This window comes from Streptomyces sp. M41 (assembly GCF_043673425.1).
Taxonomy (GTDB): domain Bacteria; phylum Actinomycetota; class Actinomycetes; order Streptomycetales; family Streptomycetaceae; genus Streptomyces.
The window spans coordinates 1-115,343 of sequence record NZ_JBIMKE010000006.1 but is presented as its reverse complement, the minus strand read 5'-3'; the positions used below and the strand labels follow the sequence as shown (position 1 = coordinate 115,343).

The 115,343-nt window shown below is 71.9% G+C and carries 97 protein-coding genes, 2 pseudogenes and 1 riboswitch (1 of these 100 running past the window's edge); of the genes and pseudogenes, 63 read left to right on the top strand and 36 right to left on the bottom strand.

Annotated features, from left to right (window positions below):
* The 13 genes from ACHBTE_RS10665 to ACHBTE_RS10605 form a co-directional block, all read left to right on the top strand.
* On the top strand, positions 1-752 hold the 3' portion of the coding sequence (locus tag ACHBTE_RS10665) for a FecCD family ABC transporter permease (RefSeq protein WP_394723633.1). It extends 268 nt beyond the left edge of the window; only the last 752 of its 1,020 coding nucleotides appear in the window; its start codon lies beyond the left edge, outside the window; it ends in the stop codon at positions 750-752.
* A 28-nt stretch (positions 753-780) separates the two neighbouring features.
* Positions 781-1,644, top strand: a complete 864-nt coding sequence (locus ACHBTE_RS10660) for an ABC transporter ATP-binding protein (protein ID WP_394723387.1) — start codon at positions 781-783, stop codon at positions 1,642-1,644.
* Between the two features lie 28 nt (positions 1,645-1,672).
* Positions 1,673-1,897 carry a hypothetical protein gene (locus ACHBTE_RS10655; protein ID WP_394723385.1) on the top strand — a complete coding sequence of 75 codons (225 nt, stop codon included), beginning with the start codon at positions 1,673-1,675 and terminating at the stop codon, positions 1,895-1,897.
* Between the two features lie 221 nt (positions 1,898-2,118).
* Positions 2,119-3,498 (top strand): MFS transporter, encoded by a 1,380-nt coding sequence (locus ACHBTE_RS10650; RefSeq protein WP_394723384.1) that lies wholly within the window; start codon positions 2,119-2,121, stop codon positions 3,496-3,498.
* A gap of 13 nt (positions 3,499-3,511) precedes the next feature.
* Complete coding sequence (gene asnB, locus ACHBTE_RS10645) at positions 3,512-5,338, top strand: asparagine synthase (glutamine-hydrolyzing) (protein ID WP_394723383.1); 1,827 nt, start codon at positions 3,512-3,514, stop codon at positions 5,336-5,338.
* A gap of 12 nt (positions 5,339-5,350) precedes the next feature.
* Positions 5,351-6,649 carry a cytochrome P450 gene (locus ACHBTE_RS10640; RefSeq protein ID WP_394723382.1) on the top strand — a complete coding sequence of 433 codons (1,299 nt, stop codon included), beginning with the start codon at positions 5,351-5,353 and terminating at the stop codon, positions 6,647-6,649.
* A 244-nt stretch (positions 6,650-6,893) separates the two neighbouring features.
* Positions 6,894-7,829: an L-tyrosine/L-tryptophan isonitrile synthase family protein gene (locus ACHBTE_RS10635; RefSeq protein WP_394723381.1), complete on the top strand. Its 936-nt coding sequence runs from the start codon at positions 6,894-6,896 to the stop codon at positions 7,827-7,829.
* A gap of 88 nt (positions 7,830-7,917) precedes the next feature.
* Positions 7,918-8,643 carry an ankyrin repeat domain-containing protein gene (locus ACHBTE_RS10630; RefSeq protein ID WP_394723380.1) on the top strand — a complete coding sequence of 242 codons (726 nt, stop codon included), beginning with the start codon at positions 7,918-7,920 and terminating at the stop codon, positions 8,641-8,643.
* Positions 8,644-8,852: 209 nt separating this feature from the next.
* The gene (locus tag ACHBTE_RS10625) at positions 8,853-10,250 is read left to right on the top strand and encodes an FAD-binding oxidoreductase (protein ID WP_394723379.1); all 1,398 of its coding nucleotides are present in this window, start codon (positions 8,853-8,855) and stop codon (positions 10,248-10,250) included.
* 189 nt (positions 10,251-10,439) lie between these two features.
* Entirely contained in the window at positions 10,440-11,918 is a 1,479-nt protein-coding gene (locus ACHBTE_RS10620) for an MFS transporter (protein ID WP_394723632.1), read from the top strand.
* Between the two features lie 187 nt (positions 11,919-12,105).
* Positions 12,106-12,297 carry a putative ATP-grasp-modified RiPP gene (gene tgmA / locus ACHBTE_RS10615; RefSeq protein ID WP_394723377.1) on the top strand — a complete coding sequence of 64 codons (192 nt, stop codon included), beginning with the start codon at positions 12,106-12,108 and terminating at the stop codon, positions 12,295-12,297.
* Between the two features lie 13 nt (positions 12,298-12,310).
* The gene (locus ACHBTE_RS10610) at positions 12,311-13,264 is read left to right on the top strand and encodes an MvdC/MvdD family ATP grasp protein (RefSeq protein WP_394723376.1); all 954 of its coding nucleotides are present in this window, start codon (positions 12,311-12,313) and stop codon (positions 13,262-13,264) included.
* Positions 13,265-13,403: 139 nt separating this feature from the next.
* Complete coding sequence (locus tag ACHBTE_RS10605) at positions 13,404-14,630, top strand: cytochrome P450 (protein WP_394723375.1); 1,227 nt, start codon at positions 13,404-13,406, stop codon at positions 14,628-14,630.
* A 37-nt stretch (positions 14,631-14,667) separates the two neighbouring features.
* Here ACHBTE_RS10605 and ACHBTE_RS10600 read toward each other — a convergent pair whose 3' ends face one another.
* Positions 14,668-16,161 (bottom strand): NlpC/P60 family protein, encoded by a 1,494-nt coding sequence (locus ACHBTE_RS10600; RefSeq protein WP_394723374.1) that lies wholly within the window; start codon positions 16,159-16,161, stop codon positions 14,668-14,670.
* 8 nt (positions 16,162-16,169) lie between these two features.
* Positions 16,170-16,343: riboswitch (cyclic di-AMP (ydaO/yuaA leader) on the bottom strand.
* A 338-nt stretch (positions 16,344-16,681) separates the two neighbouring features.
* Here ACHBTE_RS10600 and paaA point away from each other — a divergent pair.
* From paaA to paaE, 5 genes are read left to right on the top strand one after another with little or no spacing between them, the layout of a single operon-like run.
* Positions 16,682-17,659: a 1,2-phenylacetyl-CoA epoxidase subunit PaaA gene (paaA, locus tag ACHBTE_RS10595; protein ID WP_394723373.1), complete on the top strand. Its 978-nt coding sequence runs from the start codon at positions 16,682-16,684 to the stop codon at positions 17,657-17,659.
* Complete coding sequence (gene paaB / locus ACHBTE_RS10590) at positions 17,656-17,973, top strand: 1,2-phenylacetyl-CoA epoxidase subunit PaaB (protein WP_394723372.1); 318 nt, start codon at positions 17,656-17,658, stop codon at positions 17,971-17,973. Before paaA ends, paaB begins: the two co-directional genes overlap by 4 nt.
* Before the next feature lie 10 nt (positions 17,974-17,983).
* On the top strand, positions 17,984-18,811 hold the full coding sequence (gene paaC, locus ACHBTE_RS10585; protein ID WP_394723371.1) for a 1,2-phenylacetyl-CoA epoxidase subunit PaaC: 828 nt from the start codon (positions 17,984-17,986) through the stop codon (positions 18,809-18,811).
* Positions 18,805-19,323: a 1,2-phenylacetyl-CoA epoxidase subunit PaaD gene (paaD, locus tag ACHBTE_RS10580; protein ID WP_394723370.1), complete on the top strand. Its 519-nt coding sequence runs from the start codon at positions 18,805-18,807 to the stop codon at positions 19,321-19,323. The genes paaC and paaD overlap by 7 nt, the downstream gene beginning before the upstream one ends.
* Positions 19,324-20,439 carry a 1,2-phenylacetyl-CoA epoxidase subunit PaaE gene (gene paaE, locus ACHBTE_RS10575; RefSeq protein WP_394723369.1) on the top strand — a complete coding sequence of 372 codons (1,116 nt, stop codon included), beginning with the start codon at positions 19,324-19,326 and terminating at the stop codon, positions 20,437-20,439.
* Between the two features lie 120 nt (positions 20,440-20,559).
* Here the strand turns inward: paaE and ACHBTE_RS10570 are convergent, their stop codons facing one another.
* Positions 20,560-22,731: a TerD family protein gene (locus tag ACHBTE_RS10570; protein ID WP_394723368.1), complete on the bottom strand. Its 2,172-nt coding sequence runs from the start codon at positions 22,729-22,731 to the stop codon at positions 20,560-20,562.
* A 167-nt stretch (positions 22,732-22,898) separates the two neighbouring features.
* Between ACHBTE_RS10570 and ACHBTE_RS10565 the strand changes: the two genes are divergently transcribed.
* Entirely contained in the window at positions 22,899-23,852 is a 954-nt protein-coding gene (locus ACHBTE_RS10565) for a Dyp-type peroxidase (RefSeq protein ID WP_394723367.1), read from the top strand.
* Positions 23,853-23,970: 118 nt separating this feature from the next.
* On the opposite strand, the gene ACHBTE_RS10560 is transcribed toward ACHBTE_RS10565, so the two are convergent.
* The gene (locus ACHBTE_RS10560; protein WP_394723366.1) at positions 23,971-24,363 is read right to left on the bottom strand and encodes a DUF5997 family protein; all 393 of its coding nucleotides are present in this window, start codon (positions 24,361-24,363) and stop codon (positions 23,971-23,973) included.
* Between the two features lie 162 nt (positions 24,364-24,525).
* Here ACHBTE_RS10560 and ACHBTE_RS10555 point away from each other — a divergent pair, with 162 nt between their 5' ends.
* From ACHBTE_RS10555 to ACHBTE_RS10545, 3 genes are all read left to right on the top strand, one after another.
* The gene (locus tag ACHBTE_RS10555) at positions 24,526-25,284 is read left to right on the top strand and encodes a GntR family transcriptional regulator (protein WP_394723365.1); all 759 of its coding nucleotides are present in this window, start codon (positions 24,526-24,528) and stop codon (positions 25,282-25,284) included.
* Positions 25,285-25,348: 64 nt separating this feature from the next.
* Positions 25,349-26,632 carry an MFS transporter gene (locus ACHBTE_RS10550; RefSeq protein ID WP_394723364.1) on the top strand — a complete coding sequence of 428 codons (1,284 nt, stop codon included), beginning with the start codon at positions 25,349-25,351 and terminating at the stop codon, positions 26,630-26,632.
* 128 nt (positions 26,633-26,760) lie between these two features.
* On the top strand, positions 26,761-27,519 hold the full coding sequence (locus tag ACHBTE_RS10545; protein WP_394723363.1) for a LysR family transcriptional regulator substrate-binding protein: 759 nt from the start codon (positions 26,761-26,763) through the stop codon (positions 27,517-27,519).
* Positions 27,520-27,607: 88 nt separating this feature from the next.
* Here ACHBTE_RS10545 and ACHBTE_RS10540 read toward each other — a convergent pair whose 3' ends face one another.
* Entirely contained in the window at positions 27,608-28,303 is a 696-nt protein-coding gene (locus tag ACHBTE_RS10540; protein ID WP_394723362.1) for an HAD family hydrolase, read from the bottom strand.
* A gap of 19 nt (positions 28,304-28,322) precedes the next feature.
* Positions 28,323-28,802, bottom strand: a complete 480-nt coding sequence (locus tag ACHBTE_RS10535) for an Lrp/AsnC family transcriptional regulator (RefSeq protein ID WP_394723361.1) — start codon at positions 28,800-28,802, stop codon at positions 28,323-28,325.
* Between the two features lie 209 nt (positions 28,803-29,011).
* On the opposite strand from ACHBTE_RS10535, the gene ACHBTE_RS10530 reads away from it, so the two are divergent.
* The 3 genes from ACHBTE_RS10530 to ACHBTE_RS10520 all read left to right on the top strand — a co-directional run bounded on the left by ACHBTE_RS10530 (position 29,012) and on the right by ACHBTE_RS10520 (position 32,659).
* Positions 29,012-30,538: an FUSC family protein gene (locus ACHBTE_RS10530; protein ID WP_394723360.1), complete on the top strand. Its 1,527-nt coding sequence runs from the start codon at positions 29,012-29,014 to the stop codon at positions 30,536-30,538.
* Positions 30,539-30,666: 128 nt separating this feature from the next.
* Positions 30,667-31,395, top strand: a complete 729-nt coding sequence (locus ACHBTE_RS10525) for an SDR family oxidoreductase (protein ID WP_394723358.1) — start codon at positions 30,667-30,669, stop codon at positions 31,393-31,395.
* 148 nt (positions 31,396-31,543) lie between these two features.
* A complete protein-coding gene (locus ACHBTE_RS10520; protein ID WP_394723357.1) occupies positions 31,544-32,659 on the top strand; it encodes a lactonase family protein in 1,116 nt (371 codons plus the stop codon).
* 74 nt (positions 32,660-32,733) lie between these two features.
* Here ACHBTE_RS10520 and ACHBTE_RS10515 read toward each other — a convergent pair whose 3' ends face one another.
* From ACHBTE_RS10515 to ACHBTE_RS10500, 4 genes are all read right to left on the bottom strand, one after another.
* Positions 32,734-33,657 carry a sirohydrochlorin chelatase gene (locus ACHBTE_RS10515; RefSeq protein WP_394723356.1) on the bottom strand — a complete coding sequence of 308 codons (924 nt, stop codon included), beginning with the start codon at positions 33,655-33,657 and terminating at the stop codon, positions 32,734-32,736.
* A gap of 129 nt (positions 33,658-33,786) precedes the next feature.
* Positions 33,787-34,785, bottom strand: coding sequence for an N-acetylglucosamine kinase (locus tag ACHBTE_RS10510; RefSeq protein ID WP_394723354.1), 999 nt, complete (start codon positions 34,783-34,785; stop codon positions 33,787-33,789).
* Positions 34,782-35,459: a uracil-DNA glycosylase gene (locus ACHBTE_RS10505; protein ID WP_394723353.1), complete on the bottom strand. Its 678-nt coding sequence runs from the start codon at positions 35,457-35,459 to the stop codon at positions 34,782-34,784. Before ACHBTE_RS10505 ends, ACHBTE_RS10510 begins: the two co-directional genes overlap by 4 nt.
* A gap of 73 nt (positions 35,460-35,532) precedes the next feature.
* On the bottom strand, positions 35,533-36,618 hold the full coding sequence (locus ACHBTE_RS10500; protein WP_394723351.1) for a WD40/YVTN/BNR-like repeat-containing protein: 1,086 nt from the start codon (positions 36,616-36,618) through the stop codon (positions 35,533-35,535).
* Positions 36,619-36,898: 280 nt separating this feature from the next.
* Here ACHBTE_RS10500 and ACHBTE_RS10495 point away from each other — a divergent pair, with 280 nt between their 5' ends.
* The gene (locus ACHBTE_RS10495; protein WP_394723350.1) at positions 36,899-37,486 is read left to right on the top strand and encodes a hypothetical protein; all 588 of its coding nucleotides are present in this window, start codon (positions 36,899-36,901) and stop codon (positions 37,484-37,486) included.
* Positions 37,487-37,998: 512 nt separating this feature from the next.
* Here ACHBTE_RS10495 and ACHBTE_RS10490 read toward each other — a convergent pair.
* On the bottom strand, positions 37,999-39,708 hold the full coding sequence (locus tag ACHBTE_RS10490) for an acyl-CoA dehydrogenase family protein (RefSeq protein WP_394723349.1): 1,710 nt from the start codon (positions 39,706-39,708) through the stop codon (positions 37,999-38,001).
* A 74-nt stretch (positions 39,709-39,782) separates the two neighbouring features.
* Between ACHBTE_RS10490 and ACHBTE_RS10485 the strand changes: the two genes are divergently transcribed.
* From ACHBTE_RS10485 to ACHBTE_RS10475, 3 genes are all read left to right on the top strand, one after another.
* Entirely contained in the window at positions 39,783-40,547 is a 765-nt protein-coding gene (locus ACHBTE_RS10485) for a PaaX family transcriptional regulator C-terminal domain-containing protein (RefSeq protein WP_394723348.1), read from the top strand.
* A 91-nt stretch (positions 40,548-40,638) separates the two neighbouring features.
* Positions 40,639-41,187 carry a GNAT family N-acetyltransferase gene (locus tag ACHBTE_RS10480; RefSeq protein ID WP_394723347.1) on the top strand — a complete coding sequence of 183 codons (549 nt, stop codon included), beginning with the start codon at positions 40,639-40,641 and terminating at the stop codon, positions 41,185-41,187.
* Positions 41,188-41,419: 232 nt separating this feature from the next.
* Entirely contained in the window at positions 41,420-45,853 is a 4,434-nt protein-coding gene (locus ACHBTE_RS10475; RefSeq protein ID WP_394723345.1) for an HAD-IC family P-type ATPase, read from the top strand.
* Positions 45,854-45,914: 61 nt separating this feature from the next.
* On the opposite strand, the gene ACHBTE_RS10470 is transcribed toward ACHBTE_RS10475, so the two are convergent.
* Complete coding sequence (locus ACHBTE_RS10470) at positions 45,915-47,258, bottom strand: FAD-dependent oxidoreductase (protein WP_394723344.1); 1,344 nt, start codon at positions 47,256-47,258, stop codon at positions 45,915-45,917.
* Between the two features lie 205 nt (positions 47,259-47,463).
* Between ACHBTE_RS10470 and ACHBTE_RS10465 the strand changes: the two genes are divergently transcribed.
* Complete coding sequence (locus tag ACHBTE_RS10465) at positions 47,464-47,946, top strand: DUF6214 family protein (RefSeq protein WP_394723342.1); 483 nt, start codon at positions 47,464-47,466, stop codon at positions 47,944-47,946.
* A gap of 132 nt (positions 47,947-48,078) precedes the next feature.
* Here the strand turns inward: ACHBTE_RS10465 and ACHBTE_RS10460 are convergent, their stop codons facing one another.
* A complete protein-coding gene (locus ACHBTE_RS10460) occupies positions 48,079-48,720 on the bottom strand; it encodes a DUF305 domain-containing protein (protein ID WP_394723341.1) in 642 nt (213 codons plus the stop codon).
* Between the two features lie 138 nt (positions 48,721-48,858).
* Here ACHBTE_RS10460 and ACHBTE_RS10455 point away from each other — a divergent pair, with 138 nt between their 5' ends.
* Positions 48,859-50,361, top strand: coding sequence for an LVIVD repeat-containing protein (locus tag ACHBTE_RS10455; protein ID WP_394723340.1), 1,503 nt, complete (start codon positions 48,859-48,861; stop codon positions 50,359-50,361).
* On the opposite strand, the gene ACHBTE_RS10450 is transcribed toward ACHBTE_RS10455, so the two are convergent.
* From ACHBTE_RS10450 to ACHBTE_RS10430, 5 genes are all read right to left on the bottom strand, one after another.
* The gene (locus ACHBTE_RS10450) at positions 50,349-51,035 is read right to left on the bottom strand and encodes a TetR/AcrR family transcriptional regulator (protein WP_394723339.1); all 687 of its coding nucleotides are present in this window, start codon (positions 51,033-51,035) and stop codon (positions 50,349-50,351) included. The genes ACHBTE_RS10455 and ACHBTE_RS10450 overlap by 13 nt on opposite strands.
* A 214-nt stretch (positions 51,036-51,249) precedes the next feature.
* Entirely contained in the window at positions 51,250-51,945 is a 696-nt protein-coding gene (locus tag ACHBTE_RS10445) for an HAD family hydrolase (protein WP_394723338.1), read from the bottom strand.
* 66 nt (positions 51,946-52,011) lie between these two features.
* Positions 52,012-52,683: a phosphatase PAP2 family protein gene (locus ACHBTE_RS10440; protein ID WP_394723337.1), complete on the bottom strand. Its 672-nt coding sequence runs from the start codon at positions 52,681-52,683 to the stop codon at positions 52,012-52,014.
* A 380-nt stretch (positions 52,684-53,063) separates the two neighbouring features.
* Positions 53,064-53,999, bottom strand: coding sequence for a M56 family metallopeptidase (locus tag ACHBTE_RS10435; protein WP_394723336.1), 936 nt, complete (start codon positions 53,997-53,999; stop codon positions 53,064-53,066).
* 84 nt (positions 54,000-54,083) lie between these two features.
* Positions 54,084-54,635, bottom strand: coding sequence for a DUF5134 domain-containing protein (locus ACHBTE_RS10430; protein WP_394723335.1), 552 nt, complete (start codon positions 54,633-54,635; stop codon positions 54,084-54,086).
* Positions 54,636-54,818: 183 nt separating this feature from the next.
* On the opposite strand from ACHBTE_RS10430, the gene ACHBTE_RS10425 reads away from it, so the two are divergent.
* Positions 54,819-55,286, top strand: a complete 468-nt coding sequence (locus ACHBTE_RS10425; protein WP_394723333.1) for an FUSC family protein — start codon at positions 54,819-54,821, stop codon at positions 55,284-55,286.
* Entirely contained in the window at positions 55,283-55,819 is a 537-nt protein-coding gene (locus ACHBTE_RS10420) for a MarR family winged helix-turn-helix transcriptional regulator (RefSeq protein ID WP_394723332.1), read from the top strand. The genes ACHBTE_RS10425 and ACHBTE_RS10420 overlap by 4 nt, the downstream gene beginning before the upstream one ends.
* Before the next feature lie 17 nt (positions 55,820-55,836).
* On the opposite strand, the gene ACHBTE_RS10415 is transcribed toward ACHBTE_RS10420, so the two are convergent.
* Entirely contained in the window at positions 55,837-56,601 is a 765-nt protein-coding gene (locus ACHBTE_RS10415) for a VOC family protein (protein ID WP_394723331.1), read from the bottom strand.
* Between the two features lie 192 nt (positions 56,602-56,793).
* Here ACHBTE_RS10415 and ACHBTE_RS10410 point away from each other — a divergent pair, with 192 nt between their 5' ends.
* Positions 56,794-57,708 (top strand): N-acetyltransferase, encoded by a 915-nt coding sequence (locus ACHBTE_RS10410; protein ID WP_394723330.1) that lies wholly within the window; start codon positions 56,794-56,796, stop codon positions 57,706-57,708.
* 1 nt (position 57,709) lies between these two features.
* On the opposite strand, the gene ACHBTE_RS10405 is transcribed toward ACHBTE_RS10410, so the two are convergent.
* The gene (locus ACHBTE_RS10405; protein ID WP_394723329.1) at positions 57,710-58,102 is read right to left on the bottom strand and encodes a VOC family protein; all 393 of its coding nucleotides are present in this window, start codon (positions 58,100-58,102) and stop codon (positions 57,710-57,712) included.
* A gap of 71 nt (positions 58,103-58,173) precedes the next feature.
* On the opposite strand from ACHBTE_RS10405, the gene ACHBTE_RS10400 reads away from it, so the two are divergent.
* Positions 58,174-58,725, top strand: a complete 552-nt coding sequence (locus ACHBTE_RS10400; RefSeq protein ID WP_394723328.1) for a GNAT family N-acetyltransferase — start codon at positions 58,174-58,176, stop codon at positions 58,723-58,725.
* 22 nt (positions 58,726-58,747) lie between these two features.
* Here the strand turns inward: ACHBTE_RS10400 and ACHBTE_RS10395 are convergent, their stop codons facing one another.
* On the bottom strand, positions 58,748-59,431 hold the full coding sequence (locus tag ACHBTE_RS10395; protein WP_394723327.1) for a glycerophosphodiester phosphodiesterase: 684 nt from the start codon (positions 59,429-59,431) through the stop codon (positions 58,748-58,750).
* Positions 59,432-59,833: 402 nt separating this feature from the next.
* Here ACHBTE_RS10395 and ACHBTE_RS10390 point away from each other — a divergent pair, with 402 nt between their 5' ends.
* Genes ACHBTE_RS10390 through ACHBTE_RS10380 form a run of 3 tightly spaced genes read left to right on the top strand, consistent with a single transcriptional unit; the run spans position 59,834 to position 63,098 of the window.
* The gene (locus tag ACHBTE_RS10390) at positions 59,834-61,231 is read left to right on the top strand and encodes a DUF6421 family protein (protein WP_394723326.1); all 1,398 of its coding nucleotides are present in this window, start codon (positions 59,834-59,836) and stop codon (positions 61,229-61,231) included.
* Positions 61,232-61,281: 50 nt separating this feature from the next.
* A complete protein-coding gene (locus tag ACHBTE_RS10385) occupies positions 61,282-62,031 on the top strand; it encodes an SDR family NAD(P)-dependent oxidoreductase (protein ID WP_394723631.1) in 750 nt (249 codons plus the stop codon).
* Complete coding sequence (locus ACHBTE_RS10380) at positions 62,028-63,098, top strand: threonine aldolase family protein (RefSeq protein WP_394723325.1); 1,071 nt, start codon at positions 62,028-62,030, stop codon at positions 63,096-63,098. Before ACHBTE_RS10385 ends, ACHBTE_RS10380 begins: the two co-directional genes overlap by 4 nt.
* Positions 63,099-63,243: 145 nt before the next feature.
* Here ACHBTE_RS10380 and ACHBTE_RS10375 read toward each other — a convergent pair.
* The 4 genes and pseudogenes from ACHBTE_RS10375 to ACHBTE_RS10360 form a co-directional block, all read right to left on the bottom strand.
* Positions 63,244-63,567, bottom strand: a pseudogene (locus tag ACHBTE_RS10375) (transposase); the annotation flags it as partial.
* Between the two features lie 70 nt (positions 63,568-63,637).
* Positions 63,638-63,751 (bottom strand): annotated as a pseudogene (locus ACHBTE_RS10370) (IS5/IS1182 family transposase); the annotation flags it as partial.
* A 91-nt stretch (positions 63,752-63,842) separates the two neighbouring features.
* Positions 63,843-64,571, bottom strand: coding sequence for a lysophospholipid acyltransferase family protein (locus ACHBTE_RS10365; protein WP_394723324.1), 729 nt, complete (start codon positions 64,569-64,571; stop codon positions 63,843-63,845).
* Positions 64,572-64,760: 189 nt separating this feature from the next.
* The gene (locus ACHBTE_RS10360; RefSeq protein WP_394723323.1) at positions 64,761-65,177 is read right to left on the bottom strand and encodes a DUF4395 domain-containing protein; all 417 of its coding nucleotides are present in this window, start codon (positions 65,175-65,177) and stop codon (positions 64,761-64,763) included.
* Between the two features lie 77 nt (positions 65,178-65,254).
* Here ACHBTE_RS10360 and ACHBTE_RS10355 point away from each other — a divergent pair, with 77 nt between their 5' ends.
* The 4 genes from ACHBTE_RS10355 (at position 65,255) to ACHBTE_RS10340 (ending at position 68,442) form a co-directional block, all read left to right on the top strand.
* Positions 65,255-65,668: a TlpA family protein disulfide reductase gene (locus ACHBTE_RS10355; protein WP_394723630.1), complete on the top strand. Its 414-nt coding sequence runs from the start codon at positions 65,255-65,257 to the stop codon at positions 65,666-65,668.
* Between the two features lie 219 nt (positions 65,669-65,887).
* The gene (locus tag ACHBTE_RS10350) at positions 65,888-66,397 is read left to right on the top strand and encodes a flavin reductase family protein (RefSeq protein WP_394723322.1); all 510 of its coding nucleotides are present in this window, start codon (positions 65,888-65,890) and stop codon (positions 66,395-66,397) included.
* A 242-nt stretch (positions 66,398-66,639) separates the two neighbouring features.
* Complete coding sequence (locus tag ACHBTE_RS10345; RefSeq protein WP_394723321.1) at positions 66,640-67,428, top strand: electron transfer flavoprotein subunit beta/FixA family protein; 789 nt, start codon at positions 66,640-66,642, stop codon at positions 67,426-67,428.
* Between the two features lie 51 nt (positions 67,429-67,479).
* Complete coding sequence (locus ACHBTE_RS10340; RefSeq protein ID WP_394723320.1) at positions 67,480-68,442, top strand: electron transfer flavoprotein subunit alpha/FixB family protein; 963 nt, start codon at positions 67,480-67,482, stop codon at positions 68,440-68,442.
* Positions 68,443-68,483: 41 nt separating this feature from the next.
* On the opposite strand, the gene ACHBTE_RS10335 is transcribed toward ACHBTE_RS10340, so the two are convergent.
* A complete protein-coding gene (locus ACHBTE_RS10335; protein WP_394723319.1) occupies positions 68,484-69,407 on the bottom strand; it encodes an endonuclease/exonuclease/phosphatase family protein in 924 nt (307 codons plus the stop codon).
* 205 nt (positions 69,408-69,612) lie between these two features.
* Between ACHBTE_RS10335 and ACHBTE_RS10330 the strand changes: the two genes are divergently transcribed.
* On the top strand, positions 69,613-70,908 hold the full coding sequence (locus ACHBTE_RS10330) for a DUF6986 family protein (protein ID WP_394723318.1): 1,296 nt from the start codon (positions 69,613-69,615) through the stop codon (positions 70,906-70,908).
* Between the two features lie 95 nt (positions 70,909-71,003).
* The gene (locus tag ACHBTE_RS10325; RefSeq protein WP_394723317.1) at positions 71,004-73,184 is read left to right on the top strand and encodes a protein kinase; all 2,181 of its coding nucleotides are present in this window, start codon (positions 71,004-71,006) and stop codon (positions 73,182-73,184) included.
* A gap of 2 nt (positions 73,185-73,186) precedes the next feature.
* Here ACHBTE_RS10325 and ACHBTE_RS10320 read toward each other — a convergent pair whose 3' ends face one another.
* Positions 73,187-73,972 (bottom strand): hypothetical protein, encoded by a 786-nt coding sequence (locus ACHBTE_RS10320; protein ID WP_394723315.1) that lies wholly within the window; start codon positions 73,970-73,972, stop codon positions 73,187-73,189.
* 7 nt (positions 73,973-73,979) lie between these two features.
* Positions 73,980-75,089 carry a LacI family DNA-binding transcriptional regulator gene (locus tag ACHBTE_RS10315; protein WP_394723314.1) on the bottom strand — a complete coding sequence of 370 codons (1,110 nt, stop codon included), beginning with the start codon at positions 75,087-75,089 and terminating at the stop codon, positions 73,980-73,982.
* Positions 75,090-75,258: 169 nt separating this feature from the next.
* Between ACHBTE_RS10315 and ACHBTE_RS10310 the strand changes: the two genes are divergently transcribed.
* From ACHBTE_RS10310 to ACHBTE_RS10295, 4 genes are all read left to right on the top strand, one after another.
* A complete protein-coding gene (locus ACHBTE_RS10310; RefSeq protein WP_394723312.1) occupies positions 75,259-76,206 on the top strand; it encodes an ROK family protein in 948 nt (315 codons plus the stop codon).
* A 169-nt stretch (positions 76,207-76,375) separates the two neighbouring features.
* Entirely contained in the window at positions 76,376-77,383 is a 1,008-nt protein-coding gene (locus ACHBTE_RS10305; RefSeq protein WP_394723311.1) for a TIGR01777 family oxidoreductase, read from the top strand.
* A 30-nt stretch (positions 77,384-77,413) separates the two neighbouring features.
* Positions 77,414-77,698, top strand: coding sequence for a hypothetical protein (locus tag ACHBTE_RS10300; RefSeq protein WP_394723310.1), 285 nt, complete (start codon positions 77,414-77,416; stop codon positions 77,696-77,698).
* 146 nt (positions 77,699-77,844) lie between these two features.
* Positions 77,845-78,888, top strand: coding sequence for an NUDIX domain-containing protein (locus ACHBTE_RS10295; RefSeq protein ID WP_394723309.1), 1,044 nt, complete (start codon positions 77,845-77,847; stop codon positions 78,886-78,888).
* A 185-nt stretch (positions 78,889-79,073) separates the two neighbouring features.
* On the opposite strand, the gene ACHBTE_RS10290 is transcribed toward ACHBTE_RS10295, so the two are convergent.
* Positions 79,074-80,429 (bottom strand): dipeptidase, encoded by a 1,356-nt coding sequence (locus tag ACHBTE_RS10290; RefSeq protein ID WP_394723308.1) that lies wholly within the window; start codon positions 80,427-80,429, stop codon positions 79,074-79,076.
* A gap of 133 nt (positions 80,430-80,562) precedes the next feature.
* On the opposite strand from ACHBTE_RS10290, the gene ACHBTE_RS10285 reads away from it, so the two are divergent.
* The 3 genes from ACHBTE_RS10285 (at position 80,563) to ACHBTE_RS10275 (ending at position 84,050) form a co-directional block, all read left to right on the top strand.
* Positions 80,563-81,801, top strand: a complete 1,239-nt coding sequence (locus ACHBTE_RS10285; RefSeq protein ID WP_394723307.1) for a geranylgeranyl reductase family protein — start codon at positions 80,563-80,565, stop codon at positions 81,799-81,801.
* A gap of 300 nt (positions 81,802-82,101) precedes the next feature.
* Entirely contained in the window at positions 82,102-83,388 is a 1,287-nt protein-coding gene (locus ACHBTE_RS10280; protein ID WP_394723306.1) for a sensor histidine kinase, read from the top strand.
* Positions 83,385-84,050 (top strand): response regulator, encoded by a 666-nt coding sequence (locus tag ACHBTE_RS10275; protein WP_394723304.1) that lies wholly within the window; start codon positions 83,385-83,387, stop codon positions 84,048-84,050. Before ACHBTE_RS10280 ends, ACHBTE_RS10275 begins: the two co-directional genes overlap by 4 nt.
* On the opposite strand, the gene ACHBTE_RS10270 is transcribed toward ACHBTE_RS10275, so the two are convergent.
* Together ACHBTE_RS10270 and ACHBTE_RS10265 are read right to left on the bottom strand one after the other, a co-directional pair.
* A complete protein-coding gene (locus ACHBTE_RS10270) occupies positions 84,011-84,295 on the bottom strand; it encodes a DUF6332 family protein (RefSeq protein WP_394723303.1) in 285 nt (94 codons plus the stop codon). The two genes, ACHBTE_RS10275 and ACHBTE_RS10270, sit on opposite strands and share 40 nt — an antisense overlap.
* 69 nt (positions 84,296-84,364) lie before the next feature.
* On the bottom strand, positions 84,365-85,855 hold the full coding sequence (locus tag ACHBTE_RS10265; RefSeq protein ID WP_394723302.1) for an MFS transporter: 1,491 nt from the start codon (positions 85,853-85,855) through the stop codon (positions 84,365-84,367).
* Positions 85,856-85,941: 86 nt separating this feature from the next.
* On the opposite strand from ACHBTE_RS10265, the gene ACHBTE_RS10260 reads away from it, so the two are divergent.
* Positions 85,942-86,319: a MarR family winged helix-turn-helix transcriptional regulator gene (locus ACHBTE_RS10260; RefSeq protein WP_394723300.1), complete on the top strand. Its 378-nt coding sequence runs from the start codon at positions 85,942-85,944 to the stop codon at positions 86,317-86,319.
* A gap of 36 nt (positions 86,320-86,355) precedes the next feature.
* On the opposite strand, the gene ACHBTE_RS10255 is transcribed toward ACHBTE_RS10260, so the two are convergent.
* The 4 genes from ACHBTE_RS10255 to ACHBTE_RS10240 all read right to left on the bottom strand — a co-directional run bounded on the left by ACHBTE_RS10255 (position 86,356) and on the right by ACHBTE_RS10240 (position 90,082).
* Positions 86,356-87,096: a maleylpyruvate isomerase family mycothiol-dependent enzyme gene (locus ACHBTE_RS10255; RefSeq protein ID WP_394723299.1), complete on the bottom strand. Its 741-nt coding sequence runs from the start codon at positions 87,094-87,096 to the stop codon at positions 86,356-86,358.
* A gap of 104 nt (positions 87,097-87,200) precedes the next feature.
* Entirely contained in the window at positions 87,201-87,587 is a 387-nt protein-coding gene (locus tag ACHBTE_RS10250) for a VOC family protein (RefSeq protein WP_394723297.1), read from the bottom strand.
* 47 nt (positions 87,588-87,634) lie between these two features.
* Positions 87,635-88,813, bottom strand: a complete 1,179-nt coding sequence (locus tag ACHBTE_RS10245) for an MFS transporter (RefSeq protein WP_394723629.1) — start codon at positions 88,811-88,813, stop codon at positions 87,635-87,637.
* A 321-nt stretch (positions 88,814-89,134) separates the two neighbouring features.
* The gene (locus ACHBTE_RS10240) at positions 89,135-90,082 is read right to left on the bottom strand and encodes a methionyl-tRNA formyltransferase (protein WP_394723296.1); all 948 of its coding nucleotides are present in this window, start codon (positions 90,080-90,082) and stop codon (positions 89,135-89,137) included.
* A gap of 262 nt (positions 90,083-90,344) precedes the next feature.
* Here ACHBTE_RS10240 and ACHBTE_RS10235 point away from each other — a divergent pair, with 262 nt between their 5' ends.
* The 8 genes from ACHBTE_RS10235 (at position 90,345) to ACHBTE_RS10200 (ending at position 110,515) form a co-directional block, all read left to right on the top strand.
* Positions 90,345-91,700: a lysine N(6)-hydroxylase/L-ornithine N(5)-oxygenase family protein gene (locus ACHBTE_RS10235; RefSeq protein WP_394723295.1), complete on the top strand. Its 1,356-nt coding sequence runs from the start codon at positions 90,345-90,347 to the stop codon at positions 91,698-91,700.
* Positions 91,701-91,798: 98 nt separating this feature from the next.
* A complete protein-coding gene (locus tag ACHBTE_RS10230) occupies positions 91,799-92,857 on the top strand; it encodes a FecCD family ABC transporter permease (protein WP_394723294.1) in 1,059 nt (352 codons plus the stop codon).
* A complete protein-coding gene (locus ACHBTE_RS10225; RefSeq protein WP_394723293.1) occupies positions 92,854-93,978 on the top strand; it encodes a FecCD family ABC transporter permease in 1,125 nt (374 codons plus the stop codon). The genes ACHBTE_RS10230 and ACHBTE_RS10225 overlap by 4 nt, the downstream gene beginning before the upstream one ends.
* A 38-nt stretch (positions 93,979-94,016) precedes the next feature.
* A complete protein-coding gene (locus ACHBTE_RS10220) occupies positions 94,017-94,856 on the top strand; it encodes an ABC transporter ATP-binding protein (RefSeq protein ID WP_394723292.1) in 840 nt (279 codons plus the stop codon).
* 110 nt (positions 94,857-94,966) lie between these two features.
* Positions 94,967-96,025: an iron-siderophore ABC transporter substrate-binding protein gene (locus tag ACHBTE_RS10215; protein WP_394723291.1), complete on the top strand. Its 1,059-nt coding sequence runs from the start codon at positions 94,967-94,969 to the stop codon at positions 96,023-96,025.
* 46 nt (positions 96,026-96,071) lie between these two features.
* Positions 96,072-97,859: an ABC transporter ATP-binding protein gene (locus tag ACHBTE_RS10210; protein WP_394723290.1), complete on the top strand. Its 1,788-nt coding sequence runs from the start codon at positions 96,072-96,074 to the stop codon at positions 97,857-97,859.
* Positions 97,860-97,917: 58 nt separating this feature from the next.
* Positions 97,918-108,828 (top strand): amino acid adenylation domain-containing protein, encoded by a 10,911-nt coding sequence (locus tag ACHBTE_RS10205; RefSeq protein WP_394723289.1) that lies wholly within the window; start codon positions 97,918-97,920, stop codon positions 108,826-108,828.
* Positions 108,815-110,515, top strand: coding sequence for an ABC transporter ATP-binding protein (locus ACHBTE_RS10200; RefSeq protein WP_394723288.1), 1,701 nt, complete (start codon positions 108,815-108,817; stop codon positions 110,513-110,515). The genes ACHBTE_RS10205 and ACHBTE_RS10200 overlap by 14 nt, the downstream gene beginning before the upstream one ends.
* A gap of 47 nt (positions 110,516-110,562) precedes the next feature.
* On the opposite strand, the gene ACHBTE_RS10195 is transcribed toward ACHBTE_RS10200, so the two are convergent.
* Positions 110,563-111,657, bottom strand: a complete 1,095-nt coding sequence (locus ACHBTE_RS10195) for an alpha/beta hydrolase-fold protein (protein WP_394723287.1) — start codon at positions 111,655-111,657, stop codon at positions 110,563-110,565.
* 104 nt (positions 111,658-111,761) lie between these two features.
* On the opposite strand from ACHBTE_RS10195, the gene ACHBTE_RS10190 reads away from it, so the two are divergent.
* Complete coding sequence (locus ACHBTE_RS10190) at positions 111,762-111,974, top strand: MbtH family protein (protein ID WP_394723286.1); 213 nt, start codon at positions 111,762-111,764, stop codon at positions 111,972-111,974.
* Between the two features lie 51 nt (positions 111,975-112,025).
* Complete coding sequence (locus ACHBTE_RS10185) at positions 112,026-112,571, top strand: GNAT family N-acetyltransferase (RefSeq protein ID WP_394723285.1); 546 nt, start codon at positions 112,026-112,028, stop codon at positions 112,569-112,571.
* A gap of 18 nt (positions 112,572-112,589) precedes the next feature.
* Here ACHBTE_RS10185 and argB read toward each other — a convergent pair whose 3' ends face one another.
* Complete coding sequence (gene argB, locus ACHBTE_RS10180; protein ID WP_394723284.1) at positions 112,590-113,525, bottom strand: acetylglutamate kinase; 936 nt, start codon at positions 113,523-113,525, stop codon at positions 112,590-112,592.
* Positions 113,526-113,716: 191 nt separating this feature from the next.
* Here argB and ACHBTE_RS10175 point away from each other — a divergent pair, with 191 nt between their 5' ends.
* The gene (locus tag ACHBTE_RS10175) at positions 113,717-115,195 is read left to right on the top strand and encodes a glutamate--cysteine ligase (RefSeq protein WP_394723283.1); all 1,479 of its coding nucleotides are present in this window, start codon (positions 113,717-113,719) and stop codon (positions 115,193-115,195) included.
* The last annotated feature ends 148 nt before the right edge of the window (positions 115,196-115,343 follow it).

Sequence of the window (115,343 nt, the reverse complement as noted above, 5' to 3'; positions counted from 1 at the left end):
CCGATCCCTACCTCCTGGGCATCTCCAACGGGGCCTCCCTGGGGGCGGTCGCCGCGATCGTCCTCGGCGTCGGGGCCGGCGGGGCCCTGGGAATCGGCCTGTCCGGGGCGGCCTTCGCCGGAGCGCTGGCCACCTTCGCGCTCGTGTGGGCGGTCGCCCGGCGGGGCGGCGGATTCGCGCCGCTGCGGCTGGTGCTGGCAGGGGTGGCGATCGGACAGTTCCTGTCCGGGTTCACCAGTTACCTGGTGCTCCAGGCCGGTGACGAACAGCAGACCCACAGCGTCCTGTTCTGGCTCATGGGCAGCCTCAGCGGTGCGAACTGGGAGCTGCTGGCCGTCCCGGCGATCGCGGTACCGGCCGGGTGGCTGTGCCTCCAGGCCCGCGCCCGGGGCCTGAACGCCCTGCTGATGGGCGACGAGACCGCGGCCGGGCTCGGTGTCCATGTCACCCGGCTGCGGCGGGAGCTGTTCACGGTGACCAGTGTGCTGACCGGGGTCCTGGTGGCCGTCTCGGGCGCCATCGCCTTCGTCGCGCTGATGGTGCCGCACGTCTGCCGGCTGGTCGTCGGCGGCGATCACCGCCGTCTGCTGCCGGTCTCGGCGCTGTTCGGGGCGCTGCTGCTGGTGGTCGTCGACATCGTCTGCCGTACAGCGATGGACACCCAGGAGCTGCCGGTCGGCGTGGTCACCGCGCTCATCGGGGCGCCGACGCTGCTGTATCTGCTGGACCGCCGTCTGGGGAGCGGGAGTTGAGAGTCATGGCGACGCGGGGGAGCGACAGTTGAGGATCGACATCGATGACCTGCACGTCGCCTACGCGGGCCGTACGGTCGTCGCGGGCGCCCATCTGATCGCGGCCGAGGGGGAGATCACCGGCCTCGTCGGGCCCAACGGCAGCGGCAAGTCCACCCTCCTGCGCACGGTGTACCGGCACTTGAAGCCGGCCGCCGGCCGGGTCCTGCTGGCCGGAGGCGATCTGCGCCGGCTGAGTCCTGCCGAGGCGGCCCGGCATGTCGCGGCGCTCCCGCAGGAGCGGGGCGGTGACTTCGAGCTGACCGTCCGCGAGGTCGTCGCCATGGGCCGTACGCCCTACAAGCGGGCTTTCGCGGGCGAGGACGCCACCGACCGGGACGTGGTCGCCGGCGCTCTCGCGGATGTCGGCATGGAGGGGCACAGCGGGCGCCGCTTCACCGAACTGTCCGGCGGCGAACGGCAACGCGTGCTGCTGGCCCGGGCCTTCGCCCAGCAGCCGGACGTCCTGGTCCTGGACGAGCCCACCAACCATCTCGACATCCGCCACCAGGTCGAACTGCTGGCCCTGCTGCGCGGCCGGCGCCGCACCACCCTGGTATCGCTGCACGATCTGAACGCCGCCGCGTCCGTCTGCGACCGGCTGCACGTCCTGCACGGCGGACAAGTGGTCGCCTCCGGCGCCCCGCGGGATGTGCTGCAACCGGGCCTGCTGGCCGAGGTGTTCGGCGTACGGGCGACCGTGGTGCAGCACCCGTTGACCGGCGATCCGCTGATCGCCTTCGACCACCGCAACCCCGCCGAGGCCGCCGCGGACCAACCCGACGGCGCGGGTATGTCCCTGTCGGCCCCGAGCGGTGCATCGGGGGCCGGCTCCGGGCGGTCACACCGGTGAGCGCCCACGATCGCGAAAGGTGTGAACCATGACCGAGACGACAGGCATCGAGGGCCTGGACCCGGTGGCGACGTTCTGCGGCAACTGCGACTGCGGCTGCCCGCAACTGTTCGTCGACCCCGCCGCCCCGGCCGAGCGCCGGGTGGTCCTCACGGACGACTTCGGGCAGCTGGTGCAGATGAGCGCCGACCAGTTCTCGTCGCTGGTCGCGGACGCCAAGTCCGGCAAGCTGGACGGCGTCATCACGTCCTGACGCCGTAACTGGGCGAGCAGAAGCACCACCACGGCCCGAGTGACGCGTCACCCTGCCCGAGCAGACGCACCACCACAGGGCCGAGCAACCGCACCATCACAGGGCTGATTCCGCGTTTCATCATATTTCCGGCCATGCCCGGGAACTCGGCCCCCTTCGCCCCCGACCTCTGGAACGAAGCTGCCGCACGGGCAGCCGGTCCTGGGGGAGGGGGCGCGAGGGTGAGGGATCGCTGGGTGCTCGTCGGAGTGGCGGGCGCGCTGTCGTTCGTGGCGATGCTCGACATGAACATCGTGAATGTGGCGCTGGCCGACATCGCCGCCGGTCTGGACGCCTCGGCGGCCACGGCCCAGTGGGCGGTACTCGGGTACCAACTCCCGGTCGTCGCCCTGCTGTTGCCGGTCGGCCGCCTGCTGGACGGCGGGGGTGTGCGGCCCGCGCTCCTGGCGGCCACCGCGGGTTTCGCCCTGTGCAGCGCACTGGCGGCCCTCGCACCCTGGGCCGCCTGGCTGATCGGCGCCCGCGTCGGGCAGGGCGTATGCGCGGCGGTGCTGTTCGTGCTGATGCCGGTGCTGGCCGTCCGAGCCGTACGGCCCGAGGCGCGCGGCCGGGCGATGAGCGTACCCGCGACCCTGGGGCCGCTGGGGGCCGTGACCGGCCCGGCGGTGGGCGGGTTGCTGCTGGACCATCTCGGCTGGCGCTGGGTCTTCCTGGTCAAGATCCCGTTCTGTCTGCTGGCGCTGGCCGTCGCCTGGAAGGCGATGCCCGAGGACGGCACGCCGCGCAGGCCGGACCGGCGGTCGTTGTCGGACGCGCTCGCGGTGGCCGGGGGAGTGGGCCTGTTGCTGCTCGCCCTGACCCTGGGCGCCGAGCGACCGCCACTACTGCTGCTCGCGGCCGTCGCCGTCCCGCCGTTGTGGTGGTGGCTGCGAGGTCCGGGTGGCCGTCCGGTGACCGGCGTACTGCGGGCGGCGGGACTGTTCCGGGCGCACGGGGCGGTGCTGGCGCTGGCCGCCGGGTTCGCCGCCATGCATTACGTCGTCGCCCTGCACCTGCGGCAGGACGGGGGCGTCAGCGCCACCGCGACGGGGCTGACCGTGCTCGCCTTCCCGCTCGGCATGGCCCTGGCCGGGCCGCTCGGCGGACGGCTCGCCGACAGCCGGCTGCGCTCGAACAGGCGGGCTCCCCTCGGGTTCCGGCCGGTCTCCGTCACCGGCGCCGCGCTCACCGCGGCCGGACTCCTGCTGCTGATCCCGCTCGACGCCGGCTGGTCCCCGCTCGACGTGGCCTGGCGGCTGGCCGTGGCAGGCATCGGCATGGGCCTCAACGGCGGCCCCACCCAGGCCCTCGTCCTCGGCGCCGCCCCGCCGGAGCGGATCGCCACCGTCGGCTCGACGGTCCAGGTCGCCCGCAGCCTCGGCTTCGCCCTCGGCCCGGCCCTGGCCATCGCCGCCTGGACCCTCGCCGGGTCCGGCGGGGGCGCGTGGGCCGGTCTGACGACGGCCGCGGTGGCTGCCTGTCTGGCCGTGGCCCTGCTCGCCCTGCCCGGCCGGCGGTCCGTGCCCGGGCGCGTGCGGGCCACCGACAAAGTCCCGACCTGATCCAGGAGTTGCCATGTGCGGAATCACCGGCTGGGTGTCCTTCCATCACGACGCCCGCACCCGCGCCCCGGTCATCGAGGCCATGACCGCCACCCTCACGGCTCGCGGCCCCGACGCGGGCGGCGTATGGCTCGGTGAGCGTGCCGCGATCGGGCATCGCCGGCTGGCCGTCATCGACCTCGCGGGCGGCGCCCAGCCGATGACCGACCGGGCCGACACCCCGACGTCGGTCCTCAGCTACAGCGGCGAGATCTACAACCACCACGAGCTCAGGGCCGAACTGCGCAGCCGCGGACACGAGTTCCGGACCCGCAGCGACACCGAGGTGGTGCTGCGGGCCTACGCGGAGTGGGGCGAGGCGGTGGCCGAACACCTCGACGGGATGTTCGCCTTCGCGGTCTGGGACGAGCGCGCCGAGAGGCTGCTGCTGGTGCGCGACCGGCTGGGTGTCAAGCCCCTGTTCTGGGCGGCCGTCGACGGCGGACTGGCCTTCGCCTCAGAGCCCAAGGCGCTCTTCGCGCACCCGGAGATACGGCCCCGCGTCGACGCGGACGGACTGCGTGAGGCGTACAGCCTGCTGTTCAACACCGGTCCCACCGTGTGGTCAGGCGTGCGTGAGGTCGAGCCGGGCGGCCTGCTCCTCCTGGACCGCGGCGGCATCCGCGAGCGCCGCTACTGGCAGCTGACGGCCGGCGCGCACGAGGACGGCCGGGACGCGACCGTGGACCGGATCGGCGCCCTGCTCGCGACTGCCGCCCGGGGGCAGCTGGAGGCCGAAGTCCCGCTGTGCAGTCTGCTGTCCGGCGGCATCGACTCCACCGTCCTGACCGCCCTGCTCGCCGACGAACTCCGCCTGCGCGAAGGCCCGGACGCCCGCCTCCGCTCCTACGCCGTCGACTACAGCGACCAGGCCGAGCAGTTCACCGGCGACATCCTGCGCACCGGTCACGACACGCCGTACGCCGCCGAGGCGGGCGCGTTCATCGGGACCGATCACAGCACGGTCGTACTGGACCCGCGTGCGCTGCTCGACCTCGAGCACCGCAAGGCCGTGGTCGTGGCGCGTGACTCACCGATCGGCGTCGGCGACATGGACACCTCGCTGTACCTGCTGTTCGGACGGATCCGCCGACACTCCACCGTCGCGCTGTCCGGGGAGGCCGCCGACGAGGTCTTCGGCGGCTACCCCTGGTTCCACAACCCCAGGGCGCTCGCCGCCGGCACCTTCCCCTGGCTGCTGGTCACGGGCGACGAGGCCGCCATGCCGCTGAACCCCGAACTCGACCTGCGTATCGCAGAGTTCCGTGACGACACCTACCGCAGCGCGCTGGCCGCCGTACCCCACCTCGACGGCGAATCGCCCACCGAGCACCGGCAGCGCGAGATGCAGCACCTGTCCCTGACCCGCTGGCTACGCCAACTCCTGCACCGCAAGGACCGGTTGAGCATGGCCCAGGGCCTGGAGGTGCGCGTCCCCTACTGCGACCACCGGCTCGTCCAGTACGCCTTCGACGCCCCCTGGACGCTGAAGAGCTTCGACGGCCGGGAGAAGAGCCTGCTGCGCGCGGCCGGCGCGGGACTCGCCCCTGACTCGGTCCTGCACCGCCCGAAGAACCACTACCCGGCCACCCACCACTGCGACTACAACCGCGGCCTCCAGGGCCTGGCCCGGGACGCGCTCGCCGTCGAACAGGTGCGAGCGCTGGCCGACGCGACCCGCATCAAGCCTCACCTCGACACCCCGCCCGAGCGGCTGGATTGGGGCCACCGCCTCCGTCTCGAACGTGTCGTCGACCTCGCCCTGTGGCTGGACCACCACCAGCCCGAACTCGCCCTCTGAGGAGCACCGCGCATGACCCTCCAGGATCCCCTTCCGGCCGTTGACCCGCAGCCGCAGCCGCAGCCGCAGCCGCAGCCGCAGCCGCAGCCACTGCCCGATCCGGTCCCGCTCCTGGGCTGCCCGTACAAGACCGACCCCTATCCGCTGTACGAGCGGATGCGGGAGGCCGGCCCGGTCCACCGTGTCCTGTTCCCCAGCGGTGTACGGGCCTGGCTCGTGACCGGATACGAGGCCGCCCACGCCGCCCTGAACGACGACCGTCTCGGCAAGCACCACGATCGGGGCAACGACCGCTGGCGGGCCCGCGCCTCGATCATGCCCGAACCGCAGCACTCCCAGCTCCAGGTCCACCTCCTCCACCAGGACCCGCCGAAGCACACCCGGATGCGACGCCTGGTGACGGACGCCTTCACACCCCGCCGGGTGGAGCAACTGCGACCGCGGTTGCAGGAGTTGGCCGACGCCGCCGTCGACGCCCTCCCGGCGAGCGGGCCGGCCGACCTCGTCACCGGCTTCGCCGCCCAGTTCCCCTTCCAAGTACTCGCCGAAGTCATCGGGCTGCCGGTGGAGTTGGCCGTGCGCTTCGACCGTGACTGGGGCAAGGTCGTCCAGCCCGTGGGGCCCACGGATCCGGAGCGGCCACGCTACGAGGCACGGTTGCACGGGCTCCAGAGCTACATCGCCGAGGTCGTCGCCCACAAGCGGGAGCAAGGGGCCGACGACCTGCTGGGGAGGCTCGTCGTGGCCCGGGACGAAGGCGAGCTGTCCCAGGAGGAGCTGGACTCGATGATCTTCCAGCTGCTGGTCGCGGGCCAGGAGCCGGTCACCAACCAGATCACCACGGCTCTGATCGCCCTGCTCCGCCACCCCGGCCAGCTCGCCCGCCTGCGCGACGACCTCGCCCTGCTGCCCCGAGCGGTCGAGGAACTCCTGCGCTACGACAGCGCCTTCGAGCTGACCACCTGGCGCTTCTTCGACCGGGACAGCGACCTGCACGGCAGAGAGATCCCGGCCGGGGACTCCGTCATCGTGTCCCTGTGCGCGGCCAACCGGGACAGGGACCGCTTCGAAAACCCCGACCGACTCGACCTGGACCGCTCGCCCAACCCCCACCTGGCCTTCGGGCACGGCATCCACTTCTGCCCCGGCGCCGCCCTCGCTCGCGCCGAACTCCAGGTCGCTCTAGGCACATTGCTCGCGCGGCTGCCCGGGCTGCACCTCGCGATCAGGGACGAGGACATCGAGTGGATCCCGTCCGTCCTGGGCCGAGGCGCGAACCAACTGCCCGTCGGCTACGACCGCCGACTGTGAGACCGGCGGACGCCTGACCTGGGCCTCCATCCCGAGACGGGCGGACGTCTGACCCGGGCCTCCACCCCGAGACCGGTGGACGCCTGACCCGGGCCTCCACCCCGGGACGGGCCCACGCCTGATCCAGCCTCCACTCGCTCACACCCACCCGCCCATGCCCACGCCCCGGCCCCCCACCCATCCGAACCCCCCACGCCCGACCGGCGCCATGGCGCCATGCCCGCACGCCCCCTGGAGGTACGACATGCTGCTGACGACCGAGCCCGACACCCTCCCGACGGACACCGGCGTGCAGATCCTGAACCTGCTTCTGCCGCACCACCGCACCACCGACCCGACCCGCGCCACGGCCGAGTCCTTCCCACACCAACTGCGCCGGATCACCGACTACGTCCGTCAGGGCGCCCCCGTCGTCCTCACCCTCCCCGGCTTCCCCTGCAAGTCACCCAACCCGGCCAAGACCCTCGGGCACCTCCCCGACATGGGCGAACGCCTCTCCCTCGCCTTCCTCGACACCCTGTGCACGCAGATCGAGCGGATTCACCCGCCCGGCGCCCGGGTCGTCATCTGCTCCGACGGCCATGTCTTCGGCGACCTGATCCACGTCCCCGACGCACACATAGACGCCTACGCGGACGAACTCCGCACGGACATCGCGCAGTTGAACCTGAGCAACCTCTCCGTCTTCGACCTGCGCGACGTCCTCGGCGACCTCCCGCGGGACATGAAACGCGTCTACGTCCAGGACGACTACGCCCCCACCCTGGACGCCCTGCGCGCCGAGGTCCGTGCCGACGCCACCACCCTCGCCCTGTACCGCGGCATCACCCGCTTCCTGGTCGAGGACACCGCCGACCACACCGGCACCCGCTCCGCCCTCCAACGCGAGTGCCGCAGACGGGCGTACGGCGTCATCCGGCGCAGCCGCGCCTGGGGCGCGCTGATCGCCGAGCATCACCCCCGTGCCGTACGCCTGTCGATCCACCCCCAGCCGACCGGCGCCCCCAAGTTCGGCATCCGCCTCCTCGACGCACCCGACGCCTGGACCACCCCCTGGCACTCGGCCGCCCTGCGCGAGCCGGACGGCAGCTGGTCCCTCATGCCCAGGGCCCGGGCGCAGCGGCTCGGCCGGCTGGTGCACCACGACGGCCGGCCGAGCCACTTCGAGCGCTCGGGCTAGGGGGCGGGCGCACGGCAGAGACATGGCGTTGTCAGTGGGCCGTGTTATCCAGGGGGTGATCCAGAGATCCAAGATCCGGAGGTGCCCGATGCTGATCGACACGACCGCTCCGCTGGCCCGCGCCGCCGTGGAGGCGATCCGGACCGGCGACGTGGCCGCGTTGCAGGACCTGCTCACCGCGCACCCGGCGCTGGCCACGGCCCGGCTCGGCAACATGCGCACGACCCGCACCCTGCTGCATGTCGTCACCGACTGGCCCGGACATCTGCCCGACGGCCCCAGGACCGTGGCCGCGCTGGTCGCCGCCGGCGCGGACGTGGACGCGCGATTCACCGGCCCGCACCGCGAGACCCCGCTGCACTGGGCCGCCAGCTGCGACGACGTGCCCGTCCTGGACGCGCTGCTCAATCTGGGCGCGGACATCGAGGCCGAGGGCGCGGTCGTCGGAGGGGGCACGCCGCTGGCGGACGCGGTGGCCTTCGGGCAGTGGGACTGCGCTCGGCGACTGGTCGAGCGCGGTGCGCGCACCACCCTGTGGCAGGCCGCGGCACTCGGTGACGCCGACCGGGTCGCCGCCTGCTTCACCTCCGGGTCCGCCCCGCCCACCGCGGAGCAGATCACCGCCGCGCTGTGGTGCGCCTGTCACGGCGGACAGCAGCAGACCGCCGACTACCTGCTGCGACGCGGTGGTGACATCAACTGGATCGGTCACGACCGGCTGACCGCACTCGACGCCGCCGATCGCTCCGGCCACCCGGCCCTGGTCGCCTGGCTGCGTGACCAGGGGGCGAGGTCCGCGGCCGAGTTGGGCTGACAGAGGCGGACGATCGCCGGCCGCGCTTTCGGCCGACATGCGCCCGCCGAGCGCCGGGTGAAGACTGGGACACGGCGGGGCCGGTGTGCCCTGCCGACATCGATACGAGGTGCGAACGGATCCGCGCACCACGCCCCCGCTGCCCGCCCGGACGTCAAGCGCCGTCATCCGTCCGCGGTTCACCGTCTTCACACAGAGGGGCCCCGGCCATGGGCGGCATCAACGGAACGGCAATCGACGGTCTGCGCGAGGCGCTGAGGGGGCCGGTCATCACGGCGCAGGACCCGGGCTACGACGAAGCCCGCAGCATCTACAACGCCATGATCGACCGACGCCCCGCGGCCATCGCGCGGTGCGTGGACGTGGCGGACGTCCGGGCCGTGCTGTCCTTCGCACGCGACACCGGAGTGGAGCTGGCGGTGCGCGGAGGAGGCCACAGCGGACCCGGGCTGTGCATGGTCGACGACGCGCTCGTCCTGGACCTGTCGGCGATGCGCGGGGTGCGCGTGGACCCCGGCGCGATGACCGCGCAGGTGGCCGGCGGCGCACAGCTCGGCGACCTGGACCACGCGGCGCACACCTTCGGCCTGGGCGTTCCGGCCGGCATCATCTCGATGACCGGCGTGGGCGGTCTCACCCTCGGCGGCGGCCACGGCTACCTCACCCGCGCATACGGCCTGACCATCGACAGCCTGCAGTCCGCCGACGTCGTCCTCGCCGACGGTACGTTCGTCACCGCCTCCGAGGAGGAGCACCCCGACCTGTTCTGGGCGCTGCGCGGCGGCGGCGGGAACTTCGGCGTCGTCACGTCCTTCACCTTCCGCATGCACCCCGTGGACACCGTCGGGGTGGCGGTGACGGTGTGGCCGGTCGACCGCACCCCCGAAGTGCTGCGCTGGTACCGGGACTTCATGCCTGCCGCGCCGAAGGACGTGTACGGCTTCTTCACCGTGTTCACCATCCCGCCCGGACCGCCGTTCCCCGAGCCGCTGCACGGGCAGAAGATGTGCGGCATCGTCTGGTGCTACACCGGTGACCTCGCGGGCGACCGCCTGGAACAGGTGCTGGCCCCGGTGAACGACCCCGCGCCGTCCGCCTTCCACTTCACCACGCCCATGCCCTACCCCGCCCTCCAGGGCATGTTCGACGAGCTCATCCCGAAGGGCTACCAGTGGTACTGGCGTGGCGACTTCTTCGACACGATCTCCGACGCGGCGATCGAAGTCCACCACAAGTACGGCGAGAACCTCCCCACCCCGCTGTCCCTGATGCACCTCTACCCCGTGGACGCCGCCGCCCATGAGGTCGGCGCCGACGACACGGCCTGGGCGTACCGGGACGCCGTCTGGTCCGGAGTGATCGCGGGCGTGGACCCGGATCCCGCCAACGCGGAGCTGATCCGGCAGTGGAGCGTCGACTACTGGAGCGATCTGCATCCGCACTCCATGGGCGGCTCCTACGTCAACTTCCTCGGCGAGGCGGAGAGCACGGACCGCGTGCGGACGACCTACGGCCGGCTCTACGACCGGCTGTCCGCGACCAAGCGCACCTACGACCCGTACAACTTCTTCCACCACAACCAGAACATCCCGCCGGCCACCGGCTGACCAGGAGCGCCGCCGCCGGCTCGGTGATCGACTGGAGGGCCGTACGGCGGCGGCGTACGGTCGAATGGTGGCGGGACCGCACCGAATCCCCGCCCACGGCGCGATGGCATGAGCAATCCCGAGCCGACACCCGAAGCACGGGCCACCACCCCGCAGGAGACGGAGCGGAGCGATGGTCGTGGCAGAGGCATGGCGCTGTTCGTCATAGCGTCCTGCCAGCTGATGGTGGTCCTCGACATCACCATCGTGAACATCGCCCTTCCGGACATCCAGCGCGCGCTCGGGTTCTCCACGACGAGCCTGTCCTGGGTGGTCAACGCCTACACGCTGACCTTCGGCGGGCTGCTGCTGCTCGGCGGCAGAATGGGCGACATCCTGGGCAGACGCCGGGTGTTCATCTTCGGCGTACTGCTGTTCGTGCTCGCCTCGCTGCTCGGCGGACTGTCCCAGAACGAGTGGCAGCTCCTCGCCGCTCGCGCCCTCCAGGGCGTCGGCGGCGCCATCGCCTCGCCGACCTCCCTCGCCCTGATCAGCACGACGTTCCCCGAAGGGCCCGAGCGCAACCGGGCGTTCGGCGTCTTCGCCGCGGTGTCGGCGGGCGGCGGCGCGATCGGGCTGCTGGCGGGCGGCATGCTCGTGGAGTGGCTCAACTGGCGCTGGGTGCTGTTCGTCAACGTGCCCATCGGGCTGCTGATCGTGCTCGCCACGCCGCGCTGGATCCGGGAGTCCGAGCGCCACCCCGGACACTTCGACGTGGCCGGTGCGCTGACCTCCACCATCGGCATGGTGCTGCTGGTCTACGGGTTCATCCGGGCGGCGCAGGACGGCTGGCGGGACGCGCTGACGCTGGCCGCGTTCGGGGCGGCCGTCGTCTTCCTGCTGGCGTTCGTCCTTGTCGAGCAGCGTTCCCGGCAGCCCATCACACCCCTGCACATGTTCGCGGACCGCAACCGCGCGGGCACGTACGGCATGATGCTCAGCCTCGCCGCCGCGATCTTCGGCATGTTCTTCTTCCTCACGCTCTTCGTGCAGAACGTGCTGGACTTCAGCCCGCTGGAGGCCGGGCTCGCCTTCCTGCCGGTGAGCGCCGTCATCGCGGTCGGCGCCGGACTGGCGTCCCAGTTCCTGCCCAGGTACGGGCCCAAACCGTTCATGGTGGTGGGGGCGATCCTGGCCGCCGCGGGTCTCGCCTGGCTGACCCTGACCGACGTGCACTCGACCTACGCCGGCAGTGTCCTGGGCCCGATGCTCGTCTTCAGCCTCGGCATGGGCATGGAGTTCGTGTCCCTGACCCTGATGGCGCTGTCGAACGTGGCCGTGCACGAGACGGGCGCCGCCTCCGGGCTGCTCAACGCCACCCAGCAGGTCGGCGGTTCCCTCGGGCTGTCCATCCTGGTCACGATGTTCGGTACGGCCAGCAACAACGAGGCCGACAAACAGATCCCCGCCTTCCTGTCCCAGGCGACCCCCCTGGAGCGGCTGCGCTTCGAACGCACCGGGCAGTTGCCCGCGCAGTACGCCGACGAGATCCTCACCGCGGGAGTCTCCGCCGCCTTCATCGTGGCCGCGATCTTCACCGCGATCGCCGCGGTGATCGCCCTGTTCGTGATCCAGGTCCGCCCCTCCGACCTGGAACGCCTTCAGGGCGGCGGAGTGCCGACGTCCTGAGACACCGCGGACCCGGACCACGGGTGAACTCGCCCCGTGCACAAGGTGCTTGTCGTGTCGAAGATGTGCGGAACGCGACGCGGGATGTGACGACCTTCACCCCGATGTGGCAGCAAGTGATGAATTCGTTACGCAAGGAACCCGTAAAGGACGGTAACGCAGTCAAGACGCGACCGTGGAGGTACCAATGCGACCGTTCACCCTCAACTACGCCGTTCCCCGGGGACTTTGCAACGCGGTGACGCCGTATCACTTCGACCCGGCCCGACAGCTGAACGTACTGGCCAACGGCCGACCCGCGGTCAGCGACCCGGACCTCCTGCTCGCGGTCGGCACGACGACGTCCACCGCGGGATCCGCGACCCACTTCGACGACTGACGAACGACCCCGAATGACCGTACTGATCCTCACGTCCGAGGAGGACGTGACCGCCGACATGGTGGTGGCCGACCTGCAAGGGACGGGCACGCCCGTGCTGCGGCTGGACCCCGCCGACCTGCCGGGAAAGGCCGTGCTGTCCGTGGACTACGCCCACGGGGACTTCGACGGACACCTCTCGGTCAACGGACATGTGCTCAGCATGGGAGGACTGCGCTCCATATGGGTGCGCAGACCCGGCGAACCCGCCGCGCACGCCCCGCACCCCTCGCCATGGCTGACCGCCGAGACCCGGCAGGCGCTGTACGGGATGCTCCACTCCGCCTCCGCGCGGTGGATGAACCATCCGCGCAACGCCGAACAGGCGCGGCTGAAGCCCTGGCAGCTGAGGGTCGCCCACCTCAGCGGGTTCGCCGTGCCGCCGACCGTCTTCACCACGGCACCCCGGCTGGCACGGGAGTTCGCCGAGGAACACCGGGAAGTGGTGATCAAGTCCGCCTCGGGACCCCCGCCCGGTGACGGACTGGCCCTGCCCACCACCCTCATCGGCCCCGACGCTGACTTCACCGCCGTCGCGGCCGGCCCTGCGCTGCTCCAGCGGTATGTGCACAAACGGGCCGACATCCGGCTGACCTGCGTCGGCACCCGGCTGTTCACCGCCCGCAAGACCGCCGAACCCGGCCAGGTCGACGGACGCTACGGCGAGACCGGGCACACCTGGGAGGCGGCCCACACCCCCGAACGCATCGCCAAGTCGGTGCACGAGTACGTCAAACTCGCCGGACTGGCATACGCCGCCTTCGACTTCGCCGAGGACGAGGACGGCATCTGGTGGTTCCTGGAGTGCAACCAGGGCGGCCAGTTCGGCTTCATCGAGCTGGAGACCGAGCAGCCGATCGCGGAGGCGGTCGCCCTGTGGCTCGCCCGGCGCGCGCCGGAGGGCGGAGCCTCCGACGGCCGCCGCTGAGCCGGCCGGTGCGGTCGAGCCGGACGCCATGACGAGCAAGCCCGTCGCGTGGACTACGTTGTGAAGCACTGGAACCGACATGTGTTCGAAGTACCTCCTCGGGGGCGGACGCAGGCAACAGTGCAACGGGAGGCACGGGATGACCACGCGGCGGACCATCGCGCCGGAAGACCTCGACACGCTGGACCTGGCCGATGCACGGCTGCACGCCGAGCACGATCTGTCCGCCGTATGGCGCCACTTGAGGGAGCATCAGCCGGTCCACCGCAACCCGGCCACCGACACCGCCCCCGGATTCTGGGTGGTGACCCGGCACGCCGACGTCACCGCCGTCTACCGGGACAGCGCACGCTTCACCTCCGAGGGCGGCAATTTCCTGGAGACCCTCCTCGCCGGCGGCGACTCCGCGGCCGGCCGGATGCTCCCCACCACCGACGGCGCCAAGCACACCGGGCTGCGCCGGGTGCTGATGTCCGCGTTCTCGCCCCGGGCGCTGGAGCCGATCGTGGCGAGCGTGCGGCGCACGGTCGACCGGCTGCTGCGCGACGCGCTGGACAAGGGCACGTGCGACTTCGCCGCCGACGTGGCAGCCGGTGTCCCGCTCGCCGCCATCTGCGATCTGCTGGGCGTACCCGACGGCGACCGGGCCCATGTACTGAGCCTGACCTCCTCGGCACTCGGCTCGCACGACGCCGACAGTACGCCGCTGGACGCGTGGATCGCCAAGAACGAGATCCTGCTCTACTTCGCGGGACTCGCCCGCGACCGGCGTGACAGCCCCCACGCGGACGTCATCGCGCTGCTCGCGGGCAGCGAGGTGGGCGGGCTGCCGCTCGACGACGACGAGATCATGCTCAACTGCTACAGCCTGATCCTCGGCGGCGACGAGACCGCCCGCCTGTCCATGGTGGGCGCCGCCCTCGCCCTGCTGGAACACCCCGGGCAATGGCAGGCCCTCAAGCGGGGCGACGCCGCGATCGACACCGCCGTCGAGGAGATCCTGCGCTGGACGACCCCCGCCCTGCACGCCGGCCGCACCGCGACGACCGACACCGAGATCGCCGGCCGGCCGATCGCTGCCGGGGACCTCGTCACCGTCTGGAACGCCTCCGCCAACCGCGACGAACGGATCTTCGACGCGCCTGGTGAGCTGCGCCTGGACCGCACCCCCAACAAACACGTCACCTTCGCCTACGGCCCCCACTTCTGCCTCGGCGCCTACCTGGCCAGAGCGGAGATCGGCGCCGTACTGGCCGGGTTGCGGGACCTGGTGGCCCAGATGGAGCAGACCGGCCCCGCCAAGCCCGTCTACTCCAACTTCCTCAGCGGCCTCGGCACCCTGCCGCTCGCGCTGAAGGCCGCCTGAACGCCCGATCTTCCTCGGCCCGCCCGGCTCAGGCGGATCAGACCGGTCGTACGATGCTGTGGATCGCCGACTCACCGGCGTAGTGGATCGACTCCTCACGGATGACCGATCCGGGGCCGGGGGCGTGGATCATCATGCCGTCACCGGAGTAGATGCCGACGTGGGCCGAGTGGAAGAGGACCAGGTCACCGGGCTCGGCGGCGGTGACGGCGATGCCTCGTCCCGCGGTCGCCTGCTCCTGCGGGCTGCGGGGGAGTGTGATCCCCGCCGACCTCCAGGCGGCCCTGGTCAGACCGGCAGCGTCGTACGCGTCCGGCCCGGTGGTGCCCCAGACACAGGGCTTGCCCAGTTGGGCTCGGGCGAAGTCGAGGGCTCGGGTCGCTCGGGTGTCCTCGGGAGCGGGTGTCAGGGCCGGTGCGGGTGCGGGGTCTGACGCTGGGGTGGAGGCCCAGGATTCGGGTGCGGGGGCGACGGCCCCGTCGCCGGGGGCGTCGCCCGGGTTCTGTGCCGTGCTCCATGTACCGGTGTCCGGGGCCTGTGGGGTGGTCCACGTGTCGTCGGCGACCGGTGCGGATGTGGTGGTGTCCCATGTGCCGGTGGGGAGGGCTGGTGTGGTGTCCCATGTGCCGGTGGGCAGGGCTGGTGTGGTGTCCCATGTGCCGGTGGGCAGGGCTGGTGTCGCCCCCCATGTGTCCTCGGGCGGGGCCGGCGTGGTGCCCCATGTGTCCTCGGGCAGGGATGGGGCGACGGCCCGTGTGTCCATGGGCAGCGCCGGGACGGAGTCCCAGGTGTCCGTCGTCGATATCGGTGCCGTCAGCGGATCCAGCTCCGCCGGTGCTGTGACCTGCTGCGTCGTGTACGCGGACAGCAGGGCGCGGGCACGCTCGATCTTGCGCTGGTTCTGTTCCTTGGACGCCTTCAGTGTGGACTGCTGGCTCTCGGCCGCCGGGGCGGGCAGGGCCGGCGCGGCGATGGGGCCCGCCGTCAACTCCGCGATCGGCGCCGCGGGCAGCTCCAGGGCAGGGCGGCCGGGCGAGGGCAGTGCGAGGTCGGTGAGGTCCGGCGCCGTGCGCTCGGCCGGGCGGGCCGACCGGGTCCCCCTCGGACGGTCCGGCGTCCTGTCGCCCGTCAGGGCCGCCGCGACCGTGGGACCCAACTTCGCGCGGGCGGCCTCGAACCACTGCCGGGCGACGCTGTCGACCGCGGGAGCGCCGCGCCCGCTCTCGGCGTCCCGAGCCGAGGCGCCCGGCCTGTGTCCGGCGTCGGCCGGCCGGTCGGCGCGCGCCCGAGGTCCCTTCGCCGCCGCGCGCGTGGCGTTGTAGGTGCCCGTGTCGGACTCGGCCTGGTCGTACAGGGAGCTGACCCGTCGGCTCACCTCCTCGCGACTCGGTGCCTCGTCGCCGGGGGAAGCCGCGGCGTTGGCCGTCTGACCGAGCAGGGCCACAGAGGTGAGGGCCGCCGATGCGAGTGCGGAATTGCGCTTGCCGGGCAGGCTCAAAGCCCCCGGACGCGCGGTGCGTTCCGGCGCCATGGGCGACGTACTCCTTCCGTGCTCCGCCTACCGGGTCAGCTGACGGGTTCGGGCGGCGGTTTCCGGAAGGTGTGCCCTACGGCCCTGCCCCGAAGGGGAGTTGGGCCGATTCACCACAAGCTCGGTTGGGTCCCCGGCTCCAGCGGCCCATCTGGACGCACCGGACTCGGCGGAGGGCGCACGTCCCGGCGGGGTTCGCCGGAGATCTTCGTGCGGCCTGAGCCGTAACCTAACGAACTTGTGTGCCTCACGTGAAGATTGACGTGTGAAATGTCCGATACGTTTTTGTGACCTTCGACGCCGGCGGTGCGTGGACCACCGGTTTCGCTGCGCGCTGCTTCGGTTCCGCCACGGATCGTAGTGATCGCCGCGGATCGTAGTGATCGAGGGCCGCTCCGCTCGATCGGGCGGTAGGTGATGCCGTGCGGGCCGGTTTCGCGCCCTCGAAGGGTCTTGCTCCGCCGACGGAAACCAGTCACACTGGATACCGAACGAATGGTCGGTTGGGAAGCGGGATTCGATGACGACTGCACACTCCGCCGAGGCGCCCCCCGAGGAGCCGCTCCAGCAGCACTTCGACGCGACGATCTCGCGCGACCAGCGCATCGAGCCGCGCGACTGGATGCCCGAGGGCTACCGCAGGACGCTGATCAGGCAGATCGCTCAGCACGCCCACTCGGAGATCATCGGCATGCAACCCGAGGGTGAGTGGATCACCAAGGCGCCGTCCCTGCGCCGCAAGGCGATCCTGTTCGCCAAGGTCCAGGACGAGGCAGGCCACGGCCTCTATCTGTACTCGGCGGCGGAGACCCTGGGCACCGACCGCGCGGAGCTGACGAACCGCCTCGTCGAGGGCCGCCAGAAGTACTCGTCGATCTTCAACTACCCGACGCTGAGCTTCGCCGACGTCGGCGTGATCGGCTGGTTCGTGGACGGCGCCGCGATCTGCAACCAGGTGCCGCTGTGCCGCAGCTCCTACGGGCCGTACGCGCGCGCGATGGTGCGGATCTGCAAGGAGGAGTCCTTCCACCAGCGACAGGGCTACGAACTGCTGATGACGATGATGCGCGGCACCGACGCCCAGCGCGAGATGGTGCAGGACGCCGTGAACCGCTGGTGGTGGCCCTCGCTGATGATGTTCGGCCCGCCCGACGACGCCTCGCCCAACTCCGCGCAGTCGATGGCCTGGAAGATCAAGCGGCACAGCAACGACGAACTGCGTCAGCGCTTCGTCGACATGACCGTCCCGCAGGCCGAGAAGCTCGGCGTCACCCTGCCCGACCCCGAACTGCGCTGGAACGCCGAGCGTGGCCACCACGACTTCGGCACCCCCGACTGGGACGAGCTGATGCGGGTCATCAAGGGCGACGGCCCGTGCAACGCCCAGCGGATGGACCGGCGCAGAAGCGCCCACGAAGAAGGCGCCTGGGTGCGGGAGGCGGCCACCGCCCACGCGGCCAAGCAGGCCGCCCGCGCGACGAAGGGAGCGGTGGCATGACCTCCGAGAAGCCGTCCGAGAAGCCGTCCGAGAAGCGGGACTGGCCGCTGTACGAGGTGTTCGTACGCGGCAAGCGCGGACTCAACCACGTCCATGTGGGCTCGCTGCACGCCGCCGACGACCGGATGGCGCTCACCCACGCGCGCGACGTGTACACCCGGCGCAACGAGGGCGTCTCGATCTGGGTGGTGCGCTCCGAACACATCTCCGCCTCGACCCGCGACGAGAAGGACCCGTTCTTCGCGCCGAGCGCCGACAAGGTGTACCGCCACCCGACCTTCTACGACATCCCCGACGACGTCCCGCACATCTGAAGGAGAGGGCATGAGTGACGACCACGTCTATCTGACCCTCGCCGAGGGACACGAGGACGACACCCGCTGGGCCTACGGCACCGGCTTCGAGGACCCGCTGCACGGCGTCGACACCACCGTCCCCGACGGCATCGACTCCGGTGAACTCGCCTCCCTCTGCGTGGCGTTGGCCGACGACGCGCTGGTCTCGGCACAGCGCCTGGGCGAGTGGGTCACCCGCGCCCCCGAGCTGGAGGAGGAGGTGGCGCTGGCCAACATCGGCCTCGACCTCCTCGGCCAGGCCCGGCTGCTCTACTCACGCGCGGGCCAGGTCGACGGCACCGGCCGCGACGAGGACGCCTACGCCTACTTCCGCGACGTCGGCGACTTCCGCAATGTACGCCTGGCCGAACTGCCCAACGGGGACTTCGCGTTCTCGATCGTGCGGCTGCTGGTGCTGTCCAGCTGGCGCCTCGCGCACTTCGAGCGACTGGCGGCACACCAGGACCCCGTGCTCGCGGCGATCGCCGCGAAGGGCGTCAAGGAGCTGAGCTACCACCGGCAGTACGCCGCCGAGTGGACGGTCCGCCTGGGCGACGGCACGGACGAGTCGCACCGCCGGACGCGCAAGGCACTGGAGCAGGTCGCCCCGTACGTCGGCGAGTTGTTCACCGCCCACGACGTACGGGACGAGGTCGTCGCGGTGCTCAAGCAGGTCACCGAGGCGGCCGGGCTGCCCATGCCCGTCTACCGGCCGCTGCCCGGCACCGGACGCCAGGGCGAGCACACCGAGCATCTGGCGCCCCTGCTGGCCGAGTTGCAGGGCGTGGCCCGCGCCCACCCGGAGGCGACATGGTGACCGTGACCACCCTGTCCGACACCCGGCGAGCCCGGCACATCGCCGCACAGGTACCGGACCCCGAGCTGCCCATGCTGACCCTGGCCGACCTGGGCGTCCTGCGGGACGTCGAGACCACCGCGGACGGCACGGTCGTCGCCAGCCTCACCCCGACCTACTCGGGCTGCCCCGCCATGGCCGAGATGCGCGCGGACGTCGCGGCGCGGCTGCGTGCCGCCGGGTACGCGCGCGTGGAGATCCGCACGGTCCTCGACCCGCCGTGGACCAGCGACTGGATCACCGCCGACGGCCGCCGCAAGCTCGCCGAGCACGGCATCGCCCCGCCCGGCCCCGCGCCCCGCGGCGACGGCCCGGTCCCGCTGGTGCTGTCTCCGACCCGGCACGCGGTGTCCTGCCCGCGCTGCGGCTCCGCGGACACCGAGGAGACCTCCCGCTTCGCCGCCACCTCCTGCAAGGCGCTGTGGCGCTGCCGCGCCTGCCGTGAGCCGTTCGAGTACGTCAAGGAGATCTGAATGGAAGGCCTCAGGGAAGCACAGACGGCCGCCGCGGCCCGCCCGCGCACCCGCCGCCGTCCGGCCTTCCACACCCTGAGCATCGCGGCCGTGACGCCGCTGTGCGCGGACGCGGTCGCCGTGAGCTTCGACATCCCGGCGGAGCTGGCCGAGGAGTTCGCGTTCGAGCCCGGCCAGTCGCTGACCCTGCGGCGCGAGATCGACGGGCGGGACGAGCGCCGGTCGTACTCGATCTGCTCGCCCGCCGGGTCGAGCCCGCGCATCGGTGTGCGGGTCGTGCCCGGCGGAGTCTTCTCGTCGTGGCTCGTCAGCGAGGTGCGTCCCGGCGACATGGTCGAGGTGATGGGCCCGACCGGCGGCTTCACCCCCGACCTCGGCACCCCCGGCCACCATGTGCTGATCGCCGCGGGCTCCGGCATCACACCCATGATGTCCATCGCCGAGTCCGTGCTGGCCGCCGACTCCCGCTCCACCGTCACCCTCTTCTACGGCAACCGCCGTACCGACACGGTGATGTTCGCCGACGAGCTCGCCGACCTGAAGGACCTCTACCCGAGCCGCTTCCAGGTCGCCCATGTGCTCTCGCGCGAGCCGCGCGAGGCCGAGGTGCTCTCGGGCCGTATCGACGCCGACCGGCTCGCGACGCTCATCGACGCGCTGGTCGACGTGCGCACCGCGGACCACTGGTGGCTGTGCGGTCCGCACGGCATGGTCAGGGACGCGCAGCACGTGCTGGACGGCCTCGGCGTCCCCGAGGAGCGGGTGCATCAGGAGCTGTTCTACGCCGACGACGAACCCGTACGGGAGACCCGTCACGAGGAGAGCGGCCCGCAAGGACCCGTCAGCCAGGTCACCATCACCCTCGACGGACGCTCCACCACGGCCGCCCTGCCCAGGGAGCGGACCATCCTCGACGGCGCCCAACGCACCCGCCCCGACCTGCCGTTCGCCTGCAAGGGCGGCGTCTGCGGCACCTGCCGGGCCCTGGTCACCGACGGCAAGGCGGACATGCGGCGGAACTTCGCGCTGGAGACGGCCGAGGTGGACGCCGGCTATGTGCTGACCTGCCAGTCGTACCCGGTCTCGGAGACGCTCACGGTGGACTACGACAGCTGAGCCGGCCCACCCGCGCGGAAGCACGAGAAAGCATTGAGTGGCGAGGAAAGCGAAAGGACTAGATTCAAGGAGTGTGAGAAGGAAGCCCCTTCATGGCCTCGCCACGGCCGACTCTAACAGTCACGCGGGGATCAGGTCGCGCAGATTTTCGGGAGTGAAGACCCGCGACCGAGGATGCAGCCCCTCCGGTCGCTGGAGACCGATGTAGGTGACCGGCTCCTGCGGAACCGTCTTCCTGTCCCACAGGGTCATCGCCGTACCGCCGTCCGTCATCAGCTCGGCGAGGTAGCGGACCGTGAGCTGCTCGCGCTCGACGATGCCGCGCAGCAGCGTCGCCACCGAAACCCGGTTGCCCTCCACGCGGTTGGCCGAAGGGGTGCCCCTGAGGTACAGGTGCAGCCACTTGGCCTGCCACCGCCCGTCTGCCCCGCGCCTGAACGCCAGCGGCAGGGCCACCCGCCCCGGGCCGCGCAGCTCCGACTTCATCCGCACGGTACGCGGCTCGAAGGGCCGCCCCTGCTGCTCGCCCTCCCGCAGCATGAACCCGAAGAACGACTCCTCCACTTCCTCGAAGCCCTCGCCGGAGAAGAGGTTGACCTGCGGCACGACGAAGGTGCCGCGCACGGCGCCCAGGCGCAGGTTGATGAACTCCGAGGCTCCGGCGGGCGCTTCGGTGATGTCACCCGAGTGCTCGCCGTCGACGGCGCTGAGCTGGGTGTACGACAGCCAGGACACGGTCTGGTAATCGGCGTCCAGCATCAGCGCCGACAGGTCGTAGTCCGTGTCGTGGCTCTTCTGCTTCCAGTACACGAAGAAGCGCAGCAGCTCGCCGTCGACCGGCGACACCGAGCCGCGCGGCAGCACCCCGAGACCCGAGGAGACCGCCTTGCCGCTCAGCGGCAGCGCGACGTCGAGGACGTCCGGGTCGATCAGCAGCCGACCGGGAGCCGGGAGCCGGCGGCGCAGCTCCGCGTCGAGCGCGGCCACCAAGCGGTCCCGCTCGGCCGCCGGCACCGGCGGGCGGTCGTCCTCCATGACCCAGGCGCGGCCGAGCCGGTTCACGAAGACACGGCGCTCACCGGTGTCCTCGGCCCGGTTGTGCAGATGTTCCCGCACCGACAGCACGACCCGCCCGGCGACGTGCGGGACGACCTCCTCGGCGGCGGCCACGACCGCGTCCCGTTCCTCCTGGGTCAGGGCCATGCGCAGCAGCCGGTCCAGGGAGCGGAACAGCTTGCCGGGCGCGGACCTCAGCAGCTTCACCGCGCCCGTGACGTCGTGCATGCCGAGCAGCTCCTCGACCAGGCTGTCGAAGGAGCGGGCCTGCTTCTCGCCCCGGGCGACCGCGAACACCTCGGCGGCGTGTGGCCACTGCGGGTACTCGTGCGGGTGCAGACGCTCACCGAGCCGCTTGAAGTCCTCGCGGTGCGCATGGACGTCCGCGAGCTTGGCGGGCGCCGCCGCCACCACCGAGTCGAGGCCCGCCAGCAGAGCACGGCGAACCGGCCGGGAGAGCCCGCGAAAACGTGTCGGCTCCAGCAGAGTGACATCGCCGTCCGACAACGCGCAGGCCAGCCGCAGTACATCGGTCACGGTGTCCAGCAACAGCTCCGAACCGGCCCGCAGACGAGCCCGGTTGACCATCGCGCGGTTCTCCCGGATCGGGATCTCCGCCGGCTGCTGCCCGTCCACGCACGCCTCGGCGAGCGCCTCGAGATCACGCAGGGTGTCCTCGCCGAGCGGTGTGCTGCTGCCGGCCAACGCCACATACAGCGCGGCGACTTCGGCTTCCGCGTCACCGCCGAGATGCAGCACCGTCATCCGGTCGCCCGCCGCCGCGAGCAACTCCTCGTGATGGCCGAGCATCTCGGCGTACGTGTGCTGGTAGCGGCCGTACGACGGAAGGGTGAGCAGGTCGACGACGCCGGTGCTCAACTGGTCCAGCACGCCCGGCCGGGCCTCGTCGTCGACGAGGGCCTCGGCGATGCAGCGCATCCAGAAGTCGTACGTGTCCGGCACGTTGGCCGGGAAGTCGACGAAGTACGCGTTGTGCCGCACATGGTCCCCGACCGTCTCGCGGACCGTGCCCAGCGTCCGGGTCGCCGTGTCCACGACCGTGCCCTCGGACAGCCCCGACAGATGGGCCAGCAGCTCCGCCGAGAGCTTGAAGCCCACGGACAGCAGCGCGGCGTCGAACTGCCGTGCCGCGACCGCGCCTTCACCGGCGGGCCCGGTGGGCGAGGGGAGGCGGTGGGTGTGCCGGACGACCAGGGGTTCGAGAGGGTGGACCATGCCGGGATGATCCCAGAGCGGGACGAGTGGACGCATGCGGATTTTCGGCTCCCGAGCGGACGTTCCTCACCGGTCGCACACGCCGGATGTGCGGAAATTCGGCGGGTATCGTTCGCGGTTCGGCCGGGCATCGTTAGTTGGCGGGGTTCGAGGGTGAGAGGGGAACCATGCCGTCGTCGTCGATACGGCCGGTCGATGCACAGCCACAGCCAGTGCTCGGTCCACCGGCACCTGTAGCCGTCTTCCTGGTGGTCACGATAGAGCCGGGCGGCGAACCCGCCGTGCGCGACCTGCTGTCCGGGCTCACGGGCCTCGTACGAGCCGTCGGGTTCCCGAGTCCCGACGGCGGCCTGTGCTGTGTCGCCGGAGTGGGATCCGAAGCCTGGGACCGGCTGTTCGGCGCTCCGCGTCCCCGGGAGCTGCATCCGTTCCGCGAGCTGGAAGGGGCACGGCACCGTGCCGTGTCGACCCCCGGCGACCTGCTCTTCCACATCCGTGCCGCCCGCACCGACCTCTGCTTCGCCCTGGTCGCCGAGATCATGAAGCGGCTGCGCGAGGCGGTCACCGTCCAGGACGAGGTCCAGGCCTTCGCCTACTTCGACTCCCGCAACCTCCTCGGCTTCGTCGACGGCACCGAGAACCCGGTCGGCCAGGCGGCGGCCGAGGCGGCGATCGTCGGACCCGAGGACCCGGGCTTCACGGGCGGCAGTTACGCCATCGTCCAGAAGTACGTGCATGACGTGGACGCCTGGGAGGCCCTCGCCGTAGAGGCCCAGGAGAAGGTGATCGGCCGCTCCAAGCTGACCAACATCGAGCTGGACATGCCCGGTTCCCACAAGGACGTGAACACCGTCCTCGGCCCGGACGGGGAGGAACTGGAGATCCTGCGCGGCGCCATGCCGTTCGGCAGGCCCGGACACGGCGAGTTCGGTACGTACTTCATCGCCTACGCCCGGAGCCCCGAGACCCCGGAGGCCATGATGCGCAAGATGTTCCTGGGCGGCCCCGAGTCCGAGCCCGATCCGATCCTGGACTACTCCCAGGCGGTGACCGGAACCCTCTTCTTCGTCCCCTCGGCCACGTTCCTCGACGCGCTTCCGGAACGGTCCGCCACCCACTGAACCGCCACTGACTGAACCGCCACTGACTGAACCGATACTCACTGCACCGAAACGACGGCGGCCCCGCCGGGAGCACGAGCACGCTCATGCGTCCCGACGGGGCCGACCGGGGACCGGCTCAGGAGCTCCGGTCCGAGCGCTGCGCGTCCCGCTCCTTGAGGCGGGCCGCCTCCTTGCGGACCTCGGCCTGAGTGGCGCGCTCCTTCTGCAACCACTCGGGCTGCTCCGCCTTGAGCGCCTCGATCTGCTCGGTGGTGAGCGCTTCCGTGACGCCGCCGCGGGCCAGACCCGCGATGGACACGCCCAGCTTCTGGGCGACGACCGGCCGGGGGTGCGGGCCGTCGCGCCGCAGCTCCAGCAGCCACTGCGGGGGGTCGGCCTGGAGCGCGTTCAGCTCGGCACGGGAGACCACGCCCTCACGGAACTCGGCGGGGGTGGCCTCGAGGTACACACCCAGCTTCTTCGCCGCGGTCGCGGGCTTCATCGTCTGGGTGTTCTGGTGCGACGTCATGTGGTCCAGGGTAACGACCGCGCGCAGCCGCACGGCGTCTGCCCTGCTGAGGCGTGTGCCGAGCGTATTGCTGCTGCAGTAGCTCTCACCCGGTGAAGTAGCTTTCCCACGCTGCCCGAGAACAGCAGCCGCCGCCCGGCCCGACCACCCGGAGGACCAACCATGCCCCGAGAGGCGCCGTACCTCGCCGTGGCCGATGTGCTGCGCGCGCGGATTCTCGCGGGTGAGTGGGAGATCGGTGGGCGCCTGCCGTCCCGGGCCCGGCTCGCCCAGGAGTACGCGGTGGGGCGCAACGTCGTGCAGAGGGCGGTGGACCGGCTGATCGTCGACGGTCTCCTCGAGGGCCGGGCGGGCTCGGGCACGTACGTGCGTGTTCCGCGCGAGCGGCTGCGGCTGGTCCGCTCGCGGCACCGGGATCGCCGAGGTGGCCCTTTCCTCCGTGCCGAGGCGCGGGAGCCGGGCAGGGCGGATGCCTGGGACGCGCACAGCCAGGTACGCGTCGCCGCCCCGGAGGAGATCGCGGAGCGGCTGGACATCCGCCCCGGAGACCTCTGCGTCAGGACGCACTACGAGTTCCTCGCCGGCGGACACCCCGTTCAACTCTCCGACTCCTGGGAGCCGATGGCCCTTACGGAGGGGACACCGGTCGTGCTGCCCGAGAGGGGACCACTGGCCGGGAAGGGCGTCGTCGAGCGGATGCGCCGCATCGGCGTCGTCGTCGAAACCGTCGTCGAGGTGCCCCGCCCGGGGCGTGCCGACCGGGCCGAGGCCAATCTGCTGGGGATCGGCCCGGGGGATCTGGTGCTCCGTATCGAGCGGACCATCTACGACACCGACGGACGTCCGGTGGAAACCGCCGACATGGTCGTTCCGGACGCGCGTCGGGAAGTGGTCTACGAATTCGGCGTCGACCGGCCGTAGCGGTTTGCATTCAAACGCAAGCATTCAAACGCGAGCACTTCCCATTTCGGCAGAGGAGATCTGCATGCCCAAAACCTCACGGCTGGGACTTCTGGCGGACCGGGACTTCGGAAGGCTGTTCGCCGCCACCGCACTGGGACAGACCGGCGACCGCATCATTTTCCTGGCGCTGCCCCTGGTCGCGATCGTGGCCCTACGCGCGGACGAATTACAGGTCGGGCTGCTGGCCGCGATGACCACGGCCGGTTCTCTCCTGGTCGGGCTGCCGGCCGGCGCATGGGTGGACCGCATGCGCAAAAGGTCGGTGCTGATCACCACGGATCTGGTGCGCGCGGTGATCCTCCTGACGGTTCCGATCGCCTGGTGGGCCGGCCTCCTCACCATCTGGTGGCTCTATCTGGTCGCCCTGGCCCATGGAGTGCTGACGGTCTTCTTCGATGTCGCGTTCGTCAGTTATCTGCCGCATCTGGTGGGACGCGGGCATCTCGTGGAGGGAAATTCCAAGCTCTCGGCGATCCGCTCGGTGACGAGTATCGGCGGGCCGACGGCGGCAGGCCCGCTGGTCGGCCTGGTGGGAGCCCCGGCCACCCTGCTGGCGAGTTCCGCGGGAATGGCCGTCTCGGGACTTCTGGCGATCACGATCCGCAAACGGGAACCGAAACCCGAACCGGTCGGACGGCCCCGGCTGGGGCGGGAGATCAGGGAGGGATTGAAGTTCGTACTCCGGCACCCCGCCCTGCGCGCCATCATGCTGGGGGACGCGATATTCAATTTCTTCCTGGTGATGTACCAAACGATGCTGCTGGTCTTTCTGGAGCGCGAGATGGGCCTGACGTCGTTCGGTATCGGCCTCGTCCTGTCGGCGATGGGCTGCGGCGCCCTGCTGGGCGCCCTGTCGGCCACCGCGGTGTCGAAACGGGTCGGGCAGGGCCGTGTCATCTGGCTCGCCTCCCTGGCCACCTGCCCGTTGACCGCCTTGATGCCGCTGGCGCGACCGGGGTGGAGCGTGTACGGGGCCGCAGTCGGGCTCGCGGGCCTGTCCCTGGGCGGAGTCGTCCGCGTGGTGGCGCAGTCGAGCCTCCAGCAGGCGCTGACGCCGGACCGGCTGCTGGGCCGGATGAGCGCCACGGCCCGCTTCGTGTCGTGGGGCGGCGTCCCCCTCGGTGGGCTCCTGGGCGGGGTGTCGGGATCCCTCTTCGGCGCCGCGGGGACCCTTTGGGCCGGTGCGGCCGGAATGACCCTGAGCGTCCTCCCCGCCTTCCTGTCACCGCTGCGCGCTCTGCGCGCCCTGCCCAGCGCGGCCATGGCGGACGCGGCCACGGCCACGGCCGGTAGCCTGGCCAGGTGACAGGCTCGGAAGTACCCCCCTCGTCCCCGGAAGCAGCTCCTTCGCCCCCCGAAGCGGCCCAGTCGGCGCCCGCGACCGCTTCGGACCCGGCGGCGCCGGCGTCCTTCCGGCTCGCATACGTCCCGGGGGTGACCCCCTCGAAGTGGGTGCGGATCTGGGACGAGCGCTATCCCGACGTCCCCCTCACCCTCCTCCCGGCGACCGCGGCCGAGGCGCCGGAGCTGCTGCGGGCCGGTGACGCGGACGCCGGATTCGTACGGCTGCCGGTCGACCGTACGGTCTTCAGCGCGATCCCCCTCTATACCGAGACCACGGTCGTCGTCGTCCCCAAGGACCACATCGTGGCGGCGGTCGACGAGGTGACCGTCGAGGACCTCGCCGACGAGGTCGTCTTCCACCCCCTCGACGACGTCCTCGGCTGGGAACGGCCCCCAGGGCAACCCGCCTTCGAGCGCCCCGCGACCACCGCGGACGCCGTCGAGCTCGTCGCGGCAGGGGTCGGCCTGCTGGTCGTGCCGCAGTCCCTGGCGAGGCTGCACCACCGCAAGGACCTCACCTACCGGACGCTCGTCGACGCCCCCCAGTCGAGCATCGCCCTGTCCTGGCCGCAGGACGCGACCACCGACCCGGTCGAGGACTTCATCGGCGTCGTCCGCGGCCGTACCGTCAACAGCACCCGGGGCCGCACCCCGCCCCAGCCCTCGGCCACGACGGAGAAGGAGCAGTCGAAGCGCAAGCGGCCCGAGGGCGGCGGCAGCCCGCGCCGCCAGAGCGGCACCGGTCAGGGCCGGCACGGTGGCTCCGGCGGCGGGCGAGGAGCTCAGCCGGGGCGGGGCGCCAAGGGCACGAAGGGCGCACGGCGAGGCAAGCCCCGGCGCCGGTCGTAGGGACCGGAAGGGCGGAGCACAGTGCGTCGCACGACCGCCCTCCCGTCGCCTCGGCGCCCGGTCGCCCCGCCCTCAGCCGTGCCCGGCGTCAGCGGGCCGCCGTCGACCCCACGAGCCAGTCGTACGCACGCCGAGCCGTGAAGTCCGGCTGGCCACCGGGCAGCAGCAGGCCCGCCGACGCGAACTCCGGGGCGTCCGCCTGGGCCGGCACGTACGGAACCGCGATGCATCGCATCCCGGCCGCATGCGCGGCGGCGGCACCCGGGGCCGCGTCCTCCACGACCACACAGTCACCCGGCGCCGCGCCGAGCCGACGGGCCGCCTCCAGGAACACGTCGGGCGCCGGCTTGCCCCGCTCCACCTCGTCCGCCGAGACGACGGTGCGCAGATGATCGTCCAGGCCCGTGCCGGCCAGGATGGCGGCGATCGCCTCGCGCGACGAACCCGACGCCACGGCCATCGGGACGCCCTGCGCCGCCAGCAGCTCCACGAACTCGCGCATCTGCGGGTACGCGCGCGTGGCGGCGCGGGCGAGTTCCAGATAGCGGCGGTTCTTGGCGGCGAGCAGCTCCTCGACCGAGGCCCGCAGACCGTACTCCCGCTTCCAGATCGTCACCGTCTCCAGCGTGCTGATGCCCACGTAGCGCTCATGGTCCTCCCAGGTGAAACCGGGGAACCCGTGCTCGGCGAGGATCTGTCGGCCGGCTTCGAAATAGTTGGGCTCGCTGTCCACGAGCGTGCCGTCGAGATCGAAGATGACCGAGATACCGCTGAGACCGCTCATGGCCCCAGCATGTCAAAGCTCAGGTGCGGGCCGCCGCCCGACCGATCGACTCCACCAGCGGCAGCAGCCGGTACGCGACGCGCTCGCGCAGAGCCACCTCGGTGCGGGTGCGGACCACGCCGGGCAGGCTGATCAGCTTCTGGATCACGTCCTCCAGATGCGCGTTGTCACGGGCCACCACCCGGGTCAGCAGATCCCCGCCGCCCGTGATCGAGAACGTCTCGACGATCTCCGGTACGGCGGCCAGCGCGTCACCCACGTCGTCGAGGTGGCCCTGGGTGACCTCGATGTGCACGAAGGCCAGCACGGGATGGCCGAGGGCGGCGGGGGAGAGCGTCGGCCCCGTGCCGGTGATCACGCCGTCCCGCTCCAGCCGGTCCAGCCTGGCCTGAAGGGTGCCGCGCGCGACGCCGAGGAGACGGGCGTACTCCCGCACGCTCGTGCGGGGCTGCTCCAGCAGCAGCCGCAGGATGCGGGTGTCGAGCTCGTCCACGGCCATGTCGTCCGGCTCCTCGTCCGTTGGCCCTCCCGTGACCACCCTGGAGGGGTCGAGGCTGTACCAATGGCCCAGTCTAGACGGAGCCACTTGAGCCAGTGGCGGTAGGGATGGTGATATGGAGGCGTCGATGGCGCTGCGGACCCCGCGGCGCCTTTTTCATGTCGGTTTCCAGCCAGGGCGCGGCCAGGGCACGAAGGGGGCGGTAAGCGGTGCTGAAGAGGGTGTTCATGGCTCCGGATCCGGGACGGGCGCGGCTGAGGTTCGCCACCCGGGCCGTCCTCGGCATCGGCGCGGCCGTCGTCGTCAGCGGCCTGGCCGGACACTCCCTCGTGGGCGCCGTCACCGGCGGGCTCGCCGCGCTGCTCGCCCTGTTCACCGTCACCGACGCCACCGTCCGCGCACAGGCGGTCACCACCGCCCTGCTGCCGCTCGTCGGCCTCCCCGTCCTCGCGGCGGCGGCCGAGCTGCACGACCACCCGGTCGCCCGCGACCTCACCTTCCTCGCCGTCGTCGGCGCCGGCGTGTACGCCCGCCGCTGGGGGCCCCGCGGACACAGTCTCGGCGTGTTCGCGTTCATGACCTTCTTCGTGGCGCAGTTCTTGCACGCGACCCCCGGACAGCTCCCCGAGCTCTACGCCGCCCTCCTGCTCTCGCTGCTCACCGCCGCCGTGGTGCGCTTCGGGCTGTGGTGCTACGAGCGCCACACACCCCCGGCCCCCGTACAACCGGCACCCCCGGGCGGCAGCGGCCTGGCCCGCGTCACCACCCGCCAGGCGATCCAGGCCACCGCGGGCGCGGGCTTCGCCCTCGTGGTGGGCCAGCTGGTGTCCGGGCAGCGCTGGTACTGGGCCGTCGGCGCCACCTGGTGGATCTTCGTCAACACCACCTCGCGCGGCGAGACCCTGGTGCGCGGCTTCCGCCGGGTCCTCGGCACGGTGATCGGCATCGGACTCGGTCTGCTCGTCGCCGTACCCCTGCACGGAGCGGTGCTCCCGTCGGCCGCACTCCTCGCCGTCTGTGTCTTCGGCATCTTCTACACGGCCGCCGTCTCCTACACCTGGATGATGCTCTGCGTCACGGTCCTCGCCGAGCTCCTCTACGGCCTGCTGGGCGTCCTCGACCCCGCCCTGCTGGCGCTGCGGCTCGCCGAGACCGGTGTCGGGGCCCTCGGCGCCGTCCTGGCCGTGCTGCTCGTCCTGCCCGTCACCACCCATGCCGTCACCGACGCCTGGATCCAGCGGGCCCTGCGCTGCGTCCAGGCCGCCACCGCCGAGGCCGCCGCCCGGCTGGCCGGTGACGAGCGCGCCGACCCGGCCTCGCGCGTGGCCGAACTCGAACAGCTGCTCGGCCGGGTACGGCTCTCCGTCGCGCCGCTCGTGCACCCGCTGAACCCGGTGCCGGCCCGCAAGCGGCGTGCCCGCCGGGTGCTGGCCCTGCTCGACGACTGCGCCCGGGAGATCCGCGGCCTCGTCGCCGTCGCCGCCGACCCGGTGGCCTCGCACGACGCCCGCCTCGCCGCCGCGTGCTGGCGCGTCGAGGCAGCCGTCGAGGCGCTCACCGGCGGCACGGGCGGCGAGGGCGGCAAGGACGGCACGGGGGTCGCCACCCCCACGGCCCAGCCGACGGCATCGAACCCCGCCCTGACCCATCTGCACGGTCTGGAGCGAGCCCTGGCCGAACTGGCCCAGCCGCTGCGCTCACCGACCGGTGCACGGCTGGTCGGCGTAGGAGAGTGAACGCCGGTCCGGGCCCGGCGCCCTGACCGGCCGGTCACCGAGTCGGCGGCGTCACCGCTCGCCGGGACGGCGTCGTTCGCCGATGGTGGGGGAGTGCCCCCGGACGCACCTCCACCGAAAGGCGTGCCATGAAGTTCGCAGTCATCGGCGGTACCGGACTGATCGGTTCGCAGGTCGTGCGCAACCTGAACGCTGTCGGGCACGAGGCCGTCCCGCACGCGCAGTCCACCGGAGTCGACGTGATCAGCGGAGAGGGCCTCGACGCGGCGGTCGCGGGCGCCGATGTCGTCGTCGACCTGACGAACTCGCCCACCTTCGACGAGGCGTCCCCGGCGTTCTTCCGGAACTCGATGGACAACCTCCTCGCCGCGGCTGCCGAGGCCGGCGTCGGCCACTTCGTCATCCTCTCGATCGTCGGCGTGGACAAGGTCCCCGAGCTGGACTACTACCGGGCCAAGACACTCCAGGAGAATCTTCTCGCGGCCGGGCCGGTCCCGTACTCGATCGTCCGGGCGACGCAGTTCATGGAGTTCGTCGACGCCGTCCTGTCCTGGACCGCGGACGGCGACACCGTCCGCCTGCCCGCCACCCCGATCCAGCCGATCGCCGCCAAGGACGTGGCCGCCGCCGTGACGCAGGTCGCCGTGGGCACGCCGCTGCGCGGCATCCGCAACGTCGCCGGCCCCGAGATCCTCCCCCTCGACGAGCTGGGCCGGATCACCCTCGCCCACAAGGGCGACCGGCGCACCGTCGTCACCGATCCCACCGCTGGCATGTTCGCCGCCGTCCGGGGCGACGTCCTCACCGACAAGGAAGCCCACCTCGCCCCGACCCGCTACACCGACTGGCTCTCCTGATCGACTCGCCCTTTCCGCGCGGGAGCCGCCCGCGGGTGTGTCCCGAAGGGCGCGCCATGCGGAACTCCCTTTGCGCCACTTGGTCTAGACCGATGGCCGTTCACTGCTACCGTCACCGCCGACGGCATCCGACCGGAAGGGGACAGCGGTGGCATACGTCGGCAGGCGGGGCAGGCGGGCCTACATCGGATCGTTCACGGCGGCCGGTGGGCGGGGCATCACCACGGCTCGCGTGACCCCGGGCAGTGGCGCGCTGACCGTGCTCGGCAGCGTGGCCGAGGTGCCCGACCCCGCGTATCTGACCCTGTCGCCCGGCGGCGACACGCTCTACGCGGTCAGCGAGACGGCCGAGGGCGCGGTGGCCGCGTACCGCGTGGTCGGCGACACCCCGGAGCTCACCGGGCCGCCGGTCGCGGTGGATGGCAGCGGCCCCGTGCACCTCAGCCTGTTCGCCGGCCACGTCCTCACCGCCAACTACGGCTCCGGCAGTGTCACCGCCGTCGCCGTCCGCCCCGACGGCACCCTCGCCGACGCCCCCACGGCGGTCCTGCGGCACACCGGCTCCGGCCCGCACACACCCCGCCAGCAGGGCCCGCACGCCCATCAGGTGCTGCCCACCCCCTGCGGGCGCTGGGCCGTCGGCGTCGACCTCGGCACCGACTCGGTGCGCGTCTACACGCCGGTCGACGGCACCTTCGAAGTGCACCGCGAGATCGCCCTGCGCCCCGGCTCGGGCCCCCGCCACCTGGCCTTCCATCCCACCGCGGGATACGCCTACGTCCTCAACGAACTCACGCCCACGGTCACCGTCTGCCACTGGGACGCCGAGGACGGCACGCTCAAGCCGCTGACCGAGACCCGGGTACTGCCGGGTGCACCGGCCGGCGACGCCTACCCCTCGGGGATCGTCGCCTCACCCGACGGCCGCTTCCTGTGGACGGCGACCCGCGGTGAGGACGTGCTGTCGACGTTCACCGTCGCCGGCGAGGAACTGCGGCTGACCGGCACCGTGACCTGCGCCGGACACTGGCCTCGAGCGATCACCGAGGCGGAGGGGATCCTGTACGTCGCCAACGAGCGCTCCGGTGACGTGTCCTGGTTCGCCCTGGACCCCGACACGGGGCTCCCGCTCTATGAGGGCTCCATCGAGATGCCCGCCGCGTCCTGCGTGCTCATCGGCCCGGAACCGGACCCGGAATCCGGTTCCGGACCCGGTTCCGGACCCGGTTATGGACACGCATCGGGTCCGATCCGACCTGCCTGAGGTGACCGCAAGGCCGAAGGGCCCGCTCCCCCACGGGGGACGGGCCCTTCGGCGCTACGGCTGTGGCGTGCGGGTCAGCGCACCGGCGTGCCCTGCGGCTGCGGCGGGGCGATGCCCAGCGCGGTCGTGTACTTGGACAGCGCGAGCTTGCCGATCGCCGGGTACGGGCCAAGCGCCTCGGCGGCGGAACAGCCCGCCTCATGGGCGGCCTCCGCGATCAGGCTCGGGTCGATCTCCGGCCCTATCAGATACGGCGCCAGCGCCAGCTGCTGCGAGCCCGAGGAACGCAGCTGCTCGGCGACGGCCGTGATCGAGCCCTCCTGGTCCAGGGCCGCCGCCATCACCGGCACGGCCAGGCGGGCGGCGAGCAGCATGCCGGTGATCCCGGCCGCCTGCACGGCCTCCTCACCACCGACGGAGGCCAGGATGATGCCGTCCGCGGCGGTCGCCACGGTGAACAGGCGCGCACGGTCGGCGCGGGCCAGGCCGGCCTCGGACAGGCGCACGTGCAGCGCCTCGGCGAGCAGCGGGTGCGGGCCCAGCACATCGGTCAGATCGGCCGCGACCCGGCTGTCCATCACGGCCTGGCGGATGACACGCAGCAGCGCGCTGTCCGGGCCTGCGAGCAGCGGCACCACGACGGCGACGGGGCCCTCGGGCTCCTTGGCCTCCACCCCGGCCGCGAGCGCCTGCTCATAGCGGGCGATGCGCTCCTCGGCGGCGTGCACCAGCACGGACTGGAGCGTGGGGAACTCCGCGTCGTCACCATCGACGTACCCGATCCGGGCGTCGAGGCCGGGGAGCTCGGAGCGGGCGATGCTCACGACCTCCTCGGCGAGGCCGCGGGTGGCGGCGCTCGGCGTGCCCGGCACCGCGAGAACGAGCGAGGGCGCGCCCTCGGGAGCCGCCTGCGGCTCGGGTCGGCGGTGCCGCCCGGGCTGGCGGGGGCGCGGCATTCGTACTGGCAGGCCGGACGCGGGCCCAGTGGGGGAGCTCATGGCGCCGCATGTTACTGGTTTCTTGGGCTCCCCTGTTCGGGGAGGGTGCAGGTGAGCGGTATCCGTCCGGTTTTGTCTGATGAGTTACGTCCGGTTCTGAACCGATCAGCCTATGTGGATCAGTCCGTTTTATCTGTCACCCGCACGGGTCAGCACGCAGAGCATCGTCTCGTCACCCGGCAGTGTCAGCGAGCCGGTCGCGAGGTCGGTCGCCATGCGCACCGACCCCAGCAGCGGATCCCCGTCGGGTGCCACCCGGAGCGCCCGCGGCAGCCGCTTCGACAACTCCTCCTCCAGGGGCGCGAGAAGCGCGTCGCCCATCTTGAACAGGCCACCGGTGAGCGCGACTCGGGGCTCCCCGACGGCGGGGCACACGGTGGCTGCGGTCTCGGCCATGTGCCGTGCGGCGGTGCGCAGGATGTCCGCGGCGACCGGGTCGCTGTCGGCGCGGGCGGCCACCTGCGGCGCGAAGGAGGCGAGGACGGCGGGCCGGTCCGGACGCGGATAGAGCTTGCCGGGCAGCCCCCGCATCGGGCCGAACAACTCCTCGGCACAGGTCAGCAGTCCGGCGGACCCACCCGGACGGCCGTCGTACGCTCGCAGTGCCGCTTCCAGACCGGCCCGCCCGATCCAGGCTCCGCTGCCGCAGTCGCCGAGCAGATGCCCCCAGCCGTCCGCACGGCGCCACCGGGTCAGGTCGGTGCCCAGCGCGATGAGCCCTGTCCCGGCGGCCAGCACGGCCCCGGGCCGGGACCCCAGAGCGCCGACGTAGGCGGTGACGGCGTCGGCGGCGAGGACGAGACGCCCGATGCCGAACTCCCGCTCCAGCGCACCCGGCAGTTCGGCACGCAGGGCGTCCCCCAGCGAGGCCAGCCCGGCGGCACCCACCGCCGCGGCACCGAGCCGGTCGACACCGGCCTCGGCCATCGACGCCCGCACCAGGGGCACCAGTTGCTCCATCAGATGCCCGGCGTCGATGCCCCGTTCCCCGGTCCGCACCGGCTCCCGGGACTCCCGCCGGGCCGTCGCACCACGACCGACGCTCCCCACCACGACCCGCAGGCCTGATCCACCCGAGTCGACGGCGAGAAAGCCCTGGTCGGCCGGGCCCCGCCCCGTGCCGGTCATGGCAGGCGCCAGTCCACGGGCTGACCTCCCTGCTGGATCAGCAGATCGTTGGCGCGGCTGAACGGGCGGGAACCGAAGAAACCGCGGTCGGCGGACATGGGGGAGGGATGCGCGGACTCCACCGAAGGGAGCCTGCCGAGCAGGGGACGCAGATTGCGGGCGTCACGGCCCCACAGGATGGACACCAGCGGCTTCCCGCGTCCCGCCAGCGCTCGGATGGCCTGCTCGGTGACCTCCTCCCAGCCCTTGCCGCGATGGGCGCCCGGCTTGCGCGGGGCCGTGGTGAGCGCCCTGTTGAGGAGCAGCACACCCTGCCGGGTCCAGGGCGTCAGATCGCCGTTGGACGGCTGCGGCAGCCCCAGGTCGGCGTTGAGCTCCCGGTAGATGTTGATGAGGCTGCCCGGCAGCGGACGTACCTCGGGTGCCACCGAGAACGACAGACCCACGGCATGGCCCGGGGTGGGGTAGGGGTCCTGCCCGACGATCAGGACCCTCACCTCGTCGAAGGGTTGCTGGAAGGCGCGCAGGACATTCGCTCCGGCCGGCAGATAGGTGCGTCCCGCGGAGATCTCCGCGCGCAGGAAGTCCCCCATCCCGGTGATCCGTTCGGCCACGGGTTCCAGGGCCTTCGCCCAGCCCGGTTCGACGATCTCATGCAAGGGTCGTGATGCCACGGGCGTCACCCTACTGCCGTACCGACAGCGCCGATCAACCAGTGGCCAAGGCGGACCCGTAAGTCCCGGAGGCTCATCCGATCACCGCGGCCCGCACGCACAGCACGTCCGGCAGATGCGCGACCAACTGCCGCCAGGTGTCGCCGTCGTCGGCCGACGCGAACACCTCGCCGTTGCGGTTGCCGAAGTAAACCCCCGCCGGGTCCGCGTCGTCCGTGCACATCGCGTCCCGCAGCACCGTGCCGTAGTGGTCCCCCTCGGGCAGCCCGGCCGACAGCGGCTCCCAGCTCCTGCCCGCGTCCTGCGTGCGGTAGACGCGACATCGCCGGTCGGCCGGTACGCGGTCCGAGTCGGCGTTGATGGGGAAGACGTACGCCGTGTCGCCGCGGTGCGGGTGCGTGGCCGCAGCGAAGCCGAAGGTGGACGGCAGGCCCGCACCGATGTCCGTCCAGTGCGCGCCCGCGTCGTCGCTGCGGTACACGCCCCAGTGGTTCTGGAGGTAGAGCCGGTCCGGCGACCCCGCGTCCTGGGCGATCTTGTGCACGCACTGCCCGAACTCCGGGTTCGGATCCGGCAGGAACACCGCCGAGACACCGGAGTTGGAGGGTGCCCAGCTGGAGCCGCCGTCGGACGTGCGGAACACACCTGCCGTCGAGACGGCGACCGTCACGGCCCGGGGGTCGCGCTCGTCGGTGATCACGGTGTGCAGGCCCTCACCGCCGCCGCCCGGCACCCACTTGGACCGCGTGGGGTGCTCCCACAGCGGGCGGACCAGCTCGAAGGACTCGCCGCGGTCCTCGGAGCGGTACAGCGCGGCCGGTTCCGTGCCCGCGTACACCACGTCCCGTTCCCCCGCCGCCGGGTGCAGCTGCCACACCCGCTCCAGTGAGGCCTCCGTGTCCTTGGGGAACTTGACGGCGGGCCTGGCCGGCTCGGTCCAGGTGCGGCCCAGGTCGTCGGAGTGGAACACGGACGGGCCCCAGTGCGCGCTGTCGCCGCCGGCCAGCAGGCGCGGTCGGTCGCCCCGGGTGTCGATGGCGACCGAGTACACGGCCTGCGCGTTGAAGTAGGGGCTCTCGTCGAACTCCCAGGCGGCACCCCGCCTTCGGCCGATGAACAGGCCCTTGCGCGTGCCCACGGCCAGCAGTACCTCGGTCATGCCGATCACCTCCGTGACGTCTTCGTCCCAGACACCGGCCAGTCTGCACCCCGGCACTGACAGTCACCTCTGCAAAGGCTTGCGCCGCAGGTCAGGACGGCGATGGTAGCTCCCCCGGCACGAGCCGCGAGGCGCTTTCACGAAGACGCCTGCGGGGGCCTCGGGGGCCGTGTCACGGTCCTCGCCGGACAGATGCCATGAGCATCCGGCGGTCCTCCGCCGTATGGGAAGGGGGCGGTGGGTCCGGCATGTTCGTGCGCTCATGAGGAGGAAGCCTTCGATGGCGTTCCGTGGTGCGAAGGTGTGGCTGTGGCGGTGGCGGCGCAATCCGCTCAGGCGCCGGGCCGACGCGGTGGAGGGCTGGGTGCTGCTCGCCGCCTGGGCGGCCACCGTGCTCACGGGCGTGCTCGCCGGTGTGGGGACGGCCGGCACGGTGGAGCGGGAGATGGCCCGGGAGCGCGTCGAGTGGCGGCCCGTCGTGGCACTGCTCGGCCAGCAGGCACCGGGCACGTCGGACGCGCGTTCCGGCACCACGGGCGGCGCGAGCGTATGGGCGAAGGTCCGCTGGAGCGGGCCGGACGGCGCCGCCCACACCGGCCAGGCCCGCGTCCGCCCCGGCAGCGGCGTAGGCACACCGGTCACCGTCTGGACCGACGCCCAGGGCCGCCTCGTGACCAGGCCGGCCACCGAGGCCGAGGCCCGTTCGAGATCGGCCCTGGTCGGCAGCCTCGCCGGCCTGTTCGCCGCGTCCGTACCCTTCGCCGCCGGCCGAGCCCTCCGGGCCCGCCTGGAGAGCATGCGCATCGACCAATGGGGCTACGAGTGGGCCCGGGTCGGGCCGTTGTGGAGTGGGCGGACTACGGGGTGAGGGGAGTGGGGGTGAGGGGGTGAGGTGATGGGACGCACGCCGGTGGCCGACGACGGCGCCCCGATGGCTGGGCGGCCCGGCAACCGGCGGTCCGGTGGCGCGGCGCCCGGGTACAAGGTGACCCGCCCCGGTTCACGCCCGTTCGGCTCCCGTGCTTCTGGTTCTGCCCCGGCACGTGGGCACCGGTGCTGCGGGGCGGCCGGTGACAAGGGCGCACCGGCGGCGCCGCCGCCCGTGCCCACGCTCCGGCAGCGGGCGAGGCAGCTGGAGGCCGTGCGCCGGGCGCCGGGGAGGCTCGGGCATACCCGGCCCCGGGTCTGCTCAGCCCTGGGTCTGCTCAGCCTCGGGCCTGCCCAGGCCCAGGTATCCAGCCCCAGGTATGCCCGGCCCCAACTGTGCCCAGCCCCCCCCCGGGCAGGCCCCGCAGAGAGCGGTTCGCCGGGCAGAGCCGCCGTCCGCCCCCCAGCGGGCGTCCGGCAGTTCCCAACTGCCCTCGCGTCACCTCGTCGCCGTCACTCCCCGCCCGGCAGCGCCCGGCTCAGGATCGCGTCCACGTCGGCGGCGTCGGGCAGTGTGCCGAAGGCGTGTCCCCAGTCGCCGCCGAGCCGGGTGGCGCAGAAGGCGTCGGCGACGGGGGCGGGGGCGTGGCGGACCAGGAGGGACGCCTGGAGGGTGAGGGCCATCAGCTCGACCAGGCGGCGGGCGCCTGTCTCGGAGCCCGCGGCCAGCATGCCCTTCAGGCGGGCGACCGCGCCGTCCAGGCGGGTGTCCGCGCCCTGCGCGAGGGCGAGTTCGCCGAAGAGCGCCTCGGCGGTACCCGGTTCCTTGCTCAACGCCCGCAGCACGTCGAGGGCGTTGACGTTCCCCGAGCCCTCCCAGATCGACAGCAGCGGGGCCTCCCGATAGTGGCGGGGCATGCCCGAGTCCTCGACGTAGCCGTTGCCGCCGAGGCACTCCAGGGCCTCCGCGGTGAAGGCGGGGCCCCGCTTGGTGACCCAGTACTTGCCGACGGCGGTCGCGATCCGGCGGAACGCCGTCTCGGTGCCGCGCGCGTCCTCGCCGCGCACCACCCTGTCGGCCGCGCCCGCGAGTCGTAGCGTCAGCGTCGTCGCGGCCTCGGACTCCAGCGCGAGGTCGGCCAGGACGTTGCGCATGAGCGGCTGGTCCACCAGCCGTGCCCCGAACGCGGTGCGATGGCGTGCGTGGTGCCCCGCCTCCACCAGCGTCTTGCGCATCAGTGTGGCCGAGGACATCACGCAGTCCAGCCGCGTGCAGTTCACCATCTCGATGATCGTCTTGACACCCCGCCCCTCGGGACCGACCAGCCAGGCGACCGTGCCGTCGAACTCCGGCTCGGAGGAGGCGTTGGAGCGGTTGCCCAGCTTGTCCTTCAGACGCTGGATGCGGAAGGTGTTGCGGCTGCCGTCGGGCAGGACGCGCGGTACGAGGAAGCAGGACAGACCGCCCGGGGCCTGGGCCAGTACCAGGAAGACGTCGCACATGGGCGCCGACGTGAACCACTTGTGCCCGCGCAGCGTGTACACGCCCGGCTCGGCCGTCGGCGTCGCCGTGGTGGTGTTCGTGCGGACGTCGGAGCCGCCCTGCTTCTCGGTCATCCCCATGCCCGCGAGCAGGCCCCGCTTCTCGGTCGGCACGCGCAGCCCCGGCTCGTACTCCCGGCTGGTCAGCAGCGGTTCGTAGACCTTCGCGAGCTCGGGCTGCCTGCGCAGGGCGGGGACGGCGGCGTACGTCATCGACGTCGGACAGCCGTGCCCGGCCTCGGTGTGGCCCCACACCAGCCCGCCCGCGGTCCGGGCGACATGGGCGCCGGGCCGCTCGTCCGCCCACGGAGCTCCCGCCAGCCCCTCGGCGACCGCGACCCGCATCAGGCGGTGCCAGCTCGGATGGAAGTCGACCTCGTCGACGCGATGGCCGTACCGGTCGTGCGTACGCAGCTCGGGCTCGTGCCGATTGGCCTGCTCACCCCACTCCTGCGCCTCGACGCTGCCCGCCGTCAGGCCGAGCCGGCGGATGTCCTCCTCGGCCCACCCGGCGCCCTCCCGGCGCAGCCCTTCGAGCAGGGCGGTGTCCTCGGACGCGTCGTACGGCGACAGGGGAGGGGGCTGGTTGGTGACGTCGTGGGTGGCGTACTGCCGGGACCGCTCCGAAGGCTCCGGCGCGGCACCGTCACCGGACTGCTCCTGCGCGAGTATCGAGACCATACGGCCAGTGTTGCACTCTCTCTACGGTCGCAGCAATAGTGTAATACGTCATCCCGCCCCGTACAGTCGTGACCATGCCGAACAACGCGTCCACGCACGCCGACGAGGGGGAACTGCGCCCGCTGTCCGCCCGCTCGGTCGTGCTGAGCATGCTGCTGGGGCTGCATCCGCCCGAGCTGCCGGTGAAGGACCTGGTGCGCAACGTGGAGCCGTTCGGCATCGCCGGGTCCACCCTGCGGGCCGCGCTCAGCCGGATGGTGGCCGCCGGCGACCTGCGGCGCGCGGACGCGGTCTACCGGCTCAGCGACCGGCTCCTGGAGCGCCAGCGGCGCCAGGACGACGCCGTTCATCCCGAGACCCGGCCGTGGAGCGGCGACTGGGAGATGGTCGTGGTCACGGCCACCGGCCGAGGCCCTGCCGAACGGGCGGAGCTGCGCGGCAAGTTGACGCGCCTGCGCCTCGCCGAACTGCGTGAGGGCGTCTGGCTGCGCCCCGCCAACCTGCTCCGCCCCCTCCCGGACGACCTCGGCCGCGTGGCCCAGCGCTATACGGCCCGTCCCGGCCGGCCCGCGCCCGAACTGGCAGCGACCCTGTGGCCGTTGGCCGAGTGGGCTGACACCGGACGCGCCCTGCTCACCCATGTCACCGGTGCCGGCCGGCCGTCCGACCGCTTCACCGCCTTCGCGGCCGTGGTACGGCACTTGCTGGCCGACCCGGTGCTGCCGCCCGGACTGCTGCCACCGGACTGGCCGGGCACACCGCTGCGCGCCGCCTACGCGGCCTATCGCCGGGAGATGTCCGACACGGCACACGCGCGTGCCGGCCAGGAGGCCGTCTGAGGGGCGGCGCGGCACCAGGTGCCGGACGGCGACGCCGCCTGTCCTGCTTATCCGTTTGCCGCCGGTCGGCACGGCCGGATAGGAAGCCCGCATGCTGAGAGGCGCCAAGGTCGGGCTCAGGGCCCGGCACGACGACATCCCGGTCCTGCGTACCGAGCTCTACGACGACGTGGTCAACTCCTCGCGGGCCGAAAGCGGGCCGTGGCGGCCCGTCTCGCCGGGTGCGAAGGACCCGCGGCTCGTCGTGGACGACGTGGACGACAAGGAGCAGGCGCACGTCCCCTTCTCCGTGGTGGAGCTGGGCGGCGGCACGCTGATCGGCACCGCGACGCTGTGGGGCATCGACCATCACAACCGGTCCGCGCACATCGGGCTGGGGCTGCTTCCGGCCGCCCGCGGCAAGGGCTACGGCTCCGACGTGGTCGCGGTGCTGTGTCACTACGGGTTCGTCGTGCGCGGCCTGCACCGGCTTCAGATCGAGACGCTGTCGGACAACGCCGCGATGCTGCGCTCCGCCGAACGCAACGGCTTCGTTCGCGAGGGCGTGCTGCGCTCCTCGGCCTGGGTGATGGGCGAGTTCCTGGACGAGGTGCTGCTCGGCCTCCTCGTCAAGGACTGGAAGCGGGACTCCGAGGGGTAGCCGGAGGCCCCCGCCCCCGTGGCTTCCCGGCCGGCTGCACGGCCCGGGGTCGGGCGGGTCGCGGCGCTCGCCGCCGAGTGCCCTCGGAATCGACGGCCCGCGCATGGGCATGGACATGATCGTGCCGGCCGCGAAGCCGCCCGCTGAGGTGTCCGTGGCGGATGACATGCCGTTTTGCGGGAACCCGGGTCTCCGCGGAAGACGACGTCGACCGAGGCGAAGAGGGCGAGCGATGGTTCTTGGTCTGCTCACACGTCCGACGGCCGCCGCGGCGGGTATGGTCGCGGCCGGTCCGCGGCTGCTGGTCGCAGGAGCCGCGCCCGCGGTGGGAGCCGCCGCCGGCGCCGTGGCCGGGACCGCCAGGGCCGGGGTACGGAGCATGGACACGGCGGCGCGCGTCGTGCGGGTCACCCGCAACACGCTGCCCCGGCGCCCGCGCCCCTGGCGCTCCGGCGCCCGCATCCATATGGCGCTGCGGCCCGCGGAGCCGGAGCGCGTGCACCGGGCGGGCGGGACGGAACACGCGGCACGCCGGGTCGCCGCGGCGCTGCTGGAGCGGCCCGATGTGGCCCTGGCGTACTGGGACGGGGGACTGAGCCGCCTCGTCGTGACCGCCGTCGAGGAGTCGGTCAGCGACCAGGTGATGGACAAGGCCGTCGAGATCGCGGCCCGGCACGGTCTGGCGCAGATGGACGAGTCGGTGGAAGAGACCCCCCACCCGGCCGACCCCGCCGGGGTGCGGGCCGCCGCCACGACCGTGGCCGCCGACGTGGCCGGCATCGCCGCCGCGTTCATCGGCTACGGGCTGCGCCTGCCGACCACGCCCCGCTCGGTGACCGCCGTGGTCACGCTGCTGCGAGAGAACCCGCGCTTTCGCGGCTGGCTGCGGGCGCGGCTCGGCCGCACCCGCATGGACATCGTGCTCGCCGTCGCCAACGCGGCGGCGCACGGCGCAGGCCGGACCCCGACCGCTCTGGTGCTGGACGGTTCGCTGCGCTCGCTCCAGCTGGCGGAGACGGTGGCCCGCGCGGCGGCCTTCGACATGGTCCACGACGAGGTCTGTGTGCCCGAGCGATGCAGCGTGGCCGGCGACCACTGCCCGCGCCCGCCGCTGCGCAGTTCCCCGGCCCAGCAGTACGCCGCGCACGCCGAGACCGGCAGCCTCGTGGGCGCCGTGGCCACACTGCTGGTCAAGCACGACGGCACCGAGGCGGCCGAGGCGGTCCTCGCGGGCTCTCCCAAGGCCGCCCGCTACGGGCCCGCGGCCTTCCACGCCGTACTGAGCTCCGCGCTGTCCCGTACCGGCGTCCTGGTGCGCGACACCGAACGGCTCAGGCAGCTGGAGATGGCCGACACGGTCGTACTGCACCCGAGCGCGCTACGGACCCCCGGCGCGGGCGCGGACGCCTGGGCGGAGACCGTGCTGGATGCGGCTCGGCGGGCGGGCCTGCGCGTGGTGATGGTCGACGACCCCGCCCTGGCCGACTTCACCACCCTCGCGGACCAGGTGGTGAGCGCCGATCGGTCATTGGGCGAGGTGGTGAACGCGTTGCGTGCCGACGACGCCGTGGTCGTCACCGTGGCCCGACCGGGGGCCGGCGACGAGGACGTCTTCGAGGGGCTGCTCGCCGGCGATGTGGCCGTCGCCCTCACCGACCGTGACGGAGCCCTCGTCTGGGGCGCGGACGTGCTGGCCCCGCACGGTCTGGCCGACGTGTGGCGGCTGCTGCGCGCGGTCCCGGCCGCGCGCGGGGTGGGCCGCAGGTCGCAGGTCCTGGCGAGGTCCGGCGCCGCCCTGTCGGGTCTGCTGGTGGCCATCGGCCAGTCCCGGCGTGGCCGCCCCACGCCCTGGCCGGGGATCCGGCACACGCCCGTCGACGTGAGCGCGGCATGGGCCCTGCTGACCGGTGTGCGAGCGGCCCTTCGGGTGGCGGCGGCCCGCGCCCCGCACCCGCGTCCACGCGTGGCCTGGCACGAACTGGAGCCCGCCGAGGTCCGCGACCGGCTGGAGCGGGAGGCGGACGCGGTCCCGGAGCCGAGCCTGCCCGAGCAGGTCACCGACCGGACGCGCAAGACGGCCCGGGCGATGGGCCGCAAGCGCCTGTTCGCTCCGCTGAGCGGGCCGATGCAGCTCGCCCGGGCCGTGCGCGGCGAACTCGACGACCCGCTCACCCCGGTCCTCGCCGTCGGCTCGGCCGCCGAGGCGATCCTCGGCTCCGTCGTGGACGCGCTGCTGGTCGTCGGCGCGCTCGACCTGAACGCGCTGGTCGGCGGCGTCCAGCGGATGCGGGCCGAGCGGGCGCTGTCCGGCCTGCTGGCCAAGCAGAAGCAGAAGGCACGCGTCGCGACCGAGACACGCGAGGGCAGCCGGGACCAGCAAGGCAGGGCCGGTGCGGGAACCGGAGGGGGCGAGGAGAGCGAGGAGAGCGCGGCGAGCAAGGAAGGCGAGGAGCCGGCCACGGCGTCCCGGTCAACCCTCGTCGACGCCGCCAAGCTCCGCCCCGGCGACGTGATCGAACTGCGCGCGGACGACGTGGTGCCCGCCGACGCCAGGCTGCTCTGGGAGGACGGACTGGAGGTGGACGAGTCCGCGCTGACCGGGGAGTCCCTGCCGGCCGACAAGGCGACCGACCCGACGCCGGACGCGGCCGTGCCCGACCGGAGCTGCATGGTGTTCGAGGGCACGACCGTGGTGGCCGGGGAGGCCAGGGCCGTCGTGGTGGACACCGGGGACCGGACGGAGGCCTCCCGTGCCGTGGCCCTCGCCGCCCGCACACCACCGTCCGCCGGAGTACAGGCCAGGCTGCGCGAACTCACCGACAAGGCCCTGCCGTTGACGCTGGCGGGCGGCGCCGGTGTGACCGCCCTGTCGCTGCTGCGCGGCACGCCGATCCGCCAGGCCGTCAGCGGCGGCGTCGCGGTGGCCGTGGCCGCGGTCCCGGAGGGGCTGCCGCTGGTCGCCACCGTGGCCCAGCTCGCGGCGGCCCGCAGGCTGAGCCGTCGCGGCGTCCTCGTACGGGCCCCGCGCACCCTGGAGGCGCTCGGCCGGATGGACACCATCTGCTTCGACAAGACCGGCACGCTCACCGAGAACCGGCTGCGCCTGGTGCGGGTCACCGACGCGGGCGGAACGATCCGGAAGCCGGCCGAGCCCGAGGGCGACGCCACACTGCGGTCGGCGGCGCGCGCCTGCCCGCAGTTCAACGGCGGCTCGGAGCGGCCCGTGCACGCCACCGACGAGGCCGTCCTGGACGCGGCCCCCGACGACCCCGACTGGTCCCAGGCCGAGGGCCTGCCGTTCGAGGCCGGACGGGGCTACGCCGCCGCCGTCGGCCGTGCACAGGACGACGACGTCGCCGTGCTCGTGGTCAAGGGCGCCCCCGAGACGGTGCTGCCCGCCTGCGTCGACCTGCCCGAGTCGGTGACGGAGGCGGCGCACACCCTCGCCGCCGACGGACTGCGCGTCCTCGCGGTCGCCCGGCGCCCGCTTGCGGCCACGGACCAGGCGTCCGACGCCCTTGAACAGCCCCTGGAAGAGCTGGAGTTCACGGGCCTGCTGGCCCTCGCCGACGTACCGCGCGAGACCTCCACGGCGCTCGTCCAGGGCCTGCGCGACGCGGGCGTACGCCCCGTCATGCTGACCGGTGACCACCCGCAGACCGCGCGGGCCATCGCCGCGGAACTGGGCTGGCCCGAGGACACCGGCGTGGTCACCGGCGACGAGCTGGCGTCCGCGGACCGGGAGGCGCGCGCCCGGATGCTGAGCGACATGGGTGTGGTGGCCAGGGTCGCGCCCGAGCAGAAACTCCAGGTCGTCGAGGCCCTGCGGGATGCAGGCCGGGTCGTCGGCATGGTCGGCGACGGGGCCAACGACGCGGCGGCCATCCGCGCCGCCGACATCGGCGTCGGCATCAACGCCCGCGGCTCGGCCGCCGCCCGCAACGCCGCCGACCTCGTCCTCACCGACGGCGACCTGACCGTCCTGGTCGAGGCGGTCGCCGAGGGCCGGGCCCTGTGGCACAGCGTCGCCGACGCCATCGCCATCCTGATCGGCGGCAACGCGGGCGAGGTGGGCTTCGGCCTCCTCGGCACCCTCCTGTCGGGCGCGGCGCCGCTGTCCACCCGCCAGATGCTGCTGGTCAACCTGTTCACAGACCTTTTCCCGGCCATGGCGGTGGCGGTGACACCGTACGAACCGGAGACGGCGGAACCGGAATCGGCCGCGCCCGGCCAGGCAGGCGCCGAAGGCACCGCCCCCCTGGGTACCTCCCTACTCGGCGCCCCGCTGATCCGCAAGATCCGGCACCGGGCCCTGACCACCACGCTGGGCGCGACGGCGGCCTGGCTGATCGGCCGCTTCACCCCGGGCACCGCCCGCCGCTCCACCACGATGGCGCTGTGCGCGGTGGTCGGCACCCAGCTCGCCCAGACCCTGGCCGACCGCAAGGGGAGCCCGCTGGTCCGGGTCACCGCCCTCGGCTCCGCGGCGGTCCTCGTCGCCCTGGTCGAGACGCCCGGCATCAGCCACCTCTTCGGCTGCACGCCGCTCGGCCCGTTCGCGTGGGCGGGCGTCGCCGCGTCGATCGCGCTGGCGGTCGCCGGGCAGCGCGCCCTGCCGCACCTGGAGCGCACGGTCAGCCGGTATCTGCCGGCGCACCTGCGCTGACAACGCGCCTCCGGCCGGTCGGAGCCCCTCGGAGCCCCTCGGCGACGACCGGCCTGGCCCGTCAGACGACGTCGTCGTGCGCGGCGATCAACAGGGACTCCCAGTCGGGAAGTTTCACCACACCGCGCCCCAGCGAGGCCCCCAGGGCCGCCTCGGCCCGCTCGATCGCCTGCCAGCCGGACCACTCGACGGGCTCGACACCGGCCGACCGCAGAGCCGTCAGCGGCTCCTCGGGCACCGCCCTGCGAACGAGTACGCCGGCGTCCTCCAGCAGCGACGTCACCGTCTCCTTGGCGTCCGACCGGTTGCTGCCGATCACGCCGGTCGGGCCCCGCTTGATCCAGCCGGCCACGTACTCGCCCGGCGCCACGAGCCCCTCGCGCAGCACACGACCGGCCAGATGCGGCACCGTGCCGGTCGCCGTGTCGAACGGCAGGCCCTCCAGCGGTACTCCGCGATATCCGACCGAACGCAGCACCAGCTGGGCCTCGATGTCCTCGTACCGGCCGGTGCCCGTCACCCCGCCCCGACCGTCGGGGACCGTCCGTTCGAAGCGCACCGCGCCCACGCGACCGGCCTCGGCGAGGAGCTCGACGGGCCGCAGGAAGAAGCGCAGCCGGATCCGGTGCCGGGAGTCCCGGGAGGGGGCCCCGGCCCAGCCGCGCAGCACCTCCACGTTGCGGCGCTGCGCGGCGGGCAGCCCGGACGGGTCGAGGTGGGCCGGGTCCAGCGCCAGGTCCCGTGGGTCCACGGTCACGTCGGTGTCCGGCAGGGTGCCCAGCTCCCGTAGCTCCTTGGTGGTGAACCGGGCCTGCGAGGGGCCGCGCCGCCCCACCATGCTGACGTCGATGATGCGGCTCGCGGCGAGGGAGCTGAGGGCCGCGTGCGGCATGTCGGTGGGAGCCAGTTCGGCGGTGCCGCGCGCCAGCATCCGCGTGACGTCCACCGCGACGTTCCCGACCCCGATGACCACCGCGGACCGTGCCCCGCGCACGAACCCGTCGTCGACGGAGTCCGGGTGGGCGCTGTACCAGGACACGAACTCGGTCGCCGACCAGCTGCCCGGCAGGTCCTCGCCGGGAATCCCCAGGTGCCGGTCGGTGGCGGCGCCCACGCAGTACACGACCGCGTGGTACAGCTCCCGCAACCGGGTGCTCGGCACTCCGCCGGGTCCGATCTGGACGCCGCCGAGGAACCGCACCCGCTCGTGCTCCAGAACCGTCCGCAGGTTGTTCTGGAGGGATTTGATCTTCTCGTGGTCCGGCGCCACCCCGTACCGCACCAGGCCGTACGGGCACGGCAGCCGGTCCAGGACGTCCACGACCACGTCGGGGTCCTGCTGTACAAGGCTCTGGGCGGTGTAGCACCCGCTCGGCCCGGAGCCTACGACGGCAACTCTCAGCACGGCGGAACTCCTTGTCCGGAGATCTTCAGGAGTCGCTCTCGAGTCCAGCATCGCACCGCAGCCGCTCCGCTGACAGGGTGCAGTGCGCCGTACGGGATGCGTGTTTCGTTCGTATGGAATGTGATCATGCGGTTACGTTGCGTGTGTGCTGGAAGCATCCTTTCTTAATCTTTCCGACCGCCGCCCGACGGAGGGTGCCGTCTCCGTGTGGCCCGCGTGGGAAGTGCGGGACGACGCCGGCGCCACGACCTGGTTCGGGGTCCGGCTGGAGTTCGGTGACGGCGCCCGGGTCGACGCGCACGCCGTGGTGTCCGAGGGGTGCGTCACGATCGAGGACGTACGGGCACAGCCGGCGCTCTCCCTCGACGACCTCGCGGCGCTCGCCGACTGGATCGAGGATCCGCTCTGCGACGCGTGCGGGATCACCGCCGCGGCGGACCGTGCCGCGGCGGACGCCGACGAACCCGACGGGGAGGGCCCCGGACGGAGCCCGGTCCTGCCGGACTGGCCGCGCGGTGTCGAGGGGCGGTGGCTCGTGGCGCAGAAATACCGGGCGGCCCAGGAGGCGGGAACCGACCCCGTCCTCGCGGTGATGAGCGCGACGGGGCAGAACCGCCGCAAGTCGCTCAGGCTGATCGGACAGGCGCGCGACGCCGGGTTTCTGACGCGACGCAGGGCCGGTCGCTGAGGGCCGTCTGACCGGCAGCCGCGACGGTGGTGGAGGGGGCGGCGGCGACGTACGCATCGAAGGCGGGCGTGCCGGCCTGGTCGGGGGCGGGTGCACCGGCCTCGTCCGGGGCGGGCGTACCGGCCTGGCTCGTCAGAGCATGGCCCGCATCCGTGTGATCTCGCTCGTCTGCTGGGCCACCACCTCGTCGGCCATCTCCTCGATCCGGATGTTGTTGCCCTGCCCCTTCACCTCCGTGGCCATGGTGATCGCCCCGTCGTGATGAGTGATCATCAGCGTGAGGAACAGCTGGTCGAAGGCCGCACCCCGCGCCGTGCGCAGCTTGCGCAGCTGTGCCTCGGTCGCCATGCCCGGCATCGAGGCGTGGTTGTGGCCGGCGCCGCCCTGCCCGGCCGTATCGCCCTGCTCGCTCTTCCCATGGGTCTTGAGCCAGCTCCTCATCGCGGCGATCTCCGGGCCCTGCGCGGCGGCGATCCGCTCGGCCAGTTTCCTGACCTTCGTCGACTCGGCCCGCTTCGGGGCGAGTTCGGTCATCTCCAGGGCCTGGGCGTGGTGCTCGATCATCATCCGCGCGTATGTGACGTCCGCCGAGTTGGGGGAGTCGTCCTCGGCGCGCTGCCGTGCCGCCTCCTCGGCGGACAGTTTCCGGTTCGCCTCGCCGGGCTTGCCGGGCGCGATCACCGAGGGTCCGCTTCCCGCGGCGGAGTCGGGATCGGCATCGGAGCCGGAACCGGAGTCGCAGCCGCCGAGCACCAGCACGGCCAAGGCGGCCATGGAGGCCGTAGCGAAACGCGCCCGGCGATGGGGCGCCTTCGTTACATGTTCATAGCCCGCTCTTGAAATGTGCATGGTGAAGACGATACTCGGGCGTGCGTGAACCGTTCCAGTGCGAACGGCACAAGGGAGGAAACAGTGATCCTGTTCAGCAATTCCCGAACACGGCGCAGACGCCTGGCAGTTGCCGCTGCCGCCGGCGGGCTCCTGGCCGCGCTGCTCACCACGCAGCCGGCCACCGCGACCCCCGACCCCGGGGACGGTCCCGTCGCCGAGCAGGAAGTCTCCGACCGCACCCGGGCCGAGGTGCGCGAGGCTCTCGCGGACGGCGAGATACCCGGTCAGAACGAGATCGTCCACTCCGACAACATCGAGCACGTCACCAACGTCCCCAAAGACGTGCTGCCGGGCACCAATTCGGATCTCGCCTTCCAGGGCAGATACGCCTTCGCCGGCAACTACGACGGCTTCCGCATCTTCGACATCTCCGACCCGCGGGCACCGAGGACGGTCGCGCAGGTTCTGTGCCCCGGCTCGCAGAACGACATCTCCGTCTCCGGTGACCTGCTGTTCCTGTCCACCGACTCCTCGCGCAGCGACAGCAGTTGCAACAGCACCACCCAGCCCGCGACCGAGAAATCCTCCTGGGAGGGCATGAAGGTCTTCGACATCAGCGACAAGACGAACCCCAGGTACGTCGCCGCCGTCGAGACCGCATGCGGCTCGCACACCCACACGCTGGTGCCCGAGCGGCGCAACGTCTACGTGTACGTCTCCTCGTACTCGCCGAACGCGGCGTACCCGGACTGCCAGCCGCCGCACGACGGCATCTCCGTCATCAAGGTTCCGCGCCACGCCCCCGAGAAGTCGAAGGTCGTGGGCTTCCCGGTGCTGTTCCCGGGTGAGGGCCCGGACGGCGGTGGCAACCCGGGCGGGCCCACCAACCCGGGTGTCTCCAAGACCACGGGCTGCCATGACATCACCGTGCTGCCGTCGAGGGACCTGGCCGCGGGCGCCTGCATGGGGGACGGCATCCTGTTCTCGATCAGGGACCCGGAGCGTCCGAGGGTCATCGACCGGGTGCAGGACAACGTCAACTTCGCCTTCTGGCACTCGGCGACCTTCAACCAACGCGCGAACAAGGTCGTCTTCACCGATGAGCTGGGCGGCGGCAACGGCGCCACCTGCAACGCGGCGACCGGCCCGGACCGCGGCGCCGACGGCATCTACGACGTCGTCGGCAAGGGCGACAAGCGCAAGCTGGTCTTCCGCAGCTACTTCAAGATCCCCCGTCACCAGGCGGACACCGAGAACTGTGTCGCCCACAACGGCTCGCTGATCCCGGTCAAGGGCCGGGACCTCATGGTCCAGGCCTGGTACCAAGGTGGCGTCTCCGTCTGGGAGTTCACCGACTCGTCCCGCCCGAGGGAGATCGCCTACTTCGACCGTGGGCCGCTGACCACCGACACCCTCAGAACGGCCGGTTCGTGGTCGGCGTACTACTACAACGGCTACGTCTACTCGAACGAGATGGCCAGGGGCTTCGACGTCCTGAAGATCGACGACCGGCGCACCGACCCGGCCCGCCGGGTCAAGATGCGTGAGCTCAACGCCCAGACCCAGCCGGACTACTTCGACTGACCCTCCGGGCAGCCGGGCGCGGACCCGGTCGCGAAGAACCGCGACAGATCCGCCTCGCACGTCCCGCCGGGCACGGCCTCCGTGTCCGGCGGGACCCCCCTCTCCCACTCCAGCCCGTACCGCTTGAACAGCTCGGCCCGCAGCACCGGCACGGACATCGGCACCCCGGGCACCAGCGCCGCGTAGACGGCGCCCATCAGCAGGGCACGCAGCATCGGGTAGTCGGCGTCGACGTCCCGCGAGCCGCGGCGTGCGCAGGTGTCGCGCAGCAGCTCGGCCAGGCGCCGCTGCTCGGGACACTGCATGAAGCCCTCGGCCTGGAGGATCCCCGCCATGTGCTGGCGCATCAGCACGGGCCGGTCCCGGGCCAGGCCCAGAATCGCGTCGATGGCCCTGGCCATCCGTTCCCGGCCGTCCTCGGTACGCGGCTCGCGCTCCAGCGCCTCCTCCAGCGTGCGGTGCATCAGCCGGTGCACGGCGGACTGCACCAGCTGGCGTTTGCCGGGGAAGTAGTACGACACCAGACCCCGCGCCGAGCCCGCGCGGTCCGCGATGTCGCCCAGCGTCGTGGCGTCGTATCCCCGCTCACCGACCAGCTCGACCGCGGCTTGGAGAAGCCGCTCCCGGGAACGCCGCCGCAACTCTTCATTGACCGAGGCGCTGCGCGGGGACATGCTGTAACTCCTGCGTTGACTGGCTGCCAGCCAACTATACTCAACGCGTCCGGTCCGGGCCTTGGTACGGCCTGGTCGGGGTTGCCGTCTGCCCTGGGCGACGCGGGGGATCGTCCAGGGCGGGCTCGACCCCCCTGGATGGTGGCCGGAGGCTACTTGTTCAATCCCGGGCGGGGCGGGTCTCAATTCGCGCGGGCACCGTTCGCCTCGCCCGTCACGCGCCCCGCACGAGATCCAGCACCGGCCGCAGCCCGTCGGGCCGCTGGGCCGCCGGCAGATGATCCACGAAGTGCACCGCACACCCCAGAGCCGCCGCCCCGCCGTCCGCCCGCCGGTCGTCGCCGACCATGACGACGTCCTTCGGATCCGCGTCCAGGGCCGAGCAGGCGAGCGTGAACAGCCGGGGGTCGGGCTTCTGGACGCCGTGCTCGAACGACAGCACAAAGGTGTCCACATACGCGTCGAGGCCGTGCTCGCGGAAGACCGGACGGATGTCCCAGCCGATGTTGCTGACCACGCCCACGCCGACGCCTTGCTCACGCAGTGCCCGCAGCACCTCGGCGGTATCGGGGTACGGCGCCCACGCGGTCGGAGCCATATGGCGGTCGTAGAGCAGGTCGTGCAACCGGTCGTCGGGGAGCGGCACATGCCGGGACAGGGTGGTGTAGGCGGCCCGGTGCAGCTCCGCGCTCTTGTCCCGCACGCCCCAGAGGCTCGCCACGTCCTGCGGCAGCCAGGACGGGTTGACCCCGCCGGGTAACGCCCCCATCGTCTCCAGCGCCGTCGCCGCCTCGGCCAACTCGGCCTCGGCGAGGTCCACTCGGGCCGCGGTGACTACTGCGCGCAGCCAGGACTCGGTGGACTCGATACGGAAAAGGGTGCCGGAGAAATCGAACAGAACTGCGGTCATGGTCGGATCCTACGGCGGGGTCTTCCGACGCGTGGGAAGATCCCGGCCATTGCGCGGGCGGACGGTTCAGGTCCGCCGACGCGTGTGCACCAGCATCGCCAGTACCACGACCAACGCGCCCAGCAGCCAGCCGCCGACGACGTCCGTGGCCCAGTGCACGCCCAGCCACACCCGGGTCAGCCCGACGCCCAGCACGGAGATCACGGCCACGGCGACGGCCGCGCGCCACAGGACGGGGGCGGCGCCGTGGCGGTGCAGGAGCCACAGCAGGAGGCCGCACACCACGGTGGCCGTCATGGCGTGACCGGAGGGGAAGGCGGCGTAGTGGGCGGAGTCGACGGGATCGGGCCACGTGGGGCGCGGGCGGTCGACCGCGGCCTTCATGGTCTGCTGGATCGCCGACGCGAGCGCACAGGTGATCACGAGCCACGCGGCCGTCCAGAGCGCCGCTCTGCGCCACACCAGCCAGATCGCGACGACCGCGGCCAGGATGCGCATCGTCCACGGGTCCCAGACCCAGTCCGTCAGGATGCGGAACGCCTGCGTGACCCCGGACTCCGCGACCGCCCAGCGGTGCGTGGTCTCGGCGATGTCGCCGTCCAGGGTCATCAACGGATACCAGCGGACCGCCACCAGGGCGAGCAACAGCGCGGTGCACAGGGCCAGGGCACCGGCCCAGGAGGCGGTTCGACGCTCTTCCGGCGGGCGGGGCGGGGACTCGACGGACTGGGTGTGCATACTGCGATCCTCGCCGATCGGTGGGGCGGGAGGCCAATACCGGGGGTGCTGGGGGCGTGTTTCGCGCCGCCGACCGCGGCGGGGGTGCGCCGGGTCGTACGGCGGGCGGCCTGCCGGTGGGGGGAGCGGAGCACTCCGTGCGGGGCGGGTCGGCCGGCGCTGTGACCGGTGCTCAGGCTCATCTTGGGACGAGTGCTCGGCCTGCCCCGCGGCAAACGCCCGGGGCGTGGGTGGCGGCGCTTTCGCGCTCACCGCCGCGCCGTGCCCCCCGCCCCGTTACGGGGCTGAGACAACGCTGGGCGACCCGGAGAGAAGCCCGGCGGGCCACCGAGGGGGCTCAGCCAGCCCCGGGACCGGCACGGCCACCTCCGAGACGCCCGCTAGCCCAGCGCCCGCAGCCCGGGTCCGAACGCCACCAGTACCGGGATCACGGGCACCAGCGCAGCCGCCGCCGTCAGTCGGAGCCGGCGGCCCGCCGTGAGCCGGTCCGGGGGAGTCAGGAGCCGGTTCACCCGTTCCGGAACCTGTGCCTGCGCGGTCGGGCAGGGGCCGAAGACACCCCGGTCCTCGTTGAGTTCGACCAAGGCCAGTGCGGTCGTCAGCCGGCCGAAGCGACGGGAGGCCATGTCGTCGGCGGAGAGTTCGACCAGCCGGTGCATCTCGTCGCGGAACGCCGCGAACACCGGCACCTGCGGAAACCCGCCCGCCAGCGCGGCCGAGCAGTGCAGCAGCCAGTCGTGCCGGGCCCGCGCATGCCCCTGCTCATGTGCGAGTACGGCGTCCAACTGCCGCCCCTTCAGGCGCCGCAGCGCCGCGGTGGTGATGACGAGCCGGGGCGCCGTGCCGGGCAGCCACCACGCTTGAGGCCGCTCGCCCTCCAGGATGGCCAGGCGGTCGTTGCCAGGCTCCTCGCCCGGCAACAGCGGGGCACGGACGAGGAGTTCGGCCCGCCGCTGCCTGCGCCGGGCCCGCGCGCGCACGACCTCGCGCACCAGCATCGCCACGGTCCACAGCCCTCCGCAGGCGAGCGTCACCGCGGTCGTCGCCGCCCAGGGATGACCCACACCGTGCGCGTACGCCTCGACGACCGCGCTCGGCGCCGGGGCGAACACATGGCCGCGGACCACCTGCCAGGCAGCCGCCGCACTGAGAGTCATGGACAGCGCACAGCAAAGGAGTACGCCGGCCACCACGCACTGCCACACCCACAGGGCGACCACCGGTTCGCGGTCCGGCCAGTCGGCCCGGGCGAGCATCCGAGGGGCGACTACGGCGGTCAGGGCGCCGAGCAGCAGGAGTGCCGCGGGGACCATCATGAACAGCACCCTATGAGCGCGGTACCGCCCAGGGGTACGGCCGACCACGGTGAAGTGACGCAGACCACGGACGGGAACGGCCCGTCACAGAGTCATCAGCATCGCCACCATCGCGATCCCCATCGTCAGCCGGCAGGCCCGCGCCAACTCCGGCCGGTCCCCCCACGCCACGGCCCGGCCACCGGTCGGCAGGGACACCGCGACAGGCACCAGCCGGACCCCGGACAGCAGCACGTACCCCGTGAAGTACAGCAGTAGCGTCCCCGTCACGAGCGGGACCCCGGAGCCGCCGTGTCCACCCCCGTGCCCGGGTGAGGCGGCCATCGTGACCGCCATGTAGACCATGGCCCCCGCCCCCACCAGGTGATGCAGATGATGGGCACCCGACCGCGCCGACCAGAGCGCGTGCAGCGCGGCGGCACCGAACACGGCCGCGTAGACCGGCCAGGCCCACGACGGCGGTGTGAACACGGCGGCGGGCATCGCCATCGCCGCCATGCCGAAGCCCATGAGTGCCTCGCCGCCCGCGGCCCGGCGCTGTTCCTCGACCTGGCTGCGCATCCGCAGCAGGCAGTAGGCCCCGGTCGCCGCACACAGCGCGACCAGCAGCCAGCCGTGCGCAGCCGGTCCGTGCACGCGCACCCTCCCCGCTCGACGGTCTCGGACAGTGCGTCGATGCCCAGGCCGGGCAGCGCGCACGCGAGCGCAAGGGTGTACACGGGGAGCATCCGGGGGAGCACGGCAGGCCAGACAGGGCCGGGGGCGTGGGTGAGCTGATGTAATTCCCGATATAGGCGCCCGTACTGGGCCCTGGTCACCGTGGCCGCCCTCTATCAGGCCGACCTCGCCCTGACCTGGGGCCGGGGTGTCCAGCGCATGGTCGGCAACCTGCTCGGGGTCCTCGTCTTCGCCGCCGTGGTCCCGCTCGCCCACACCGGCGCACTCGCCCTGGTCCTGTGCTGTCTGGCCTTCAGCTTCGGGGGCGAGGCGCTGATCAGCCGCAACTACTGGCTCGGCAGCGTCTGCGTGACCCCCATGGCGCTGCTCGTCACCGAGTTCGCCGGGTTCCAGGAACCCGGACCTCTGATCGCCGAGCGGATCGTGGACACCCTGGTGGGCGTGCTGGTCGGGCTCGCCGCCGCCCTGGCCGTCCCCGACCGGCCGCGGCAGCGGGTCGTGCGCACCGAGCGGCCGGGACCCCGTACGCTCGCGGCCATGGGGCGGAGCAGCCAGGGACCGTACCCGGACCAGCGCACAGGCGAGACGACGGAGGGCGTACGGCCATGACGGCGACGAACGGCGGGCCGACCGGGACCAAGCGGGACACGGTGGCCGCGGTGGTCCGGCAGTGGCAGGCCGTCCATCCGGACCTCGACACCGCCCCCATGGAGATCATCGGCCGTATCAACCGCTGCGCCGCCCTCCTCCAGCAGGCCGAGGACGCCCCGCTGCGACGCGCGGGCCTGAGCCGCCCCGAGTTCGATCTGCTCGGCGCGCTGCGCCGCACCGGCCATGAGCTGACGCCCAGCGAGCTGGCCCGCGAGACGTTCTCCTCCGGTGCCGCCGTCACCAAACGCCTCAAGCAGCTGACCGAACGCGGACTGGTGGAGCGCCGTGGCGACAGCCGGGACCGCCGCGTCGCCCATGTCCGCCTCACGGACGCGGGCCGGGACCTCGTCGACGGCACGCTGCCCGAGCAACTCGCCTACGAGACGGACGTACTGTCCGGCCTGGACCGGCCGGGGCAGAACCAACTCGCCGGCCTGCTGGGCGAGTTGCTCGGCCAGCTGGAGGGACGGCTGGGGGCGCTGCGGGTCTGACGCGGACGGGCGGCGGGTCACTTCTCGTCGGCCGCGCGGTACACGCCGAACACCGCACCCTGCGGATCCCGCAGCACGGCGATGCGCGGCCCGTCGGGGACGGAGGTGGGCTCCATCAGGACGGTGCCGCCCGCCTCGGTGGCGTCCGACGCCGTGCGGTCCACGTCCTCGGCGGCGAAGTAGGGCAGCCAGTGCGCCGGCACCTCGTGCGGGAACTTGTCGTCCATGGTCACCATGCCGCCGAAGTCGGCGCCGTCGATGCCCCACTGCGTGTACTGCTCGGAGGCGTTGACGCTCCAGCCGAACACCGTCGTGTAGAAGTCCACGGCCCGCTCCGGCGCCCGCGTCATGAGCTCCACCCAGCCCAGCGAGCCGGGCGCGTTGAGCAGACCCGCGCCCGGGAAGGACCGCGCCTGCCAGAGCTGGAAGACGGCCCCCGTGGGGTCCACGGCGACCGCGAAACGGCCCACGTCGAACACGTCCATCGGGCCGACCAGGACCGTTCCGCCGGCTTCGGTCACCCGTGCGGCCGCGGAGTCCGCGTCCGGCACCGCGAACGAGACGTTCCACGCCACCGGCTGCCCCTCCTGGTACAGCGGTGTCAGTGCGGCCACCGCCGCGTCCCCCAGGTGCGCGATCGAGTAGCCGCCCGCCTCCTGGCGCGGGTCGGTCTCGGTGCGCCAGCCGAACAACGCCTCGTAGAACCGTTTGGCCCCGGCCGCATCGGTGGTGCCGAGCTCGGTCCAGCAGGGCCCACCGGTCACCGGCTTGTCGAGCTTCATGGCGTTCCTTCCGCCGGAAGAGCCCCCCCTCAGCACGCTAAGCCCCGCTCCGGGCCACTGCCATCCGGCAGAAACCACTGGAACTCGTCGCGCAGAAACCACTGGAACCCGTCGCCTGCGCCGACCTACGCTCGATGCCGTGCCGCACCGCATGGCGGCCTTCCGACACCGTTCCACGACCGGAGGTCCCGCATGCCCGCGCTCGAGGTGCGCCCCTTCCACCGCGCCGACCGCGACCAGCTCACCGAACTGATCAACGCGCACGTCGCGGCCGTCGTCCCCGGCGTGTCCGTGTCCGTGAACACCGTGCTCAGCGCTCTGGAGCGACAGCCGGACGAGTTCATCACCGACCCCTGGGTGAGCGAGCGGGTGACCCTCGTCGCCGAGCAGCGCGGCCATGTCGTGGCCGCCGCCCATCTGCTGCGTCACCGGGCGGACGACGAGGTCGGAGCCGAGCACCGCGACACCGGCGTGATCGACTGGTTCGTCTTCCGTCCGCCGGCCTTGTTCTGGCCGGACTCCGAAGAGGCCGCGGACCTGCTGATGAGCGCCTGCCTGGCCCGGCTGGCCCGCTGGGGCGTACGCGCCCGGTACGCGAGCGGCGAGCTCCCCGCCCCGGCCGTCTACGGCCTGCCCCGCAACTGGCCGCACATCCGTGCCCGGTACGAACGCTCCGGCTTCCGGCACACCGGGGACACCGAGGTGATCCTGATCGCGCCGGTCGCCGGCCTGCCACAACCCGAGCCGTGGCCCGGCGTCACCGTGGAACGCACGCCGGGGGAGTGCGGTACGCGTCTGACCGCGTACGCCGACGGCCGCGCCCTCGGCTTCATCGAGGTCGACACGTCCCTGTCCCGCCCCGAACGCCAGGCCCGCGGCACGGGTCTCGCCGACCTCGGCAATCTGCACGTCGACGCGTCGGTGTCCGGCCCAGCGATGGAGCACCAGTTGCTCGGGCAGGCCGCCCGGTGGCTGCTCATGTGCGGGGTGGACCGCCTCCTGGCCTACGAGGCGGCCGGGGACCGTACGGCGATCGACCGCCTGACCGCGGCCGGCTTCCAGGAGCTGACCCGCACCGACCGCCGCTGGGAGCACCGGCCGGGCTGAGTCAGATCCCCGGGCGGTACCGCAGCGGATGATCCGCCGGCACCTCCACCAGCACGATCCGCGTCCCGTCCGGATCCGCGATCCACATCTCGACCAGCCCCCACGGCTCCCGCACCGGCGGACGCACGATCTCCACGCCCTTGCCCCGCAGCTCCTCGTGGGCCGCCGCCATGTCCGCGACCTGGAGCCACAGCCGCACGGCCGGGGACGGCGGGGTCTCGGTACGGCCGGAGACCTCCAAAAAGCCTCCGCCGAGGAAGTAGACGGTGCCGCGTTCCGGGCCGGTCCCGAACTCGCGGTAGACGGCGAGGCCGAGCTGCTCGCCGTAGAAGGCGCGGGAGCGCTCGGGGTCCATGGGCTGGATCAGGGTTCGTCCGCTCAGTACGTGCACCATGCAGCCGGAGCCTAGTGGCGCGTTACGCTCAGCGGTGCCCGAGCCGCGCCCGAGAAGTGGAGAAGCGCCCCATGGAGACCGCCGCGAGCCCCGCAGCCTTCGGACTGACCTTCCGTGAGGCCACCGATGCCGACGTGGACACGCTGGTCGCGCTGATCGAGTCCGCCTACCGCGGGGACTCCAGCCGGGCCGGGTGGACGACCGAGGCGGACATCCTCGAGGGGCAGCGGACGGACCCGGAGGGTGTGCTCGCGGTCGTCAAGTCACCCGACAGCAGGCTGCTGACCGTCGAGCGGGACGGCCGGGTCGTCGCCTGCTGCCAGCTCGAACACCGAGGTGAGCACGCCTACTTCGGGATGTTCGCGGTGAGCCCCGAACTCCAGGGCGCCGGACTCGGCAAGGTGATCATCGCGGAGGCGGAGCGGCAGGCCCGCGAGACATGGGCGGTGCGCGAGATGCACATGACCGTGATCTCCGTACGCGACGACCTCATCGCCTGGTACGAGCGGCGCGGCTACCGCCGTACGGGACGGATGACCCCGTTCCCGTACGGCGACGAGCGCTTCGGCATTCCGCAGCGCGCCGACCTTCAGTTCGAGCTGCTGGTCAAGGAGCTGGTGTGACGTTCATGCAGGCTCGGCCGCATCACGCCGTGAAGCGGCCGGTGCGCTTGATCTCCGGATAGTCGGTGGTCGCACCGTCCAGTTCCAGGGCCCGTACGAGCCGTAGATGATCCTGGGTGTTGACCACCCAGCCGATGATCCTGAGGTCCGCCTTGCGCGCGTGCTCCACGATCTCCAGGGTGAGCCGGCGGATGTTCAGGCAGACGGTCGCCGCGCCGGCGTCGACGGCGCGCTCGACGATGTCGGTGCCGTAGCGGCTGGCGATCAGTGCGGTGCGGACCCCGGGCACCAGCCGGGCGATCTCGGCCACGGCCTCGTCGTGGAACGAGGACACCTCGACGCGGGAGACGAGGTCCTTCTCGGTCATCACCTCCGCGAGGGCCCGGGCGGCCGCGACGTCCTTGATCTCGGCCTGAAGGGGCGACCGAACCGCCTCCAGGACCTCGTCGAAGACCGGTACCTGCTCGCCGCGCCCCGCGTCCAGGGCGCGCAGCTCGGCGAGCGTCTTGTCGGCGATCGGGCCGGTGCCGTCGGTCGTGCGGTCCACGTCGGTGTCGTGCATGACGACGAGGGCGCCGTCCTTGCTCAGGTGGAGATCGAGTTCGATGACGTCGAGGCCGGCCTGCTGGGCGGCGACGAAGGAACGGAGGGTGTTCTCGGGTTCGACACCCATCACTCCGCGATGACCGATGGTAAGGAAGTTCAAGGTTCAACTCGCTTCCGTCGACGGCGGCGGGGGGAACGTGCGCGAACCGGAGCGGATCGTTCGCGCAGCCGTGCCGCAGCCTAGTGGCCGGGGCGCGTGATGAACCCCACGTGTACGCAGGGTTTGCGGCAGTGGACATGCCGTGCCTGGCCGACCGGCCCGCGGCCGGTCACCCGGGCGTGGGCGAGTCCGCTGGGAGATTGACCGATTCGCTGCGCTCCTGCCGGTCGCCTCCGCGTCTGCCCACTCGACGGCGGAGTAATCGTCCAACGCGGTGATCGACAGGAAAAAGTGCGGTGAAGGTGGCGGCGGGCAGGATAATTTCCCGGACCTCCTCTTGCTGGAAGGAACCTCGTATGTATACGGTCTCCATACGCGAGGTTCTCCCGTGGAGGATGGGACATGACGGAAATTCTTGTGCAGGCCGCTTCGGAGGAGCAGATTCCTCCCGTGACCAGGGTGATTGAGCACCCGGCGTGGCCCGCGCTCAAGGATGCCGTGGAGCAGATCCGGCCATGGCAGTCCAAGGACGGGTCGATCGACTTCCAGGCCGAGGGCGCCCCCGAGCGCGCGGACGCCGAGGCCGCCGTACGGCGTGTCATCGAGGCCGTCCAGGAGCTGTCCCCGCTGCTGCCGCACGACGCCGCCTACCACCATGCCCTGGTGAAGGACCTCACCCGCTGGGCCGAGAGCGGCTTCGAGGTGCCCGACTTCCTCGACTCGCTGCTCGCCTTCCAGCCCGCGGCGAGCCGCGCGGACGGCCTCCAGCACCTGGTCGTCTTCGCGATGTACACGCAAAACGGCAACCCCGACCGCAACCTCGAAGCCGTCGTGCTGCGCATGGTCTGGCCGGACTGGCTGGCCGAGCTGGAGCGCACCCGCTACGACAACCCGCTGTTCTGCGGCATCAAGTTCGAGGACTTCACGGCCGGTTACGACACCAACTCCGCCGTCCTCTTCCCGGAGACCATCGCCGTGCGCGAGGCCCCGGAGCGCTTCTCCTGGGGCGGCATCTTCTGCGACCGCGAGGCCGCACGCTTCCGCCGCGTCACCGACGCCGCCGTCGACATCCTCGGCCTCGACCTGCCCGAGGACATCGCCACGATGGTCCACGACCAGAAGCGCACCGAAGAGGCCTTCGTGCTGTGGGACATGGTCCACGACCGCACCCACAGCCACGGCGACCTGCCGTTCGACCCGTTCATGATCAAGCAGCGCCAGCCGTTCTGGATGTACGGCCTGGAGGAGCTGCGCTGCGACCTCACCGCCTTCAAGGAGGCCGTGAAGCTCCAGGCCGACGGCGTCCCGCAGGCCCGTGACGTGCAGTACGCCGTGCTGTTCGACCGCATGTTCCGCTTCCCGGTCACCGGCGAGCGCGTGCGCAACTACGACGGCCTCGGCGGCCAGCTGCTCTTCGCCTACCTGCACAAGCACGACGTCCTGCGCTGGACCGACAACAAGCTGCACATCGACTGGGACCGCGCCCCGCAGGTCACCAACCAGCTGTGCGCGGAGATCGAGAAGCTGTACCGCGACGGCATCGACCGCCCGAAGCTCGTCCACTGGTTCGCCGGCTACGAGCTCGTCTCCACCTACCTCGCTCCGCACCCGGGCTCCAAGTGGGCCAAGGGCCCCGACGCCCTCGACCTGAACCAGCCGCCGCGCAAACTCGTCGATGACGTGCTTCCGGACGAGTTTCCGCTGAGCATGTTCTATGAGGCACTGTCCAAGAAGCTGAAGAACGTGATCGCATCGACCAAGGGCATCACGGCGGACAGCGCCGAGCGGATCGCCGCGTGAGCGGCACAGTCGTCCGCGCGACCCGGAACACTGCTCAGGAGGCGAAGAAGATGGCGGGGAACGGAGCTCTCAGCGGTGCGGTGATCGCGGTGGCCGGCGCGGGTGGACCCGCCGGCCGGGCGGCGCTGCTGCGACTGGCCGAGGCGGGGGCGACCGTCGCCGCCGCGGACAACGATCCGGAGCGGCTCGCGGAGGCCGTGGACGCGGCCCGTTACGCCTCGGGCGGCGCCACCGTGACCGGCGAGCCCGTCGACCTGCTGGATCTGCAGTCCACCCGGGACTGGGCCACCCATATCGAGAAGGAGTTCGGCCGCGTCGACGGCCTGGTCCACCTCGTGGGCGGCTGGCGCGGCAGCGAGACCTTCATCAAGACCAGCCTCGACGACTGGGACTTCCTCGAGCTGCTGCTGATCCGCACCGTGCAGCACACCTCGCTGGCCTTCTTCGAGGCCCTCCAGCGCAGCGACCGCGGTCGCTACCTGCTGATCAGCGCCGCCGGCGCCTCGAAGCCGACCGCCGGCAACGCCTCGTACGCCGCCGCCAAGGCCGCCGCCGAGGCGTGGACGCTCGCGCTCGCCGACGCCTTCCGCAAGGCCGGGGGCGGCGAGGAGCTGACGTCCGCGGCTGCGATCCTGGTGGTGAAGGCGCTGGTGCACGACGCGATGCGCGCCGACCGCCCCAACGCGAAGTTCGCGGGGTTCACGGACGTCAAGGACCTGGCCGAGGCCATCGTCGACGTCTGGGACAAGCCCGCCGCCGAAGTGAACGGAAACCGTCTGTGGCTGACAGAGAAGCCGTGAACCCTCCGAAGACCGACGCCCGTCGTCATCACGACCCGGACGTCCGCGGTTTCGCCAGTGACAACTACGCCGGCGCGCACCCGGAGGTGCTCGCCGCCCTGGCCCTGGCCAACGGCGGGCACCAGGTCGCCTATGGCGAGGACGACTACACCGAGAACCTCCAGCGGATCATCCGCAGCCACTTCGGTGCCACGGCCGAGGCGTTCCCGGTCTTCAACGGCACCGGTGCCAACGTGGTCGCACTCCAGGCGGTCACCGACCGCTGGGGCGCGGTGATCTGCGCCGAGAGCGCGCACATCCACGTCGACGAGGGCGGCGCCCCCGAGCGGATGGGCGGCCTGAAGCTGCTCACCGTGCCCACCCCCGACGGCAAGCTCACCCCTGAGCTGATCGACAGGCAGGCGTACGGCTGGGACGACGAGCACCGGGCGATGCCCCAGGTCGTCTCGATCACCCAGAGCACGGAACTGGGCACGCTCTACACCCCGGACGAGATCCGCGCGATCTGCGACCACGCCCACGCGCACGGCATGAAGGTGCACCTGGACGGCTCCCGGATAGCCAACGCCGCCGCCTCGCTGAACGTGCCCATGCGCACGTTCACCGACGCCGTCGGCGTCGACATCCTCTCCCTCGGCGGCACCAAGAACGGCGCCCTGTTCGGCGAGGCCGTCGTCGTCCTCAACCACGACGCCGTCAGCCATATGAAGCATCTGCGCAAGCTGTCGATGCAGCTCGCCTCCAAGATGCGCTTCGTGTCGGTGCAGTTGGAGGCCCTGCTCGCCAAGGACCTGTGGCTGCGCAACGCCCGTCACGCCAACGAGATGGCCCAGCGCCTCGCCGAGGGCGTGCGCGCCGTGCACGGCGTGGAGATCCTCTACCCCGTGCAGGCCAACGGCGTCTTCGCCAAGCTCCCGCACGACGTGAGCGAACGCCTGCAGAAGCGGTTCCGGTTCTACTTCTGGGACGAGGCGGCCGGCGTCGTGCGCTGGATGTGCGCGTTCGACACGACCGAGGACGACGTGGACGCGTTCGTGGCGGCGCTCAAGGAGGAGATGGCGCACTAGGCCATCCCTTCCCCGGGTGGGATGGCACACGAGGCCATCCTTCCCAGGGCGCGAGCCCCGGGCCGCTCAGCCGTTGAAGACCACCCGTGCGCTGTTGTCGCGCAGAAGTTGAGCCCGGGCGCGCGGCTAGGTTCCGTCTCTTTGGTCAGCGCCGGGTCCAGATGAGGATGCCCGCGAGGTGGAGTGCGGCCTGGTAGGCGATCGCGAGCTTGTCGGTTCGGGTGGCCAGGCCGCGCCACTGCTTGAGCCGATTGATGCACCGCTCGACGGTGTTGCGTTGCTTGTGGGCCTCCGCGTCGAAGCAGGGCGGACGGCCGCCGAGCCGGCCTCGCCGCAGTCGGTGGCCGGCTTGGTCGGACGGCTGCGGGATGACCGCGCGGATGCCCCGGCGTCGCAGATGACTGCGGATGGCGCGGGAGGAGTACGCGCGGTCGGCCAGAACCGTCTGGGGTCGGGTCCGTGGTCTGCCAGGTCCTGTGCTCCCAAGTGCCGTCGACGGCCCATCTGATCAGCCGTTTGTGGGCGGTCTTGAACGAGCCGAGCTCGTCGGGCAGGTCCCGCCAGGGCGAGTTGGTGCGGTACTTCCATGCGATGGTCTCAAGAGTGCGTCGGTGGTTGGCCCATCGCCGCCCGCGGACCGGATCCGCCGGCATCAGCGGCTCGATCCGGTCCCACATCGCATCGGTGATCACTGATCGGACAGACACATCCGATCAAGTGGCCGACCCATCAAAGAGACACGCGCTAGCGGGCCTCGGCCTCGCGCACCTGTTCCGGGGTCGGGGCCGTGCCGCCGAGGTGGGCCGGCATCCACCAGGTGTCGCTCGCGTCCTTCGGGCGCACCGGGTAGGCGCGCTGGGCGGCCTCCAGCAGCTCCTGGACGCGCTCGCGCAGCTGGCGGGTGATGGCGCCGGCGTACTTGTCCCTGGATGCCTCCAGCGCCTCGCCGACCCGGATCGTGATCGGGATGTGGCTGCGCTTGAAGTTGCGCGGGTGGCCCTTGGTCCACAGACGCTGGGTGCCCCAGACGGCCATCGGGACCAGCGGCACGCCCGCCTCCTGGGCCAGCCGCGCGGCACCCGACTTGAAGCTCTTCAGCGTGAACGACTGGGAGATCGTGGCCTCCGGGAAGACGCCCACCACCTCGCCGGACCGCAGCGAGTCCAGCGCGTGCGCGTACGCGGCCTCACCCTGCTTGCGGTCGACGGGGATGTGCTTCATGCCGCGCATGAGCGGGCCGGAGATCTTGTGCCGGAAGACGGACTCCTTCGCCATGAACCGCACGAGACGTTTCTGCGGGAGAGCCGCGAGTCCGTTGAAGACGAAGTCCAGGTAGCTGATGTGGTTGCTCACCAGCACGGCGCCGCCCGAGCGCGGAATGTTCTCCGATCCCTTGCAGTCGATCTTGAGGTCCCACGCCTTGAACAGTGTCTGGGCGAAACCGACGACAGGACGGTAGACAAGCTCTGCCATGGACGGGTCGGACCCTTCCTTCTCTGCCTGGGAAGGGGACTCCCAGTGGAAAAAGTTACGCAGCCGTAGGTTTACGGCATGTCGCAGATCGTGCCCCAAGAACGTCCGACGGCCAAGCCCAAGTGCCGGGGAACGGCGAGATCCTCGTCACGTCCACCCCGTGATCCACCTCGGACTTTGGCGTCGCCTTTACCCGGCGCGCGCTGCCACCCGGCGCCCCAGCAGGTACATCTCGCAGCCCAGGCAGTACCCGAAGACGGCGTTCAGGAAGGCAGCCGCGAGCGCGGCCCCGGTCGCGGCGAGACCCAGCCAGAGCGGGCCGAGCGTGAACCCGGCCAGCCCGAGAACGGCGAAGACCAACCCCACCGCCTGCGCGAACCGTGGCGGCTGCGGCGCCTCGAACTCGGTCGGCGGCCCGATCCGGGGGCGCACGGCCGTGCGGAACAGGAGGCCGTACGGCGACCGGGCCACCCCGCCCACCGCGCCCATTGCGAACGCCAGCGTCTGCCAGGCCAGCAGCCAGGCGCTCCCGGTCACCAGGACGACCGCCAGCACCACGGTCGTCACGGCCGCCCCGAAGCGCGGCCCTCTCGCGTCGATGTCCATGAATCAAGCATTCCGCAAGGGAAAGCCTTCCGGGGAGCCGGGAATCTTTGCAGTCTCGTGAACGCTTGAGCAGGGTGATGACCGGACTGGTGGTGTGTGTGGCGGTGCTCGCGGCGGCGAGCGCCTACGGAGTGCTGCAACGGCGGCGGAGCGGGAGAGTGCGCGTGCGCGGGCGCGACGAGGGGCAGCGGCTCGGGGTGGCCGAGTTGGGCGAGGAGCTGGGCGAACGCGCCACGCTGGTGCAGTTCTCCAGCGCCTTCTGCGCCCCCTGCCGGGCCACTCGGCGGGTCCTCGGCGAGGTGGCCGGCCTGGTCCCGGGCGTGGCCCACGTCGAGATCGATGCGGAGGACAACCTGGACCTCGTACGCCGGCTCGACATCCTCAAGACCCCTACGGTGCTGGTCCTCGACGCCGCGGGCAACGTCGTGCGCCGGGCCACAGGTCAGCCCCGCAAGGCGGATGTGATCGCGGCACTGGGGGAGGCGGTCTGACGGTGCCCGGCGCCATGGCGGGCCGAGGGTGAGTCATCTCCCACATCCCGGAACCAACTTGACTGTGCGCACCACCTATCGTCAGCCTGACCGTATGCCTGAGGAACTCCTTCTCTTCGGACGGGCCCACGTCGATCCGGCCCGCACCGCGAGTGCGCGCTGTCCGGGCTGTTGAACCGCCCCCGGTCCGCACGCCTCCCCTCGCAGAAGGACAACTCCATGACGGCCACGTCCGGCCTCGGCACTCCTCGGCTCGCCTCTCCCGATCTGCTCCGCTCCGTCTTCCGGCGCCATGCCGCCGGAGTGGCCGTGATCACCGCCCGCGGCGACTCGGGCCCGGTCGGCTTCACCGCGACCTCCCTGACGTCGGTCTCCGCCGAGCCGCCCCTGCTGTCCTTCGGGATCGGCACCGGGGCCTCCAGCTGGCCGGCGATGGCCCGGACGGACCATGTCGGCGTCCACATACTCGGCGAGCATCAGCAGGACCTGGCCGCCACCTTCGCCCGCAGCGGCGCCGACCGCTTCGGCCCGCCCACGGCCTGGCGGGAGGGCCCCGAGGGCGTACCCGTCCTGGACGACGTCCTCGCCTGGATGGTGTGCCGGATCGTGGGCAGGGTTCCCGCCGGCGATCACCGCATCGTGCTGGCCGAGGTCGTCCTCGGCGATCCGACGGGCCCCGGCCGCCCGCTGCTGTACCACCAGGGCCGGTTCAACGGTCTACGTGACTGACGTCACCGGGCCGATGTGACCGATCAGCCCCTCCGACGTTCTGCGAAGCCGTCCGAATCCGATTACGCTGCGTTGCAAAGGTCACAGTTCAAAGCGCTTGCTTAGCGGGCATGAACTGGATGTACTGACGAGTAATATTTCGGTCGGAGCGCGGGTCGCCCCGATCGGGATCGGCCGCTTGGGGCGCCTATGCTGCCTGCAAGTAGGCAGCAGAGAAATGTCGACGCAGTAGGAGAGCCGGCGTGAGCTTGAGGATCGTTGTCACCGTGAAGTACGTGCCCGACGCCACTGGCGACCGGCACTTCGCCGATGACCTGACCGTCGACCGGGACGACGTGGACGGTCTGCTCTCCGAGCTCGACGAGTACGCGGTCGAGCAGGCGCTGCAGATCTCCGAGAACTCCGACGACGACGTGGAGATCACCGTTTTGACGGTGGGACCGGAGGACGCCAAGGACGCCCTGCGCAAGGCGCTGTCCATGGGCGCCGACAAGGCGATCCACGTCGAGGACGACGACCTGCACGGCACCGACGCGCTCGGCACCTCCCTGGTGCTGGCCAAGGCCGTCGAGAAGGCCGGTTACGACCTGGTGATCTCCGGCATGGCCTCCACCGACGGCACCATGGGCGTCGTTCCGGCCCTGCTGGCCGAGCGCCTGGGTGTCCCGCAGGTCACCCTGCTGTCCGAGGTCTCGGTCGAGGACGGCACGGTCAAGGGCCGCCGGGACGGCGACGCCGCCTCCGAGCAGCTCGAGGCCTCCCTGCCGGCCGTCGTGTCGGTCACCGACCAGTCGGGCGAGGCGCGTTACCCGTCCTTCAAGGGCATCATGGCCGCCAAGAAGAAGCCGGTCGAGTCCTGGGACCTGTCCGACCTGGACATCGAGGCCGAGGAGGTCGGTCTCGAGGGTGCCTACACCGTCGTGGACGCCGCGGCCGAGCGTCCGGCCCGTACCGCCGGCACGATCGTCAAGGACGAGGGCGAGGGCGGCAAGCAGCTCGCCGAGTACCTCGCGAGCCAGAAGTTCATCTGAGCTCGACTTCGCTGACCGCCCCTCAAGTTTCGCAAGCAGGAGAGCATTCCCATGGCTGAAGTTCTCGTCTACGTCGACCACGTCGACGGTGCCGTCCGCAAGCCCACCCTGGAGCTGCTGACCCTGGCCCGCCGCGTCGGCGAGCCCGTAGCCGTCGCGCTGGGCAACGGCGCCGCCGACACCGCCGCCGCGCTCGCCGAGCACGGCGCGGTCAAGGTCCTCACCCACGACGCGTCCGAGTACGCCGACTACCTGGTCGTGCCGAAGGTCGACGCCCTCCAGGCCGCCGTCGAGGCCGTCTCCCCGGCCGCCGTCCTGGTCCCCTCCTCCGCCGAGGGCAAGGAGATCGCCGCCCGCCTCGCGCTGCGTCTGGGCTCCGGCATCATCACCGACGCCGTCGACCTGGAGGCCGGCGACGAGGGCCCGGTGGCCACCCAGTCGGTGTTCGCCGCGTCCTTCACCACCAAGTCCCGTGTCTCCAAGGGCACCCCGGTCATCACGGTCAAGCCGAACTCGGCCGCCGTGGAGGCCGCCCCGGCCGCGGGCGCGGTCGAGGCGCTGTCCGTGTCCTTCTCCGCCCAGGCCACCGGCACCAAGGTCACCGGCCGCACGCCGCGTGAGTCGACCGGTCGTCCGGAGCTGACCGAGGCCGCGATCGTGGTCTCCGGTGGCCGTGGCGTCAACGGCGCGGAGAACTTCGCGATCATCGAGGCCCTCGCCGACTCCCTCGGCGCGGCCGTCGGTGCCTCGCGCGCCGCGGTGGACGCGGGCTGGTACCCGCACACCAACCAGGTCGGCCAGACCGGCAAGTCGGTCTCGCCGCAGCTGTACATCGCCTCCGGCATCTCCGGCGCGATCCAGCACCGTGCCGGTATGCAGACCTCGAAGACGATCGTGGCGATCAACAAGGACGCCGAGGCCCCGATCTTCGACCTGGTCGACTACGGCGTCGTCGGCGACCTCTTCGACGTCGTCCCGGCCCTCACCGAGGAGATCAAGACCCGCAAGGGCTGATCCCGACCGGGCATATCGAGGCCCCCGTGACCGTCCGGCGGTCACGGGGGCCTCGCGTCATCCAGGCTCATGGACGCCTGTACGGGCAGATGGTCGCTCGGGAACCGGCCGTCCGCGGAGAACGTGTCGATCGTCGCCCGGTGCGTCGTGACGCCGGGTGTCGTCAGGACCCAGTCGATGCGGTCGCTGTCCGGGACGAGCGGCTTGTAGCCGTGGAAGGTGGCGTACAGCGCGCTACGCTCGCGAGCCGTGTCCCAGGTGTCGACGAGACCGGCGCCGAGCAGCGTGTCGTACACCGTGTTCCGGTGGGCGGCCACATTGAAGTCCCCGGTCAGCACGACCGGCAGGGAGCGGTCGAGGCCGGCGATCCGCTCGGCGACGAGGGCGGCGCTGCGCTCGCGGGCGTACCGGCTCACATGGTCGAAGTGGGTGTTGAGGACGTAGAACTCCCTCCCGTCGTCGGCCAGATCGCGGAAGCGGATCCAGGTGACCATGCGGGCGAAGGCCGCGCCCCAGGTGTTGGAGCCGATGGTGTCCGGGGTGTCGGACAGCCAGAAGTGGTCGAACTCGGTCGGGCGCAGACGGTGGGCGTCGTAGAAGATCGCCATGGATTCGTCCCGGCTGCCGTGCAGCCTGCCGGTGCCCACCCAGTCGTAGCGCCGGCCGAGGTCGGCATCGATGTCGAGCAGCTGGGAGAAGATGCCCTCCTGGGTGCCGATGACATGCGGGGCCGCCCGGTGCAGCAGTGCGCGCATCACCGGTCTGCGCACGGCCCAGCTGTGCGGTTCCGTCGTACTGGCGAAGCGCAGGTTGAAGGACATGACCTTCAGACGCGGGCGGGACGGACGCTCGCCCGCCGAGGCGACGGACGTGGGCAGTGCTGTACTGGAGAGGGGCGCGGTGACGGCCGCGGCCAACGCGGCTTGCAGGCCCGGACGGCGCGTGACTCGGCTGTGGTTCGGCACCGGGGCTCCTTCGGTGGGCACTGCCGGACGAGTCGTGCGGGGGCGTGCGTATGGAAGTGTGATACCGCGTCCCGAGATGGGCGTGAACATGGCGAGATGGTGGAGTGACTCCTCGTGGACATGGTGTTGACCAGGCTATGATCCCCGGATAACTTCGTTCTACGGATTGTTGATTCCGTATCGCGGAAAATAGGAGGGTGTGGGAATGGGTCAAGGCCAGCAGCAGAAGGTGGCGACGAGCCTCGCGGGCGCCGTGAGCGAGGAGATCAGCGCCTCCCTCGCGCCGGTCGACGCCGAGCTGGAGCGCCGCTACCCCGGAGACCCCGGCACCCGTCAGCCCGTCCACACGGTGTACGTCCCGGGTGATGTCTTCGCCGCCGACACCATCCGCTCCTGGGGCGACCGGGCGCTCGCCGCGCTCGACGAACACGCCCCGGACGCCGCCGCCTTCGCCGCGGTCCTCGGCCTGTCCGACGAACTCGCCGAGCCCGTGTACGCGCGCGTGCGCGCCAAGCTGGAGCGCGAGCCCGTCGAAGACCTGCGCGTCGACTTCGAGGACGGCTACCACGGCCGCGACGAGGACGAGGACGCCGCCCGAGCGGCCCGGCTGATCGCCGAGGCGTACGAGAACGGCACCGCCGCCCCGTACATGGGCATCCGCATGAAGTGCATGGAGGCACCGGTACGCGACCAGGGCATCCGCACCCTCGACATCTTCCTCACCGGCCTGATGGAGGCCGGTGGCCTGCCCGACGGGCTGGTGCTCACCCTGCCGAAGGTGACGTACGCCGAGCAGGTCACCGCCATGGTGCGGCTGCTGGAGGAGTTCGAGAAGGCGCGCGGCCTCGAGGCCGGCCGGATCGGCTTCGAGATCCAGATCGAGACCAGCCAGTCCATCCTCGCCACCGACGGCACCGCCGCGGTCGCCCGCATGATCCAGGCCGCCGAGGGCCGCGCCACCGGCCTGCACTACGGCACCTTCGACTACAGCGCCTGCCTCGGCGTCTCGGCCGCCTACCAGGCCAGCGACCACCCGGCCGCCGACCACGCCAAGGCGATCATGCAGGTCGCGGCGGCGGGCACCGGAGTACGCGTCTCGGACGGCTCGACCAACGTCCTGCCGGTCGGCCCGACCGAGAAGGTCCACGACGCCTGGCGCCTGCACTACGGCCTCACCCGCCGCGCCCTGGCCCGCGCCTACTACCAGGGCTGGGACATGCACCCCGGCCACATCCCGACCCGGTACGCGGCCGTCTTCGCCTTCTACCGCGAAGGCTTCGAGCAGGCCGCCGCCCGCCTCGCCCGCTACGCCAACCGGGCCGGCGGCGATGTCATGGACGAGCCCGCCACCGCCAAGGCCCTCAGCGGCTATCTGCTGCGCGGTCTGGACTGCGGCGCCCTCGACATCGCCGAGGTCGCCCGGCTCAGCGGTCTGACCCGTGCCGATCTGGAGGGGTTCGCGGCACCGCGGCGCGGCGACCTGACAGCCTCCGCCAAGTAGCAGGCAGGTCACGACCGCCTCGGGCGGCCGGCGTTGTCACCTCTGCCCCGTAGTCTGTACGGCACGCAATGACGTGTCACAGGAACGGGGCGGCGGTGGCTTCGGGGGAGAACGGACAGACGGGGGAGAGCGGACAGACGGGCGAGGCCGGGCGGCTGCTGGCCGGGCGCTATCGCGTCGTGGCGCAACTCGGACGCGGCGGCATGGGCGTGGTCTGGCGGGCCGTCGACGAGGTCCTCGGCCGTGAGGTCGCCGTCAAGGAGCTGCGCACCTACTCGGACGCCGACGGCCCCGAACTCGCCGATCTGCGCCTGCGGATGCAGCGCGAGGCCCGCGCGGCGGCCCGGGTCAAGCATCCCGGCGTCGTGGCCGTGCACGACGTCGCCGAGGTCGACGGCCGCCCGCTCATCGTCATGGAACTGGTCGACGGCCCCTCCCTGGAGGCGGTGCTGCGCGAGCGCGGCACCCTCGACCCGCGGGAGGCGGCCGGGATCGGTGCCAAGGTCATGGACGCGCTGGCCGCGGCCCACCAGGCGGGCGTCCTGCACCGTGACGTCAAGCCCGGCAACATCCTCCTGGAGCGCTCCGGTCGCGTCGTCCTGACCGACTTCGGCATCGCCACCATGGACGACCCGGGCGACGGCTCGGCCACCCATCTGACCCGCACCGGCCAGCTCGTCGGTTCCCTGGACTACCTGGCTCCTGAGCGCGCCCAGGGCGCCGAGCCAGGCCCCTCCTCGGACGTGTGGGCCCTCGGCGCCACGCTGTACGCGGCGGTGGAGGGCGCCTCGCCCTTCCGTCGTACGTCCACGTTCTCCACGCTCACCGCGATCGTCACCGAGCCGCTGCCGGAGCCCCGCCGGGCCGGACCGCTCATGCCCGTTCTCCGACGGCTGATGGACAAGCGATCCGAGTCCCGCCCCGAGGCCGAGGAGGCGCGTGCGCTTCTCCAGGCGGTGGCCGGTTCGGGCGGAACGGACTCGGCGACGGCCGCGCTGCGGGGGCCTGCGGCCCCGGCGGGTGCGGGGCCGGCGAGGGACGCGACGGAAGTCAGCCTGCCGTCGGCGCCGCAGGGACCGGGGTCACCGGCCGCGGAGATCCCGAACCCGCAGGGCCACGGGCCCTTCGGACCGACCACCGGGCCGTCGGGCGGGCCCTACGGCAGCCCGGTACAGGGCGGTCGGGCGCAGGACGGCCATGCCTGTCACGCACAAGGCGCGGCCGGAGCGCCGGGCTTCACGACCCCGGGCCAGGAGGCGCCGGGTCCGCCGGGAGCACCGGGGCCCACGGCACCCGCACAGCCCGCGACTCCCGCCCAGGGGGCGTCCCGGCAGGGCTTCGGTGTGGCCGGGCTGCCTGGTCCGACCGCACCCGGTCAGGGCGGCCCCGGAGAGCCCGCCGCGCCCGCGTACACGGCGGCGCCGCCGTTCGGCAGCGGCGGGGCGCCCTTCGGCAGTGAGCCGGGCCGCCCCGACCCACCCGCGCACGGCTTCGGCGGCCCCACCCCGCCGGTGCCGGACCCGGGGGCCACCGGCCCCCTGACCACGCCCCCCGCCACCCCTTCCCGGCGCAAGGGCCGGGCCCTGCTCGCCGCCGCGGCTGTCACCGTCGTCCTGGCCGCGGCCGGCGTCACCGTCGCCCTGCTGAACAACCCCGGCGACGCCGGGGCGGAGGCGAGGGCCACGGCGACCGCCGGTGCTCCGGACGGCGCCAGGGCGGTGAGCGAGGGCCCCGACGCAGACCGCTCCGGCGACTGGGGACTCACCGAGAAGGACGACGAGAAGCCGTCCGGCGCGAGCGAGAAGCCACGTCGTACGGCGGAGGCCGACCCCACCGAGGGGTCCACCAAGCCCTCCCCGACGAAGACTTCAGGCGGTGGCGGCACCGACGGCGGTACCACGGGCGGCGGTTCGGGCGACGGCGGCACGACAAGCGGCGGGGGAACCACGGGCGGCGGCAGTGGCGCGGGCGGCGGCGGTGGCACCACACCGGCTCCCGTCTGCCACCCCATCGGCGGCGGCAAGTACAACTGCCAGGTCTGGCGGACCGCGGACTCCTACACTGCCTCGGGCACCAAGGTCGGCGTCCTCAACGCGGGCACCAACTACTTCTACTGCCAGCAGAATCTGGGCCGCCGCGAGACGAGTGGTCAGTGGACCAATGTCTGGTGGGCCAGAACGGACGACGACCGCGGCAACACGAACGTCTTCGTCAGCGATGTCTACATCCAGGGCGGCGACAACGACGAGCCGGTGCCCGGACTGCCGGTCTGCTGACCTCAGTCGCCCTGCACCCGGACGTACTCCTCCAGCCCGGAGACCGTCACCAGCTTCTCCTCCTCGAACAGCCGGGTGCCGCGCTCGCACAGCCGTACGTCCCCCCGTGCCCGGGCGATGAACTGCTCGGGAGTGACACCGAACAGCTCCCGCAACCGGGCCGATGCCAGCAGGAGTTCGGTGAGCAGCGCCCGTTGGCCGGGGTGGGTGCGCGGCTCCTCGGTGCCGTTGTGCAGGACGCCATGGCGGTTGACGTACACGAAGGCGCCGGGGAGTGTGTCGCCGTCCGCCAGCTCGATCCGTACGTCGGATGCCGGCAGCCAGGCGCGGCCGTAGTTGCCGTGCGGGGCGGGTACCCCCTCGCTGGTGTCGATCACCGCGAGCTGCTCGGGATCCAGCCAGATGACGAACAACTCCCGCACCAGGCCGGGCGCGTGGAACGGCGACGCGGACACATATCCCATGCGGCTGACGTGCGCGGAGACGCCCACCTCGACGCCGGTCACGCGGGTCTTCACCATCGGGATGGGAGAGCGGATCCCGAACTGGTCCATCTTGTAGCGCAGTTGGCCCGGGCAGGCGTTCGAGCCGACCGCGAGGACGGGGACGCGGTCGTCGTGCACCAGTCGGTCGAGCGGCAGCAGGCGGTCCCGGTCGAGGAGTCCGGAGTCCGCGGGCCAGGCGCCCGGATACAGCAGAGGGTGTTCGCGCGGGGCCTCGGCCAGACCGAGCGCCGCCAGAGTACGGCCCGGTGCGGGCCGCGGCGATCCATCGGTGCCGTGCGTCATGATCCGCTCAGTCCGCCGGCGGCAGCTCGCCCGAGCCGCGGGTGATCAGCCGCGTGGGCAGCTCGATGCGTTCCGGGGTGACCAGGGTGCCGTCCAGCTGCCGGAACAGGCGCTCGGCGGCGGTACGGCCGATCGCCGCCGCGTCCTGCGCCACGACGGTGACACCGGGCTGAAGCAGATCCGCGAGCTCGATGTCGTCGAAGCCGACGAAGGCGACCCGGCGGGTCTGTTCGGCGAGGACCCGGATCACGGTGACCGTCACCCGGTTGTTGCCCGCGAAGACCGCGGTGACGGGGGAGGGGCCGCGGAGCATCTCCTCGGCCGCCCGGCGCACCCGCTCCGGGTCGGTGACACCGAGGGACATCCAGGCGTCCTCCACCGGTATGCCCGCGTCCTCCATGGCGGCCCGGTAGCCGCGCAGCCGCTCGGCGGCCGTGTGGATGCGGGGCATGTCGCCGATGAAGCCGATCCGGCGGTGGCCGTGGGAGATGAGATGGGCGACGCCGTCGCGGGCGCCGCCGAAGTTGTCGGACAGCACGCAGTCGGCGTCGATCTTCCCGGCCGGACGGTCGACGAACACCGTGGCCACGCCCGCTTTGAGCTCGGGCTCCAGATACCGGTGGTCGTCACCGGCGGGAATGATCACCAGCCCGTCCACCCGCCGCGCGCACAAGGCCAGCGCCAGCTCCTGCTCGCGGTCCGGGTCCTCGGCGCTGGAGCCGTTGATGAGCAGCGCGCCGTGCGCCCGGGCGACCTCCTCCACCGCCCGGCTCAGCGGCCCGTAGAACGGGTCCGCGAGATCCTCCAGCACCAGTCCGATGCTCGCCGTGCGGCCCTTGCGCAGCACCCGCGCGCTGTCGTTGCGGCGAAAGCCCAGCGCGTCGATGGCCTCCTGGACACGCCGCTCCGTCTCCGGTGTGACCCCCGGCTCCCCGTTGACCACACGCGAGACGGTTTTCAGACCGACTCCGGCACGCGCCGCGACGTCCTTCATGGTCGGACGATTGCCGTAGCGGGCCCCGGAAACCCGGTCTTCGGGGCGGTCGGTTCGGCGGATGGTCTCGGGCACGATGCGGTGTCCTGTCCTGTCGTCGTCCACGGGGGATGCGTCGGCCATGGGTTTGTATGAGGATGTGGCGTCGAGCATAGGCCCTGGACAACGTTGTCAGATCCAGGGGACACTGTCGACCGCAATCTCCGGCCTGCGCCCCCACCGCGAGACCGGCTCATCCAATTCCCGTGGTGGACGGGGAGATCCGAATGGTTGACGGGGAGAACTGACACCGATGCACACCGACCTCGTGGCTGCGCTCGACATCGGCGGCACCAAGATCGCCGGAGCGCTGGTGGACGGTCGCGGCACGATCGTGGTCCGGGCCCAGCGCGCGACGCCGGCACGGGAGGACGGCGAGACGGTCATGCGGGCCGTCGAGGAGGTCGTCGGCGAGCTCGCCGTATCGCCCCTGTGGGGGCGCGCCACGGCCCTCGGGATCGGCAGTGCGGGACCGGTGGACGCCTCGGCGGGCACCGTGAGTCCGGTGAACGTGCCCGGCTGGCGTGACTATCCGCTGGTCCGGCGGGTCCGTGCGGCGGCCGGTGGTCTGCCGGTCGAGCTGATCGGCGACGGCGTGGCCATCACGGCGGCCGAGCACTGGCAGGGCGCGGCCAGGGGGCACGACAACGCCCTCTGCATGGTCGTCTCCACCGGGGTGGGCGGCGGTCTGGTGCTGGGCGGCCGGCTGCACCCGGGCCCGACCGGCAACGCCGGGCACATCGGCCACATCAGTGTCGATCTGGACGGCGACCCGTGCCCCTGCGGTTCGCGGGGCTGTGTGGAGCGCATCGCGAGCGGCCCCAACATCGCGCGTCGGGCGCTCGACAACGGCTGGCTGCCCGGCCCCGACGGGGACACGTCCGCCGCCGCGGTGGCCGACGCGGCACGGGACGGCGACCCGGTGGCCGTCGCGTCCTTCGAGAGAGCCGCGCGGGCCCTGGCGGCCGGGATCGCGGCCACCGCGACCCTCGTCGAGATCGACATCGCCGTCATCGGCGGAGGCGTCGGCAAGGCGGGCGACGTGCTCTTCACGCCGCTCCGCAAGGCCCTCCACGACTACGCCACCCTCTCCTTCGTCCAGCGCCTGGAGATCACCCCGGCCCAGATGGGCACGGACGCCGGTCTGGTGGGGGCGGCGGCAGCCGCGCTCGCGCTGGGGGCGGACGCGGCGACGGTCTGACCCGGGCAGGAACGTTCCCCCGGGTTGCCGGGTTGCCGGGTTGCCGGGTTGCCGGGCTTCGTCGGTCTCGGCGGTGCCCGGCGCCGTGCGTCATGGATCACACCCCACTGTTTTTTGAACATGTTCAATAGCTGCGCTAGGCTCGTGCCCGACGAGATGGGGGAGTGCGATGAAGATAGTGATCCCCGGAGGAACCGGGCAGGTGGGCTCCGTCCTGAAGCGGGCGCTGACAGCCGCGGGGCATGAGGTCGTGGTACTGACCAGGCGGCCCACGGGAGACGGCGAGGTCCACTGGGACGGCGAGACGCCCGGGCCGTGGACCGAGGTGATCGACGGCAGCGACATCGTGATCAACCTGGCCGGGCGCAGCGTCAGCTGCCGCTACACCGAGGCCAACCTGCAGGCCATGATGGATTCGCGGGTGCGTTCCACCCGGGTCGTCGGCGAGGCCGTCGCGAACGCCGCCCGGCCGCCGCGGGTCTGGCTCCAGATGAGCACGGCCACCGTCTACGCCCACCGTTTCGACGCGCCGAACGACGAGGCGACGGGCGTCATCGGCGGCGACGAGCCCGATGTGCCGGACTACTGGGCGTACAGCATCGAGATCGCCAAGGCCTGGGAGCGGGCGCAGGAGGAAGCCGACACCCCGCACACCCGGAAGGTCGCCCTGCGCTCCGCCATGGTGATGAGCCCTGATCGCGGCGGTGTCTTCGACGTCCTGCTGGCCATGGTGCGGCTCGGCCTCGGCGGTCCGGTCGCGGGTGGCGCGCAGTACGTCTCCTGGATCCACGACCGCGACTTCGTCCGCGCGGTCGAGTTCCTGATCGACCGGGACGACATCACCGGTCCGGTGAACCTCGCCGCCCCCGAACCGCTGCCGCAGCGCGCGTTCATGCGGACCCTGCGCTCCGTGTGGGGCATGCCCCTGGGGTTGCCCGCGACGAAGTGGATGGCCGAGATCGGGGCCTTCGCGCTGCGCTCGGACACCGAGCTGCTGCTCAAGAGCCGGCGCGTCGTCCCGGGCCGGCTGCTTCAGGAAGGGTTCGGCTTCGAGTACGGCAGCTGGCCGGAGGCTGCCGAGGACCTCGCGCAGCGCCTGCGGCTGCGCGGGTCCGACGCGCAGCGGTCCGGGCCCGTCCGCCCGGCACTGTCCCGAACGTCCGGAAATCGGGCGTGACTCCCGCCGCGTTTCTCAGTTGAATCGGTCATGAAGAAGCGCAGCATGCTTGCCATCGCCTCCCTGGCCACCGGATTCGTCGTCGCGGCCGTCACCCCGTCCCACGCCGACGCGGCGCCCGCCGTCTCCCTCCCGGGCACGGGCCTCCCCGGCGCCGGCCTCGCCGGTGCCGACGGAGCGACCAAGCTCACCGGCGGTGAGACCAATGTCGCCGGGGTGAACGTGGACAAGGCTCTGAACACCGTCGGCAAGGCCATCAACCGCGAGACGGACCGGGCCGTGAACAACGCCCCCCACGGGAAGAAGAAGCGCTGAGCGCCCGACCGCGACGACCACACGGCGCCGGAGCCCCCGCACCGCGGGAGGCTCCGGCGCCGCTGTCATGCGCCCTCAACTGGAACTGGTTTCCGTGGCAGGGTGGAGTGGGCAAGGCACAGGGGGCCAACAGAAGAGGGGGAAACGTGATCGTTTGGATCAACGGTGCGTTCGGTGCGGGGAAGACGACCACCGCACGGGAACTGATCGAGCTGATCCCGAACAGCACGCTCTTCGACCCCGAGGTCATCGGCGGAACACTCACGCATCTGCTCCCGCCCAAACACCTCACCGAGGTCGGTGACTTCCAGGACCTGCCGATCTGGCGACGTCTCGTGATCGACACGGTGGCCGCGCTGCTCGCCGAGCTCGGCGGGACCCTCGTGATCCCGATGACCTTGCTGCGCCAGGAGTACCGGGACGAGATCTTCGGCGGCCTCGCCGCTCGCCGCATCACCGTCCAGCACATCCTCCTGGCCCCGGCGGAAACGATCCTGCGCGAGCGAATAGCGGGTCGGGAGATCCCATCGGACCTGTCCGACGGCGAGATACGGGGCCGGCAGTGGTCGTACGACCACATCGAGCCGTACCGCACCGCGCTCGCCTCCTGGCTCACCGCCGACGCCCATCCCGTCGACAACGGCGGCCTGACGCCGTTCGAGACCGCCACCCGGATCGCCGAGGCGGTCGGCAGCGGGGCCGTGCCGGTCTGCGACATCGTGCAGACGCCCGAGCCCACCGCCGAGACCGTCGCCGCGGGCGTCCTCCTCTTCGACGAGCAGGACCGCGTGCTGCTCGTCGACCCCACCTACAAGCCCGGCTGGGAGTTCCCCGGCGGTGTCGTGGAACCCGGCGAGGCGCCCGCGCGCGCGGGCATGCGGGAGGTCACGGAGGAGACGGGGATACGGCTGGAGGACGTACCGCGCCTCCTCGTCGTCGACTGGGAGCGGCCCAAGCCACCCGGATACGGCGGACTGCGCCTGCTCTTCGACGGCGGCCTGCTGCACTCCACCGAGGCCGAACGCCTCCTGCTGCCCGGCCCCGAACTGCGCGACTGGCGCTTCGTGACGGAGGCCGAGGCCGCCGACCTGCTGCCGCCGGTGCGCTACGAGCGGCTGCGCTGGGCGCTGCGGGCGCGTGAACGCGGGGCCGCGCTCTATCTGGAGGCAGGGATTCCGGCACCGTCCTGAGCGAGCCGCAGCCCGTCGTACGGGCACTCGCAGGCCGGGAACGCCCCCGGATCAGCGGACGTCGTACGCGGCCCCTCGATGTGCGCGCACCTGCGGGCCGCCGCCCTGGTGGGCGACGGCCCGCTGCACGTCGAACAGGTGAGGCGTTCCTGGCGGATCACCGGCCCGTCATCGGGCGGGGCCCCTCAACTCGCCGCGTAATTGCGCAGGAACAGCGCCTCGGCGACCGCGAGACGCTCCAGCTCCTGCGGGGACACGCTCTCGTTGACGGCGTGGATCCGGGCCTCGGGCTCGCTCAGGCCGATGAGCAGGATCTCCGCCTGCGGGTAGAGGGCGGCGAGGGTGTTGCACAGGGGGATCGAGCCGCCGTTGCCGGCGTACTGCATCTCCTCGCCCGGATAGGCCGCCGCCATCGCGTCCGCCATCGCCCGGTACGCCGGGCTGCTGGTGTCGGCGCGGAACGGCTGGCCCTGACCGATCTGCTCGGTCTGCACACGGGCACCCCACGGCGTGTGCGCCTCCAGGTGCGCCTGGAGCAGCTTGGTCGCCCGGGCCGCGTCCACGCCCGGCGGAACCCGGAGGCTGATCAGCGCACGCGCGCTCGCCTGCACGGAGGGCGTGGCGCCGATGACCGGCGGGCAGTCGATGCCGATGACGCTGACGGCGGGGCGCGCCCAGATGCGGTCGGCGACCGTACCGGAACCGATCAGCTGGACACCGTCGAGGACCTTGGCGTCCGCGCGGAACTGCTCCTCCTCGTACTGCAGCCCGGGCCACGACGACTCGCCGGTCAGGCCGTCCACCGTCGTCGACCCGTCCGGCGCGCGCAGCGAGTCCAGTACGCGGATGAGGGCGCCGAGGGCATCCGGCGCGGCCCCGCCGAACTGGCCGGAGTGGAGGTTGCCCTCCAGGGTGTCGACCTGCACCCGCATGAGGGTCATGCCACGCAGGGTCGAGGTCACCGTCGGCAGACCGACGCGGAAGTTGCCCGCGTCGCCGATCACGACGGTGTCGGCGGCGAGCAGCTCCGGGTGCTGCTCCGCATACCGTTCCAGACCGCCGGTGCCCATCTCCTCCGAGCCCTCGACGACGACCTTCACATGCACCGGCACCCCGCCGTTCGCCTTCAGCGCGCGCAGCGCGAGCAGATGCATGATCACGCCGCCCTTGCAGTCGGCGGATCCGCGTCCGTACCAACGCCCGTCGCGCTCGGTCAGCTCGAACGGCGGGGTGCTCCAGGCGGCCTCGTCCAGCGGGGGCTGCACGTCGTAGTGGGCGTACAACAGGACCGTCCGGGCGCCCTCGGGGCCGGGCAGGTGGCCGTACACCGACTGGGTGCCGTCGGGGGTGTCCAGCAGGGCCACGTCCTCGAAGCCCTCCGCGCGCAGCGCGTCCGCGACCCAGCGGGCGGCGCCCTCGCTCTCGCTCTTCGGGAACTGGTCGAAGTCCGCCACCGACTTGAACGCCACCAGTTCCGTGAGCTCCGCCTTCGCCGCGGGCATCAGTGAGGCGACGGTCTCGGCGACCGGATTCGACGACATGGGCACGCTCCTTGTGGGTGCGACGTTGTACCTGTGAGTGCTGTGATCCTCCCACAGCGGCCTGCGACGAGGCCCGCCGTAGGATGCGGGGGACAGCAGCGGACGGCGGCTTGATCGGGAGCAGTAGACCATCGTGAGCAGCGAGAACTCTTCGGCGGACGACGTGCGGCAGGTGTGGGACGTCGTCGTGGTGGGCGCGGGACCCGCGGGGGCCTCAGCCGCCTATGCGGCGGCGGTCGCCGGGCGGCGTGTGCTGTTGCTGGAGAAAGCGGAACTGCCGCGCTACAAGACGTGCGGCGGCGGCATCATCGGCCCCTCGCGCGACTCCCTCCCACCCGGCTTCGAGCTGCCGCTGCGGGACCGCGTGCACGCGGTGACGTTCTCCAACAACGGCCGTTTCACCCGGACCCGCCGCTCCAAGCAGATGCTGTTCGGGCTGATCAACCGGCCCGAGTTCGACCAGCAGATCGTCGAGCACGCGCAGAAGGCGGGCGCCGAGCTGCGTACGGGGGTCACCGTGCAGCGCGTCGAGCAGCACGGCTCGGCGGTGCCGGACCGGCGCAGCGTCGCCGTCGTCCTCCAGGGCGGCGAGACGCTGCTCGCGCGGGCCGTCGTCGGCGCGGACGGCAGCGCCAGCCGGATAGGGGCACATGTCGGGGTGAAGCTCGACCAGGTGGATCTCGGCCTGGAGGCGGAGATCCCGGTTCCGGACACCGTCGCCGAGGACTGGAAGGGGCGGGTGCTGATCGACTGGGGGCCGATGCCCGGCAGTTACGGCTGGGTGTTCCCCAAGGGGGACACGCTGACGGTGGGTGTGATCTCGGCCCGCGGTGAAGGCGCCGCGACGAAGCGGTACTTGGAGGAGTTCATCGGGCGGCTGGGGCTCGCCGGGTTCGAACCGAGCATCTCCTCCGGCCACTTGACGCGCTGCCGCGCCGACGACTCGCCCCTGTCACGCGGGCGCGTGCTGGTGTGCGGGGACGCGGCGGGCCTGCTGGAGCCCTGGACCCGCGAGGGGATCTCGTTCGCGCTGCGGTCGGGACGGCTCGCGGGGGAGTGGGCGGTGCGGATCGCCGAGGCGCACGACGGGGTGGACGCCCGTCGCCAGGCTCTGAACTACGCCTTCGCGATCAAGGCGGGGCTCGGCGTCGAGATGAGCGTCGGCAAGCGGCTGCTGACGGTGTTCGAGCGCCGTCCCGGCCTCTTCCACGCGGCGCTGACCGGTTTCCGGCCGGCCTGGAGGGCCTTCAAGGACATCACCCGCGGCTCGTCGTCGCTGGGTGAGCTCGTGCGCTCCCACCCGATGGCCCAGCGTGCCCTGACCGCGATGGACCGGCGCCCGGCCCCGGCGGCCGACGAGGCCACTTCCTGACGACGGCGGCCCGGGGCATCTCCGGCATCCGGATCAGTTCCAGACGGCGCCCACCGTGCCTCCTGCCTCGTCGAACCGCCCCTGTCCGCAGAAATGCGCTCCGAGGCCGAGCGCATGGCCGTCGATCTGGCCCCCGACCTCCCTCCGGCGAGGGCCGTGGCCCTCATCGCCTCCTGGCCCAGCCGTTCGGGCTCGTCGAGTTCGAGCAGAGCGGGGCCGGGCCGTACTCCGCGGGGAGTAGCCGTGATCACCACGCGCGGGTGACGCCGCCCGCCGGTCATCGCGTCTAGCGTGGCGGACATGGACGAGCAGCAGGGACGCCGGGCCGGCGGTCCCCCGGCGTGGTGGCGGCACGGGCCGTCGTGGTGGCATCACTGGGACGACGAGGGGCGCGCCCCCTGGCCGTGGCGCTCCACCGTGCTGATCACGGTCTTCGTGATGGTCGGCTCCCACTACGCGGCCGAGGGCCAGCTGGACGACCGGGAGCCTCTCGACCTCTTCGCGCGCGTTCTGCTGCTGGTGGCGTCGGGACTGCTGCTGTGGCGCAGGCGCTATCCGGCGGCCGTCGTGTTCGGGACGGCGGTGGCCGCCACCGTCTATCTGGGCGCCGGCTATCCGTACGGGCCGGTTTTCGTGGCCGTGGCCGTGGCCTGCTTCAACGCGATCGTCGCCGGGCACCGCCGGGCCGCCTGGGCGGCCGTCGGGGTGTTCTGGGCCGGGCACGCGCTGGTCGCGCACTGGCTGTTCCGGTGGCTGCCGCCCTCCGGGGACCCGGCCGCCTCCTGGGCGCAGGAGGGTGTGATCGCCGCCTGGATCGCGGCGATCATGGCCGTGTCCGAGCTGGCCAGGACCAAGCGTGAGCAATGGGCCGAGGCACGCGCCGAGCGGGCTCGGGCGGCGCGCCGCCGGGCCGACGAGGAGCGGCTGCGCATCGCCCGGGAGCTGCACGACGTCCTCGCGCACAGCATCAGCGTGATCAATGTGCAGGCCGGCGTCGGCCTCGCCCTCCTCGACACCGACCCCGAGCAGGCGCGCTCGGCGCTCACCACCATCAAGGCCAAGAGCAAGGAGGCGCTCGGCGAGGTCCGCCAGGTCCTCGACACCCTGCGCACCCCCGGCGACGCGCCCCGCACCCCCGCGCCCGGCCTCGACCGGCTGCCGGAACTGGTGGAGCAGGCGGCGAGTGCGGGCCTCACGGTCGAGGTGGTGGGCGATCCGCCCCAGCTGGCGCCCGGCACGGACCTCGCCGCGTTCCGCATCGTCCAGGAAGCCCTCACCAACGTCGTACGCCACTCGGAATCGCGGCACGCACGGGTGCGCCTGGAGTACGGAGACCTGGAGCACGGAGACCTCGAGGACGGTGACGAGGCGACGCTACGGCTGCGTATCGACGACGACGGACCCGCGACCGGCGCCGACGCGGGCGGCAGCGGCAACGGACTCGCCGGAATGCGGGAGCGTGCCGCGGCGCTCGGTGGCACGATCGAGGCGGGCCCGCGTGCCGACGGCGGGTTCCGCGTGCTCGCCGAACTGCCTCTCAAGGCCGCCGTCGGCGAACCGGGCGACGACGTCAAGGAGGACCGGTGATCCGCGTACTGCTCGCCGACGACCAGTCACTGGTACGGGCTGGCTTCCGTGCGCTGCTCGACGCGCAGCCCGACATCGAGGTGGCCGGGGAGGCCTCCGACGGCGAACAGGCGCTGCGCAAGGTACGCGAACTGCGGCCCGACGTGGTGCTGATGGACATCCGCATGCCGCTGCTGGACGGTCTCGCCGCGACCCGGCGGATCACCGAGGACGGCGCGCTGGCGGAGGTGAAGGTGGTCATGCTCACCACCTTCGAACTCGACGAGTACGTCTTCGAGGCCATTCGCTCGGGCGCCTCCGGGTTCCTGGTCAAGGACACCGAGCCGGAGGAACTCCTGCGCGCCGTACGGGCGGTGGTCGAGGGCGACGCGCTGCTGTCGCCGGGGGTGACCCGGCGTCTGATCGCCGAGTTCGCCGCCCGGTCCAAGGAGCCCGCAGCGGCCGGCACGCTCACCGAACTGACCGAGCGCGAGCGGGAGGTGATGGCGCTGGTCGGTATCGGACTGTCCAACGAGGAGATCGCCCGCCGCCTGGTGGTCAGCCCGCTCACCGCGAAGACCCACGTCAGCCGAACGATGGTGAAGCTGGGCGCACGGGACCGGGCGCAACTCGTCGTGCTGGCCTACGAGTCGGGGCTGGTCCGGCCGGGCTGGCTGGGCTGAGCCCGCCGGCCGAAGCGCCCCAGCACGCTCACCACACGGGCGAAGAACAGCACGGTGGCGACCGTGACGCCCATACCGACCAGCGTCTCGCGCACGCCGCCCGACAGGCCGAAGACGAACGCCGGACCCGCGATCGCCGCGAACATCACCACCGCCGCGAACGCCGCGCTGCACAGCGCGTACCCGATCTCGACGGTGATCGCGTCCCGCTCGGCCCCGCTCCGCCGTCCCCCGTGACTCTCCATTCCAGGAGTGAAACAGGCGTGCGCCCGGCGGAGCAAGCAGGCCCCGCCGGGCGCACATCGGACACGGTCCTAGGGGGTGGCCACCGGCTCCGCTTCGGCCTCCTTCGCGGTGGACTTGGCGACGACGACGGTCTGCTGCCTGCGCCGGGTGCGCAGGCCGGTGACCGAGATCAGCAGCCCCGCCACGGCGATGACCGTGATGACGACGAGGGCGGGCAGGTAGCTGTCGAGGACGGCCTGCGGGGACGCCGGCTCCTCGGGCGCGTTCGCCGTCAGGACGGCCGTCACGACGGCCAGGAACAGCGCTCCGCCCACCTGGACCGAGGTGTTGAGCAGCCCGGAGACCATGCCCTGCTCGTGCTCGTCGACGCCGTTGGTGGCCTGGACGTTGAGCGAGGGGAAGGTCAGGGCGAAGGCCGAGCCGACCAGCAGCATGGTGGGCAGGATCACCGCCGCGTAGACCGGGTCGAGGTCGATGCGCAGGAAGAGGAGATAGCCGGCGACCATCAGGGCGAACCCGATCGTGATCAGCCGTGCCGTGCCGAACCGGTCGATGACCGACCCGACCTTCGTCGCCGACAGCGCCACGAGCGCGCCCGCCGGCAGGAAGGCCAGTGCGGTGTGCAGCGCCGACCAGCCCAGCAGTTGCTGCATGTACAGCGTGACCAGGAACTGGAAGCCGATGTAGCTGCCGACGAACGTCAACGCGCCCAGCTGCGCCCGCACTTGCGCCCCGGAGCGCAGCACCCCGAGCCGGATCAGTGGGCTCGGGCTGCGCCGCTCGACGGCCACGAAGGCGGCCAGCAGCACGGCGACGGTGACGAACGACAGGACCGTGCGGGCGGAACCCCAGCCGACTTCCGGTGCCTCGACGACGGTGAAGACGAGCAGCAGCATCGATGCGGTGCCGAGGACGGCCCCGGGGATGTCGTAACCGCCCTCCGAGCGTTCGCGCTCACTGCGCGGCAGCAGCTTCAGGCCCGCCACCAGCGCGATCAGCGCCACCGGCGCCGGCAGCAGCATGGTGAGCCGCCAACTGGCCTCGGTGAGCAGGCCGGAGAAGACCAGCCCCATCGAGTAGCCGGTCGCGCCGCAGGTGGTGTAGATCGCGAGGGCGCGGTTGCGCACCGGGCCCTCGGCGAAGGTCGTGGTGATGATGGACAGCCCGGCGGGCGCCGTGAACGCCGCGGCCAGACCCTTGATGAAACGGCTGGCGATCAGCAGCGGACCCGAGTCCACGAGCCCGCCGAGCAGGGAGGCGAGCGCGAAGACACCCAGGGCGATCAGGAACACCTGGCGTCGGCCCAGCAGGTCGGCGGTGCGTCCGCCGAGGAGCAACAGGCCGCCGTAGCCCAGGATGTAGCCGCTGACGATCCACTGGAGGGTCGAGGTGGTCAGGCCCAGGTCGGCACCGATGGACGGCAGGGCGACGCCGACCATCGACACGTCCAGCGCGTCCAGGAACATCGCGGCGCAGAGCACCAGCAGGGTGCCCCACAGCCGAGGGGTCCAGCGAACCTCCGTCGAGGGGGCCGCGGGACGGGTGAGCGGAGAGGTCATGCCGAGGACAGTACATGCGTATGCATGAAATGCAAGTGCATTTAATGCCGGTGCAACAAACGTCGATTTCTGCTACGGTGCGCCCCATGGCGGCGAAGAAGGCCGAGCAGGCGCTCGTGGACCAGTGGCGGGACATGCTGGCGCTGCATGCGCGCACGCAGTGCGAACTCGACCGTGCGCTACAGCAACACGGCTTGTGCGCCAGCGACTTCGAGGTCCTCGACGTACTGGCAGGCGGCTCCTGCGCCTATCGCGTCCAGGAGATCTCCGAGCGCGTCCATCTCAGCCAGAGCGCGCTGTCGCGGCTGATCGCACGGCTGGAGAAGGACGGACTCGTCGAGCGCGGCATGTGCCCGGAGGACCGTCGGGGCGTGAAGGTGGCGCTCACGGGGAAGGGGCGCACGCTGCACGGCGAGGTACTGCCCGTGCAGCGTGCGGTGCTGACGAGGATGCTGGCGAACTGAGCGGCACGGCCCCGGAGTCCGGCGCCGGCGAGCGCATCAGCTCCAGGTGACGCCGGAGTTGTCCCGCCACAGTGCGGCGAGAGAGTCGTCGCCCGTCACCTGCGGGAAGGGCAGCCGGTTCCACAGCGAGAGATACAGCTGTGCGGCAGGCCCGGCGATCTCGCAGTCGGCCTGTCCGGCGTCGGTGCGCTCCGCCACGGGCGGCTCCTGCGACAGCCGTACCGTCCACACCGCGTCCTCGATGTCGGTCGCCCGCACCCGCAGCACCCGGGGATCGGCGCTGCGGACCCGGCTCTTGGGGCGGGCGTGGAAGGCGCACAGCAATTCGTCGATGCCGTCCGCGGCGAAGGCGGCGTCGATCCCGCTCGGCTCCCCGCCGCGTGCCGCCTCCGCGTCGAAGCGGTGGACGGCCGTCTCATGGGCCTGCCTGCGTGCCCAGAACGCGAGCGGCGACGGGGCGGGCAGGAAATGCCAGCACCGCACGTCGGCGGGGGCGTCGGCGAGCGTGCCGACCAGATGGCGGTGGCCCTCGCGGAACCAGGCGAGCAACTCGGCACCGTCGAGGTCGGGCAGGCCGCCGTCGGGGTGGTACGAGGTGTGCCCCTCGGCGACGAACGTCGCCGCCCAGCGGTGCACCATGCCGGTGTGCCGCAGCAGGTCCCGCACCTGCCACTCGGGGCAGGTAGGCACCTTGGCGTCCGCCCCGGCCTCCTCGGCGGCCCCGGCCAGCAACAGACCTTCGCGGTCCAGGGTTCGAACGTACTCGGCTGTCTCCATGTAGGTGAGTGTGCCGGACGGAGTGGGCCTGAAGGGCGCCGGGGCGCCCGGGGGCGGCAGCCGCCTCGGCCCGGGGCGTCCTCGTCCTGGGCGGGCCCACAGGCTCACACCTGGAGCGCGAACAAGCAGAACTCGTTGCCCTCCGGATCGGCCAGGACGTAGTGGTCGTCGTGGTGGGCCAGGACGCTCGCGCCGAGTCCGACGAGGCGGCCGAGCTCGGTCTCCGGGGCGTCCGCGACCAGGTCCAGATGCAGACGGTTCTTGGCGCGTTTCGGCTCCGGCACGAGCTGGCACCACAGCCTGGGGCCGCCGCGCGACTCCACCAGGACCGTCGGATCGTCCTCCGGGTCGGTGATGCCCTGCGCGCGCAGCCGTGCCAGCTCGGCGTCGTCGTACCGGGCGACGGTGTATCCGTCGAGGGCGGCGGCCCAGAACCGGGCGGTGGCGGCGGGGCGGGCACAGTCGATCACGATGTCGTGGAGTCGCGCCATCCGGCCATCATGCGCACCGCCCCGACGGCCCACAACGGGGCGCCCGGTCAGCCCGCCGGGGGCACGGCCGCGCGTCGGGTCGCGACTCCGATGAGCGTGGCGATCGCCGCCAGCGCGGCGACGCTGAGGAGGGCGACGGACAGGGAGGACCACTCGGCCATGAAGCCGATGGCGGGCGGGCCCAGGAGCATGCCGCCGTAGCCGAGAGTGGAGGCGATCGCGACGCCGCTGGATCCGGCGAGGGCGCCGGCGCGTTCGACGGCCACGGGGAAGAGGTTGGCGAGCCCGAGCCCGGTCACCGCGAAGCCCAGCAGCGCCGCCCACAGGGAGGGCGCGAGCGAGCCCAGCACCATCCCGGCCACGGCGGTCGCGCCGCCCGCGACCACGGTACGGCCGTGACCGAGCCGTTCGAGCAGGGTCGTACCGGTGAGCCGGCCGATCGTCATGGCCAGGGCGAAGCAGGAGTAGCCGAGGGCGGCGGCGCCGGGGGAGGCGTCGAGGTCCTGTTCGAGGTGGAGGGCGCCCCAGTCGGCCATGGCGCCCTCGCCGTACGCGGTGCACAGGGCGATGAGGCCGAAGATGATCACCAGTCCGCGGGTGCGCGGGTCGAGGCGGCGCGGAGCTCCGCTCCCGGTACGGGCGGGGCCTGAGGGTGCGGGCGGTTCCTGGCGCAGCAGTGTGGGCCCGGCGAACGCGGTCACCACCAGCCCGAGCACGGCGAGACCCAGCAGATGACGGGCGGGGGAGAGGGCCCCCGCGACCAGTCCGCCGAGGCCCGCGCCGACCATGCCGCCGAGGCTGAAGGCGGCGTGGAAGCTCGGCATGATCGGCCGGCGCAGGGCGGTGACCAGGTCCACCGCGGCGCTGTTGAAGGCGACGTTGATCCCGCCGTACGCGGCACCGAAGAGCAGCAGCACCGAGCCGAGCGCGAGTGCGGAGTGCGTGAGCGGGGGCAGGGCGACGCTGAGGGAGAGGAGTGCGGCGCAGACGACGGTGACCTGGTGGCTGCCGTAGCGCCGGCACAGGCCCCCGGTGAGCACCATCGTGACCACCGCGCCGGCGGAGACGCCGAGGAGGGCGAGGCCGAGGGTGCCGGCGGAGGCGCCGGTCTGCTCCTTGACGGCCGGGATCCGGACGACCCATCCGGCGAACAGGAAGCCGTCGAGGGCGAAGAAGACGGTGAGGGCGATGCGGAGACGGGTGAGATCGCTGCTGGTGCCCGGCACGACGCTGTGCGTACGGGCTTTGTTTATTTCCGGCACAAACTCAGGCTAGGCGGGGTCGCGTGCCGGGGCAAGGTGGATCTGCCGTCGAAGGGTGCGGAAGGGTGCGGGCAGGGGGCGGTCGGCCTCCGGGCTCTCGCCGCTCTCGGCGCTTCATGGCGAACGCCGCCGTAGGGACCGTCGATGGTCCCTACGGCGGCGACGCCTCGTCGGTCCCGGGACCGTACCGGGGCCGACGCGTTCGAACGTGTCGGAAGCGCGGGCGGGAAGCGCGGGCGCGTCATGGCCGGGTGGTTGGGGGCCGGGTGATTCAGGGCCGGTTGGTCAGGGGCGGGTGGTCAGATAGCCGCCCATGGTGGTGAAGTACTCGGCGGCGGGTAGCTCCTGCCCCTCCTCCGTCCGTACGCGCGTGATGGCCAGGCCGTGGTTGCGGCCGGTGCGGGCGTCGGCGCCGGCGACGATCACCACGCCCTCGCCCTCGCGGTAGAAGATGCGGCCGGGCGTGCCGCCGTACCGCCCCTCGGAGACGACGGCGGCCAGCACCTCGAGCCGCTTGCCCTTGTGGAAGGTGTAGGCGCTGGGGTACGGCTCGGACTGGGCGCGGATCAGGCGCTCGAGGTCCGCCGCGGGCCAGGTCCAGTCGATGCGGCTGTCCTCCAGGGACCGCTTGTGGAAGAAGCTGGCCTGGGAGCGGTCCTGCTTGGTGAACTCGGTCTGCCCGGAGGCGATGAGGTCGAGCGCGCCGATGGTGACCGGGGCGATGAGGTCGACGGTCTTGTGGAAGAGGTCGGTGGCCGTGTCCGTCGGTCCGACCGGCACGGCCTCCTGGCGCACGATGTCACCGGCGTCCAGCTCGTCGTTCATCATGTGCGCGGTGACGCCCACTTCGGATTCGCCGTTGATCAGCGCCCAGATCAGCGGGGAGAAGCCCGCGTACTTGGGCAGCAGTGAGTCGTGCACGTTCAGTGTGCCGTGGCGCGGCAGGTCGAAGATGCGCGGCGGAATCCAGGTGCGCCAGTTGTTGGCCACGATGATGTCCGCATCGGCCTCCTTGAGGCGCGCGAACAGTTCGTCGTCGTCAGGGCGGTTGCGGATGACGACCGGTACGCCGTTCTCCTCGGCGAGGTCGGCGACCGAGTCGCTCCAGATCTTCTCGTAGGCGTGCTCGCTCTTGGGGTGGGTGACGACCAGGACCACGTCGTGCTCGGAGTCCAGGAGGGCTTGCAGGGTGCGGTGCCCCCAGGTCTGGTAGCCGAACATGACGACCCGCATGGGGATCCTCCTCGAGACAGGGATTGGCCGTGATCAGTAAAGCAAGGCTTACCTAAGTGGTCAACGGGGCCCGCCGGAAGGCGCGTTGAGCCGCCCCCCTCACCCGAGCTGTCCGTTTTGTCCCTAGACAGGCGCACCGGATGAGCTTAGCCTTACCTAAGTTTTGGGCCGTGGCTGTTCGGCGTGCCCATCTTCCGTACTTCCCGATGCTCGACCAACGGCTGCCCTCCTCCACGGGTGGCCGCCGCACGATGGGAGTGACATGGCACAGGCTCGTCCTGGCGACGCCCCTTTGATCCACGACCTCATTGGAATCGGCTTCGGCCCGTCCAACGTGGCCATGGCGATCGCGCTCAGCGAGCACAACGCGCGCGTCGGCAGGCAGGAAGCGGTCACCGCTCACTTCTTCGAGCAGCAGCCACGCTTCGGCTGGCACCGCGGAATGCTCATCGACGACGCGACCATGCAAGTGTCCTTCCTGAAGGACCTGGTGACGCTCCGGAACCCGGCCAGCGAGTACAGCTTTCTGTGCTATCTCCAGAGCAAGGGCCGGCTGATCGACTTCATCAACCACAAGAACCTCTTCCCGCTTCGGGTCGAGTTCCACGACTACTTCGAGTGGGCCGCGGAGAAGGTCGACGACATGGTCTCCTACGGCCATGAAGTCGTCGGTGTCATGCCCGTCGTGCGCGACGGAGTGGTGGAGTACCTGGATGTGACCGTCCGTTCGGCGGAGGGGCTCGCCGTCCACCGGGCCCGCAACCTGGTCCTCGGCACCGGCCTGCGCCCCCTGATGCCGGAGGGCGTGGAGCGCGGTGACCGCCTCTGGCACAACTCCGAACTGCTCGCGAGGGTCGACGAGTTGACGGGCACCTCGCCCTCCCGGTTCGTCGTCGTGGGTGCCGGACAGAGCGCCGCCGAGAACGTCGCCTATCTGCACCGCCGCTTCCCGCAGGCCGAGATCTGCGCCGTCTTCTCGCGCTACGGCTACAGCCCCGCCGACGACAGCAGCTTCGCCAACCGCATCTTCGACCCCGAGGCCGTCGACGAGTACTTCAAGGCCCCGGAGAACGTCAAACGCCGGCTGATGGACTACCACGGCAACACCAACTACTCAGTGGTGGACATCGACCTCATCGACGACCTGTACCGGCAGATGTACCAGGAGAAGGTCCTCGGCACCGAGCGCCTGCGTTTCCTCAACGTCTCCCGGCTCACCGACGTCAAGGAGACCCCGGACAAGGTACGGGCCACCGTCACTTCCCTGGTCACCGGTGAGGACACCTTCCTGGACGCCGACGTCGTGGTCTTCGCCACCGGTTACAGCCCCGCCGACCCCGTCGGTCTGCTCGGCGAGGTGGCCGACCGCTGCCTGCGCGACGAGGAGGGCCGTGTCCGTGTCGAGCGCGACTACCGCATCGCCACTGACCCCGGTCTGCGCTGCGGCATCTACCTCCAGGGCGGCACGGAGCACACCCACGGCATCACGTCGTCCCTGCTGTCCAACACGGCCATCAGGGTCGGCGAGATCCTCGACTCGCTCCTCGGCCGGGGTGCCGAGTCCGCACCGGACGGGGCCCGCACGGTCGTCGACGGGACCGGCAGCACCGCACGGTAGTCCGCCCCCTGTTCGGCCGCCCGCATCGCCACGCCTCGCCCGGCGAATCCCGCTCGGCGGGCGTGGCGGCACTGATCAAAGGGATAACGTACGTCCACATGGGCACGACTGCACTGGATCGCCCCGCGTCCAAGGCCGCAACTGGGGCCCGTAGACGTCGGGTTGTGGGTTTGGGCATCCTCGCGGTGCTCCTCGTGACCGCGGGGGCGGTGTCATTGGCGGTCGGTGCGCGCGCGCTCAGTCCCGCCGAGGTGTGGCACGGGCTGTTCGCGGCACCGGAGCCGGACCAACGGCTCACCGAGATCAGGCTCATCGTGCAGACGGTCCGGGTGCCCCGCACGGTGCTCGCGATCGTGGCCGGCATCGCCCTCGGCGTCGGCGGCGCGCTGATCCAGGGGTACACGCGCAACCCGATCGCGGACACCGGACTGCTGGGGGTGAACGCCGGCGCCTCCTTCGCGGTGGTGACGGTGATCGCGGTGTTCGGGCTCTCTAACCCCTTCCAGTACATCTGGTTCGCCTTCCTCGGGGCGGGACTCTCCGGGGTCGTGGTCTTCGGGCTGGCGAGCCTCGGGCGCGGCGCCGGCAATCCGCTGACGCTCGCCCTGGCCGGCCAGGGAGTCACGGTGTTCCTCGCGGCGATGACCGTGGCCGTCGCGCTGTCGGACCAGCAGTCGCTGAACGCGCTGCGGTTCTGGAACTCGGGCTCGGTGGCCGGCGTCGGATTCGACGTCATCTGGCCGGTGACCGGGTTCATCGTGGCCGGGCTGGTGCTGGCGCTCACCACATTGCCGTCGGTCAATCTGCTCAACCTGGGTGACGACGTGGCGCGCGGCCTCGGCGTGAACATCGCGCTGACCCGGACCGTCGGCATCGCCGCGATCACCCTCCTGGCCGGCGCGGCCACGGCGGCGTGCGGGCCGATCGCGTTCCTCGGCCTGATGGTGGCCCATGTGGCCCGTTACCTGACCGGGCCGGACTACCGCTGGCTCGTGCCGTACGCCGGTCTGCTCGGCGCCGTCGTCCTGCTGGTCTGCGACATCGTGGGCCGACTGGTGGTGCGGCCGGGCGAGTTGGACGCCGGAGTGCTCGTCGCCCTGCTCGGCGCGCCCTTCTTCGCGGTGCTGGTCTGGCGCGGAAAGTTCAAGAACGCATGAGTGGGGCGGAAGTGAAGGCGGACGGGGCGGACGTGCAGCCGGGCGGGGCGGACGTGAAGTCGGACGCGGTCGAGGCAGAGCCGTCGCTGACGCCGGGTGTACGGCTCGGGGGCCTGTCCTTCGTGTGGCGGCCCTGGGTCGTCCTGGTCACCCTGCTGCTGGCGGCGGCGACCTTCCTGGTCTTCTGCCTGTCCATCGGCGTAGGGGACTTCCCCATCGGTCTGCCGCAGGTCGTCGCCACTCTCCTCGGCCGGGGCGAGCAGGTCGACGAGTTCGTGATCATGGATCTGCGGATGCCGCGGGCGCTGGCCGGCCTCGTCGTGGGCGTCGCGCTCGGGGTGTCCGGGGCGATCACCCAGTCCATCGCGCGCAATCCGCTGGCCAGTCCGGACATCCTGGGGATCACCAGCGGCGCCAGTGCGACCGCGGTGTTCCTGGTGACGGTGTCGGGCGGGACGGCCGCGGCGATCGTCGACTCCGTCGGCCTGTCCGCGGCGGCCCTGGCGGGTGGTCTCGGCACGGGGCTGCTGGTCTACTTCCTGGCCTGGCGGCGCGGGGTCGAGGGCCTGCGGCTCATCCTCATCGGCATCTCGGTCAGCGCCGTGATGGAGTCGATCACGACCTGGCTGCTGGCCACGGCCGACATCAGGGACGTGGCGCAGGCCCAGGCCTGGCTGGTCGGCTCGCTGGACAGCCGGGAGTGGAACGAGGTGTGGGTGGCGCTGTGGGGCACGCTCGCCCTCCTGGTCGTCGTGGCGGTCGTGGCCTTCCAGTTCAAGCCCATGCACCTCGGCGACGACGTCGCCGCGGGCCTCGGCGTGCGGTTCACTGCGGTGCGGGCGGTGCTGCTCCTGTGCGCGGTCCTGCTGGCCGGCGTGGCGGTGAGCGCGGCGGGTCCCGTGCCGTTCGTCGCGCTGGTGGCGCCCCAGGTGGCGATGCGGCTGGCCCGCTGTCCCACGCCGCCGTTGGTGGCCTCCGCCCTGGTGGGCGCGTTGCTGCTGATCGGCGCCGACCTGGTCGCGCGTACGGCACTTCCCATCGGTCTCCCGGTCGGCGTGGTCACCGCGGCGATCGGCGGTCCCTTCCTCGTCTATCTGCTGGTGCGGGCCAATCGCAGATAGCCGGTCCAGAAGTCGGCAAGTCTGAACAAGGGGGCCTTGTGGTCACTCAGTCCATCACCGGGGTGGAGTCCGCGGTCGACGACGCCTCGCGGCTGGCAGCCAGGGGCGTCACGGTCGGGTACGGCGCTCGCACCGTCATCGACGATCTCGACGTGGCGATACCGCCCGGCGTGATCACCACGATCATCGGCCCCAACGGCTGTGGGAAATCGACCCTGTTGCGGACCATGTCGAGGCTACTCAAGCCGGCCAAGGGGTCGGTCGTCCTCGACGGTGACGACATCGCCAAGCTGCGGACCAGGGACGTGGCGAAGAAGCTCGGCCTGCTGCCGCAGGCGCCGGTCGCGCCGGACGGGCTCACGGTGGCCGACCTGGTCGCCAGGGGGCGTCATCCGCACCAGAGCTGGCTGCGGCAGTGGTCCTCGGACGACGCCGACGTCGTCCAGCGTGCGCTGGCCATGACCGGCGTGGCCGATCTGGCCGACCGTCCGGTCGACACCTTGTCCGGCGGGCAGCGGCAGCGCGTGTGGATCTCGATGACGCTGGCCCAGGGCACCGATCTGCTGCTGCTGGACGAGCCGACCACCTACCTGGACCTGGCACATGCCGTCGAGGTGCTCGACCTGGTCAACGACCTGCACGAGTCGGGCCGCACCGTGGTCATGGTGCTGCACGACCTCAATCTGGCCACGCGCTACAGCGACAACCTCGTCGTGATGCGGGGCGGCTCGGTCCTCGCGCAGGGGCACCCGCGTGACGTGATCACGGCCGAGCTGCTGCACGAGGCGTTCGGACTGCGCGCCAAGGTGATCGACGACCCCGTGGGCGACCGGCCGCTGATCGTGCCGATCGGTCGCACTCACGTTCAACTCGCCTAGTTCCCCATAAAGTTATAAATATTAGGCTAGGCTAACCTTATCCAGCTGCGATACCGTTTGCCTGCCCTCAGACAGGGCGCTCACAGCGCGACAAGCAAGGGGATTCTCGGATGCTCCTCCACAGAACGACGCGTACGACGCCCTGGCGGCGGGTGGCGGCGCTGCTGTCCGCCGCGACGCTCGGTGCCGGACTCCTCGCGGGGTGCGGCTCCGAGTCGGACTCGACGGACAAGGCGAGCGACGGCAACTCGACCGCCGCGGCCGGCGCCTTCCCGGTCACCGTGGAGCACGCGTTCGGAACCACGGAGATCACCAAGACCCCCGAGCGGGTCGTCTCCGTCGGCTACACCGACGACCAGACCATCCTCGCCTTCGGCATCAAGCCCGTCGGCATGACCGACCAGTATCCGAACCCGGCGGGCCAGAGCCCCGACATCAACACCCAGTGGCCCTGGGTGAAGGACAAGTGGGGCGACACCAAGCCCGAAGTCATCATGAAGAACGGTGACTCCGGCCCCAACTACGAGAAGATCGCCGCCCTGCGCCCGGACCTGATCGTCGCGGTCTACTCCGAGATCGACCAGGCCGGCTACGACAAGCTCTCCAAGATCGCGCCGACGGTGGCCCGCACCAAGGCCGAGAAGGAGCCGTTCAGCGCCCCCTGGCAGGACAACGCCCTGCACATCGCCAAGGCACTCGGCAAGGCCGAGGAGGGCGAGCAGATGGTGGAGGACATCCAGGGCAAGCTCGACAAGGCCAAGAAGGACCACCCGGCGTTCGCGAACCAGACCGCCGTCGCGCTGTCCTGGTACGAGAACTCGGTGGCCCCGTTCACCTCCACCGATGTGCGCGGACGCCTGGTGTCGGGCATCGGCTTCAAGTACCAGACCGAGATCGACAAGGTCGCCGACGGCAGCTTCTACACCAAGCTCTCGCCCGAGCGCGTCGACCTGGTCGACGTCGACCACATCTTCGTCATCAACGACAAGGCGGACACCGAGGCGCTGAAGAAGTTCAAGCTCTTCGCCAACCTGGACGCCGTGAAGAAGGGCAACGTCTCCTACCTGCTGGACAGCGAGGGCCCGGCGGTCGGCGCCGCCATCTCCCAGGGCACGCTGCTGTCGATGCCGTACGCGGTCGACGAGCTCGTCAAGTCCGCGGCCGGCTGAGCATGACCGTCACCATGTCCTGTCCTCGACCCGCCCAGGGTGCGGTGTGAGCGCGACCGACATCCGCATCGCCCCGGCGGCCCTGCGTACGGCGACCGGACGCGAGGCCACCCGATGGGTCGCGGCGCACTGCCGCGAGGTGCCCTGGCTGACGACCGCCACCGTGCTCACCACGGTGGCGGGAGCAGCGCTCCAGGTGCTCCCCGTGCTGCTGCTCGGCCAGGTGGTCGACGCGGTGGTCGAGGGCGAATCGCGCTCGATCCTGGTCACCATCGGGGTGTTGATGGGAGCCGCCGCGCTGCTCGGCGCGGCGGCCACCGCGGTGTCGACCTATCTGATCGGCCGGCTGGGCGCCGATCTGCTCGCCCGGCTGCGGGAAGGCGCCGTCCGGGCGGTGCTGGGGATGCCCAGCGCCCGGATCGAGGAGGTCGGCCGCGGAGACGTGCTCTCCCGGGTCGGTGACGACGTGGCCGTCATCTCCAAGGGCATCCGTACGGCCGTCCCCACCGTGTTCTCGGCGGGAGTCCTCGTCGCCATCGCCACGGCCGGCATGTTCGGCCTGGACTGGCGGCTCGGCCTCGCCGGCGCCGGCGCGCTGCCCGCCTACGCGCTGGCCCTGCGCTGGTACCTGCCCCGGTCCGCGCCGCTCTACCAGAAGCAGCGGGTGGCCCAGGCGCACCGTGCGCAGGCGCTGATCAGCGGCCTGAACGGGATCGACACCGTCCGGGCGTACCGCCTGGAGGAGGACTTCCGTGACAAGGTCACCCGGGAGTCGTGGCGGGTGCGCGACCTCGGGATCGAGGTGTTCCGATTCTTCGGGCGCTTCGTCGGCCGGGAGAACCGCGCCGAGTTCATCGGGCTCGTACTGATCCTGCTGGTCGGCTACGCCCTGCTGGAGGCCGGCGCCGCCAGCCTCGGCGAGGTGTCGGCGGCCCCGCTGCTGTTCCACCGGCTGTTCACCCCGCTGGGCCTGATCATGTTCACCTTCGACGAGGCGCAGAAGTCGGGCGCGAGTCTGACCCGGCTGGTCGGGGTCCTGGGTGAGGAGACCGAGGCCCGGCTGGTGGGCGACCCGGACGTCGCGCCCGCCGACGGCGCCTCGTATCCGGTGACGGTGCGGGGGCTGACGTTCCGTTATCCCGGCGCCGACGAACCGGTGTTGCGGGACGTCGACCTGACGATCCCGGCCGGTGGCTCCCTCGCGCTGGTCGGGGCGACGGGTGCGGGCAAGACGACCCTGGCCGCGCTGATCGCGGGCATCGGCACTCCGCAGTCCGGGTCGGTGCGGATCGGGCCGACCGACCTCGCGGAACTGGACGAGGCCGGTGCGCGTGCCGTGGTGAGCATTCTGACGCAGGAGACGCATGTGTTCTCCGGGCCGCTCGCCGACGATCTGCGGCTGTCCGCGCCGGACGCCACCGACGCCGAACTGATGGACGCCCTGCGCACGGTGGGCGCCGACGCATGGGTGGAGGCGCTGCCGGACGGGCTGTACACCACGGTCGGGGAGGGCGGTGAGCGCGTGGACGTCACCAAGGTCGCGCAGATCGCCCTGGCCCGGCTGGTGCTGGCCCGGTCGCCCGTGGTGGTGCTCGACGAGTCGACCGCCGAGGCCGGCAGCGAAGGCGCCGCCGAGCTGGAACGAGCGGTGCTCGCCGCCTGCGCGGGCCGGACCACCCTGTTCGTGGCCCACCGGCTGACCCAGGCGATGGCGGCGGACCGGATCGCCGTCCTGGACGCGGGCCGCGTCGTCGAGCAGGGGACTCACGAGGAGTTGGTGGCCCTGGGCGGCCGGTATGCGCGGCTGTGGCAGGCATGGCGCGAGGGTAGTTAGGTAAGCCTAGGCTAAGTTGGGCTTGCTTTCGTTTCCTTGAAAGGGTGCTGAGTCTTCGATGATGGAACCGAGCGCTCGTCTCGTACGGCTTTCTCCCGCTCGCCTGGCCGACGTACGCGGGCGGACCAGCGACTACTCCGACCGGACCATCACCGAAGCATGCGCCATCGGGCTGGCCTACTGGGCGGCCGGGCAGGGGTGCGAGGGCATCGACCTCACGCCGGGCACCTTGTTCGCGGACGTCCTCGGATGGGCCGACAACGGCGGGGCCGCGCCCGGCGGTTGGCAGGTCGGGCCGGACGGCCGGAGCATCAGCGTTCCGGGAGGGGTGGACATCGACGACGCGCAACTCGCGCTCGACGATCTGGCCGACTTCCCGGACCGCCCCCTCTGCACCATCGGCCCGTCCGGGGCCGCCGCCCGGCTCCAAGCCCTGGCCCGGTGGAACGACACCCGTGCCGACCGGGTCCGCCCGACCATCGTGGAGATGTTCCACGAGCAGGCACGGAACCGGCCGGACGCCGTCGCCGTCGTCGACGAGCACCGGTCACTGACGTACCGTCAAGCCGCCGAACTCTCCAGCCAGTTGGCGCACCATCTGATCGAGCGCGGCCTCACCGCCGAACAGGTCGTCGGCATATCCCTCGGCCGCTCCGCCGACATGGTGATCGGTCTGCTCGGTGTGCTTCAGGCAGGCTGCGCCTTCGTACCGCTGGACCCGCAGTGGCCGGCCGCGCGCCGGGCCGTGGTCATCGAGGACGCCCGAGTCGTCCTCCAGCTCAACGACACCGGCGAGAGCGCGCCGGGCGAACCGGCGGCCGTGGCCGTCGACCTGGCCGACTGGCGCTTCGGCTCCCACCAGGCACACGGCACCGGCGTGGCGGTGGACGGCAACGCCCTCGCCTACGTCATCTTCACGTCCGGGTCGACCGGCCGGCCCAAGGGCGCGATGATCCGGCACGAGGCGATCAGCGAGCGCCTGCTGTGGCAGGTCGAGGAGATCCTGGGCTTCGGACACGACGACGCCTCGCTGTTCAAGGCACCGCTGTCCTTCGACATCTCCATCAACGAGATATTCCTGCCGCTGGTGTCCGGCGCCCGCCTGGTGGTGCTGCGGCCCGGCGGCGAACGCGACCCGCACCATCTGCTGAGCGTGATCGCCGAACAGCGCGTCACCTTCACCTATCTGGTGTCGTCCATGCTGGACGTGCTGCTGGAGATCGCCGGCGACACCGGACGGCTGGACAGCCTGCGGCATGTGTGGTGCGGCGGCGAAGTGCTGACCCCCGAGCTGTACGAGCGGTTCCGCACCAAGCTCGACATCCCCATGTACCACGGCTACGGCCCGGCCGAGACGACGATCGGTGTCTCGCACATCATCTACCGGGGCGCAGCAGAACGCCTGTCGACGTCGATCGGCAAGGCCAACCCCAACACCCAGCTGTACGTCCTGGACGACGAACTGCGCCCGGTCCCCGTCGGCGTCGGCGGCGAACTCTACGTCGGCGGCTTCCTCCTGGGCCGCGGCTACGTCAACGCGCCCGGCCTGACCGCCTCCCGCTTCGTGGCGAACCCCTTCGCGGACGACGGGTCCCGGCTGTACCGCACCGGAGACCTCGCCCGGTTCGCCCCGGACGGCTCACTGGACTTCCTGGGCCGCGTCGACAACCAGATCAAGATCCGCGGCATGCGGCTGGAGCTCGAGGACGTCGAGGTCGGACTCGCCGAACACCCCGGCGTACGGCACACCTGCGTCGTCGCCAGGAAGAACACGGCGGGCGGCACCTACCTCGTCGGATACGTCATCCCGGCCGCCGGTCACGAGGACCTGCGGGCCGACGAGGTCAAGGCGTGGGCCGGCGCGCACATGGTGGAGTACATGGTGCCCGCCCACATCGTCGTGCTGAGCGAGTTCCCGCTCACCGCCAACGGCAAGCTGGACCGCAACGCGCTGCCGGAACCCGCCCTCACGACGGCCACGCTCGTTCGGCCCGCCACCGACGACGAGCGCGCGGTGTGCGCGGCGGTCGCGTCCGTGCTGCGGCTCGACGAGGTCGGCGTCGACCAGGACTTCTTCCAACTCGGCGGCGACAGCATCCTCGCCATCTCCCTGCTGAGCGCCCTGCGCGACGCCGGCCTCCATGTCACGGCCCGCCAGATCTTCACCCACAGCACCGTCGGCGCGCTCGCCGCGGTCGCGAGCCGTGAGGAGGTCACCGCCGCCGACCACGGTGACGTGGCGACCGGCACGGTCGTCGGGTCGCCCATCGTGCAGTGGCTCGGCGAGACCACCGACGCGATCGACGGCTTCGTCCAGTCCGTCATCCTGAACACGCCGGCGGACCTGACCGGGGACGCTCTCGACGAGATCCTCACCGCCGTGGTCCGGCACCACGACATGCTGCGCGCCCGGCTGGTACGCGGTGAGTACTGGAGCTTCGACATCCCCGCGGCGCAGCACACCGCCGCCGGATGGCAGGAGAGCGACCTGCCGCTCGACGACTGCGTCGCGCTCGCCACCGAGGCACTGGACCCGGACGCCGGCGTGATGCTGCGGGCCGTCTGGCGCCGCGAGGCACGACAGCTGGTCCTGGTCGCCCACCACGTGGTCACCGACGGTGTGTCCTGGCGGGTCCTGATGGAGGACCTGGCCACCGCCTGGCGGCAGCACACCGCCGGTACACCCGTCGAACTGCCCCCGGTGGGCACCTCGTTCCGGCGCTGGACACAGCTGCTGGAGCGCGCCGCGTTCGACGCCGACAGCTCCTACTACCGGCGTCCCCTGCCAGGCGAGGACCGGCCGGTCGGCCGACGCCCCCTGTCCGAGACCGACACCGTCGCGAACGAGCGGCTGCGGACCGTCACGGTCGGCCCCGAGGTGACGGCCGCACTGCTGGGCGAGCTTCCCGCGAAGTTCCACGCCGGTGTCAACGACGTACTGCTGACCGCACTCGCCGTCGCCCTCGCCCGCCGGCGACGCGATCTGGGGCAGGAGCAGACCTTCGCGCACATCGAGCTGGAGGGCCACGGGCGCGAAGGACAGTTCGTGGCGGACTCCGCCGGGTTCGAGCCCGCCCTCGCGCGGACCGTGGGCTGGTTCACCACCCTGTTCCCGGTGACCGTGGACCCCGGCTCGGCCGGCGACTTCACCGCACCCGAATATCTGATCGCCGCGCTCAAGGCCGTCAAGGAGGACCTCGCGAGGGTCCCCGACAACGGCGTCTCCTACGGTGCCCTGCGCCACCTGACCCACACCGAGTTCGACGCACCGGCACCGCAGGTGCTGTTCAACTACCTGGGCCGCTTCGACGCGGGATCATCCGTCGACTGGCAACTCGCGCGCACCACAGGGCAGTTGGGCGAGAAGCGTGACCCGCGGATGCGGCTGCCGCGCCCCCTGGAGTTCAACGCGATCGCCGAACCCGCCGCGAACGGTGAGTACGAGCTGGTCACCACCATCTCCTGGCCCGAGGGGATGTTCTCCGACGAGGACATCACGACCCTCGGCGGGTACTTCCGCACCACCCTCGCCGCCCTGGCCGCCCTCGACCCCCAGGGCGGCCACACCCCCAGCGACTTCGGTCTCGTACCGCTCACCCAGGCCGACGTGGACAGCCTGGACGGTCCGGCGCTGCGGGACGTCCTGCCGCTGACCCCGTTGCAGGAGGGCCTGTACTTCCACTCCGTCTACGACGACGACTCGGCCGGCGCCTATGTCGAGCAGCAACTGCTCACCCTGGGCGGCGAGGTGGACGCCGACCGGCTCGCCGCTGCGGCCACCCGGCTGCTCGACCGCTACCCGAACCTGGCCGCACGGTTCGTCGCCCTCGCCGACGGCAGGGTGGTCTCCGTACTGGAGAGCGGCGTGCGGGCGCCCTTCAGCACCCTGGACCGCCCCGGCATCACCGACGACGAGATACGCGCCTACGCCGAGCGGGACCGCCGAGCCGGCTTCGACCTGGCAGCCGGTCCGCTGATGCGATACACCCTGATCCGCGGCGGGCCCGGCCGTGACGTCCTCGTGCAGACCGTCCATCACATCGTCGCCGACGGCTGGTCCGTGCCACCGCTGCTCCGCGCGCTGCTGGCCGAATACCACGCGCCGGGGACCGTGTACCCGCGCGGCGGCTTCGCCGACTACGTCGGATGGCTCGCGGCACGGGACGGCGACGAGAGCGACCGCGTCTGGCGGGAGCAGCTCGCCGGACTGCCCGGCCCCTCGCTGGTCGCCGAAGGGCACACCCCGTCCGACCGGTTCGCCGACATCGCCCTGGAGCCGGACGACGACATCGACGCCGCCGCACGCGCGGCCGGAGTTCCGCTGAGCGTGGCCGTGCACAGCGCCTGGGCGGTGACGCTCGGCGGCATCCTGCACGGCACGGACGTGGTGTTCGGCTCCACGGTGTCCGGACGGGACGCCGATGTGCCCGGCATCGAGGACATGGTGGGCCTGTTCATCAACACCATTCCCGTACGCGTCTGCTGGTCCGACGACACCACCGCGCAGGACCTGCTCACCTCGGTCCGTGAACACCAGAGCGCGGTACTGCCGCACCAGCACGTCTCACTGGCGAGGATCGGCCGGCAGGCCGACGCCGGTTCTCTCTTCGACACCTTGGTCGTCTTCGACGTGGCCACCGAGGTCGAGAGCCTGCGGCGGCCCGGCGACACCCTCGCCATCACGGAGCTCGTCAACGAGGGCGCCCCGCACTACCCGCTGACCCTGGTGGTGGAGCGCGCCCTCGACGGCCGCCCGCGCTTCAACCTGATCTACGACGGTGAGCTGCTCCGGGAGGAGAGCGCCCAGGCGATCCTGCGCGGGTTCACCTCGGCCCTCACCACCCTCCTCACCCGACCCGAGGCCCCGGTCGCCGAAGCGGTGACCGTGAGCGGCCGGCCGCCCGTGCCGATCGCCCCCACGACGCTGGGCGGGCTGTTCGACGCCGCCGCGCGGCGCGACCCGGCCGCCATCGCCGTCACCCAGTGCGCGCTCGACGGCACCACCAGGTCCCTCAGCTACGGCGAACTGGTCACGGCGAAGGCCGAGTTGGCAGCCGTGCTGCGCGCGGCCGGGGTCGGGCCGGGCAAGCGGGTCGCCGTCGCCGTGCCGCGGTCCCTGGAGCAGGTCGTCGCCCTGGTCGCGGTCGTCGGCGCGGGCGGCGCCTATGTGCCGCTGGATCTGGCGTACCCGGACGAACGACTGGAGTACATCCTCACCGACGCCGCCCCGCAGGTCGTCCTCGTCGACCGCGAGCAGCGCGACCGCTTCACCGGGCTGCTGGCCCGGGCGGGTGTCTCGGCCCGCGTGCTCGTCCAGGGAGAGCAGTCGGCACCGGCGGACGCCGCCGAGCCCGCCCCCGAGGCCGACTGGCACACCCCTGCCTACGTCATCTACACCTCCGGCTCCACCGGCCGCCCCAAGGGCGTCGTCGTGCCGCACTCCAGCGTGGTGACCCTGCTGGCCAACACCCAGCCGGACATGGACTTCGGCCCCCAGGACGTGTGGGTCCAGTTCCACTCCTTCTCCTTCGACTTCGCGGTCTGGGAGCTGTGGGGCGCGCTGGCCCACGGTGGTGAGCTGCTGCTGCCGGAGTACGGGCTGACGCGCTCCCCGGTCGACTTCCACCGGCTGGTCCGGGAGCGCCGGGTGACCGTGCTCAATCAGACCCCGTCGGCGTTCTACCAGTTCGCCGAGGCCGACCGGCTCGACGGCCGGCCGCTGCCCGCCCTGCGCCGGATCGTCTTCGGCGGCGAGGCGCTCGACCTCGGGCGGCTGCGCGGCTGGGTGGAGCGGCACGGCACCGGCTCGCCCGAGCTGGTCAACATGTACGGCATCACCGAGACCACCGTCCATGTCACCCATCGAGTGCTGACCGACGAGGACTTCGCCTCCGGCGCCGACGTCAGCCCGATCGGCGGCCCGATCCCCGGTCTGGTCACCCACCTTCTGGACGACCGGCTGCGGCCCGTGCCGCCGGGCCGCATCGGCGCCATCTACGTCGCCGGGGACCAGGTGTCGCTCGGCTATCTGGGCAGGCCGGGCCTCACCGCCGGCCGTTTCGTGGCGAACCCCTTCGCGGGCGACGGCTCGCGGATGTACCACACGGGCGACCTCGCCCGCCGTACGCTCGACGGTGAGCTGGAGTTCGTCGGCCGCGCCGACGACCAGGTCCAACTCAAGGGATTCCGGATCGAGTCGGGCGAGGTCGAGGCGGCGATCAGGGAGCTCGACGGGGTCGTCGACGCCGCGGTGACCGTGGCGGGCAGCGGCGATCACCTGGTCGCGCATGTCGTGGGCCGGGTGCCCGCGGACCTCGCCGGCCTGCTGTCGGCGAAGCTGCCCGCGCACATGGTGCCGGGCCGCGTCCTGGCGGTCGAGGCGCTGCCGCTCACGGTCAACGGCAAGCTGGACCGCAAGGCCCTGACCGAGCGGGCCGCGCGGGACGAGGCGCCCGCGGCGGTGAGCGACTCCGCGCTGGACGCGTACACCGGCATCTTCACCGAGACGCTGCCCGGCGCCGAAGTGGACGGCGACACCGACTTCTTCCGGGCCGGGGGCGACAGCATCGTCGCCATCACGGTGGTCAACCGGGCCCGCGCCCTCGGCCTGACGATCACACCCCGGGACGTCTTCCTGCTGCGGACGCCCCGCGCCCTCGCCGAGCAGGCCGGGACCCGCGCCCAGGAGACCCCGGCGACGCCCCCGCAGGTCGCCCGCCGCGAGGACGGGCCGCTGAAGCCCACGCCGATCATCCTGCGCCAGCGCGAACTCGGCGGCTCACTCGCCCGGTTCGCCCAGGCCAGGGCACTGGTGGCCCCGGAGGGCGCCGGGCTCGCGGATGCCCGGCGTGCCGCGAACGCCGTAGTGGCCGCCCATCCGGCGCTGCGGCTGCGGCTGCGCGTCGAGCACGGCGTATGGGCGCTCAGCACCGAACCGGCCCGCGAGATCACCGTCGTACGGCCGGACCCGGCCGCCGACGCGACGACCGCCGCGAACGAGGCCGCGGGACGCCTCGACCCCGAGTCCGGTCAGGTCGTCGCCTTCTCGTGGCTGGAGCCCAGCCGCACCCTGGTGGTCACCGTGCACCACCTCGCCGTGGACTCGGTGTCCTGGCTCATTCTGCTCGACGACCTGGCCGCCGCGCTGCGCGGGCAGACCCTCGCGGCACCGACCACCTCCTACGCCGAGTACGCCGAAGCACTCCACCTCCCGTCCGCCGACGCGCTCGATGATCTCGGGCACTGGATCACCACACTCCAGGCGCCCCCCCTGCTGCCCGCCGTCGAAGCCCTGCGGGAGACGACCGTCGTCCTCCCGCCCGAGGCGAGCGACCGCGTGACGCGCACCGCCCCCACCGCCCTCGGCGTCGGCCTCACCGAGCTGCTGTGCGGCGCCCTGCGCACCGCGCTCACCCGGATCCAGCCCGCGCCCACCGATCTCGCGATCGAACTGGAGCGGCACGGCCGTGTCCCTGCGCTCGAACACCACGACTACACCCGCACCGTCGGCTGGTTCACCGCCATCGCCCCCGTACGCCTCACCGCGCACACCGACCCGGTGGCGGCGGCACACGAAGTCGCCGCACGCCAGCCCGACGAGCGCGCACACGTCGCCTACGGCCGCCTCAGGTACCTCGACCCCCAGACGGCCCCGCTGCTCGACGCCCGCCCGCAGGTGCTGTTCAACTACCTCGGCCGGGGCAGCGAGGCCCAGGCGGTGCACATCACCGGCGCCGAACTGGGCAGCCCTTACGCGGTCGAGGTAAACGCCTGGCTCGACGAGACCACGGGGAGCCTGCACACGCAGTTCACCCTCGCCGAGGGCATCCCCGACACGCTCACGGAGCACTGGCGCGACGCACTGGAGCACATCGCCGACGCCTGCGCCCTGGCCGAGCGCACCGCACCGGTCACCCCTCTCCAACGCGGCCTGTTCTTCCAGGCCCAGATGGCGGGTTCGGCCGGACACTACGTCGCGCAGAGCTGGTTCACCTTCGACCGGCGCCTGGACACCGACGCGCTGTCCGACGCGATGGCGTACGTGATCGCCCGGCACCCGGTCGTCGGCGCCGGCTTCACCACCGACACCGACGGCAACCCGGTTCAGGTCCTCAAGGCCGGCCGGCGCGTCGACGTCCGCACGATCGAGCTGTCGACGGACGCCGAGGTCGACGCGCTGCGCGCCCGGGACCGCGACACGGGGTTCGACCCGGGTGAACCGCCGCTGATCCGGCTGACCGTGGTGCGGCTGCCCGACGACCGCGACGGCCTGCTGCTGAGCTACCACCTGCTGCTGTGGGACGGCTGGTCCCGCGAGATCGTCCTGCGGGACCTCTTCGACGCCTACCAGGCGCTCGTCGCGGGCGAACCGCTCGACCCCGCCCCGGCCACCCCGAGCTTCGAGGACCACGCAAGGGCACTCGACGCCAAGGACGCCGCGGTGTCGGAGCGGTTCTGGGCGGACCACCTGGCCGCCCTCCCCGGCCCGACGCTGCTCGCCGGACCGGCGCCGCAGCTGTCGGACGACCTCCCGCGCGCCCTGGTCCATACCTTGTCCGCCGAGAGCTCCGACCTGCTGCGGGATGCGGCCAAGACGCACGGCGTCACGCTCAACTCGGTGCTCACGGGCGCGTTCGGCCTGCTGCTGGGAGCCCACACGGGCCGTGCCGACGCGGTGTTCGGCGTGACCGTCTCGGGCCGGGACGGCGAGGGCCTGTCCGACATCGTGGGTGTGCTGCTCAACACCGTGCCCATGTGGACCAGGGCCCGGCCGGACGACTCGGTGCGCGCCTATCTGTCGGCCGTGCAGACGGCCCGGGTGGAGGCGATGGAGCACGAGCATCTGGGGCTCGGCGAGATCCAGCGGGCCAGCGGCCACGACACCCTGTTCGACAACTTGTTCGTGCTCCAGAACTTCCTGGACCTGGACGCGTTCGCCGAGATGAACTCCCGGCACGGAATCACCTCGGTGCAGGCCGACGACTCCACCCACTATCCGTTCACCTGGGTCGTCACCCCCGGCGACCGGCTCACGGTCAAGCTGGAGTACCGGGACGAGGACACCGACAACGCCCGTCGTCTCCTCGACGACTACCTGCGAGTGCTCGACGACCTGGCCCGGGCCACCGGACCGGTCGGCGCACTGCCGGGCCTCGGGCCGGTGCCGGTCCCGGGCGAGCGCACGGATGTCGGCACGGACACCGTCGTCGACCGTTTCGACCGGGCGGCCGACCGCGCCCCGGAGCGGACCGCGCTCGTCGCCCACGGCACGACCATGACCTTCGCGGGGCTGCGGGACCGCAGCCGTGCGGTGGCCGGTGTGCTCGCCGGGCGGGGCATCGGCCCCGAGACCACCGTGGGCCTGGCGATCCCGCGTTCACCGGACTGGATCGTGGCGCTGTTCGCCGTGCTGCGCGTCGGCGCCGCTTACGTGCCCCTGGAACTGGACCACCCGGACGAGCGGATCGCCGCGATCGTCGACGACGCCCGCCCGGACGTCATCCTCACGGTGAGCGCCGTGTCGCCCCGGCTGACCGGGCTGTCCGGGGAGCTGATCGAGCTCGACCGGCCACTGCCCGAGGCCGAGCCCTTCGTGACGTTCGCGCCGGACGACCCGGACCGGCTGCGGCATCCGGCGTACACGATCTACACCTCCGGCTCGACCGGGAAGCCCAAGGGCGTGGTGACCGAGTACGCGGGACTGACCAACATGCTGATCAACCATCAGCGCCGGATCTTCGAGCCGGTGCTGGCGGAGAACGGCCACCGGATCTTCAGGATCGCGCACACCGTGTCGTTCGCGTTCGACATGTCGTGGGAGGAGCTGCTGTGGCTCGCCGACGGCCACGAAGTGCACATCTGCGACGAGGAGTTGCGCCGTGACGCGCCCCGCCTGGTCGAGTACTGCCTGGAGCACGGGATCGACGTCGTCAACGTGACCCCGACCTACGCGCAGCAACTGGTCGCCGAGGGTCTGCTCGACGACCCGGAACGCCGGCCGCCGCTGGTGCTGCTGGGCGGCGAGGCCGTCACCCCGACGCTGTGGCAGCGACTCGCCGAGACCGAGGGCACGGTCGGCTACAACCTGTACGGACCCACCGAGTACACCATCAACACCCTCGGCGTCGGCACCTTCGAGTGCGCGGACCCGGTGGTGGGCGTCGCGATCGACAACACCGACGTGTACGTGCTCGATCCCTGGCTGCGGCCCCTCCCGGACGGCGTGCCCGGCGAGCTGTACGTGTCCGGTGTCGGCATCGCGCGCGGCTATCTCGGGCAGTCGGCCCAGACCGCGCACCGCTTCGTCGCCTGCCCGTTCGGCGCTCCCGGCGAGCGCATGTACCGCACCGGTGACCTGGTGGTCCGCCGGACCGACGGCAACCTGATGTACCTGGGCCGCACCGACCAGCAGGTCAAGATCCGCGGTCACCGTGTCGAACTCGGCGAGGTCGAGGCCGCGTTCGCCGCGCATCCGGCGGTGCGGTTCGTCGCCGCCGTCGCCCAGCCCGACCCGCAGGTCGACGGGGCGTATCGACTGGCCGCCTATCTGGTCCTGGAAGGGGCGGAGTTGCCGGCCGTCGCCACCGACGTCGGCGTCGCCCTGCCGGACTTCCTGCGTCCCACGCACTACGCCCAGGTCGACAGCATCCCGCTGACGGTGAACGGGAAGGCTGACACCAAGGCGCTGCCCCAGGCCAAACCGCTGGGCGCGCTGACCACGGTCGAGGAGCGGGGACCGCGGACCGAGACCGAGACCGTGGTGTGCGAGTACTTCGCCGAGGCACTGGACCTGGACGACGACGAGGTGAGCGCGGTGAGCGACTTCGTGTCCCTCGGAGGACACTCCATGCTGGCGGTACGGCTGATCGGGCTGCTCCGCCGCGAGTTCGGCCCAGTGATCACGATCCGTGACCTGTTCACCCTGCGCACCCCGGAAGCGATTGCCCGCCACCTCGATGACAACTCCTGACACCCAGCGGCCCCGCACGGGGTCCGACATCCTGCGCACCGCCCTGCGCCGCAACGTCGGCGCCATGGCCGGCGGCACCCTCCTCATGGGCCTGTACCAGGCGGGGGAGACCGCCTTCCCGATCGCGCTCGGCATGATCGTCGAGCACACGATGCGGGACCGCACCCCCACCGCCCTCGGCCTGTCCATCGCGGCGCTGGCCGTGATCATCACGACGGTGTCCCTGTCGTGGCGGTTCGGGATGCGCATCCTCCAGAAGGCCAACACCACCGAGGCGCACCGATGGCGGGTGAAGGTCGCCGCCTGCGGCCTGCAGCCGGTGGCCCGGGACATGGACCTGAAGTCCGGCGAGGTGCTGACCATCGCCACCGAGGACGCCGACCAGACCGCCGACATCATCGAGGTGGTGCCCCTGCTGATCAGCTCGCTGGTCGCCGTGCTGGTCGCGGCGGTCGCGCTGGGCCTGGCCGACCTCAGGCTCGGGCTGCTGGTGATCGTGGGAACCGTCGCGATCCTGTCGATCCTGAGCGTGATGTCCAAGCGGATCGGGGCGAGCACACAGGAACAGCAGGCCCGGGTGGCCCGGGCCGGCGCCAAGGTCGCCGACCTCATCATCGGCCTGCGCCCGCTGCACGGCTTCGGCGGCAACCACGCCGCCTTCCGGTCCTATCGGGCGGTCAGCACGGAGGCGAAGCATCAGGCGGTCACCGTCGCCAAGGTGGGCGGCGTCTACGCGGGCACCGCGCTGGCCCTGAACGCCGTCCTCGCCGCGGCGGTGACCCTGCTGGCGGGCTGGCTGGCGTTCGCCGGCCGCATCACCATCGGGGAATTCGTCATGGCCGTCGGGCTGGCGCAGTTCATCATCGAACCGCTCAAGCTGTTCTCCGAGATGCCCAAGTACGTGATGATCGCGCGCGCGTCGGCCGAGCGCATGGCGCTGGTCCTGAGCGCGCCGCCGGTGATGACCCCGGGGGCAGGGCTACCGGCGCCGGGCGGGAAACTGGAGGTCGACTGTGTCCGGCACGGCAGTCTGCGCAAGCTGCAGTTCCAGGTGTCCGCCGGGGAGTTCGTGGCGATCGCCGCCTACCAGCCCCGTGCGGCGGCCGACCTCGCGGCCGTCCTGGCGGTGAACGTCCCGCCCGCCGCGTACGAGGGCGAGGTACGGGTCGCGGGGCAGCCGCTCGCCGACCTGTCGATCGAGGCGGTCCGCGCGCACCTGCTGGTGCACCCGTACGACGGGGAGATCTTCGCGGGCACCCTGCGCTCCAACATCGACCCCTCGGGCACCGGCCGGACGGTCCACGAGGCCGTCGAGGCGTCCATGCTCACCGATGTCGTCGCCCTGCACCGCGAGGGGCTCGACTACGCGGTCCGCGACCGCGGCGCCAATCTCTCCGGCGGCCAGCGTCAACGGCTGTCCCTGGCGCGGGCGCTGGCCGCCGACACCGATGTCCTGGTCCTGCACGACCCGACGACCGCCGTCGACGCCGTCACCGAACAGCTCATCGCCCGCAATGTCGCCAAGCTGCGCCGGGGCCGCACCACGCTCGTCATCACCAGCAGCCCGGCCCTGCTGGACGCCGCCGACCGGGTCCTCGTCCTGGACGACGGTGTCATCACGGCCGAGGACACGCACCGCAACCTCCTCGCCCATGACGAGGGGTACTGCCTGGCGGTGGCGCGCTGACCTCGCGCAAGGGTTCCGGGGGCGGTCCCGAGCCGCCCCGGAACCGCCTATCCGAGGGCCCAGGCGACATCCCTGAGCAGGGCCTGACGCCAGCCCGCCCGGTCGTGCCCGGACGCCGAACGCGACACCCGTACGGTCGCACCGGCCTGTTCGGTCAGCGTCTCGGTGAGCTCGCAGTGGGGCAGCATCCGCATCTCGTGCTCCCCGACGTCGAACGCGATCCGCAGCCCGGACAGGTCGGGCCGCTCCCGCAGCCGCGCGGCCAGGGCGCCGCCCACCGGACCGCCCAGCGGATCCGGCCGCCCGATCGCCTCCGGCGTCCACCAGAACGACCCCGACTGGCAGGCGACGCGGGAGACCAGTTCCGGGAACTCCAGCGCGGCGTACAGGGCGCTGAGCCCGCCGAGACTCTGCCCGACGGCCACCAGCCGCGCCGGGTCCGCCGGGACGCCCGACTCCAGCACCAGCGGCAGCAGTTCGTCCCGCACGGCCTCCCACAGCCGCGGCCGGCAGGTGTACTCGGCCTCGCGGTCCTTGGCAGGGAGGAAGACGAGCGTGACGGCGGGCATCTCGCCGGCGGCGACGGCCGAGTCGAAGGCGCTCATGGCCGGGTGCAGATACAGCCAGTCGTCGCCGTCGAGCAGCAGCACCACCGGTCCGCCACCGCCCGCCGGATGGACGCGCACGGTGCGCCGCCCGCCGAGCAGATCACTGGCCCAGCGGATCCGGGTGGCCGGGAGGGGCAGCACGTCGGCCGCGCCGACGAGGGGCCAGTGCGGCTGCGCCGGGGCGTCCGGTGTCGCGGCGATGGACCGGTCACCGCCCGCGCCGGCCGGGTTGAACGGATCGGCGTACGCCATGTCCCCCACCAGGAACTGGTACGTCGCCCGAAGCCGCGCGGGCATCCGCACCTGGGCGTACCAGCAGTCCGTGTCGCCCCACCGGCGCAGTGGCATCGGCGCCGGCCCGCTCTCGAAGCCGATGCTCGCCGCGCAGCCCCGCCACAGGAACAAGGTCACCCAGCCACCCCCGTCGGCCGGCACCGATACGGGGGCTCCGGCAGCGGCCCAGAATTCCTCCGTGCCGGGTTCGCCGGGCAGTCCGAACTCGACGAGGGCGATCTCCGGATCGGCCAGGCGCATGAACGTCTCCTTGTGAGGAAAAGCAGGAAAGACTAGGCTCACAGAATTAGGCAAGGCTAACCTAATTTAGATCACGCCATCCATTCCCGAGGAGGCTTCCGAGAATGAGCACCAACCCGTTCGACGACAACGAAGGCCGTTTCCTGGTTCTTGTCAACGACGAGGGCCAGCACTCCCTTTGGCCGTCCTTCGCCGCGGTGCCCGGGGGCTGGACGATCGTATTCGACGAGAACACGCGGGACGCCTGCCTCGCCTACGTCGAGTCCCACTGGACCGATCTGCGCCCCCGGTCCCTCGCGGCCTCCCAGGACGCCTGACCCGGCCGAGGGTCGCCTCTCCCGTGCCGCGTGGACCTCAGGAAGGAAGCCTTGACCACGGCTGCTCCCAGCCCCGCCCCTCAGCGTCCGCAGGCACGTCCGGCGGGGGCGCCCGGCGTGCGTACCGCCCGCCCGGCGGACGCCGTCGAACTGGCCGCATTGTCCCGGCCGTTCGTGCGCTCCGGGGCGCTGCGCGAACGCCCGGCCTCGCTCTACGCCGCCCAAGCGGCCGACTTCGTGGTGGCGGAGGACCTCAACGGCACTCTCGAGGGGTGCCTCGGCCTGCGGGTGCACCCTGAGTCGGTGCATCCCCACGGCCCGTCAGGAGTTCTGTACAACTTCTGCGTGGCCCGGCACCGGCAGGGCTGCGGAGCGGGCGCCCGGCTGCTGCGTGCCGCGCTGGCGAGAGCACGTGCCCAGTCTCTGGGCGCCCTGTTCACGGCGACCACCGGTGACGGCCGGCTGTTCCTCCGGCACGGGTTCGCGCCGACGAGCGCGCGTCAGGCGCCCGCCTCATGGGTGGAGTCCCTGGATCCGAGGCGCAACGCCCGCCTTCTCGCCCGCGCCCTGACCCCGACCGTCCCCGCTGTGCGGTGAGGGCGCTGGCGCCTCGGGTCAGCCGGCCGGTGACGCCGTCGCCTCGCGCGCCGCGTCGCCCCGGCCGTCCGGCTCCTGGTCCGGCACCACGGTGGTGCCTGTGCCTGTGCCGGTGTCGTCCAGGGCGCCCCGCAGCAACGAGTTCGGCACACGGCCGTCGAGCACCTGGGCCCGGCCCACGCCGCCCCGGACGGCTCGCAGGCAGCCCTCCATCTTCGGCAGCATGCCGCTCGCCAGGCTCGGTATCAGCTCGTGCAGCTCATGAGCCGTCAGACGGTCGATCACTTCGGTGCTGTGCGGCCAGTTCGCGTACAGCCCCTCGACATCGGTGAGCACGACAAGCCGGTCGGCGCCGAGGGCCACGGCCAGCGCGGACGCCGCGAGATCGGCGTTGACGTTGTAGATCTGCCCGTCCTCACCGCGGGCCACGGGGGAGACCACGGGGATCCGCCCCTGTTCCAGGAGGGCGTGCACCGTGCCCGGGTTCACGGCGACGACGTCCCCGACGAGGCCGATGTCCACCGGCCGGCCGTCCACCAGCGCCGGCCGGCGGACCGCGGTCATGGTGTGCGCGTCCTCGCCCGTCAGGCCCACCGCCAGGGGCCCGTGGGCGTTGATGTGGCCGACCAGCTCGCGCTGCACGCGGCCCGTCAGCACCATGCGTACGACGTCCATGGCCTCGGGGGTGGTCACCCGCAGGCCGGCCTCGAAACGGGTCTCCAGGCCGAGGCGGTCGAGCATCGCGCTGATCTGCGGCCCGCCACCGTGCACGACGACGGGCCGCAGCCCCGCCCGCCGCAGCTCCACGACATCCTGGGCGAACGCCCGCTGGAGGCCGCTGTCGACCATGGCGTTCCCGCCGTACTTCACGACGACCACGCCGCCCCGGAGCCGTCCCGCCGGGCCCGGTCCACCCCGGCCGGTGTCCTCGGCCGTCGCACCCCGTACCGTCATCGTCGATCCCCCCAGCTCGATTGTTAGCTTAGGCTAACCTAAATCGAACCGTGGTGGGGTGGGTTCGGCACGGAGTCCGGGTTCCTGTGCGGGCAGCCGGGCGGTGGCCGTCACGCCGTCGACTGTTCGCCCGCGGCCCGAGGTGCGACGCTGGGACCAGAGGTATCCGCCGAGGGGACTCGGAGGGCGCGATGGGACGCGATGTGCCGGCCCGGGTGTTCACGCGGGAGGATCGCCGCCAGTACCGCGAGAAGATGCACACCTGCCTCGATGTGCTGGCGCAGATGCTGCGGGAGTCGACCTTCGAGAGCGAGCGGCCCCGGGTCGGGCTGGAGATCGAGCTCAACCTGGTGGACGACGACGGCCTGCCCGCGATGCGGAACACCGAGGTCCTCCAGGCCATCGCCGACCCCGCCTGGGCCAGCGAGCTCGGCCGCTTCAACCTGGAGATCAACATCCCGCCCCGGGAGCTGACCACCGGCGGCCCCGGCGCCTGGGAGCAGGCGATCCGTGACGCGCTCAACCACGCCGAGGACCGCGCCGCGGCGGTGGGCGCGCACCTGATCATGGTCGGCATTCTGCCGACCCTGGGGGAGGGACACGTCGACGAGACGGGCCTGTCCGGCGATCCGCGCTACAAGCTGCTCAACGAGCAGATCTTCGCGGCCCGCGGCGAGGACCTGCGGATCACGGTGGACGGCGTCGAACGTCTGTCGACGTACGCCGACACCATCACCCCCGAGGCCGCCTGCACCAGCACGCAGTTCCACCTCCAAGTCTCCCCGAAGGACTTCGCGGCCTACTGGAACGCCGCCCAGGCCGTCGCGGGCGTCCAGATCGCCCTGGCGGCCAACTCGCCCTACCTCTTCGGCCGGGAACTCTGGCGCGAGACCCGTATCCCCCTGTTCGAGCAGGCCACCGACACCCGCCCCCAGGAGATCAAGGCCCAGGGCGTACGACCCCGGGTGTGGTTCGGGGAGCGGTGGATCACCAGCGTCTTCGACCTGTTCGAGGAGAACGTGCGCTACTTCCCGGCGCTGCTGCCCCTGTGCGACGACGAGGACCCGCAGGCGGCGCTCGACGGCGGCGGCGTGCCGCAACTGGGCGAACTCACGCTGCACAACGGCACGATCTACCGCTGGAACCGCCCCGTGTACGCCGTCACCGACAGCGGCCCGCATCTGCGCATCGAGAACCGCGTCCTGCCCGCCGGTCCCACGGTGGCCGACATCATCGCCAACGGCGCCCTCTACTACGGCCTCACCCGCGCCCTGGTCGACGAGGACCGGCCGATCTGGACGCGGATGTCCTTCGCGGTCGCCGAGGAGAACCTCCACAGCGCGGCCCGCGACGGCATCGACGCCCGTCTGTACTGGCCCGGCATGGGCGAAGTGCCCGTCACGGAACTGGTGTTGCGCCGACTGCTGCCCCTGGCCCATCGGGGCCTGGAACTGGCCGGCATGGACGCGGCGTGGCGCGAGCCCCTGCTCGGCATCGTCGAGCAGCGGTGCGTCACCGCCCGCAACGGCGCCCTGTGGCAGGCGGAGACCGTGCACCAGCTGGAGAAGGGCGGCGTCTCCGGCCGGGGCGAGGCCCTACGGCGCATGACCAGGACGTACATGGACTACATGCACCTGAACGCCGCCGCGCACACGTGGCCCGTGGACTAGGGCCCTTCTGATGAATCTCCGCGGCGTCGCGACGCCCGGCACGCCCACTCGCCGCACCGGACAAAAGCCACCTAGTGACCTGAGTCGAAGATTCGTCGTTGGTTCGGTATGAGTCGTCCGGGTCCGAAGATTCCGCCGTTGTCGGTGA

Coding starts and splice junctions, on each gene's coding strand:
- ACHBTE_RS10255 (WP_394723299.1), bottom strand. CDS start 87,096: ATGGAGACAGCCGAGTACGTTCGAACCCTGGACCGCGAAGGTCTGTTG.
- ACHBTE_RS10235 (WP_394723295.1), top strand. CDS start 90,345: ATGGCACAGGCTCGTCCTGGCGACGCCCCTTTGATCCACGACCTCATT.
- ACHBTE_RS10330 (WP_394723318.1), top strand. CDS start 69,613: ATGGGTCAAGGCCAGCAGCAGAAGGTGGCGACGAGCCTCGCGGGCGCC.
- paaA (WP_394723373.1), top strand. CDS start 16,682: ATGACGACTGCACACTCCGCCGAGGCGCCCCCCGAGGAGCCGCTCCAG.
- ACHBTE_RS10225 (WP_394723293.1), top strand. CDS start 92,854: ATGAGTGGGGCGGAAGTGAAGGCGGACGGGGCGGACGTGCAGCCGGGC.
- ACHBTE_RS10175 (WP_394723283.1), top strand. CDS start 113,717: ATGGGACGCGATGTGCCGGCCCGGGTGTTCACGCGGGAGGATCGCCGC.
- ACHBTE_RS10360 (WP_394723323.1), bottom strand. CDS start 65,177: ATGGACATCGACGCGAGAGGGCCGCGCTTCGGGGCGGCCGTGACGACC.
- ACHBTE_RS10260 (WP_394723300.1), top strand. CDS start 85,942: ATGGCGGCGAAGAAGGCCGAGCAGGCGCTCGTGGACCAGTGGCGGGAC.
- ACHBTE_RS10365 (WP_394723324.1), bottom strand. CDS start 64,571: ATGGCAGAGCTTGTCTACCGTCCTGTCGTCGGTTTCGCCCAGACACTG.
- ACHBTE_RS10445 (WP_394723338.1), bottom strand. CDS start 51,945: ATGACCGCAGTTCTGTTCGATTTCTCCGGCACCCTTTTCCGTATCGAG.
- ACHBTE_RS10560 (WP_394723366.1), bottom strand. CDS start 24,363: ATGACGTCGCACCAGAACACCCAGACGATGAAGCCCGCGACCGCGGCG.
- ACHBTE_RS10290 (WP_394723308.1), bottom strand. CDS start 80,429: ATGTCGTCGAATCCGGTCGCCGAGACCGTCGCCTCACTGATGCCCGCG.
- ACHBTE_RS10655 (WP_394723385.1), top strand. CDS start 1,673: ATGACCGAGACGACAGGCATCGAGGGCCTGGACCCGGTGGCGACGTTC.
- paaE (WP_394723369.1), top strand. CDS start 19,324: ATGGAAGGCCTCAGGGAAGCACAGACGGCCGCCGCGGCCCGCCCGCGC.
- ACHBTE_RS10390 (WP_394723326.1), top strand. CDS start 59,834: ATGACGGAAATTCTTGTGCAGGCCGCTTCGGAGGAGCAGATTCCTCCC.
- argB (WP_394723284.1), bottom strand. CDS start 113,525: ATGACGGTACGGGGTGCGACGGCCGAGGACACCGGCCGGGGTGGACCG.
- ACHBTE_RS10415 (WP_394723331.1), bottom strand. CDS start 56,601: ATGAAGCTCGACAAGCCGGTGACCGGTGGGCCCTGCTGGACCGAGCTC.
- ACHBTE_RS10315 (WP_394723314.1), bottom strand. CDS start 75,089: ATGGCCGACGCATCCCCCGTGGACGACGACAGGACAGGACACCGCATC.
- ACHBTE_RS10405 (WP_394723329.1), bottom strand. CDS start 58,102: ATGGTGCACGTACTGAGCGGACGAACCCTGATCCAGCCCATGGACCCC.
- ACHBTE_RS10240 (WP_394723296.1), bottom strand. CDS start 90,082: ATGCGGGTCGTCATGTTCGGCTACCAGACCTGGGGGCACCGCACCCTG.
- ACHBTE_RS10350 (WP_394723322.1), top strand. CDS start 65,888: ATGACGGCCACGTCCGGCCTCGGCACTCCTCGGCTCGCCTCTCCCGAT.
- ACHBTE_RS10270 (WP_394723303.1), bottom strand. CDS start 84,295: ATGGAGAGTCACGGGGGACGGCGGAGCGGGGCCGAGCGGGACGCGATC.
- ACHBTE_RS10460 (WP_394723341.1), bottom strand. CDS start 48,720: ATGGCCGCCTTGGCCGTGCTGGTGCTCGGCGGCTGCGACTCCGGTTCC.
- ACHBTE_RS10625 (WP_394723379.1), top strand. CDS start 8,853: ATGGGCGGCATCAACGGAACGGCAATCGACGGTCTGCGCGAGGCGCTG.
- ACHBTE_RS10420 (WP_394723332.1), top strand. CDS start 55,283: ATGACGGCGACGAACGGCGGGCCGACCGGGACCAAGCGGGACACGGTG.
- ACHBTE_RS10630 (WP_394723380.1), top strand. CDS start 7,918: ATGCTGATCGACACGACCGCTCCGCTGGCCCGCGCCGCCGTGGAGGCG.
- ACHBTE_RS10300 (WP_394723310.1), top strand. CDS start 77,414: ATGAAGAAGCGCAGCATGCTTGCCATCGCCTCCCTGGCCACCGGATTC.
- ACHBTE_RS10440 (WP_394723337.1), bottom strand. CDS start 52,683: ATGCACACCCAGTCCGTCGAGTCCCCGCCCCGCCCGCCGGAAGAGCGT.
- ACHBTE_RS10230 (WP_394723294.1), top strand. CDS start 91,799: ATGGGCACGACTGCACTGGATCGCCCCGCGTCCAAGGCCGCAACTGGG.
- asnB (WP_394723383.1), top strand. CDS start 3,512: ATGTGCGGAATCACCGGCTGGGTGTCCTTCCATCACGACGCCCGCACC.
- ACHBTE_RS10435 (WP_394723336.1), bottom strand. CDS start 53,999: ATGATGGTCCCCGCGGCACTCCTGCTGCTCGGCGCCCTGACCGCCGTA.
- ACHBTE_RS10550 (WP_394723364.1), top strand. CDS start 25,349: ATGCCCAAAACCTCACGGCTGGGACTTCTGGCGGACCGGGACTTCGGA.
- ACHBTE_RS10490 (WP_394723349.1), bottom strand. CDS start 39,708: ATGGTCTCGATACTCGCGCAGGAGCAGTCCGGTGACGGTGCCGCGCCG.
- ACHBTE_RS10280 (WP_394723306.1), top strand. CDS start 82,102: ATGGACGAGCAGCAGGGACGCCGGGCCGGCGGTCCCCCGGCGTGGTGG.
- ACHBTE_RS10340 (WP_394723320.1), top strand. CDS start 67,480: ATGGCTGAAGTTCTCGTCTACGTCGACCACGTCGACGGTGCCGTCCGC.
- paaD (WP_394723370.1), top strand. CDS start 18,805: ATGGTGACCGTGACCACCCTGTCCGACACCCGGCGAGCCCGGCACATC.
- ACHBTE_RS10195 (WP_394723287.1), bottom strand. CDS start 111,657: ATGCGCCTGGCCGATCCGGAGATCGCCCTCGTCGAGTTCGGACTGCCC.
- ACHBTE_RS10250 (WP_394723297.1), bottom strand. CDS start 87,587: ATGGCGCGACTCCACGACATCGTGATCGACTGTGCCCGCCCCGCCGCC.
- ACHBTE_RS10485 (WP_394723348.1), top strand. CDS start 39,783: ATGCCGAACAACGCGTCCACGCACGCCGACGAGGGGGAACTGCGCCCG.
- ACHBTE_RS10265 (WP_394723302.1), bottom strand. CDS start 85,855: ATGACCTCTCCGCTCACCCGTCCCGCGGCCCCCTCGACGGAGGTTCGC.
- ACHBTE_RS10355 (WP_394723630.1), top strand. CDS start 65,255: ATGACCGGACTGGTGGTGTGTGTGGCGGTGCTCGCGGCGGCGAGCGCC.
- ACHBTE_RS10640 (WP_394723382.1), top strand. CDS start 5,351: ATGACCCTCCAGGATCCCCTTCCGGCCGTTGACCCGCAGCCGCAGCCG.
- ACHBTE_RS10400 (WP_394723328.1), top strand. CDS start 58,174: ATGGAGACCGCCGCGAGCCCCGCAGCCTTCGGACTGACCTTCCGTGAG.
- ACHBTE_RS10565 (WP_394723367.1), top strand. CDS start 22,899: ATGCCGTCGTCGTCGATACGGCCGGTCGATGCACAGCCACAGCCAGTG.
- ACHBTE_RS10450 (WP_394723339.1), bottom strand. CDS start 51,035: ATGTCCCCGCGCAGCGCCTCGGTCAATGAAGAGTTGCGGCGGCGTTCC.
- ACHBTE_RS10610 (WP_394723376.1), top strand. CDS start 12,311: ATGACCGTACTGATCCTCACGTCCGAGGAGGACGTGACCGCCGACATG.
- ACHBTE_RS10215 (WP_394723291.1), top strand. CDS start 94,967: ATGCTCCTCCACAGAACGACGCGTACGACGCCCTGGCGGCGGGTGGCG.
- ACHBTE_RS10200 (WP_394723288.1), top strand. CDS start 108,815: ATGACAACTCCTGACACCCAGCGGCCCCGCACGGGGTCCGACATCCTG.
- ACHBTE_RS10570 (WP_394723368.1), bottom strand. CDS start 22,731: ATGGTCCACCCTCTCGAACCCCTGGTCGTCCGGCACACCCACCGCCTC.
- ACHBTE_RS10410 (WP_394723330.1), top strand. CDS start 56,794: ATGCCCGCGCTCGAGGTGCGCCCCTTCCACCGCGCCGACCGCGACCAG.
- ACHBTE_RS10320 (WP_394723315.1), bottom strand. CDS start 73,972: ATGACGCACGGCACCGATGGATCGCCGCGGCCCGCACCGGGCCGTACT.
- ACHBTE_RS10605 (WP_394723375.1), top strand. CDS start 13,404: ATGACCACGCGGCGGACCATCGCGCCGGAAGACCTCGACACGCTGGAC.
- ACHBTE_RS10205 (WP_394723289.1), top strand. CDS start 97,918: ATGATGGAACCGAGCGCTCGTCTCGTACGGCTTTCTCCCGCTCGCCTG.
- ACHBTE_RS10385 (WP_394723631.1), top strand. CDS start 61,282: ATGGCGGGGAACGGAGCTCTCAGCGGTGCGGTGATCGCGGTGGCCGGC.
- ACHBTE_RS10190 (WP_394723286.1), top strand. CDS start 111,762: ATGAGCACCAACCCGTTCGACGACAACGAAGGCCGTTTCCTGGTTCTT.
- ACHBTE_RS10510 (WP_394723354.1), bottom strand. CDS start 34,785: ATGACCGGCACGGGGCGGGGCCCGGCCGACCAGGGCTTTCTCGCCGTC.
- ACHBTE_RS10495 (WP_394723350.1), top strand. CDS start 36,899: ATGGCGTTCCGTGGTGCGAAGGTGTGGCTGTGGCGGTGGCGGCGCAAT.
- tgmA (WP_394723377.1), top strand. CDS start 12,106: ATGCGACCGTTCACCCTCAACTACGCCGTTCCCCGGGGACTTTGCAAC.
- paaC (WP_394723371.1), top strand. CDS start 17,984: ATGAGTGACGACCACGTCTATCTGACCCTCGCCGAGGGACACGAGGAC.
- ACHBTE_RS10555 (WP_394723365.1), top strand. CDS start 24,526: ATGCCCCGAGAGGCGCCGTACCTCGCCGTGGCCGATGTGCTGCGCGCG.
- ACHBTE_RS10305 (WP_394723311.1), top strand. CDS start 76,376: ATGAAGATAGTGATCCCCGGAGGAACCGGGCAGGTGGGCTCCGTCCTG.
- ACHBTE_RS10620 (WP_394723632.1), top strand. CDS start 10,440: ATGGCGCTGTTCGTCATAGCGTCCTGCCAGCTGATGGTGGTCCTCGAC.
- ACHBTE_RS10600 (WP_394723374.1), bottom strand. CDS start 16,161: ATGGCGCCGGAACGCACCGCGCGTCCGGGGGCTTTGAGCCTGCCCGGC.
- ACHBTE_RS10635 (WP_394723381.1), top strand. CDS start 6,894: ATGCTGCTGACGACCGAGCCCGACACCCTCCCGACGGACACCGGCGTG.
- ACHBTE_RS10525 (WP_394723358.1), top strand. CDS start 30,667: ATGAAGTTCGCAGTCATCGGCGGTACCGGACTGATCGGTTCGCAGGTC.
- paaB (WP_394723372.1), top strand. CDS start 17,656: ATGACCTCCGAGAAGCCGTCCGAGAAGCCGTCCGAGAAGCGGGACTGG.
- ACHBTE_RS10515 (WP_394723356.1), bottom strand. CDS start 33,657: ATGAGCTCCCCCACTGGGCCCGCGTCCGGCCTGCCAGTACGAATGCCG.
- ACHBTE_RS10540 (WP_394723362.1), bottom strand. CDS start 28,303: ATGAGCGGTCTCAGCGGTATCTCGGTCATCTTCGATCTCGACGGCACG.
- ACHBTE_RS10310 (WP_394723312.1), top strand. CDS start 75,259: ATGCACACCGACCTCGTGGCTGCGCTCGACATCGGCGGCACCAAGATC.
- ACHBTE_RS10500 (WP_394723351.1), bottom strand. CDS start 36,618: ATGACCGAGGTACTGCTGGCCGTGGGCACGCGCAAGGGCCTGTTCATC.
- ACHBTE_RS10480 (WP_394723347.1), top strand. CDS start 40,639: ATGCTGAGAGGCGCCAAGGTCGGGCTCAGGGCCCGGCACGACGACATC.
- ACHBTE_RS10475 (WP_394723345.1), top strand. CDS start 41,420: ATGGTTCTTGGTCTGCTCACACGTCCGACGGCCGCCGCGGCGGGTATG.
- ACHBTE_RS10535 (WP_394723361.1), bottom strand. CDS start 28,802: ATGGCCGTGGACGAGCTCGACACCCGCATCCTGCGGCTGCTGCTGGAG.